This is a genomic window from Rhizomicrobium sp., assembly GCA_037200045.1.
Taxonomy (GTDB): domain Bacteria; phylum Pseudomonadota; class Alphaproteobacteria; order Micropepsales; family Micropepsaceae; genus Rhizomicrobium.
Genome location: JBBCHM010000001.1, coordinates 2,922,973 through 3,035,352 on the forward strand (window position 1 = coordinate 2,922,973; position 112,380 = coordinate 3,035,352).

The 112,380-nt window shown below is 66.9% G+C and carries 113 protein-coding genes, 2 tRNA genes and 2 pseudogenes (2 of these 117 cut by a window edge); 61 read left to right on the top strand and 56 right to left on the bottom strand.

From position 1 onward, the window contains the following. The 3 genes from ilvN to ilvC form a co-directional block, all read left to right on the top strand. A protein-coding gene (ilvN, locus tag WDM86_14380; GenBank protein MEI9991219.1) for an acetolactate synthase small subunit crosses the window boundary here: on the top strand, window positions 1-362 show its 3' portion. 160 nt of this gene lie to the left of the window's left edge; the window shows 362 of its 522 coding nt (coding positions 161-522); the start codon falls outside the window, past its left edge; its stop codon occupies window positions 360-362. A gap of 119 nt (window positions 363-481) precedes the next feature. After that, the gene (locus WDM86_14385; protein ID MEI9991220.1) at window positions 482-1,087 is read left to right on the top strand and encodes a hypothetical protein; all 606 of its coding nucleotides are present in this window, start codon (window positions 482-484) and stop codon (window positions 1,085-1,087) included. A 16-nt stretch (window positions 1,088-1,103) separates the two neighbouring features. Further along, window positions 1,104-2,120, top strand: a complete 1,017-nt coding sequence (gene ilvC, locus WDM86_14390; GenBank protein ID MEI9991221.1) for a ketol-acid reductoisomerase — start codon at window positions 1,104-1,106, stop codon at window positions 2,118-2,120. A gap of 55 nt (window positions 2,121-2,175) precedes the next feature. Here ilvC and WDM86_14395 read toward each other — a convergent pair whose 3' ends face one another. Then, on the bottom strand, window positions 2,176-2,343 hold the full coding sequence (locus WDM86_14395; protein ID MEI9991222.1) for a hypothetical protein: 168 nt from the start codon (window positions 2,341-2,343) through the stop codon (window positions 2,176-2,178). Between the two features lie 146 nt (window positions 2,344-2,489). Between WDM86_14395 and WDM86_14400 the strand changes: the two genes are divergently transcribed. Both WDM86_14400 and WDM86_14405 read left to right on the top strand, forming a co-directional pair. Then, entirely contained in the window at window positions 2,490-3,356 is an 867-nt protein-coding gene (locus WDM86_14400) for a phytanoyl-CoA dioxygenase family protein (protein ID MEI9991223.1), read from the top strand. 48 nt (window positions 3,357-3,404) lie between these two features. After that, on the top strand, window positions 3,405-4,262 hold the full coding sequence (locus WDM86_14405) for a hypothetical protein (protein MEI9991224.1): 858 nt from the start codon (window positions 3,405-3,407) through the stop codon (window positions 4,260-4,262). Between the two features lie 35 nt (window positions 4,263-4,297). On the opposite strand, the gene WDM86_14410 is transcribed toward WDM86_14405, so the two are convergent. Together WDM86_14410 and WDM86_14415 are read right to left on the bottom strand one after the other, a co-directional pair. After that, window positions 4,298-5,584, bottom strand: a complete 1,287-nt coding sequence (locus tag WDM86_14410) for a nitrate/sulfonate/bicarbonate ABC transporter ATP-binding protein (protein MEI9991225.1) — start codon at window positions 5,582-5,584, stop codon at window positions 4,298-4,300. Window positions 5,585-5,592: 8 nt separating this feature from the next. Beyond that, complete coding sequence (locus tag WDM86_14415; GenBank protein ID MEI9991226.1) at window positions 5,593-7,320, bottom strand: ABC transporter permease subunit; 1,728 nt, start codon at window positions 7,318-7,320, stop codon at window positions 5,593-5,595. A 237-nt stretch (window positions 7,321-7,557) separates the two neighbouring features. On the opposite strand from WDM86_14415, the gene WDM86_14420 reads away from it, so the two are divergent. Continuing rightward, window positions 7,558-8,196 carry a hypothetical protein gene (locus tag WDM86_14420; protein ID MEI9991227.1) on the top strand — a complete coding sequence of 213 codons (639 nt, stop codon included), beginning with the start codon at window positions 7,558-7,560 and terminating at the stop codon, window positions 8,194-8,196. A gap of 4 nt (window positions 8,197-8,200) precedes the next feature. On the opposite strand, the gene WDM86_14425 is transcribed toward WDM86_14420, so the two are convergent. Both WDM86_14425 and WDM86_14430 read right to left on the bottom strand, forming a co-directional pair. Continuing rightward, window positions 8,201-9,745 carry an ABC transporter permease/substrate-binding protein gene (locus WDM86_14425; protein ID MEI9991228.1) on the bottom strand — a complete coding sequence of 515 codons (1,545 nt, stop codon included), beginning with the start codon at window positions 9,743-9,745 and terminating at the stop codon, window positions 8,201-8,203. After that, a complete protein-coding gene (locus WDM86_14430; protein ID MEI9991229.1) occupies window positions 9,742-10,512 on the bottom strand; it encodes an ATP-binding cassette domain-containing protein in 771 nt (256 codons plus the stop codon). Before WDM86_14430 ends, WDM86_14425 begins: the two co-directional genes overlap by 4 nt. Before the next feature lie 393 nt (window positions 10,513-10,905). Between WDM86_14430 and WDM86_14435 the strand changes: the two genes are divergently transcribed. The 8 genes from WDM86_14435 to WDM86_14470 all read left to right on the top strand — a co-directional run bounded on the left by WDM86_14435 (window position 10,906) and on the right by WDM86_14470 (window position 19,023). Beyond that, a complete protein-coding gene (locus WDM86_14435) occupies window positions 10,906-12,474 on the top strand; it encodes a 2-isopropylmalate synthase (protein MEI9991230.1) in 1,569 nt (522 codons plus the stop codon). 97 nt (window positions 12,475-12,571) lie between these two features. Then, complete coding sequence (locus tag WDM86_14440) at window positions 12,572-13,612, top strand: rod shape-determining protein (protein ID MEI9991231.1); 1,041 nt, start codon at window positions 12,572-12,574, stop codon at window positions 13,610-13,612. Between the two features lie 215 nt (window positions 13,613-13,827). Next, window positions 13,828-14,862, top strand: coding sequence for a rod shape-determining protein MreC (gene mreC / locus WDM86_14445; protein ID MEI9991232.1), 1,035 nt, complete (start codon window positions 13,828-13,830; stop codon window positions 14,860-14,862). A 4-nt stretch (window positions 14,863-14,866) separates the two neighbouring features. Next, the gene (locus tag WDM86_14450; GenBank protein ID MEI9991233.1) at window positions 14,867-15,394 is read left to right on the top strand and encodes a hypothetical protein; all 528 of its coding nucleotides are present in this window, start codon (window positions 14,867-14,869) and stop codon (window positions 15,392-15,394) included. Continuing rightward, on the top strand, window positions 15,394-17,286 hold the full coding sequence (mrdA, locus tag WDM86_14455; protein ID MEI9991234.1) for a penicillin-binding protein 2: 1,893 nt from the start codon (window positions 15,394-15,396) through the stop codon (window positions 17,284-17,286). Before WDM86_14450 ends, mrdA begins: the two co-directional genes overlap by 1 nt. Next, a complete protein-coding gene (gene rodA / locus WDM86_14460; protein MEI9991235.1) occupies window positions 17,283-18,437 on the top strand; it encodes a rod shape-determining protein RodA in 1,155 nt (384 codons plus the stop codon). Before mrdA ends, rodA begins: the two co-directional genes overlap by 4 nt. Before the next feature lie 92 nt (window positions 18,438-18,529). Further along, window positions 18,530-18,844 (top strand): glycine zipper 2TM domain-containing protein, encoded by a 315-nt coding sequence (locus tag WDM86_14465; GenBank protein MEI9991236.1) that lies wholly within the window; start codon window positions 18,530-18,532, stop codon window positions 18,842-18,844. A 103-nt stretch (window positions 18,845-18,947) separates the two neighbouring features. Further along, window positions 18,948-19,023 (top strand) — tRNA-Lys (locus WDM86_14470). Window positions 19,024-19,053: 30 nt separating this feature from the next. On the opposite strand, the gene WDM86_14475 is transcribed toward WDM86_14470, so the two are convergent. Next, complete coding sequence (locus WDM86_14475) at window positions 19,054-19,281, bottom strand: hypothetical protein (GenBank protein ID MEI9991237.1); 228 nt, start codon at window positions 19,279-19,281, stop codon at window positions 19,054-19,056. A 399-nt stretch (window positions 19,282-19,680) separates the two neighbouring features. Between WDM86_14475 and WDM86_14480 the strand changes: the two genes are divergently transcribed. Continuing rightward, complete coding sequence (locus tag WDM86_14480) at window positions 19,681-19,821, top strand: hypothetical protein (protein ID MEI9991238.1); 141 nt, start codon at window positions 19,681-19,683, stop codon at window positions 19,819-19,821. Between the two features lie 64 nt (window positions 19,822-19,885). On the opposite strand, the gene WDM86_14485 is transcribed toward WDM86_14480, so the two are convergent. The 9 genes from WDM86_14485 to WDM86_14525 all read right to left on the bottom strand — a co-directional run bounded on the left by WDM86_14485 (window position 19,886) and on the right by WDM86_14525 (window position 28,131). Further along, window positions 19,886-20,356 carry a MarR family winged helix-turn-helix transcriptional regulator gene (locus WDM86_14485; GenBank protein ID MEI9991239.1) on the bottom strand — a complete coding sequence of 157 codons (471 nt, stop codon included), beginning with the start codon at window positions 20,354-20,356 and terminating at the stop codon, window positions 19,886-19,888. Continuing rightward, window positions 20,346-21,014 (bottom strand): maleylacetoacetate isomerase, encoded by a 669-nt coding sequence (maiA, locus tag WDM86_14490; protein ID MEI9991240.1) that lies wholly within the window; start codon window positions 21,012-21,014, stop codon window positions 20,346-20,348. Before maiA ends, WDM86_14485 begins: the two co-directional genes overlap by 11 nt. Further along, complete coding sequence (locus WDM86_14495) at window positions 20,992-21,975, bottom strand: fumarylacetoacetate hydrolase family protein (GenBank protein MEI9991241.1); 984 nt, start codon at window positions 21,973-21,975, stop codon at window positions 20,992-20,994. Before WDM86_14495 ends, maiA begins: the two co-directional genes overlap by 23 nt. Beyond that, on the bottom strand, window positions 21,972-23,102 hold the full coding sequence (locus tag WDM86_14500; GenBank protein ID MEI9991242.1) for a homogentisate 1,2-dioxygenase: 1,131 nt from the start codon (window positions 23,100-23,102) through the stop codon (window positions 21,972-21,974). The genes WDM86_14495 and WDM86_14500 overlap by 4 nt, the downstream gene beginning before the upstream one ends. After that, a complete protein-coding gene (gene hppD / locus WDM86_14505) occupies window positions 23,099-24,172 on the bottom strand; it encodes a 4-hydroxyphenylpyruvate dioxygenase (protein MEI9991243.1) in 1,074 nt (357 codons plus the stop codon). The genes WDM86_14500 and hppD overlap by 4 nt, the downstream gene beginning before the upstream one ends. A gap of 66 nt (window positions 24,173-24,238) precedes the next feature. After that, complete coding sequence (locus tag WDM86_14510) at window positions 24,239-25,105, bottom strand: CopD family protein (protein MEI9991244.1); 867 nt, start codon at window positions 25,103-25,105, stop codon at window positions 24,239-24,241. Next, complete coding sequence (locus WDM86_14515) at window positions 25,102-25,455, bottom strand: copper resistance protein CopC (GenBank protein ID MEI9991245.1); 354 nt, start codon at window positions 25,453-25,455, stop codon at window positions 25,102-25,104. Before WDM86_14515 ends, WDM86_14510 begins: the two co-directional genes overlap by 4 nt. Then, complete coding sequence (locus WDM86_14520; GenBank protein MEI9991246.1) at window positions 25,445-27,718, bottom strand: TonB-dependent receptor; 2,274 nt, start codon at window positions 27,716-27,718, stop codon at window positions 25,445-25,447. Before WDM86_14520 ends, WDM86_14515 begins: the two co-directional genes overlap by 11 nt. 56 nt (window positions 27,719-27,774) lie before the next feature. Continuing rightward, entirely contained in the window at window positions 27,775-28,131 is a 357-nt protein-coding gene (locus WDM86_14525; GenBank protein ID MEI9991247.1) for a hypothetical protein, read from the bottom strand. A 149-nt stretch (window positions 28,132-28,280) separates the two neighbouring features. Here WDM86_14525 and WDM86_14530 point away from each other — a divergent pair, with 149 nt between their 5' ends. Genes WDM86_14530 through WDM86_14545 form a run of 4 tightly spaced genes read left to right on the top strand, consistent with a single transcriptional unit; the run spans window position 28,281 to window position 32,039 of the window. Further along, the gene (locus tag WDM86_14530) at window positions 28,281-28,436 is read left to right on the top strand and encodes a hypothetical protein (protein MEI9991248.1); all 156 of its coding nucleotides are present in this window, start codon (window positions 28,281-28,283) and stop codon (window positions 28,434-28,436) included. 52 nt (window positions 28,437-28,488) lie between these two features. Continuing rightward, complete coding sequence (locus WDM86_14535) at window positions 28,489-29,937, top strand: alpha-L-fucosidase (GenBank protein ID MEI9991249.1); 1,449 nt, start codon at window positions 28,489-28,491, stop codon at window positions 29,935-29,937. 51 nt (window positions 29,938-29,988) lie between these two features. Beyond that, a complete protein-coding gene (locus WDM86_14540) occupies window positions 29,989-31,251 on the top strand; it encodes an LLM class flavin-dependent oxidoreductase (protein ID MEI9991250.1) in 1,263 nt (420 codons plus the stop codon). 5 nt (window positions 31,252-31,256) lie between these two features. After that, a complete protein-coding gene (locus tag WDM86_14545; protein MEI9991251.1) occupies window positions 31,257-32,039 on the top strand; it encodes an alpha/beta fold hydrolase in 783 nt (260 codons plus the stop codon). A gap of 3 nt (window positions 32,040-32,042) precedes the next feature. On the opposite strand, the gene WDM86_14550 is transcribed toward WDM86_14545, so the two are convergent. The 10 genes from WDM86_14550 to WDM86_14595 form a co-directional block, all read right to left on the bottom strand. Continuing rightward, window positions 32,043-33,314: an HWE histidine kinase domain-containing protein gene (locus tag WDM86_14550; protein MEI9991252.1), complete on the bottom strand. Its 1,272-nt coding sequence runs from the start codon at window positions 33,312-33,314 to the stop codon at window positions 32,043-32,045. Between the two features lie 465 nt (window positions 33,315-33,779). Continuing rightward, window positions 33,780-34,376, bottom strand: a complete 597-nt coding sequence (locus WDM86_14555; protein ID MEI9991253.1) for an LUD domain-containing protein — start codon at window positions 34,374-34,376, stop codon at window positions 33,780-33,782. Next, window positions 34,373-35,782, bottom strand: coding sequence for a lactate utilization protein B (locus tag WDM86_14560; GenBank protein MEI9991254.1), 1,410 nt, complete (start codon window positions 35,780-35,782; stop codon window positions 34,373-34,375). The genes WDM86_14555 and WDM86_14560 overlap by 4 nt, the downstream gene beginning before the upstream one ends. Continuing rightward, window positions 35,779-36,543, bottom strand: coding sequence for a (Fe-S)-binding protein (locus tag WDM86_14565; protein MEI9991255.1), 765 nt, complete (start codon window positions 36,541-36,543; stop codon window positions 35,779-35,781). Before WDM86_14565 ends, WDM86_14560 begins: the two co-directional genes overlap by 4 nt. Next, window positions 36,540-37,424, bottom strand: a complete 885-nt coding sequence (locus WDM86_14570; GenBank protein MEI9991256.1) for a lysophospholipid acyltransferase family protein — start codon at window positions 37,422-37,424, stop codon at window positions 36,540-36,542. Before WDM86_14570 ends, WDM86_14565 begins: the two co-directional genes overlap by 4 nt. Before the next feature lie 112 nt (window positions 37,425-37,536). Further along, entirely contained in the window at window positions 37,537-38,505 is a 969-nt protein-coding gene (locus WDM86_14575; protein ID MEI9991257.1) for an alpha/beta hydrolase, read from the bottom strand. Window positions 38,506-38,693: 188 nt separating this feature from the next. After that, window positions 38,694-38,915, bottom strand: a complete 222-nt coding sequence (locus WDM86_14580; protein MEI9991258.1) for a hypothetical protein — start codon at window positions 38,913-38,915, stop codon at window positions 38,694-38,696. Beyond that, window positions 38,915-39,838 (bottom strand): hypothetical protein, encoded by a 924-nt coding sequence (locus tag WDM86_14585; protein MEI9991259.1) that lies wholly within the window; start codon window positions 39,836-39,838, stop codon window positions 38,915-38,917. The genes WDM86_14580 and WDM86_14585 overlap by 1 nt, the downstream gene beginning before the upstream one ends. Beyond that, the gene (locus WDM86_14590) at window positions 39,835-40,239 is read right to left on the bottom strand and encodes a hypothetical protein (GenBank protein ID MEI9991260.1); all 405 of its coding nucleotides are present in this window, start codon (window positions 40,237-40,239) and stop codon (window positions 39,835-39,837) included. Before WDM86_14590 ends, WDM86_14585 begins: the two co-directional genes overlap by 4 nt. Before the next feature lie 41 nt (window positions 40,240-40,280). Further along, window positions 40,281-41,810: an amidohydrolase gene (locus WDM86_14595; GenBank protein ID MEI9991261.1), complete on the bottom strand. Its 1,530-nt coding sequence runs from the start codon at window positions 41,808-41,810 to the stop codon at window positions 40,281-40,283. Between the two features lie 66 nt (window positions 41,811-41,876). Between WDM86_14595 and WDM86_14600 the strand changes: the two genes are divergently transcribed. Next, window positions 41,877-42,626: an alpha/beta hydrolase gene (locus WDM86_14600; GenBank protein ID MEI9991262.1), complete on the top strand. Its 750-nt coding sequence runs from the start codon at window positions 41,877-41,879 to the stop codon at window positions 42,624-42,626. A 77-nt stretch (window positions 42,627-42,703) separates the two neighbouring features. Here the strand turns inward: WDM86_14600 and WDM86_14605 are convergent, their stop codons facing one another. Further along, window positions 42,704-42,934, bottom strand: a complete 231-nt coding sequence (locus tag WDM86_14605) for a hypothetical protein (GenBank protein MEI9991263.1) — start codon at window positions 42,932-42,934, stop codon at window positions 42,704-42,706. Between the two features lie 41 nt (window positions 42,935-42,975). Here WDM86_14605 and WDM86_14610 point away from each other — a divergent pair, with 41 nt between their 5' ends. The 3 genes from WDM86_14610 to WDM86_14620 all read left to right on the top strand — a co-directional run bounded on the left by WDM86_14610 (window position 42,976) and on the right by WDM86_14620 (window position 46,105). Continuing rightward, entirely contained in the window at window positions 42,976-43,788 is an 813-nt protein-coding gene (locus WDM86_14610; GenBank protein MEI9991264.1) for a retropepsin-like aspartic protease, read from the top strand. A gap of 74 nt (window positions 43,789-43,862) precedes the next feature. Beyond that, complete coding sequence (locus tag WDM86_14615; protein MEI9991265.1) at window positions 43,863-44,876, top strand: pepsin/retropepsin-like aspartic protease family protein; 1,014 nt, start codon at window positions 43,863-43,865, stop codon at window positions 44,874-44,876. An 11-nt stretch (window positions 44,877-44,887) separates the two neighbouring features. Next, on the top strand, window positions 44,888-46,105 hold the full coding sequence (locus WDM86_14620) for an acyl-CoA dehydrogenase (protein ID MEI9991266.1): 1,218 nt from the start codon (window positions 44,888-44,890) through the stop codon (window positions 46,103-46,105). Between the two features lie 128 nt (window positions 46,106-46,233). Here the strand turns inward: WDM86_14620 and WDM86_14625 are convergent, their stop codons facing one another. Continuing rightward, window positions 46,234-46,542: a hypothetical protein gene (locus WDM86_14625; protein ID MEI9991267.1), complete on the bottom strand. Its 309-nt coding sequence runs from the start codon at window positions 46,540-46,542 to the stop codon at window positions 46,234-46,236. A 68-nt stretch (window positions 46,543-46,610) separates the two neighbouring features. On the opposite strand from WDM86_14625, the gene WDM86_14630 reads away from it, so the two are divergent. Together WDM86_14630 and WDM86_14635 are read left to right on the top strand one after the other, a co-directional pair. Next, window positions 46,611-47,735 (top strand): CoA transferase, encoded by a 1,125-nt coding sequence (locus tag WDM86_14630; GenBank protein MEI9991268.1) that lies wholly within the window; start codon window positions 46,611-46,613, stop codon window positions 47,733-47,735. A 4-nt stretch (window positions 47,736-47,739) separates the two neighbouring features. Continuing rightward, entirely contained in the window at window positions 47,740-48,843 is a 1,104-nt protein-coding gene (locus WDM86_14635) for a hypothetical protein (GenBank protein MEI9991269.1), read from the top strand. A gap of 385 nt (window positions 48,844-49,228) precedes the next feature. Here WDM86_14635 and WDM86_14640 read toward each other — a convergent pair whose 3' ends face one another. Further along, on the bottom strand, window positions 49,229-50,125 hold the full coding sequence (locus WDM86_14640) for an SDR family oxidoreductase (GenBank protein ID MEI9991270.1): 897 nt from the start codon (window positions 50,123-50,125) through the stop codon (window positions 49,229-49,231). A gap of 153 nt (window positions 50,126-50,278) precedes the next feature. Here WDM86_14640 and WDM86_14645 point away from each other — a divergent pair, with 153 nt between their 5' ends. Both WDM86_14645 and pdeM read left to right on the top strand, forming a co-directional pair. After that, window positions 50,279-52,795 (top strand): ligase-associated DNA damage response DEXH box helicase, encoded by a 2,517-nt coding sequence (locus WDM86_14645; protein ID MEI9991271.1) that lies wholly within the window; start codon window positions 50,279-50,281, stop codon window positions 52,793-52,795. A 226-nt stretch (window positions 52,796-53,021) separates the two neighbouring features. Continuing rightward, window positions 53,022-53,729: a ligase-associated DNA damage response endonuclease PdeM gene (pdeM, locus tag WDM86_14650; protein MEI9991272.1), complete on the top strand. Its 708-nt coding sequence runs from the start codon at window positions 53,022-53,024 to the stop codon at window positions 53,727-53,729. A 149-nt stretch (window positions 53,730-53,878) separates the two neighbouring features. Here the strand turns inward: pdeM and WDM86_14655 are convergent, their stop codons facing one another. The 7 genes from WDM86_14655 to WDM86_14685 all read right to left on the bottom strand — a co-directional run bounded on the left by WDM86_14655 (window position 53,879) and on the right by WDM86_14685 (window position 59,563). Then, entirely contained in the window at window positions 53,879-54,622 is a 744-nt protein-coding gene (locus tag WDM86_14655; protein MEI9991273.1) for a TIGR02186 family protein, read from the bottom strand. After that, a complete protein-coding gene (locus tag WDM86_14660; GenBank protein ID MEI9991274.1) occupies window positions 54,619-55,533 on the bottom strand; it encodes a sulfite exporter TauE/SafE family protein in 915 nt (304 codons plus the stop codon). Before WDM86_14660 ends, WDM86_14655 begins: the two co-directional genes overlap by 4 nt. 202 nt (window positions 55,534-55,735) lie before the next feature. Further along, the gene (locus tag WDM86_14665; GenBank protein ID MEI9991275.1) at window positions 55,736-56,332 is read right to left on the bottom strand and encodes a TetR family transcriptional regulator; all 597 of its coding nucleotides are present in this window, start codon (window positions 56,330-56,332) and stop codon (window positions 55,736-55,738) included. A 78-nt stretch (window positions 56,333-56,410) separates the two neighbouring features. Then, window positions 56,411-56,782: a hypothetical protein gene (locus WDM86_14670; protein MEI9991276.1), complete on the bottom strand. Its 372-nt coding sequence runs from the start codon at window positions 56,780-56,782 to the stop codon at window positions 56,411-56,413. 134 nt (window positions 56,783-56,916) lie between these two features. After that, window positions 56,917-57,567, bottom strand: coding sequence for a hypothetical protein (locus WDM86_14675; GenBank protein MEI9991277.1), 651 nt, complete (start codon window positions 57,565-57,567; stop codon window positions 56,917-56,919). Window positions 57,568-57,624: 57 nt separating this feature from the next. After that, a complete protein-coding gene (locus WDM86_14680; protein ID MEI9991278.1) occupies window positions 57,625-58,701 on the bottom strand; it encodes a methyltransferase domain-containing protein in 1,077 nt (358 codons plus the stop codon). Beyond that, a complete protein-coding gene (locus WDM86_14685; GenBank protein MEI9991279.1) occupies window positions 58,691-59,563 on the bottom strand; it encodes a MaoC/PaaZ C-terminal domain-containing protein in 873 nt (290 codons plus the stop codon). Before WDM86_14685 ends, WDM86_14680 begins: the two co-directional genes overlap by 11 nt. Before the next feature lie 115 nt (window positions 59,564-59,678). Here WDM86_14685 and WDM86_14690 point away from each other — a divergent pair, with 115 nt between their 5' ends. From WDM86_14690 to WDM86_14700, 3 genes are all read left to right on the top strand, one after another. Then, window positions 59,679-60,137, top strand: a complete 459-nt coding sequence (locus WDM86_14690) for a cytochrome c oxidase assembly factor Coa1 family protein (protein MEI9991280.1) — start codon at window positions 59,679-59,681, stop codon at window positions 60,135-60,137. 12 nt (window positions 60,138-60,149) lie between these two features. Next, window positions 60,150-61,016, top strand: a complete 867-nt coding sequence (locus tag WDM86_14695; GenBank protein MEI9991281.1) for a crotonase/enoyl-CoA hydratase family protein — start codon at window positions 60,150-60,152, stop codon at window positions 61,014-61,016. 142 nt (window positions 61,017-61,158) lie between these two features. Beyond that, window positions 61,159-61,755, top strand: coding sequence for a c-type cytochrome (locus WDM86_14700; GenBank protein ID MEI9991282.1), 597 nt, complete (start codon window positions 61,159-61,161; stop codon window positions 61,753-61,755). Between the two features lie 13 nt (window positions 61,756-61,768). Here WDM86_14700 and WDM86_14705 read toward each other — a convergent pair whose 3' ends face one another. Together WDM86_14705 and WDM86_14710 are read right to left on the bottom strand one after the other, a co-directional pair. Continuing rightward, window positions 61,769-63,610: a patatin-like phospholipase family protein gene (locus WDM86_14705; protein MEI9991283.1), complete on the bottom strand. Its 1,842-nt coding sequence runs from the start codon at window positions 63,608-63,610 to the stop codon at window positions 61,769-61,771. Between the two features lie 27 nt (window positions 63,611-63,637). Further along, window positions 63,638-64,453, bottom strand: coding sequence for an SDR family oxidoreductase (locus tag WDM86_14710; protein MEI9991284.1), 816 nt, complete (start codon window positions 64,451-64,453; stop codon window positions 63,638-63,640). A gap of 454 nt (window positions 64,454-64,907) precedes the next feature. Here WDM86_14710 and WDM86_14715 point away from each other — a divergent pair, with 454 nt between their 5' ends. Next, complete coding sequence (locus tag WDM86_14715) at window positions 64,908-65,828, top strand: heme-binding protein (GenBank protein ID MEI9991285.1); 921 nt, start codon at window positions 64,908-64,910, stop codon at window positions 65,826-65,828. A 119-nt stretch (window positions 65,829-65,947) separates the two neighbouring features. Beyond that, complete coding sequence (gene ygiD / locus WDM86_14720; protein ID MEI9991286.1) at window positions 65,948-66,724, top strand: 4,5-DOPA dioxygenase extradiol; 777 nt, start codon at window positions 65,948-65,950, stop codon at window positions 66,722-66,724. Between the two features lie 16 nt (window positions 66,725-66,740). On the opposite strand, the gene WDM86_14725 is transcribed toward ygiD, so the two are convergent. Together WDM86_14725 and WDM86_14730 are read right to left on the bottom strand one after the other, a co-directional pair. After that, complete coding sequence (locus WDM86_14725; GenBank protein ID MEI9991287.1) at window positions 66,741-67,577, bottom strand: ergot alkaloid biosynthesis protein; 837 nt, start codon at window positions 67,575-67,577, stop codon at window positions 66,741-66,743. Further along, complete coding sequence (locus WDM86_14730) at window positions 67,574-68,023, bottom strand: nuclear transport factor 2 family protein (protein MEI9991288.1); 450 nt, start codon at window positions 68,021-68,023, stop codon at window positions 67,574-67,576. The genes WDM86_14725 and WDM86_14730 overlap by 4 nt, the downstream gene beginning before the upstream one ends. Window positions 68,024-68,124: 101 nt before the next feature. On the opposite strand from WDM86_14730, the gene WDM86_14735 reads away from it, so the two are divergent. Further along, on the top strand, window positions 68,125-68,724 hold the full coding sequence (locus WDM86_14735; protein ID MEI9991289.1) for a TetR/AcrR family transcriptional regulator: 600 nt from the start codon (window positions 68,125-68,127) through the stop codon (window positions 68,722-68,724). Here the strand turns inward: WDM86_14735 and WDM86_14740 are convergent. Both WDM86_14740 and WDM86_14745 read right to left on the bottom strand, forming a co-directional pair. After that, on the bottom strand, window positions 68,721-69,125 hold the full coding sequence (locus tag WDM86_14740; protein MEI9991290.1) for a PaaI family thioesterase: 405 nt from the start codon (window positions 69,123-69,125) through the stop codon (window positions 68,721-68,723). The genes WDM86_14735 and WDM86_14740 overlap by 4 nt on opposite strands. Further along, the gene (locus WDM86_14745) at window positions 69,122-69,532 is read right to left on the bottom strand and encodes a PaaI family thioesterase (protein ID MEI9991291.1); all 411 of its coding nucleotides are present in this window, start codon (window positions 69,530-69,532) and stop codon (window positions 69,122-69,124) included. The genes WDM86_14740 and WDM86_14745 overlap by 4 nt, the downstream gene beginning before the upstream one ends. 160 nt (window positions 69,533-69,692) lie before the next feature. Between WDM86_14745 and WDM86_14750 the strand changes: the two genes are divergently transcribed. The 8 genes from WDM86_14750 to WDM86_14785 all read left to right on the top strand — a co-directional run bounded on the left by WDM86_14750 (window position 69,693) and on the right by WDM86_14785 (window position 77,964). After that, window positions 69,693-70,934, top strand: a complete 1,242-nt coding sequence (locus tag WDM86_14750; protein ID MEI9991292.1) for a hypothetical protein — start codon at window positions 69,693-69,695, stop codon at window positions 70,932-70,934. A gap of 49 nt (window positions 70,935-70,983) precedes the next feature. Continuing rightward, a complete protein-coding gene (locus WDM86_14755; protein MEI9991293.1) occupies window positions 70,984-71,538 on the top strand; it encodes a hypothetical protein in 555 nt (184 codons plus the stop codon). Between the two features lie 83 nt (window positions 71,539-71,621). Further along, on the top strand, window positions 71,622-72,827 hold the full coding sequence (locus tag WDM86_14760; protein MEI9991294.1) for an acetyl-CoA C-acyltransferase: 1,206 nt from the start codon (window positions 71,622-71,624) through the stop codon (window positions 72,825-72,827). Window positions 72,828-72,829: 2 nt separating this feature from the next. Next, window positions 72,830-73,489, top strand: coding sequence for a CAP domain-containing protein (locus WDM86_14765; GenBank protein MEI9991295.1), 660 nt, complete (start codon window positions 72,830-72,832; stop codon window positions 73,487-73,489). Continuing rightward, window positions 73,489-73,839 carry a DUF962 domain-containing protein gene (locus tag WDM86_14770; GenBank protein MEI9991296.1) on the top strand — a complete coding sequence of 117 codons (351 nt, stop codon included), beginning with the start codon at window positions 73,489-73,491 and terminating at the stop codon, window positions 73,837-73,839. The genes WDM86_14765 and WDM86_14770 overlap by 1 nt, the downstream gene beginning before the upstream one ends. Window positions 73,840-74,062: 223 nt before the next feature. Continuing rightward, window positions 74,063-74,521, top strand: coding sequence for a helix-turn-helix domain-containing protein (locus tag WDM86_14775; GenBank protein ID MEI9991297.1), 459 nt, complete (start codon window positions 74,063-74,065; stop codon window positions 74,519-74,521). A 4-nt stretch (window positions 74,522-74,525) separates the two neighbouring features. Next, window positions 74,526-74,966: a PIN domain-containing protein gene (locus WDM86_14780; GenBank protein MEI9991298.1), complete on the top strand. Its 441-nt coding sequence runs from the start codon at window positions 74,526-74,528 to the stop codon at window positions 74,964-74,966. Window positions 74,967-75,492: 526 nt separating this feature from the next. Then, window positions 75,493-77,964, top strand: a complete 2,472-nt coding sequence (locus WDM86_14785) for a hypothetical protein (protein MEI9991299.1) — start codon at window positions 75,493-75,495, stop codon at window positions 77,962-77,964. A gap of 168 nt (window positions 77,965-78,132) precedes the next feature. Here WDM86_14785 and WDM86_14790 read toward each other — a convergent pair whose 3' ends face one another. After that, on the bottom strand, window positions 78,133-79,017 hold the full coding sequence (locus WDM86_14790; GenBank protein ID MEI9991300.1) for an alpha/beta hydrolase: 885 nt from the start codon (window positions 79,015-79,017) through the stop codon (window positions 78,133-78,135). Between the two features lie 124 nt (window positions 79,018-79,141). On the opposite strand from WDM86_14790, the gene WDM86_14795 reads away from it, so the two are divergent. From WDM86_14795 to WDM86_14810, 4 genes are all read left to right on the top strand, one after another. After that, window positions 79,142-80,686 (top strand): AMP-binding protein, encoded by a 1,545-nt coding sequence (locus tag WDM86_14795; GenBank protein ID MEI9991301.1) that lies wholly within the window; start codon window positions 79,142-79,144, stop codon window positions 80,684-80,686. After that, window positions 80,679-81,410, top strand: a complete 732-nt coding sequence (locus tag WDM86_14800; protein ID MEI9991302.1) for a gamma-glutamylcyclotransferase — start codon at window positions 80,679-80,681, stop codon at window positions 81,408-81,410. Before WDM86_14795 ends, WDM86_14800 begins: the two co-directional genes overlap by 8 nt. A gap of 146 nt (window positions 81,411-81,556) precedes the next feature. Continuing rightward, complete coding sequence (locus WDM86_14805; GenBank protein MEI9991303.1) at window positions 81,557-82,009, top strand: MaoC family dehydratase; 453 nt, start codon at window positions 81,557-81,559, stop codon at window positions 82,007-82,009. A gap of 93 nt (window positions 82,010-82,102) precedes the next feature. Continuing rightward, window positions 82,103-82,624 carry a GxxExxY protein gene (locus WDM86_14810; protein ID MEI9991304.1) on the top strand — a complete coding sequence of 174 codons (522 nt, stop codon included), beginning with the start codon at window positions 82,103-82,105 and terminating at the stop codon, window positions 82,622-82,624. On the opposite strand, the gene WDM86_14815 is transcribed toward WDM86_14810, so the two are convergent. After that, window positions 82,575-82,853 carry a TMEM165/GDT1 family protein gene (locus WDM86_14815; protein ID MEI9991305.1) on the bottom strand — a complete coding sequence of 93 codons (279 nt, stop codon included), beginning with the start codon at window positions 82,851-82,853 and terminating at the stop codon, window positions 82,575-82,577. The two genes, WDM86_14810 and WDM86_14815, sit on opposite strands and share 50 nt — an antisense overlap. A 223-nt stretch (window positions 82,854-83,076) precedes the next feature. After that, window positions 83,077-85,053: a phospholipase D-like domain-containing protein gene (locus tag WDM86_14820; protein ID MEI9991306.1), complete on the bottom strand. Its 1,977-nt coding sequence runs from the start codon at window positions 85,051-85,053 to the stop codon at window positions 83,077-83,079. A 212-nt stretch (window positions 85,054-85,265) separates the two neighbouring features. Between WDM86_14820 and WDM86_14825 the strand changes: the two genes are divergently transcribed. The 4 genes from WDM86_14825 to WDM86_14840 all read left to right on the top strand — a co-directional run bounded on the left by WDM86_14825 (window position 85,266) and on the right by WDM86_14840 (window position 90,072). Next, entirely contained in the window at window positions 85,266-86,600 is a 1,335-nt protein-coding gene (locus WDM86_14825) for a sorbosone dehydrogenase family protein (GenBank protein ID MEI9991307.1), read from the top strand. 272 nt (window positions 86,601-86,872) lie between these two features. After that, a tRNA-Pro gene (locus WDM86_14830) sits at window positions 86,873-86,949 on the top strand. Between the two features lie 267 nt (window positions 86,950-87,216). Beyond that, a complete protein-coding gene (locus tag WDM86_14835; GenBank protein MEI9991308.1) occupies window positions 87,217-89,724 on the top strand; it encodes a CHASE3 domain-containing protein in 2,508 nt (835 codons plus the stop codon). A 27-nt stretch (window positions 89,725-89,751) separates the two neighbouring features. Continuing rightward, window positions 89,752-90,072, top strand: a complete 321-nt coding sequence (locus WDM86_14840) for a hypothetical protein (protein ID MEI9991309.1) — start codon at window positions 89,752-89,754, stop codon at window positions 90,070-90,072. A 223-nt stretch (window positions 90,073-90,295) separates the two neighbouring features. Here the strand turns inward: WDM86_14840 and WDM86_14845 are convergent, their stop codons facing one another. Both WDM86_14845 and WDM86_14850 read right to left on the bottom strand, forming a co-directional pair. Further along, window positions 90,296-91,084, bottom strand: coding sequence for a TorF family putative porin (locus WDM86_14845; GenBank protein ID MEI9991310.1), 789 nt, complete (start codon window positions 91,082-91,084; stop codon window positions 90,296-90,298). Window positions 91,085-91,291: 207 nt separating this feature from the next. Next, on the bottom strand, window positions 91,292-92,170 hold the full coding sequence (locus WDM86_14850) for a glucose 1-dehydrogenase (protein MEI9991311.1): 879 nt from the start codon (window positions 92,168-92,170) through the stop codon (window positions 91,292-91,294). Window positions 92,171-92,189: 19 nt separating this feature from the next. On the opposite strand from WDM86_14850, the gene WDM86_14855 reads away from it, so the two are divergent. After that, a complete protein-coding gene (locus tag WDM86_14855; GenBank protein MEI9991312.1) occupies window positions 92,190-92,813 on the top strand; it encodes a histidine phosphatase family protein in 624 nt (207 codons plus the stop codon). 97 nt (window positions 92,814-92,910) lie between these two features. On the opposite strand, the gene WDM86_14860 is transcribed toward WDM86_14855, so the two are convergent. The 3 genes from WDM86_14860 to WDM86_14870 form a co-directional block, all read right to left on the bottom strand. After that, the gene (locus WDM86_14860; GenBank protein MEI9991313.1) at window positions 92,911-94,029 is read right to left on the bottom strand and encodes a Fic family protein; all 1,119 of its coding nucleotides are present in this window, start codon (window positions 94,027-94,029) and stop codon (window positions 92,911-92,913) included. Window positions 94,030-94,375: 346 nt separating this feature from the next. Beyond that, the gene (locus WDM86_14865) at window positions 94,376-95,362 is read right to left on the bottom strand and encodes a D-glycerate dehydrogenase (protein MEI9991314.1); all 987 of its coding nucleotides are present in this window, start codon (window positions 95,360-95,362) and stop codon (window positions 94,376-94,378) included. A gap of 83 nt (window positions 95,363-95,445) precedes the next feature. Continuing rightward, the gene (locus WDM86_14870) at window positions 95,446-96,702 is read right to left on the bottom strand and encodes a serine hydrolase domain-containing protein (protein MEI9991315.1); all 1,257 of its coding nucleotides are present in this window, start codon (window positions 96,700-96,702) and stop codon (window positions 95,446-95,448) included. 177 nt (window positions 96,703-96,879) lie between these two features. Here WDM86_14870 and WDM86_14875 point away from each other — a divergent pair, with 177 nt between their 5' ends. The 3 genes from WDM86_14875 (at window position 96,880) to arfB (ending at window position 100,439) form a co-directional block, all read left to right on the top strand. Next, entirely contained in the window at window positions 96,880-97,893 is a 1,014-nt protein-coding gene (locus tag WDM86_14875) for a fatty acid desaturase (protein MEI9991316.1), read from the top strand. Window positions 97,894-98,223: 330 nt separating this feature from the next. Continuing rightward, window positions 98,224-99,792, top strand: coding sequence for a class I adenylate-forming enzyme family protein (locus WDM86_14880; GenBank protein MEI9991317.1), 1,569 nt, complete (start codon window positions 98,224-98,226; stop codon window positions 99,790-99,792). A 218-nt stretch (window positions 99,793-100,010) separates the two neighbouring features. Beyond that, window positions 100,011-100,439, top strand: coding sequence for an alternative ribosome rescue aminoacyl-tRNA hydrolase ArfB (arfB, locus tag WDM86_14885; protein MEI9991318.1), 429 nt, complete (start codon window positions 100,011-100,013; stop codon window positions 100,437-100,439). A gap of 9 nt (window positions 100,440-100,448) precedes the next feature. Here arfB and WDM86_14890 read toward each other — a convergent pair whose 3' ends face one another. The 7 genes and pseudogenes from WDM86_14890 to WDM86_14920 form a co-directional block, all read right to left on the bottom strand. Further along, window positions 100,449-101,267 (bottom strand): lytic transglycosylase domain-containing protein, encoded by an 819-nt coding sequence (locus WDM86_14890; protein MEI9991319.1) that lies wholly within the window; start codon window positions 101,265-101,267, stop codon window positions 100,449-100,451. An 88-nt stretch (window positions 101,268-101,355) separates the two neighbouring features. Further along, the gene (locus WDM86_14895) at window positions 101,356-101,676 is read right to left on the bottom strand and encodes a hypothetical protein (protein ID MEI9991320.1); all 321 of its coding nucleotides are present in this window, start codon (window positions 101,674-101,676) and stop codon (window positions 101,356-101,358) included. Window positions 101,677-101,810: 134 nt separating this feature from the next. After that, window positions 101,811-103,109, bottom strand: a complete 1,299-nt coding sequence (locus tag WDM86_14900; GenBank protein ID MEI9991321.1) for an LLM class flavin-dependent oxidoreductase — start codon at window positions 103,107-103,109, stop codon at window positions 101,811-101,813. A gap of 13 nt (window positions 103,110-103,122) precedes the next feature. Next, complete coding sequence (locus WDM86_14905) at window positions 103,123-103,356, bottom strand: SDR family oxidoreductase (GenBank protein ID MEI9991322.1); 234 nt, start codon at window positions 103,354-103,356, stop codon at window positions 103,123-103,125. After that, on the bottom strand, window positions 103,353-103,991 hold the full coding sequence (locus WDM86_14910) for an SDR family oxidoreductase (GenBank protein ID MEI9991323.1): 639 nt from the start codon (window positions 103,989-103,991) through the stop codon (window positions 103,353-103,355). The genes WDM86_14905 and WDM86_14910 overlap by 4 nt, the downstream gene beginning before the upstream one ends. A 113-nt stretch (window positions 103,992-104,104) precedes the next feature. Beyond that, a complete protein-coding gene (locus tag WDM86_14915) occupies window positions 104,105-105,316 on the bottom strand; it encodes a TetR/AcrR family transcriptional regulator (GenBank protein MEI9991324.1) in 1,212 nt (403 codons plus the stop codon). Then, window positions 105,313-106,784 (bottom strand): annotated as a pseudogene (locus WDM86_14920) (MFS transporter). The gene WDM86_14915 and the pseudogene WDM86_14920 overlap by 4 nt, the downstream one beginning before the upstream one ends. Window positions 106,785-107,109: 325 nt before the next feature. Between WDM86_14920 and WDM86_14925 the strand changes: the two are divergent. The 8 genes and pseudogenes from WDM86_14925 to phoB all read left to right on the top strand — a co-directional run. Beyond that, entirely contained in the window at window positions 107,110-107,322 is a 213-nt protein-coding gene (locus WDM86_14925; protein MEI9991325.1) for an Ada metal-binding domain-containing protein, read from the top strand. Beyond that, window positions 107,306-107,650, top strand: a pseudogene (locus WDM86_14930) (helix-turn-helix domain-containing protein). The gene WDM86_14925 and the pseudogene WDM86_14930 overlap by 17 nt, the downstream one beginning before the upstream one ends. 149 nt (window positions 107,651-107,799) lie before the next feature. Further along, window positions 107,800-108,573 (top strand): AlkA N-terminal domain-containing protein, encoded by a 774-nt coding sequence (locus WDM86_14935; protein ID MEI9991326.1) that lies wholly within the window; start codon window positions 107,800-107,802, stop codon window positions 108,571-108,573. Then, on the top strand, window positions 108,566-109,069 hold the full coding sequence (locus WDM86_14940; protein MEI9991327.1) for a methylated-DNA--[protein]-cysteine S-methyltransferase: 504 nt from the start codon (window positions 108,566-108,568) through the stop codon (window positions 109,067-109,069). The genes WDM86_14935 and WDM86_14940 overlap by 8 nt, the downstream gene beginning before the upstream one ends. Then, window positions 109,066-109,869 (top strand): isocitrate lyase/phosphoenolpyruvate mutase family protein, encoded by an 804-nt coding sequence (locus tag WDM86_14945; GenBank protein MEI9991328.1) that lies wholly within the window; start codon window positions 109,066-109,068, stop codon window positions 109,867-109,869. The genes WDM86_14940 and WDM86_14945 overlap by 4 nt, the downstream gene beginning before the upstream one ends. Window positions 109,870-110,091: 222 nt before the next feature. Beyond that, window positions 110,092-111,381 carry an ATP-binding protein gene (locus tag WDM86_14950; protein MEI9991329.1) on the top strand — a complete coding sequence of 430 codons (1,290 nt, stop codon included), beginning with the start codon at window positions 110,092-110,094 and terminating at the stop codon, window positions 111,379-111,381. A 75-nt stretch (window positions 111,382-111,456) separates the two neighbouring features. Beyond that, window positions 111,457-112,173 carry a phosphate signaling complex protein PhoU gene (gene phoU / locus WDM86_14955; protein ID MEI9991330.1) on the top strand — a complete coding sequence of 239 codons (717 nt, stop codon included), beginning with the start codon at window positions 111,457-111,459 and terminating at the stop codon, window positions 112,171-112,173. Further along, a protein-coding gene (gene phoB, locus WDM86_14960) for a phosphate regulon transcriptional regulator PhoB (protein MEI9991331.1) crosses the window boundary here: on the top strand, window positions 112,170-112,380 show its 5' end (the start). Its footprint extends 494 nt past the window's final position; 211 of the gene's 705 nt are visible here — the first part of the coding sequence; its start codon is at window positions 112,170-112,172; its stop codon lies off the right edge, out of view. The genes phoU and phoB overlap by 4 nt, the downstream gene beginning before the upstream one ends.

A 112,380-nucleotide genomic window follows, 5' to 3' on the forward strand; every position in this document is an offset into this window, starting at 1 on the left:
CCTCGCGGATCACGGTGGTGACTTCCGGGACGCCCGAGGTGATCGAGCAGATCGAGGCGCAATTGCGCCGGCTGGTGCCGGTGCACCGCGTCGTCAACTGGACGACCTCGGCGCCGGGGATCGAGCGCGAGATGGCGCTGGTGAAGGTCGCCGGCACGGGCGAGCGCCGCGTCGAGGCGATGCGCATCGGCGAAATCTTCCGCGCCCATGTCGTGGACACGACGCATTCCAGCTTCGTGTTCGAGATCACCGGCGCGCCGTTCAAGATCGACCAGTTCATCGATTTGATGCGACCCTTGGGTTTGGTGGACGTCAGCCGCACCGGCGTCGCCGCGATTAGTCGCGGCCCGGAGGCGATGTGAGGTGTTTTCGGTCTCTCCTGAATTGTCATGGCCCGCGAATGCGGGCCATCCAGGTGAAGTCCGTTCCTTCCGTGGATAGAGGATACCAATTCCAACTGGATGGCCCGCATTCGCGGGCCATGACACCGTTTGTTTTTGCGGTCGCGAGCATCCTTCTCTCCGCCTGTTCCCACAATCTGCCGCCCGCGCCGCCGCCAGCAGCGCCGCAGCCGAAAGTGGCCATGCTGTGCGGCGCGGACTCGCCCGTCGCGGCCGTTGATCGCAAGGCGATCTGCGATACCCGCGCCGCGCTGAACGAGGCCGATCTGCCCGATGCCTGGCGCGACACCGGCGGCCCCGTCGCGCGGGTGATCCTGATTCCGGCGGGCCAGCCGGCGCTGTCGCTGCGCGCCATCGGCGCCAAGCTGACCGTGCGCCGCCTCGCGGGCGGCAAGCTCGATGTCGACCGCACCATCGATCTCACCGAGGCCGAGCGCGCCACGCTGCGCGATGCCGGCGCCGCCGTGTGGGGAAGCCTCGGCCCGATCGCCGACGCGCCGACCTTCGCGCCGTGCCGGACGCCGAACTACATCGTTGCCGAGACCAATCTGAACACGCTGGTCAAGTTCGCGGTCTCGCATTGCGTCGCGCTGAAGCCGCTGCGCGATCTCGCCGACGCCTATCTCGCCATCGCGTCCGAAAAAGTGCCCGAGTTGAAGCAAGGGCTCGAACAGTCACTCGATTGAACCAGAGGAACACGTCATGCGCGTCTATTACGATCGGGATGCCGATCTGAACTTCATCAAGAACAAGAAAGTCGCCGTCATCGGCTTCGGCAGTCAGGGCCATGCCCATGCGCTCAACATGCGCGATTCGGGCGTGAAAGAGGTCGTGATCGCGGCCCGCCCCGGCGCCAGCGCGAAGAAGGCGGAAGCCGCCGGCTTCAAGACGATGACCGTCGCCGACGCGGCCAAATGGGCCGATGTGATGATGATGGTCACGCCCGACGAGCTGCAGGCCGACATCTACAAGCACGACCTGGAAAAGAACATGAAGCACGGCGCGGCGCTGCTTTTCGCGCACGGCTTCAACGTGCATTTCCGCCTGATCGAGCCGCGCGCCGATCTCGACGTGCTGATGGTCGCGCCCAAGGGCCCCGGCCACACGGTGCGCAGCGAATACCAGAAGGGCGGCGGCGTGCCCTGCCTGATCGCGATCCACCAGGACGCCAGCGGCAACGCGCACGACCTCGGCCTCGCCTATGCCTCCGCCATCGGCGGCGGCCGCGCCGGCGTGATCGAGACCAGCTTCCGCGAGGAATGCGAGACCGATCTGTTCGGCGAGCAGTCGGTCCTCTGCGGCGGGCTGGTCGAGCTGATCCGCGCCGGCTTCGAGACGCTGGTCGAGGCGGGCTATGCGCCGGAGATGGCCTATTTCGAATGCCTGCACGAGGTGAAGCTGATCGTCGACCTGATCTATGAGGGCGGCATCGCCAACATGAACTACTCGATCTCCAACACGGCGGAGTACGGCGAATACGTCACCGGCCCGCGCATCATCACGGCGGAGACCAAGAAGGAAATGAAGCGCGTGCTCGACGACATCCAGACCGGAAAATTCGCCCGCGACTGGGTGCTCGAGAACAAGGCCGGCCAGGCGAGCTTCAAGGCGACGCGCGCCCGCGGCGCGGCGCATCCGATCGAGGACGTCGGCGCCAAGCTGCGCGCCATGATGCCCTGGATCGCGAAGAACAAGCTGGTGGATGTCTCCAAGAACTGACCGCCGGACGAAGGACGCCTCTTCGTCCCGGCGCGCGACGAAGAGGCGCGATGCGTCACCCGTCGGCCGCCGGCTCGCCGGCGCGGCGGATTTCATAGCGCGCCATATCGTGCAGCAGACGGCGCGCATGCGCGTCGGCGGCATCGTCGCCGTCGTGATGGCAGACATGGACGAGGGCGAGCGAGCCGTCGGAATGGTACAGGCGAATCTCATAGTCGGGCATTGGCGTCCTCCGCGCTGTTTTGGTGGATGCCCCGTTCGACCCCATGACAACGCATCGTTTGCGGCGCGAAGCCGAACTTGATGTGTTCAAAATCGGGCGGATATGATTGAAATGTTTTTGCGCAACCGGAACACAGGGCAGGAAGCATGCGCGTACCGGACAAGAATCTCGCCGAGATCTGGGATCGCGGCTTCACCGTGGTGGAGAACTTCATCGACGCCGACGCGCTCGCCGCTGCGCGCGAGGCGCTGTGGACGATCCATCCGCCGCCCGAAGAGTATTTCGCGAACCCCGACAAATATCCCCAATATGCCAAGTCGCAATTTGCCGGCATCCAGCGCTTTCCGTTCGACCGCTGGGAGCTGAGCCGGCTCTCCGTCTACCCCGACCTGATCGACGCGGCGGAACGGTTCCTGCGGACCAAGGAGATCGATCTCTACAAGGCGGAGCTCTGGGCGAAATATTCCGGCGCGGTGAATTACGATCAGTATCATCACCGCGACTATCGCAACCACACCATCGTCGTGCCGCGCGCCGACGGCCGCAACGCGCAGATGACGACGTTCATCCTGTTGTCGGATGTCGGACCCGGGGACGGGCCGACCAAGGTCGTGCCGCTGTCCGAAACGCGCGACGTGCCGATCGGCCAGGCGCAGACGACGTTCGGCACCTATTTCGACAAGGAAGTCTCGATCGAGGGGCCGGCCGGCAGCCTGATGGTCTACAAGACCGACGTCTTCCATCGCGGCTCGAACTTCGCCGCGCCGGAGCGCGCGCGTTTCGCGATCCTCACCGACTTCAAGACGCGCGAATGGCGCTGGCAGGGCAAGCTCGCCTGGCCCGATCATTCGGAGAAGAAGACGTGGGACGAGGCGATGACGAAGATGTCGCCGCGCCAGCGCGACCTGTTCGGCTGGCCGCCCGCCGGCAGCGACTACTGGAACGCGCAGACGCTCGCCGATGTGCAGACACGATATCCGGAAATGGATCTGTCGCCGTATCGGCCGGCTTGACGCCGAGTCTATTGTTCTCTATTTGTTCTTTTAACGATGGAGGGCGGCATGCTGGCCGGGGCTCGGGGTTTCATCCTGCGCAATGCGCGGCTGCTGGAGCGGCGGCGTTTTGCGGCGGAATTCGAGGGCGGACCGGCCTCCGCGGTCGTCACCGCGCTGGCGGCCTATCGCAACGATGACGGCGGCTTCGGCGTGGGCCTGGAGCCCGACAAGCGCGATCCCGCGAGCCAGCCGGTCGACGTGCAATGCGCGCTGGAGACGATGGATTCGGCCGGCGCCTTCGACCGGCAATTGGCGCTCGGCGCCTGCGATTTTCTGGCGAAGGTATCGACAGCAGAAGGCGGAGTGCCCTTTGCGCTGCCTTCCGTGAACAGTTTTCCGCACGTGCCCTGGTGGGATTGCGAAGCCGATCCGCCGGCGAATTTGAATCCGACGGCTGCCCTTCTCGGCGTTCTGCTGAAGCACCGCGTCGAGCATGACTGGATTGCGCCGGCCGTCGCGTTCTGCTGGGAGGCGATTGCGAAAATCCACCGGACGGAATTCCACGAATTGATGCCGGTGCTGGCCTTCCTCGAACATGCGCCGGATCGCGCGCGGGCGGAGGTCGCGACGCGCGACGTCCTCGGCCGCATCGCGGCACCGGGTGCGGTCGAGCACGATCCCGATGCGTCCGGCTATGTGCACATGCCGCTCGAATGGGCGCCTTCGCCGGACAGCCCTTGCCGCAGGCTGTTTTCCGATGCGCTTATCGGAACGCACTTGAAGGCGCTGGCGGCGAAGCAGAAGGACGACGGCGGCTGGCCAATCTCCTGGGACCCGATCAGCCCGGGCGTCGAGATCGAATGGCGGGGGGTACGGACGCTCGACGCGCTGCGGACGCTGAAGGCGTATGGCTTCCACTTATGAACCCTCTCCCCACTGCGTGGGGGGCGAGAGAGACGTCAGGTCGGATTCTCCAACCCGAACATCTCGCTCTCGTCGTCGTAAGAGAACAGCTCGCCGAAACGGGCCCAGCTCACCACGGTGCGCAGCGTCTCCTCCGCCGCCTCCTCCGTCATGTGGTCTTCGAGCTCGTCGACGAAGCGGCGCCGGGGCGCGGTGTGGCTGGCGCGCTCGTCCAGCACGCGGCGGATCAGGGCGGCGAGCGGCACCTGGCTCATCAGGGCGCGGGAGAATATCTCCTTGCGCTCGTTGAGCTCGGCATCGGCGAAGCGCTTGCCCATATGGGTGAGCTTCAGCTCGCCGCCTTCCATCTCGCCCAGCCGCATCAATTGCAGCGCCTCGGCGATGGGGAACAGCTCGTCGATCTCGAGCTGAAGGTCGGACGCGATCTCCGCCAAATCGGCCTTGCCGTTATAGGGCGCCGCCGCCACCGCCTCGATCAGGCCGGATATCAGGTTCGGCGAAACATGGGTCATCAGCGTGCCCAGCCCGGCGCCGCCGCTCGACCGCGAACTGCGCTGCCGCGCCGTCATCTCGGTATAGATCTGGTCGACATAGTGCTCGAAGCGCGGGTCGGTGCGGTCGCGCGGGCGTGGGATGTCGATTTTGATCTCGCCGGCGATGCGGCCGGGATTGGTCGAGAACAGGAGCACGCGGTCGCACATCAGGACCGCCTCCTCGATATTGTGCGTCACCAGGATCATGCCCTTGATCGGCAGGCGGCCCTCGCCCCACAGCTCCAAGAGGTCGGTGCGCAAATTCTCCGCGGTCAGCACGTCGAGGGCGCTGAACGGCTCGTCGAGCAGGAGGATGTTGGGATGCACCACCATGGCGCGGGCGAAGCCGACGCGCTGGCGCATGCCGCCGGAAAGCTCGCGCGGATAGGCGTTCTCGTAGCCGTCCAGGCCGATCAGGTCGATGGCGGCCAGCGCGCGGGTGCGGATCTCGCCCGCCGGTATGCGCAAGGCTTCGAGGCCGAGCTGCACGTTCTCCAGCACGGTCAGCCAGGGAAACAGCGCGAAGCTCTGGAACACCATGGCGATGCCGTTCGCCGGCCCGTCGATCGGATGGCCGAGATAGGTCAGCGTGCCGCCCTGCGGCTGGGCGAGGCCCGCGATCAGGCGCAGGAAGGTCGACTTGCCCGAGCCGGAGCGGCCGAGCAGGCCGACGATCTCGCCCTGCTTGAGCGAAAGCTCGACGCCTTCGAGCACGAGCAACTCGCCGCCGCCGGGCCTGGGGAAGGAGCGCCGCACATTGTGCACGTCGAGGAGAAGGTCGTCGGTCATCTCTCACCTCACGTCAGACGATAGCGCCGCTCGGCGAACCAGTAGAGCGGGCGCCAGAACAGCCGATTCACCACCACGACATAGAAGCTCATCGTCGCGATGCCCAGAACGATGCGGTGGAAATTACCGGCCTGGGTGGCGTCGGCGATATAGGCGCCCAGCCCATGGGCGCGCACCGTGTGGGTGCCCCAGGTCGCGACCTCGGCGACGATGGCGGCGTTCCACGAGCCGCCCGAGGCGGTGATCGCGCCGGTCACGTAATAGGGGAACACGCCGGGCAGCGCGACCTTGCGCCACCACAGCCAGCCCTTCACCTGCAGATTGGTGCCCGCGTCGCGCAGCTCGCGCGGGATCGCCGAGGCGCCGGCGATGACGTTGAACAGGATGTACCACTGCGTGCCCAGGACCATCAGCGGCGACAGCGCGATGTCGGGATTGAGCGCATAGCGCACGATGACGAACACCGCGACCGGGAAGACGAGATTCGCCGGGAACGCCGCCAGGAACTGCGCCACCGGCTGGATGACATGCGCAAGATGTGGGCGCAGGCCGACATAGACCCCGATCGGCGTCCAGATCACGCTGGCCAGCGCGATCAGGATCGTGACCCGGAACATCGTGATGGCGCCGAGCCCGAAGGACGTGCCGATATCGCCCCAGCTTAGCGTGCCGCCAAGCATCAGCCAGATATGATAGAGCGCATAGACCGCGAGCACGCCGAGGAATACCCACCACACGACATCGCCGGCGCGCGACGGCACCGTGTCGCGCAGGATGCCGGCGCGGCCGCGGGCCGGCGGCGTCAGCCGGTAGGTCCAGGCCATGAAGGCGTGGAACGGCGCCGCCACCCAGTCCATGAAATCGGAGCGGCGGATCACGTCGAGCACCCAGGATTCGGGGAAGTCCTCGCTGTCCTCGTTGTCGATGCGGAATTTGTCGGCCCAGGCGACCAGGGGCCGGAACAGGAGCTGGTCGTAGACCAGGATCACCACCAGCATCGCGCCGATCGCCCAGGCGATGGCGGTCAGGTTCTGCTGCGCGATGGCGCTGGCGATATAGGAGCCGATCCCGGGCAGGATGAAGGTGGTGTGGCCGACGCTGATCGCCTCGGCCGCGACGACGAAGAACCAGCCGCCGGACATCGACATCATCATGTTCCAGATCAGCGGCGGCAGGCCGAACGGCACCTCGATGCGCCAGAACCGGGCCCAGCCGTTGAGGCCGAACATGCGGCCGGCCTCGGTCATCTCCTCCGGCACGGTGCGCAGCGACTGGTAGAAGCTGAACGCCATGTTCCAGGCCTGGCTGGTGAAGATCGCGAACACGGCGGCCAGCTCGGCGCCGAAGATGCGGCCGGGCGCCAGGCTCAGGAAGAACACCACCGTCACGGAAATGAAACCGAGGATCGGCACCGATTGCAGGATGTCGAGCAGCGGCACGAGCAGGCTGCCGGCGCGCGGGCTCTTGGCCGCCCAGGTCGCATAGGTCAGCGTGAAGACCAGCGAGACGGCGAGCGCGATCAGCATGCGCAGCGCGGTGCGCAACGCATAGCCGGGCAGATTCCACGGATCGAGCGACAGGGGCTTGCTGCCCAGCGAGGTCAGGGGCTCGACCAAGGCGCGGCTCGCATCGGCGAACAGGACGATGAAGCCGAGCACCAGGATCGCGGCCAGCACGTCCCACTTGCTGGGCACGAGGCGGCGTGCCTCGATCGAGACGGGCGGCAGGATTTTCATATCCGGCAGGCCTCGAAGCTGGTTGAGCGCAAAACGCGGGCGAGCGCTCCGGCAGGCGGGGCGCGGCGGCACACAACCACTTTGCCCGCGCGCGGGAAAGCGGAAAGTGGCGCGGTCCGCGGAGCGAATGACGCAGTAGCGGCCGCGAGGTTCATTCGGGGGAGCAGTCCGCGCCGGCGCGATTGCGGACCGCCCGATCCAAGACTAAACTTTTCGCAATCTCTTGGGGGGATTGCCATGAAATCGATTTTTGCAGCCGCCGCGATGTTCGCGGCGTGTTTGACGTTTGGCGGCGCGGCACAGGCCGATCCGCTGCCTTATGGACCGGATACGTGCGCCTCCGGCTATGTCTGGCGCGACGCGGCGCCGAACGACCATGTCTGCGTCTCGCCGGCCGCCCGCGCGCAGGCGGCGGCGGAGAATGCGGCGGGGCCGAGCCATCTCAGCCCAACCGGCGGCGCCTCCGGGCCCAACACCTGCCTGCCGGGCTATGTCTGGCGCGAGGCGTTCGGCGGCGATGTGGTTTGCGTGACGCCGGCCGAGCGTACCGAGGCCAAGGTGCAGAACGCGGCCGGGCCGAGCCATCGCGTGCTCGCCTATGGTCCCGACACCTGCAAGTCCGGCTTCGTGTGGCGCGACGCGGCGCCCAACGACCATGTCTGCGTGCCGCCGCCGGAGCGCGGCAAGGCGGCATCCGAGAACGCGCTGGCGGATTCGCGCCGCGCGCCGGGCGGGGCCTATGGACCCAATACCTGCGTATCCGGTTTCGTCTGGCGCGAGGCGTTCGGCGGCGATGTCGTCTGCGTCACGCCCGCGCGGCGCCGCCAGGCGAAAGAAGAAAACGATCTCGGCCCGAGCCGTCGGGTGGTGCCGTAGGGCGTCAGCGCCGCAGCCGGCCTTCCAGCCAGCGGGCCGCCTGCTGCGGCGATTGCTTGTCGTCTGGGCGGTCGACCATCAGATTGGCGCGCTGCATGGTCGCCAGATCGATGGAGCCGATCAGCGGTCTCAGCGCGTCAATCATCCGCGTGTCCTCGGCATGCGCCGGCGAGACCAACAGGATCGCGTCATAGGGCGGCAGCGCACCCTTGGGGTCCGCGAGCACCTTCAGGTCGTATTGCGCGATGCGGCCGTCGCTGGAGAAGGCGGAGATCACGTCGACATCGCCGCTCACCAGCGCGTGGTACATCAGGTTCGCCTGGTATTGCCGCTGGACGGCGAATTTCAGGCCATAGGCCTTCACCACGGCGCGCCATTCGGGCCGCGAGAAGATCTCGAAATCGCCGCCGATCTTCATCCGCGGCGCATAGGCCGCGAGGTCGGCCAGCGAGTTGATATGCAGCGCATCGGCCTTGGCGCGCGGCAGGACGAAGGCATAGGCGTTCTCGAAACCCAGCCCGCCCATCATGCGGATGCCATAGGTCTTCTTCATCCAGTCGGTCATCTGCGCCAGCACCGCCGCGCGACCCGGCGCGTCGTCGCGGTGCATCTCGCTCGCCCAGATCGTGCCGGAATAGTCGACATAGACGTCGAGGTCGCCCGCCGCCAGGGCGCGGAAGATCACCGTCGAGCCCAGCCCGTCGCGCCGCGTCGTGGCGATGCCGGCGGCGGAGAGCCGGTCGGCGATGACGTTGCCCAGGATGTATTGCTCGTCGAAGCTCTTGGCGCCGATGACGACGGTGCCGGCGCTCGAGGCGAACATCGGATAGAGGCTGGCGCCAATCACGATGGCGATGCCGACAAGGGCCGCAGTGACCCGGCCGCGCGAGCGCAATGCCAGCCCGTCCTCCGCCAGCGCCAGCAGCCGATCGATCACGATGGCGAGAAGCGCCGCCGAGACCACGCCGAACAGCACGAACACCCAGTTCTCGGTCTGCAGCCCGGTGAAGATGTAATTGCCCAGGCTGGTCTGGCCGATGGGCGTGGCGAGCGTCGCGGTGCCGATCACCCAGACGGCGGCGGTGCGGATGCCGGCCATGATGACCGGCGCCGCCAGCGGCAGCTCGACCAGGAACAGCGACTGGCCGGGCGTCATGCCGACGCCGCGCGCCGCCATCTTCACGGCCGGATCGATGCCGGCCAGCGCGGTGATCGTGTTGCGCAGCACCGGCAGCATCGAATAGAGCGCCAGCGCGAGCAGGGCCGGCAGGAAGCCCAGCGCGCGGAAGCCGAAACCGAAGGTCTCCAGCGTGAAACGCGACAGGATCAGCAGCAGCGGATAGAACAGCGCCAACAGGGCGAGGCCGGGGATCGTCTGGACGATGCTCGCCAGCCCCAGCACCGAGCCGCGCAGCACGCGCGACCGCGTCGCCAGGATCGCGAGCGGCAGGCTGACGACAAGGCCGAGCGCCAGCGCGCTGACGCTGAGCAGCACATGCCAGCTCAAAAAATCGGGAAGGTTGCCCCAGGCCTCGTCGAAACTGTTCACGGCCCGACCGCCAATACCTGCGCCAGCTTGCGCGCCCGCTTCTTCGGCGTGTCGACCAGCGCCTTGACGAAATCGTCGGCGGGCCGGGCGATGAGTTCGTTCGGCGTGCCGATCTGCACCAGCGCGCCCTCGCGCATCACCGCGATGCGGTCGCCCAGCATCATCGCCTCGGTCATGTCGTGGGTCACGAAGATCGTGGTCAGGCCGAGCGCCGTGTGGATCTGGCGATAATCGTCGGCGAGATCGTCGCGGATGAGCGGATCGAGCGCGCCGAACGGCTCGTCCATCAGCATGATCTTCGGCCGGGCCGCGAGCGCGCGGGCGAGCGCGACGCGCTGCTGCTGGCCGCCGGAAAGCTCGCGCGGGAAGCGCCCGCGATATTCGTCGGGCGGAAGGCGCATGAGCTGCAGCAGCTCGTCGACGCGCGCGGCGATCTCCTCGCGCGGCCAGCCCAGCAGCTTGGGCGTCACCGCGATGTTCTCCGCCACCGTCAGGTGGGGAAAGAGCCCGGCGCCCTGGAAGACGTACCCCATGCGGCGGCGCAGGCTCACCGCGTCGAGCGCGAGGATGTCCTCGCCGTCGACCAGGATGCGCCCGCCGGAGGGCTCGATCAGCCGGTTGATCATGTTGAGCGTGGTGGTCTTGCCCGAGCCGGATTGGCCGATCAGGACAAGAAATTCCCCGCTCGCCACGGCAAAGCTGAGGGCGCGGACCGACGGCGCCGCACTGGACTCGTAAGCTTTTGAAATTTCTTGCAATTCTATCAAAACGCGATCCCTCCTGCGCGCGCAACGAGGCTTGCATGCGCGGCAACATTCAGCGTAAAACGGCTCGTCCGGTGTCGAAAATAGAGCTTTTACCAGCGCTTAACCACGATTCGGGCAAGTTATCGAACCGTAAACACGGCGGGCGGAACGGCGAACAGGCTATGACAAAGGTGGCGCACAACGACGCGATGGGCGGAACTTCCGCCGGCGTCCGTGCGTGCACCCTGCGCAGGCCCCGTCCTTCCCTCGGTTCGTCGCAGGCGCTTCTGCTTCTCCTTAGCTGCCCCTAGGCGCTGACGGCGCGCGGTCATCGCGTGACGCACGACTGGGGGACGAAAAGCGAAAGGAGACATCAGAAGCCGCTGTTGCGGCGAACGGAAGGACTATACTGCCATGCGTACCCAATCCCAGACGGCCGAGCCTGCGAAGATCAACATCTTCGACACCACGCTGCGCGACGGCGAGCAATCGCCCGGCGCCGCCATGACCCTGGAAGAGAAAATCCAGATCGCCGAGTTCCTCGACGAGATGGGCGTCGACATCATCGAGGCGGGATTCCCGATCTCCTCGCCCGGCGACTTCGAGGCGGTCAAGGAAATCACCAAGATCGTCAAGAACGCCAGCGTCTGCGGCCTGGCGCGCGCCGGCATCAAGGACATCGACGCGGCGGGCGAGGCGCTGAAAGGCGCCAAACGGCCGCGCATCCACACCTTCATCTCCACCAGCCCCGTCCACATGAAGCACAAGCTCCAGATGGGCGAGAATGCGGTCCTGGAGGCGATCGGCGCCTCGGTCACCCGCGCGCGCAACTTCACCGACGACGTGCAGTGGTCGGCGGAGGACGCGACGCGCACCGTTCCCGACTTCCTGTGTAAAACCGTCGAAGTCGCGATTCATTCCGGTGCCACGGTCATAAATGTGCCCGATACTGTGGGATACTCGACCCCCCAGGAATATTTCGAGATCATCAAGATGCTGCGCGACCGCGTGCCGAACGCGGACAAGGTGGTCTTCTCCACCCACTGCCACAACGATCTCGGCCTGGCGGTGGCCAACTCGCTGGCCGGCGTGCTGGCGGGGGCGCGGCAGGTCGAATGCACCATCAACGGCATCGGCGAGCGGGCCGGCAACGCCGCGCTGGAAGAAATCGTGATGGCGCTCAAGGTTCGTAAGGACCTGATGCCCTATGAGACGCGGGTGAAGACCCCGATGCTGGCCCGGGCCTCCAAGCTCGTCTCCAACGTCACGGGTTTCCCGGTCCAGTACAACAAGGCGATCGTCGGCAAGAACGCCTTCAGCCACGAATCGGGCATCCACCAGGACGGCATGCTGAAGAACGTGGAAACCTACGAGATCATGCGGCCCGAGGATGTCGGGGTGAAGGAGACCTCGCTCGTCCTGGGCAAGCTGTCGGGCCGGCACGCCTTCCGCGACAAGCTGGAGGCCATGGGCTACCAGCTCGAGGCCGACGCCTTCGCCGAGGCCTTCAAGCGCTTCAAGGAACTGGCCGACAAGAAGAAACACGTCTTCGACGAGGACATCGTCGCCCTGGTGGACGACGAGATCGTGCGCGGCCATGACAGCGTCGCGGTCAGGGCCCTTCGCGTCGAGACCGGTCTTGGTGTTTCCCCTGCCTGTACGCTGACCTTGGTCATCGAGGGCGAGGAGAAGACGGCGCGCACCGGCGGCGACGGCGCCGTCGACGCCATCTTCAAGGCCATTCATGAGCTTTATCCGCACACGGCCACCCTGCAGCTCTTCCAGATCAACGCGGTCACGGAAGGCACGGATGCGCAGGCCACGGTCAGCGTGCGGCTCGAGGAAAACGGGCGCACCGTCACGGGAAAGGGCTCGGACACCGACACGCTGGTGGCCGCCGCCTATGCCTATGTCAATGCGCTCAACAAGCTGTTGGTGAAACGCAAAAAGCAGGCGCCAGAGGCCTTGACCGTCGCGCGATGAGACAATAGCCCCGGCGCCGATACCGCCGGGGCGGTCCTTCTCGGGAACAGAGGTTGCAAGGAGGGTCTGCCCATAACAGGAATGGGACAGGTTAAGTATGTTCGGCAGTCTTCTCGGCGCCCTTTCGAGCGATATGGCCATCGATCTCGGGACTGCGAATACGCTGGTATACGTGAAGGGACGCGGGATCGTCCTCAACGAGCCCTCGGTCGTGGCCACGATCAATCGCGGCGGCAAGAAGCAGGTCCGCGCCGTCGGTAACGACGCCAAGATGATGCTGGGCCGAACCCCCGGCAATATCGAGGCGATCCGCCCGATGCGCGACGGCGTCATCGCCGATTTCGAGATCGCCGAGGAGATGATCAAGCACTTCATCCGCAAGGTGCATAACCGCCGCTCCTTCGCCAATCCGATGATCATCGTCTGCGTGCCCTCCGGCTCGACGGCGGTCGAGCGGCGCGCCATCCAGGAATCGGCGCTCTCCGCCGGCGCCCGCCGCGTCTACCTGATCGAGGAGCCCATGGCGGCGGCGATCGGCGCCGGCCTTCCGGTCAGCGAGCCGACCGGCTCGATGGTCGTGGACATCGGCGGCGGCACCACGGAAGTGGCCGTGCTTTCCCTCGGCGGCATTGTCTATTCGCGCTCGGTGCGCGTCGGCGGCGACAAGATGGACGAGGCGATCATCGCCTTCATCCGCCGCCACCAGAACCTGCTGATCGGCGAGGCTAGCTCGGAACGCATCAAGAAGGAGATCGGGTCGGCGGCGCCGCCCTCGGACGGCAACGGCGTCACCATGGACATCAAGGGCCGCGACCTTCTGAACGGCGTGCCCAAGGAGATCACGATCACCCAGCGCCACATCGCCGAGGCCCTGGCCGAGCCGGTCGGCGCCATCGTCGAGGCGGTCAAGGTGGCCCTGGAGGCGACGCCGCCGGAACTGGCGGCCGACATCGTCGACAAGGGCATCGTCCTGACGGGCGGCGGCTCGCTGCTCGCCAATCTCGACCAGGTGCTGCGCGAGGAAACCGGCCTGCCGGTCTCGATCGCCGACGATCCGCTCTCCTGCGTCGCGCTGGGCACCGGCCGGGTCCTGGAGAACACCAAGGGCATGCGGCACGTTCTTTCGACGGCATTCTAAGGGGCGCTTTCGAGATGGCTTTGGCGAACGAAACTCTCCTGACCCGTCATCGCCCGCTTCGTCCGGGCGAGCCGATTTTCTTCCGGTGCGAAAAGAAAATGGGTTGCCCCGACGAGCCGGGCAGTGACTTTATTAAGATTGGAGAGAAGAGAGTTCGGGAGAGAATCTCGCGCTAATCGAGGTCGGCCGCAGGGAGGCCGTGTCGGGTCTGGGTCATGGCGAACGGCGGGTGGAAGATTGCGCGAAGCCGCAGCGGGGCACAGCTCCCCCTGGCGCTGCTTGCCGCGCTCGCCATCGCCCTCATCCTGATCGGCAAGGCGCAGTCCAACCTGTTCGACCGGGCGCGCGCCAACGTCACCGACTGGGCGGCGCCGGCGATCCAGGTCGTGCAGACGCCGCTGGGCGGGATCGACCGCTGGATCGGCTCCATCGGCGAAATCTTCGCGGTCTACAAGGAAAACCTGAAGCTCAAGGAAGAGAACGCCCGGCTGCGCCAGTGGCAGAACGCGGCGGTGGTGCTCGACACCCGCGTCAAGCGCTACCAGCTCCTGCTCCACGCGGTGCCCGATCCGAGCCTGTCCTCGGTGATGGCGCGGGTCATCGGCCGCTCCAACCGGCCGTTCCTGCAGACCATGATCCTGGACGCCGGCAAGGCCCAGGGCGTCAAGCCGGGACAGGGCGTGATCGACGCGCGCGGCATGATCGGGCGCATCTTCCTGGCCGGCGACCACACCGCCTGGGTGATCCTGCTCACCGACCTGAACAGCCGCATTCCGGTGGTGATCGAGCCCGGCAACATCCAGGCGATCATGGCCGGCGACAATTCCAGCGCGCCGCAGATCGACCTCCTGTCGCAGAACGTGGTCCTGCGCCCCGGCATGCAGGTCGTCAGCTCCGGCGATGGCGGCCTTCTGCCGCCCGGCCTCGCCATCGGCTCGGTGATCGCCGATCCGTCCGGCGGCTCGCGCGTCGTGCTGCTGGCCGACCCGGCGTCGAGCGAGGACGTGAACATCGTCGATTTCAAGCAGAAGGCCGAATTGCCGCCTTCGGTGTCGCCGTCCGACCTGCCGGCCACCGCCGCCGGCCTGCCGCCGGCCGCGCCGCCGCCGCCGCTGCCCATCCCGGGCACAGCGCCCGGAACGGCGCCCGCCCCCGCCGTGACGCAAGCCGCCCCGCCTTCCGCCGCCAAACCTTCCGTTCCCAAACCCGATACCGTGCCGGCGCCCGCGGCCGACAGCGGGAACGAGTGATCCCATGGAGCGCATGGGCAGCCTGATGAGCGGACGGATATTCTCCTCGACGATCCCCGTGCTGCTCGGCGTCCTGGGCGCGCTGATCGCGAATTTTCCGGTCTCGTTCCTCGGCAACCTGGTGCCGCCGCCGCTGCTCTCCTTCATGCCGCTCTATTTCTGGGCGATCGTGCGGCCCGACCTGATGACGCCCTTCTGGGCCTTCATGCTCGGGCTGCTGGAGGATTTCCTGTCGGGTGGACCGCCCGGCGTTTGGGCGGCGTCCTACCTGGCGGCCTATGCCTTCGTCGACAGCCAGCGCGACATGCTGGCCGGCCTCTCCGGCGTCGGCGCCCTGGTCGGCTTCGGGGTAGCGGCGCTGACGGCCTGCGCCAGCGCCTATGTGATCGTCGATATCTATTATTGGCGGCTCCAGCCGCTGGCGCCGTCGATGGCGGAGCTCGCGATCACCGTCATCGAATACATCGCCGCCGTCTTCGCGCTCGGCGCGATCCATCGCCGCGTCGTCGGGCCGCTCCGGAGCGATTTCTGATGCCGCTGTTCGACCGCAAGGACAAGAGCCGCTACGCCAGCTTCACCCGCCGTTCGCTGGGCATGAGCGCCGGCATGGCGGCGGTGTTCGCGGTGCTGGGCGGGCGGCTCTACCAATTGCAGATCCGCAACGGCAACGAGTACATGACGGAGGCCGAGGAGAACCGCGTCAACCAGCGCCTGCTGGCACCGCCGCGCGGCCGCATCCTCGACCGCTTCGGCGTCGAGCTGGCGAACAACCGTCGCAACTACCGCGTCCTTCTGGTCTCCGAACAGGCGACCGAGGGCGTCGAGGCGGCGCTCGACACCATCGGCAAGGTCATCCAGCTCCCCGATGCGCAGAAGAAGCGCGTGCTGCACGACATCGCGATGAACAAGAAATTCGTCCCGGTGCCGGTGGCCGAGAACCTGTCCTGGGAGGAATTCGCCCGCATCAACATGCATCTGCCCTATCTCGCCGGCGTGCAGCCGGATGTCGGGCAGACCCGCGACTATCCCTTCGGGGCCGAGCTGTCGCATGTGCTGGGCTATGTCGCCTCGGTCAGCCCCGACGACAAGAAGGATGCCGACGATCCGCTGCTGTCCCTGCCGGGCTTTCGCATCGGCAAGCGCGGCATCGAGAAGGCCTATGATTCCGAAGTCCGCGGCACCGCTGGCGCCAGCCGGGTGGAGGTCAACGCCTATGGCCGCGTGATCCGCGAGCTCAGCCGCGATCCCGGCGCGCCGGGCCAGGACGTGTGGCTTACCATCGACAAGGAGCTGCAGACCTTCACCACGCAGCGCCTGGGGGCGGAGAGCGCCGCCTGCGTCGTGCTCGATTGCCAGACCGGCGACGTGCTGGCGCTGGCCTCGACCCCCGGCTACGACCCCAACCTGTTCAATGTCGGCATCTCGCCCGACCAGTGGAAGGCGCTGACCACCGACGACCACAAGCCGCTGATGAACAAGGCGCTCAGCGGCGCCTATCCGCCGGGCTCGACCTTCAAGCCGGCGATGGCGCTGGCGGCGGTGCAGAACGGGCTGAAGGACCTGCACGTCAACTGCACCGGCGCCATCACGCTGGGCAATCACCAGTTCCATTGCTGGAAGCGCGGCGGCCATGGCGGCGTCGACCTGAAGCGCGGCATCGCGCAGTCCTGCGACGTGTTCTTCTACGAGGTCGCCCGCCGCCTCGGCATCGACAAGATGGAGGCCGCCGCCCGCGCCATGGGAATGGGCGCCGCCACCGGCATCGAGATCCCGGGCGAGAATTCCGGCTTCATCCCGGGCGCCGCCTGGAAGGAAGCGCGTTTCGGCATCCCCTGGCAGATGGGCGAGACGCTGAACACCGGCATCGGCCAGGGCTACGTGCTGGCGACGCCGCTGCAGCTCGCCACGCTCGCCGCGCGCATCGCCAGCGGACGGGCGGTCACGCCGCGCATCGCGCACACCGTCGGCACCCTCTCGCAGCCGCGCCCGCTGGCCGATCCGCTGCCGTTCTCCGACGAGGCGTTCGGCGCCGTGCGCGACGGCATGAACGCGGTGTGCAACGAGGGCGGCACCGCCAGCCGCTGGCGCATCGCCGAGCCCGGCATGGAGATGGCCGGCAAGACCGGCACCGCGCAGGTGCGCGTCATCACCAAGCAGGAGCGCTCCACCGGCGTGCTCAAGGACACCGCGCTGCCCTGGAAGATGCGCGATCACGGCCTGTTCGTCGCCTTCGCGCCGGTGGCGGCGCCGCGCTATGCGCTGGCCTGCATCGTGGAGCACGGCGCGCTCGGCCATCCCCAGGTGCAGATCGCGCACGACGTGCTGCTGTTCGCGCAGAAGCGCAATCCGCTCGGCATGCGCACCGCCTATCCGACCAATGCCGCGCTGGCCGCGCCGCCGGCGCCGCTGCGGGGCCGCGGATGACCACCCGCCCCTATGCCGCGATGCGGCGCACGCTCAGCGTCGTGGACAAGCTCTACGAGGTGAACTGGGGCATGGTGCTCCTGATCACCATCGTCGCCTGCGTCGGCTTCGCGATGCTCTATTCGGTGGCGGGCGGCAATCTTTCGCCCTGGGCGACGCCGCAGATCCTGCGCTTCGTCGCCGGCTTCGCGATCCTGGTCGCGGTGTCGGTGGTCGACATCCGCACCTGGCTGAGCCTCGCTTATCCCTTCTATGGCGCCTCGCTCGTGCTCCTGATCGGGGTGGTGATCGCCGGCCATGTCGGCAAGGGCGCCGAGCGCTGGATCACGCTGGGGCCGCTGGGGCTGCAACCCTCCGAGCTGATGAAAATCGCCCTGGTGCTCGCGCTCGCGCGCTTTCTCCATGGCAAGAGCGTCGAGGACATCTCCAAGCCCGCCAATCTCGGCCTGGCGCTGGCGATGATCGGCATTCCGGCGGTGTTCGTAGTCTTGCAGCCCAATCTCGGAACCACGCTGATCATTCTGATGGATGGCGCGTCGCTGCTGTTCCTGGCCGGGCTGTCCTGGTGGTGGATCGCGCCGGCGATCACCGCGGTCGCGGTGGCGGTGCCGACGGCCTGGCAATTCGTGCTGCACGACTACCAGAAGCGCCGCGTTCTGACCTTCCTGGACCCGGAATCCGACGCGCTGGGCGCGGGCTGGAACATCACCCAGGCCAAGATCGCGATCGGCTCGGGCGGCGCCACCGGCAAGGGCTTCCTCGGCGGCACGCAGAGCAAGCTGAACTTCCTGCCCGAGAAGCACACCGATTTCATCTTCACGAATTTCGCCGAGGAGTTCGGCTTCGTCGGCTCGATCGCGCTTTTGATCCTGTTCGCGGTGATCATCGGCTATGGCGTGCAGATCGCGGCCAGCGCGCGCAGCCAGTTCGGCCGCCTCCTCGCCATGGGCCTGACGCTCAACTTCTTCTTCTACATCATGATCAACGCCTCGATGGTCATGGGCCTGATCCCGGTGGTCGGCATTCCGATGCCGCTGATCTCCTATGGCGGCTCGGCGATGTTCTCGGTGATGTTCGGCTTCGGCCTCCTGATGAGCGTGCACGTCCACCGCCAGGTCGAGATCCCGCGCCATTCCGGCGGCATCATCTGAGCGTCCGCGGAACCAATCGGAACCATCCTTTCTTCCTCCCGTTTTCTCCGCGTGCCGCGGGCGCGGCCGAGGGAATTCGTAGGGAGACGACGATGCTCAAGCGCACCACTCGCATACTCGCCGCGGCGGCGCTCGCGCTGGGCGCGGGAACCACCGGCGCGTTCGCCGACGCCTGCAGCGGTCATCACCACACCACCGGCACGGTGCTCGGCGCGGTCGGCGGCGGCGCGATCGGCAGCGCGGTCAGCCATGGCAGTATCGTCGGCGTGCTCGGCGGCGCGGTGCTCGGCGGCCTTGCCGGCAACGCGGTGTCGCGCGGCGTCGATTGCGATCACCGCTATCACCGGGCGCGCTACGAACGCAGCCGCTACTACTACCGCCACGGGCACCGCTACACGCGCTGGTGAAAACAACCGCCGAATCGCCGCGCTTTTTCCGCAAGTGTCGCGGCCCGGGGCTGCTGCTGGACAGGCCAAAACCGCTCTGCTATAGCCCCGCCCCTTCCTGGATGGGCCGGTAGCTCAGTTGGTAGAGCGTTCGACTCTTAATCGAATGGTCGTGGGTTCGATCCCCTCCCGGCCTACCATCCAAATCTCGCTATAGGCGCGGCAGGCGGTCAGTGATGGCCGCCATAGCCGCCATGCATGCCGTGGCCGCCGCCATGGAACGAGCCGCCGAAACGCGTCGAGATCGACACCGAGGCCCGCGCCGCCGCGCTGGCGCTCGCGGAGCCGCCGGCGAAAGCGCCCGCGCCGCCATAGGCGATGACATATCCGCCGCCATACGCGGTACCGGCATCGCCGAACCGGTCGCCGACGCCGCCGTCGAAATCGGAAGTGTTCAATTTTCCGTTCAGTACGAGCGGGCGATCGCAGTCGCAGCGCTCATGCGCGGATGCGGTACCGGCGAGTGCGACGATTGCCACGACAACGAAGCGCATTCTGCGCATGGGTTCACCTTCTGTGATCCGTCTCTTCCCACTTTATTCCGGCGGCGGACAAAGCGCCAACGCCGCGCCGTTAACCGTTTCCGCGCAATGCGAGCGCGGCTTTGGTGCAACAGTTGTGCCCCCTGCGTCAGCGGGCGACGGAACCGCGGAGATTTCTCGAGCGTTTGCGGTCGTCAGGAGGGTGCAAAGAACGGAAGCAAACCCATGTCGGCAATAGGAATGGCTCACGGGCCAAAATTCGCATCGCAAAAGCACATTATCAGCGCGCACGCGGACTATCGAAGGACGGATTTCGTGTTCGCGCGCACCCAGTCCCACGCCGTGCGCGACACGCCTTGGGGACCCCGGCTGAGGCCGATCCGGCCCTGGGCGGAAATCAGCGGCTACGCCGCGGCGATCTGCGTCGGCACGATCCTGGCGACGGCGCTGATCTGAGCGCTCACGCGAACATCCGGTCGACGCGCGTCTTCGCGTAGATCGCGATTGGCGCCGGTCCGGCTTATTTGCCGGCGCCCAGCAGATGGGCCTGGCGCGACAGCTTGTCCATCAGCGTATCGAGCATATGGCGCTCGTCGGGCTTCAAGGCGGAGAGGAAGACCTCTTCGAGATGCAATGCCAGCGGCACGACCTCGTCATAGATGGCGCGGCCCTTCGCGGTCAGCGACAGGCGCAGGATGCGGCCGTCGTCGGCGTCGGCGGCGCGCGCGACGCGGCGCGCCCGCACCAGGGCGTCGATGGCGCGGCTGACCTGGACCTTGTCCATCGCGGTGCGCTCGGCGACCTCGCGCGCGGAGAGGCCGGGCGCGCCGCCCAGCACCGCCATGGCGCGCCATTCCGGAATCGAAAGCCCGAAGCGGTCGGAATATTGCCGCGCGATCGCGTCCGACACGCGGTTCGACAGGATCGACAGCCGGTAGGGCAGGAAGCGCTCGAGATCGAGCTGCGCCTTGCGGGCCGGGCTACTCGGCATCGGGCTGGTTCTTGGGCAGCGCGGCGTCGAAGGCGGGATGCTTGAGGGCGTGCGCCTCGATCCGCGCGATGGTCGGCCAGGGATCGAGATCGAGCTTCACGCGCCGCGCATTGGCGACCTGCGGAATCAGGCAGATGTCGGCGATGGTCGGCGTATCGCCATGGCACCAGGCGCCGGTGTCGCCCGACGTCGCCAGCATGATCTCCAGCGCGTCGAAGCCGACGCGGATCCAGTGGCGCTGCCAGCGCACGATGTCGTCGTCGGAGATGTTCAACTTGTGCTTCAGGTGGCGCCCAACGCGCAGATTGTTGACCGGATGGATGTCGCAGGCGACGACATAGGCGATCTCGCGTGCGCGGGCGCGGCCGTACGGGTCCTTCGGCAGCAGCGGCGGCTCGGGCACCAATTCGTCGAGATATTCGATGATCGCAAGCGACTGGGTGATCAGATGCCCGTCATGCGCCAGGGCCGGGATCAGCGCCTGCGGATTGATCGCCTTGTATTCGGGCGTGTGCTGCTCGCCGCCATTGCGCAGCAGATGGATGAAGCGCAGCTCCGGCACGATCCCCTTGAGGTTCAGCGCGATGCGCGCGCGGAACGCGGCGGAGGAGCGGAAATAGCCGTAAAGCGCGAAGTCACCTTTTATGCTGGACGACATGCTGGTCGATCGCTCCGAAAAGGGAATGGCCGTCGGCGCCGAACATCTCGATGCGGACGCGGTCGCCGAATTTGAGGAAAGGCGTGACCGGCTTGCCGTCCGCGATGGTCTCCAGCGTGCGACGCTCCGCGATGCAACAGGAACCGACATCGCCGAACTTGTTCGACACCGTGCCCGAACCGACGATGGAGCCGGCGCCGAGCGCGCGGGTTTTCGCCGCATGGGCGATGAGGTCGGCGAAGCTGAAGGTCATGTCGACGCCGGCGTTGGGCGCGCCGAATTTTTCGCCGTTGAGCCACACATGCAGCGGCCGATGAAGCTTGGCGTCTTTCCAGGCGGCGCCCAACTCGTCCGGCGTCACCGCCACGGGCGAGAAGGCGCTGGCCGGCTTGGACTGGAAGAAGCCGAAATTCTTCGCGAGCTCGCCGGGAATGAGATTGCGCAGCGAAACGTCGTTCACCAACATCAAGAGCTTGATATGCGCCGCCGCGTCCGCCGCGCCGGTGCCATAGGGCACATCGTCGGTGACGACCGCGACCTCCGCCTCGAAATCGATGCCCCAGGCCTCGTCGGCGGCGAGGATCGGATCGGTCGGGCCGACGAAAGAATCCGAGCCGCCCTGATACATCAACGGATCGGTCCAGAAGGACGGCGGCATCTGCGCACCGCGCGCCCTGCGCACCAGCTCGACATGGGTGACATAGGCCGAGCCGTCGGCCCATTGATAGGCGCGCGGCAGCGGCGACAGGCAGTTCTTCGCATCGAACGAGTGCGCGCCATCCGCTTCGCGCTTGTTCAGCAGCGCATAGACCTCTTCGAGCTGCGGCGCGATCTCGGCCCAGCCGTCCAGCGCTGCCTGCAGCGTCGGCGCGATGCCGGGCACGGCGACGCAGGTCTTCAGGTCGCGCGATACGACGGCGAGGCGGCCGTCGCGGCCATGGCGGAGCGAGGCGAGCTTCATCTCACCGTCCAGCTTTCGGCATAGTGCGCATCTTCCGTGCGTTCTGCCGCTGGCTGCATGTCGAGCGGATCGCGCGTGTCGATCATCACCGCCACTTCGTCGGTCATCGTCCGGGCCGCCTTGGCGCCGGCCGCGAAGGCCTTGGGGTGCGGTCCGTGCGTGAAGCCGCTCGGATGCCAGGTCATCATGCCGGGATGGATGTTGTCGCGGCTGAAGAACTGGCCGGCATGATAGAAGATCACCTCGTCGAAATCGTCGTTGGAGTGGAAGAACGGCACTTTCAGCGCGCCGGGATCGCTCTCGATCGGGCGCGGCACGAAGGTGCACACGACGAAGCGGTCGGCGACGAAGGTCGAATGCACCGATGGCGGGATGTGATAGCGGTGGCTCATCACCGGGCGGATGTCGCGCCAGTTGAGCTTGACCGGCACCAGGTTGCCCTTCCAGCCGACGGCATCGAGCGGATTGAACGGATAGGTGATGGTCGAGATGGCGGCGCGGCGCTTGACCTCGACGGTCCACTCGCCGTCGCGCTGCGCCTTGAACGCCGCGTCGAGCTTGGGCGTGTCGAGCGCGGCGGGATCGAAGATGGCGTGCGGACCGAGAATCCCGCGTTCGGGGAGCTTGTAGCTGCCGTTCGTCGCCTCGATCAGCAGGGCGGCGGTGGGCGCCTGGGGCTCCAGCCGCCACATCGTACCGCGCGGCAGAAGGAGATAGTCGCCCTCGCCATAGGCGAGATGGCCGAAATCGCAGAACAGATCGCCGGCGCCCTGGTGGATGAACAGCAGCACGTCGCCATCGGCGTTGCGCTGCAGGCGCCCCATCGGCTCGGCCACGCGCCACAGCGCGATCCGGCAATGCGCGTTCGAGAGCAGCAAGGCGCCTTTGTACGGCTCGGCGGTGGCCGTCGCCGCGGCCTTCACCGCATCGAAGGCGCGGGGCCGCATCGGCCCCTCGAAGCTCGTCCAGCCGGTCGGCGGATGCTTGTGATAGATATGCGTCGCCGGCCCGAAGAAGCCGTCGCGGCCGATCTCGCGCTCATAGGTGCCGGCGGGCAGGTCGGCATGCGCCTGTTTGGAGGTCTCGCCCTCGATGCGCGGGAATTCGATCCAGTTCCGGCCGCTCATGCGGTGGTGTCCTTGAGGACGCCGCGGCGCACCTGGTCGGCCTCGATGGATTCGAACAAAGCGCGGAAATTGCCTTCGCCGAAGCCCTGGTTGCCCTTCCTCTGGATCAGCTCGAAGAAGATCGGGCCGATGGCGTTCTGGGTGAAGATCTGCAGCAGGAGGCCGACCTCGGAATTGCGCTCGCCGTCCATCAGGATGCGGTTCTTCTTGAGCCGCGCGACGTCCTCGCCATGGCCCTTGATGCGGTTGTCGAGCCGCTCGTAATAGGTCTCCGGCGTGTCCTGGAACGCCGCGCCATGGGCCTTCAGCGTCTCGACGCTGCCATAGATGTCGTCGGTGCCCAGCGCGATGTGCTGGATGCCTTCGCCGTGATAGGCGTGGAGATATTCCTCGATCTGCGATTTGTCGTCGGAGGATTCGTTGATCGGGATGCGGATCTGCCCGTCCGGGCTCGTCATCGCGCGACTTTTCAGGCCGGTCAGCTTGCCCTCGATGTCAAAATAGCGCACTTCGCGGAAGTTGAAGAACCGCTCATAGAAGCCGGCCCATTTGTCCATGTTGCCGCGGAAGACGTTGTGGGTGACGTGGTCGATCTCGGTCAGCCCGGCGCCCGCGTGCTCCCAGCCGAGCGCGGCGTCGGTCGGCACGAAATCGACGTCGTAGATCGTGCGGTCGCCATAGCGGTCGACGAGATAGATCACGCTGCCGCCGATGCCCTCGATCGCCGGAATGTTCAGCTCCATCGGCCCCACCGGATTGTGGAACGGCGTGGCGCCGAGCGCGATCAGCTTGGCGTAGGCCTTGGCGGCGTCGTGCACGCGGAACGCCATGGCGCAGGCCGACGGTCCATGCTCCAGCGCGAAACGCGCGCCGTGGCTGCCCGGCTCGGCATTGACGATGAAGTTGACATTGCCCTGGCGGAACAGGGTGACGTCCTTGGAGCGATGGCGTGCCACGGCGCGAAAGCCCATGCGCTCGAACAGCGCGTAAAGCCGGCTCACATCGGGCGCGGTATATTCGACGAACTCGAAACCGTCGGTTCCCATCGGGTTGTCCCACAGCGCGGGCATGGCCGTCTCCACGATTCGAAGGATGCGGGCGGGAATATAGTTTCAAATGAAACTAATTGCGAGTCCTCACATCTGCATCGGCGCGGTCAGGCCGAGGATGCCCACGATCATCAGGATCAGCAGGGCCGCGCCGAGTTCGGCGAGCACGGTGAGCGGGATCGTGTCCCGGGCCTCCCGGTCGCCGCGCGCCAGCGCCGGCAGCACGCCGAAGCGGTTGGTCAGCGCCAGCGCCACCATCAGACCCGCGAGCACGATCTTGACCGCGAGCCAGGTCACATAGGTGCCCGACCACGCCATGCCCGGCATGTCGAGGATGAAGACGGCATTGGCGGTGCCCGCCGCGATCAGCACCGCGACCGAGACCACGCCCCAGCGGGAGAACATCGTGAGCAGCGCCACCAGCCGCGCGGTGTCGCGGATGCGCGGCACGATCTGCGGCATGATGACGACCAGTCCGCCGATCCAGAATCCAGCCGCCAGCAGATGCAGCGCGTCGATGGCCGCGCCCAGATATCCACTTTGCGGCGAGCCGGCCGACGCGGCGTGGCTGGTGAGCCCGAGCCCGGCGAGCGCGAGGCCGGCGACCACGGCTTTCAGCGCGTATCCGCCGCCGCGCAGGCAGAGCAGGGCGAGGCCGATCAGCGGCACCACGCGCGCGAGAAAGACATGGCCGTAGAAACTATGCGCGATCACCGTGGCGGCAACGGAGGGCTCGAATCCGGCGGCGGCATCGCCGGTCATCTCGCCGCCCACGAAGCAGAGCCACAGAATGGCGCTGGCCGGCGTCGCCCAGGCGGCCGCCATCAACGTCTTGCGCAGATGCTCGTCGGTCACCCCGATCCGGCGCGCCTGGGCGAGCAGGGCGCTGGCGCCGAACACCGTCGTCAGGCTCGCGAAATGGATCGCGCGGACGAGCGCGAAAAGCAGCGTCACGGAGACCCGACGAGGAAGTCGTACTTGCCTTCGGAAAGGTGCGTGTCGATCGAGACCGCGCGCCAGATCACTTCATAGTGGCCGGGCTTCAGCGGTTTCAGCGGCACGCGCATCGTGCGGCCGTCGGCGACGGACGGGCCCGCGTCGACGACATGGTCCTTTTCGTCGGTCACGACGATGCTGCTGAAGGTCGGCTCGAGATCGCCGGTGAAATGCATCACCACCTCAGCCGGGCCGGCGGTCAGGTTCGCGCCCGCCGCCGGCGTCGCGTCGGTCAGGTAGGTGTGCGCCGAGGCCGGAACGGCCGACAGCATGAGCGCGAAGGCGAAAGCCGATGTTCTACTGCGCATAGTGGATATCCACGAGAAAGCTGCGTTGCGGGAAGGGATGGAAGATAAAGTATTTGTCGTTGGCGAGATTGTCGATTCCGGCCGACGTGGTCCAGTTGTCGTCCACGCGGTATTGCACGCGGGTGTCGAACACAAGATAGCCGTCGAAGCCCTGGAAGGTGTGCGACACCGGATCGGAGTTGTCGATGGTGCCGAAGGAGCGGTCGCTGTAGCGCGCCGCCACAGTGAAGGCGAGCCGCTCGTCGGGTCGATACGTCGCCACGGCCTCGCCACGCCAGCGCGGCAGCTGCGGGATGACCTTGTTGATCGCGGCGTGGAATGCCGGATCGCTGGTGATGCGGCCGTCCACGTAGGTGACGCTGCCGGAAAGCTCAAGCCCGTCGATCAGCACGTCGTTCTGGTCGGCGACCAGCTCGACACCGCGGGCGCGGGTGTGCGGCACGTTCTGCACATAGCTGTACAGCGTGGTCGAGCCCGGCACGAGCGGCGCGGACTGCGACAGCAGGGCGTTGCCGATGTCCTCCTGGAATAGCGATAGCCGGATGCGCCCATCCTCCGCCGTGCGCTCGGCTGCCAGCTCATAGGAGTTGGCGTGTTCGGGCTTGAGGTTCGGATTTGGCACGGTGAGTTGCGTGCCGGTCGTGACCGCCTGATAAAGCTCCGTCACCGTCGGCATGCGATAGGCCGAGCCCCAGGAAGCGCTCACCGTCCACGGTTCCGCCACCCGCCAGGCCAGCGACGCCTTGGGCGAGAAATAGCTCCCCGAGAGCTTGGGCTGTACCGTATTCAGCGGCGGCGCGGCGGAGAAATTGATCCCGTCATAGGCGCGCCAGTCCTCGTACCGCCCGCCGACAATCGCCTTCAGGCCCGGCGCGAAGGACCAGATGTCCTGTATCCAGAGCGCGTTCGTTGCCGTGCGGCCCTGCGCCTTGGTGGCGAGCGATGCGGGGGCGCCGGTGATCCAGTCGGTCGTGTTGAACTTGAGCTGCCTGAAGGTCTCGGCATCACGATGGGCGCCGAAGCTGAGTTCATTGTCGACCCAGCCGGTCCACACGCCCTTGGCATCGAGCGTGTACCAGCCGGTGCCGTTCAGCCGGTTGATCGTGCCCATGCCGCCTGTCCGGGCCGCCGGCAAAGCCACCGAAGGCACGCGCTGGTTGTCGTCGAGATAATTGTAGTCGCTGACGACGAACTCCCAGGCGAAGTCGCCCTTGTCGCCCGATTTGAGCGAGACGGCCTGCGCCAGATGGGTCTGGTTCCAGTCATAGACGTTGTTGGAGAAGCTGCTCGCGCCGATGTTGTAGGTCTGGCCGTAGATGTTCGTGCTGCCGGAGAACACGGGCAGGCCGGCGGCGGTGTGCAGATAGGTCTCCGCGGTCGCGTCATCCGCCTGATGGAAGACGCTTACGGTGTAGGTGAGCTGCATCTGCCAGGGCAGGTCATAGGCGAGCTTCAGCGTATCGGTGTCCTGCACCTGATGCTCGATCCCACCGGCGCCGATGACGACGATGGGCGTTGCCGTGCGGTTCAGATCGTCGAACGCGCCGGCCGCCGGCGTGCCCATCGTACTGTTGCCGACCGGGCGGGTGAGCGTGACATAGGCCAGCGGCTGGCCGGTGGACTCCAGATGATTGGCCGACAGCCGCCAGGAGAAATCGCCGTCGCGGTCGCCGATGCCGGCGGCGAGCTGCCAGGTGCCGTAGGTATGCTCGGTGCTGTATTGGCTGAAAGGCTGCACCGCGCCCAGCGCATCGCCATTGATCTCCAGGCGATCGGGCATCCGGGTCGTGATGTTGAGCACCGCGCCGATCGAGTTGCCGGCATACTCCGCGGCGAACGGGCCGTAGAGGATGTCGATGGACGAGATGTCCTCCGGCGCCGCCACCCCGAAATGCGGCGAGGCCGAGGTGTTGTTGTTGCCGATGGGCGAGGAGATCAGGATGCCGTCGACGAAGATCAGCGTGCGCGCCGAGGCGCCGACGCCGGAGGTGCGGGTCGCGATCGGATCCTGGGTGTCGCCATAGTGGCGCTTCCGCACCACCAGCGATGGCGTGTATTTGAGCATGTCCTCGGTATTGACTGCGTTGACCTGCTCGCGCGCCTTCAGCGCCGTAACATGCTCGATGCTGTTGGGCTGTTCGCCGGCGGTCCGCTCGCCGGTTACGACGACGGTCTCGATGGTGGCGGCCAAGGCGGTCGCCGGAAGAAACGGTACGATGCCGAACGCCGCAAGGGCGCCGGTGCGCAAAATTGAAGAAGACATGGATGTCTCCGGAATGAATTGGAAAGCCGTCCGCGCGGACGGGGCTTACGCATCACTCAGGAGAAGAACGGCGGCGCGCGCGGCGCGTTGGGGCGATGGAAGGCGCGCGCCTGCAGAGGCCCGGCGCGCCCGGCGAATGCAACGGACGGGATCGCGGAAACGGCCGGCGCGGCGAAACCCGCGACCTGCGGCGGCGCCAGCGGGGCCGCGGCGGCGAAGGCGCAGGGCGCATGGCTATGCTCGCGGGCGGGATCGCCGGGCTGCTTGCCCCCGTCATGAACGCCGTCGACCGAGCAGATGACGAAGGGCGCCCCGGCCGCGGCCGGCATCCAGCCGTCCGGCAAGAGCGCGCGCAGCACCATCGCGCAGAGCGCGAGGCTGATGGCGGCCGAGCGGGAAAACGGCAGGCGCATGGGACCCTCGGTGGCCGTTATCGCGGGTTCGTGCATTTTCGGTCAAGCGTGCGCGGCGCCGCATGGGTGAACGGCGGATGAACGCGCCCTTCAGGGCCGGTTTCACCGCGCCGGCGCAAGCTCCTCTCATCGATTGAGGGAGGACTTCCATGCTTCGCCAACAGAGACTGAGCCCACGGCCCGCCGCGCACCGCGCCGGCCCCGACATGGCGCTCGCCACCACCATCGTGTTCTTCGGCGTCTTCCCGGCGGTGATGGCCGCGGGGCTGATCCTGGTGCAGGTGCTCGCGGCGCTCGCGCGCTGAACGTTCCGGTGCGGTACCGTTGAGCGGCGCGACCCGGCTGGTAAGGTCGGGCATGGCCTACGAACCGACGCTCGACTCGCTCAATGCGCACCCGGTGCCGCAATGGTTCGAGGACGCCAAGTTCGGCATCTTCATCCACTGGGGACTGTTCTCGATCCCGGCCTTCGCGACGAAGTCCGGATCGATCGCCGAATCGTTCCGCAACAATTACGACATTGCCGTCGCCCAGACGCCCTATTGCGAATGGTACTGGAACGCGATCAAGGTGCCCGAAAGCGACAGCGCGAAATTCCACGCCGCGACCTACAACAACGTGCCTTACGAAAATTTCCGCGCCGGATTCCTCGAAGGGCTGGAGCGGTGGAAGCCGGCCGACTGGGCCGAGGCCTTCGCCGATGCCGGCGCGAAATATGTCGTCCTCGTCGCCAAGCATCATGACGGCTTCTGCCTGTGGCCGTCCGCCGTCGACAATCCGCACCAGAAGGATTGGACGAGCCCGCGCGACATCGTCGGCGAGCTGGCCGACGCGGTGCGGGCCGAGGGCCTTCGCTTCGGCGTCTATTATTCCGGCGGCATCGACTGGAGCTTCAACCGCGAGCCGCTGCGCACGCTGGCCGATTTCATGGGTTCGACGCCGGGCGGCAACTATCCCGCCTATGCCGACGCGCAGACGCGCGAGTTGATCGACCGCTACCGGCCCTCGATCGTGTGGAACGACATCTCCTGGCCGACGCCGCTCGACGACGAGCTGAAGCTGTTCGCCGACTACTACAATGCGGTGCCGGAGGGCGTGGTGAACGACCGCTGGCTGCCGATGACGCCGGAACGCGAGGGCCTGCGCGATCCGGCGGTGCGCCGCGGCATCGACGCGATGCTCAAGGAGCGCCTGGCGAAGGAGACGACCAAGGGCATCATCCCGCAATTACCGCCGCATTGCGATTTCCGCACGCCGGAATACGCCGCGTTCGACGCGATCTCCGAGAAGAAATGGGAAGCCACGCGCGGCATGAGCCATTCCTTCGGCTACAACCGCAACGACACGGAGGCCGACTACGAAAGCGTCGAGTCGCTGGTGACGAGTTTCATCGATGCGGTGGCGAAGAACGGCAATCTGCTGCTCAACGTCGGGCCGCGCGGCGTCGATGCTCGGATTCCGGCGGAGCAGCTTTCGCGCCTGAAAGGCTTCGGCGCCTGGCTGCGCGCCAATGGCGACGGCATCTACGGCACGCGCCCCTGGACGCGGTTCGACGGCAAGACGGCGGATGGCACACAAGTCCGCTTCGCGCAGAAGCCGGGCGCCTTGTACATGCATCTGCTCGGCACGCCGCCGGGAACCGAAATCCTGGTCGAAGGCGACGACCTGCCGGACGCGACCCAGGCGATCGAACTCGCGACCGGCGCTGCCGCTACGGCACGTCGCGTCGCGGGCGGTTTGCGGCTGACGCTACCGGCGCCGCTCGCGTCCGCGCCGGCGCATGGATTCAAATTGCCAGCCCTCTGACTTTTCGTCAGGATCGCGCCAACCGAAATAAAAAATACCGGGAGGCGTACAATGAAATTCACCTGGTTCAACCTCATGCCCTGGCCCTATCTGCCGGACGATTTCCGGGAGAAGAACCGTTCGGTCTGGGTCGATATCGACCAGCGCCTGTTCGATCCGGTGAAGAGCCACGAGGTCTACAACACCTATCTCGATCTCTTGGAATACGCCGCCGATGTCGGCTTCGACGCGGTCGGCTGCAACGAGCATCACCAGAACGGCTACGGCATCATGCCGTCGCCCAACATCATCGCCGCGGCGCTGGCGCGGCGGACCAAGGACACGGCCCTCGTCGTGCTGGGCAATTCCATCGCGCTCTACAATCCGCCGGTCCGCGTCGCCGAGGAGTTCGCGATGCTCGACTGCATCTCGGGCGGCCGTCTGGTGGCGGGCTTTCCGGTCGGCACCTCGATGGACACCAATTTCTGCTACGGCCAGATCCCGGCGCTGACCCGCGAGAAGTACGAGGAAGCGCACGATCTCATCATCAAGGCATGGACGACGCGCGACCCCTTCGCCTTCAACGGCCGCTACACCAAACTGCGCCATGTGAACATCTGGCCGCGCCCGATCCAGCAGCCGCATCCGCCGATCCACATCCCCGGCGGCGGCAGCGTCGAGACCTATGATTTCTGCATCGACAACACCTATTCCTATTCCTACCTGTCGTTCAGCGGCTATATCCGCGGCAAGGCCCTGCTCGATGGCTATTGGCGGCGGGTGGAGGAGCGCGGCGTGCCCGACAGATCGCCCTACCGCGCCGGCTTCGCCCAGACGATCTGCGTCGCCGACACCGACGCCGAGGCCGAACGTCTGTACAAGGAGCATATAGACTATTTCTACAATCGCTGCCTGCACGTCCATGGCGGCTTCGCCGACGCGCCGGGCTACCGCACGATCAAGACGATCCAGACCGGCGCCCTGTCGCAATACGCCCCGCCGACCGGTTATTCCAAGCTGACCTGGAAGGATCTGATCGAGCAGGGCCATGTCGTCGCCGGCTCGCCCGAGACGGTGCGCCAGCGGCTGGAGGAGCTCGCCAAATCGCTGCATGTCGGCAATCTGTTCTGCCTCCTGCATGTGGGGAACATGCCGAAGGAGAAGTGCATGTACTCGACCAAGCTGTTCGCCGAGAAGGTGATGCCGAAGCTGCGCAACGTGTTCCCGGAATACGCGGACGACGACCGCTTCTGGTGCCACCCGATCAAACAGGTGAAACCCGGCAACCTGCCGAGCGAGAAGGCGGCGCTCGAATCCGTCGGCGCGGCGCGGTGACCGCAATGCCCCTCGAGCTCAAAACCGTCGCCACGCCGCATGTTCCCGTCCGCTATCTCGAAGGCGGCTCCGGCGCGCCGCTCGTCTTCCTGCACGGCGCCGGCGGGGCGCTGGCGAACGATGCGTTCCTGAACAGGCTCGCGGAGAAATATCACGTCTACGCGCCGCTCTTGCCCGGCTATGGCGACAGCGAGGAATGTCACGAGCTGCGCGATATGCTCGACTTCACGCTGCATGGCTGGGACGTGGTCGAGGCGCTCGGCCTGACGGATCCGATCCTGGTCGGCCATTCGATGGGCGGCATGATCGCGGCCGAGATGGCGGCGGTGGCGCCGCACGACGTGACGCGGCTGGCGCTGATCTGTCCGGCCGGATTGTGGCTCGACGCCCATCCGATCCCCGATATCTTCGCGACGCTGCCCTATGAGATGCCCAAGCTCCTGTTCCACGATGTCGAGGCGGGCACCAGGCTGCTGACCGCGGGCCTGTCCTTCGGCGATCCGAAGTTCCTGCAGACCTATCTCGTCACCAATGCGCGCCAGCTCGGCATGGCGGGCAAGATCCTGTTTCCGATTCCGGAGCGCGGGCTCGCCACGCGCCTCTATCGCATCAAGGCCAAGACGGTGCTGATCTGGGGCGACAGCGACAAGCTGATCCCGCCGGCCTATGCGCACGGCTTCAAGAAGGGCATCGCCGGCGCGGAGCTGGTCTCGATCCCCGAAGCCGGCCACATGGTGACGCTGGAGAAGACCGAGCAGGTCGTGCAGGCCATCGGGCGCGTGGCGTAGGGCCTATTCGATGTCCGCCGGCACCGGCGGCGCGGCCGGCAGCGTGAACGCGATGCGGCAGACGAAGCCCTCGGGCGGATAGTCCATCGTCACCTGGCCGTTCTGCTCGCGCGACGGAATGAACGCGATCACCCGCGCGCCATAGCCGTCGCGTTCCGGCCGCTTCGGCGGCGGCCCGCCGGTTTCCCTCCACACCATCTCGACCCGGCCGCCGTTTTCGTTCGCCGTCACCGTCCAGCGGAAATCGACGCGGCCCTCCGGCCGGGAGAGCGCGCCGTGCTTGATCGCGTTGGTGGTGAGCTCGTGCACGCCGAGCGCCAGGCTTCCGCCCGTCGTCTGGTTGAGCGCGAGGTCGGGTCCCTCGAAGGTGAGCCGCGCCGATTCGGTCTCGAGGAACGGCGCCAGCGTCGCGGCCACGATCTCCCTGGCGTTGATCGTCGTGTAGTTGCCGGCCAGCGCCAGATCCCCGGCCGCGCTCAAGGCATGCAGGCGGCCGATCAGCTTCTTCTGATAGGCATCGACATTCGCATCCGCGTCGCGCGGCCGCGAGCTCTTCACCAGCGAATCGATGATCGTCATCAGGTTCTTCAGCCGGTGGCGCGCCTCGCCCACGATCATGTCGCGCTGCTCGCCGCTGAGCTTGCGCTCGTGCACGTCGGTGAGGGTGGATATCCACTCCTCGACCTCGCCCTTTTCGTCGAGCAGCGGCACGGCGCGCATCAGGTGCCAGCGCCAGTCGCCGCTCGCCGGATCCTTGAGGCGGATCTCGGCGCGCTGCACCGTCACGTCCTTGTAGGGGCCGGGCGGCCGCAGCTTGGCATGATCCTCGGGATGGACCGCGGCGAGCCAGTTGGTGCCCGCATAGCCGGGCCAGCTCATGCCGGTCAGCCTTTCGAGGTCGGGATGCGGCCGCTCGATGCGTCCGCGATCGTCCGACACCGTCACCGCCGCGGCGGTGGCCGACAGCAGGCGGCGATAGCGCACGCCCCAGCGCCGGCTTTCGCGGAAGAAAACCCGAAGCACGAGCGCGACCAGCGTCTGCGCCGCGGCGGCGGCGGCGAACAGCCACAGATCGGCGCCGGAAATAAGCCGCGCCGCCGCGATCAGGCTGGCCGCATAGGCGAGGATCGCCAGTTCGACGCCGCCGAAAACGCCGGCGATCATCAGCGCCGGGAAGAAGAACAGCGCCCCCCAAGGGCCGCCCGCGAGCCAGGCCGCGAGCATCGCGAACGCCAGAAAGACCGCCGTGATCAGCAGGCGCGCCGGGCGGGACAATCCGCCGTCAAGGCGGGGGACGGAACGCGATGTCGTGCCCAGGACGCTCGCCGAAAAGCGATCCCGCAGCCCGGTCCAGGCCCCTCGAAATATCGTTTGCACGTGAAAAAGTCCCCGGCCCAACTGCCTTCTTGGAACTGGCGACATGCCACGGACCGCGGGGGCGCCCGATGCCGCTCCCATGATCGGATGATAGCGTAATCCTGGCGGGCTTAAGCAAGCCCTGGCGAGAAAGAGGCCGGCCGGGTCGGCGGGTTCCCAACTTGACTTTATGTCAGTGGAGGCAAGCCGTCCGGCAAACGACAATCCGGGAAATGTCAGGGAGGCCGATTACGATCTCGTCATTCGCGACGGTACGGTTGTGGACGGACGCGGTCCCCTGCGCGACGAAGGCTCGCCCGCGATCGGGAAAGTTTTGCCGAATATCTCAACGCGGCGGAAAGCAAGCCGCGCGATATCGCGGCGCTATGAGCGCACCACCAGCACCGCCAGCGCCTTCGGGCCGTGCGCGCCCACCTCCATCGTCTGCTCGATGTCGCCGGTGCGCGAGGGGCCGCTGACCAGGTTGAGGGTGGAGGGCAGGCCGTTCTGCAACGCGGCCAGCACGTCTTCCAGTTCGGCGACGACCGAGGAAGCGCGCAGGATCGCGATCTCCAGCACCGGCCGGAAATGCCACGACGCCGGGGCCCCCTTGCCCGAAGGGTAAGCGAGCGTGCCGGTCTCGGCGATGGCGAAGGGCGCCAGCGTCACCGCGGCGTCGAACTGGCCGGGCGGCTCGCGCCTGATCTCGACATTCGGCAGGTCGAGCGACGCCAATTCCGAATCCGGCGCGATGTGGACCATCGGCGCCATGTTGCGGCCGCGCAGGATGTCGGCGATGGCGGCGGGGACGTCGGCCATGTTGTCCAGCAGGCGAACGTCGGCGTATTGCGCCGAGAGCGTCTTCGCGAAGGCCTCGACCGGATCGCTCTCGGTCGGCGGCGCGCGATAGACGGTGGGCTTCGGGGTCCGCGCAAGCTGCCGCGCACGGATCGATTCGAGGATTTCATCGCGCGCGCTCATTTGCGCGCCCGCCATTGCTGCTGGAACGTCGTGCCTTGCGGCACGGGAAAATCGCGCACCGCGAACCAGCCGTTGCGGATCGGCACCACCCGCACGCTGCCGCCACGGCCCAGCATCTTCAGAACCCGCGCCGCGATGGATGCCCCGAGGCGATAGAGCGCCGGCCGCTTGGCCGCGAAGGCCCACAGCGCCAGGCCGCGCGTGATCGCCTTGGGCGCGAGCCCTTGCCCGTACTCGACGGCGCGCCAGTGGCGCATGATCCTCGGCAGCGGGATCATCACCGGGCAGACCTCGGCGCAGCGGCCGCAGAAGGTCGAGGCGTTGGCGTGATGCGCCGCGTTCGCCACGCCCATCGTGCCGGGGTTCAGCGCCGCGCCGATCGGCCCCATATAGGTCGCGCCATAGGCATGACCGCCGATCGCGCCATAGATCGGGCAGTGATTGATGCAGGCGCTGCAACGGATGCAGCGCAGCACGTCCTGCGCCTCGGTGCCGATCAGCCGGGAGCGGCCGTTGTCGACCAGCACGACATGGAAGTTCTCCGGCCCGTCGGTTTCGCCCGGCCCGCGCGGCCCCGCCATGACGCTGACATAGGTCGAGATCGCCTGGCCGGTCGCCGAGCGCGGCAACAGGCGCAGCAGCACCGCCACGTCGTTCATGTCGGCGACGACCTTCTCGATGCCGGTCACGACGATATGGGTTTTGGGCAGCAGCCGCGTCAGATCGCCATTGCCCTCATTGGTGACGATGATCGCCGCGCCCTCCTTGGCGCTCAGGAAATTGGCGCCCGTGATGCCGGCATCGGCGGCCTCGAAGCGGCGGCGCAGCACCGCGCGCGCCTCCTGCACCAGCGCATTGCGTTCCTGAAGCGAGCGCGCCGGATCGAGGTCCTTGTGCGCGGCGAAGAATGTCTCGGCCACCTGCTCCTTGGAAAGATGAAAAGCCGGCGCGATGATGTGGCTGGGCGGTTCGTCGCGAAGCTGGATGATGTATTCGCCGAGGTCGGTCTCGACCGGCTCGATGCCGTTGGCTTCGAGGAAGGGATTGAGGCGGATCTCCTCCGTCACCATCGACTTGCCCTTGGTGACGGTCTTGGCGCCGACATCCTGCAGGATCGCGAGGATCAAGCGCCGCGCCTCGGCCGCGTCGCGCGCCCAATGCACCGTGCCGCCCCGCGCATTGACGCTTTGCTCGAACGTGACCAGCAACTCGTCCAGATGCGTCACCGCATAGTCGCGGATCGCCTTGCCGGCCGCGCGCAGGCTCTCGAAGTCGCCATAGCGGTGCACCGCGAAGGCGCGTCCGGCGCCGAAATGCGTCTTGAGCCGGCCGAGCGCGGGGCGAAGCTGAGGGTCGGCCAGCGCCGCCCGCGCATTCGCGACGAAGGCTTTGGGATCGACGTTCACGGCTCGCCCAGCGCCTTGCCGTCGCCCATGCCGGCCAGCACTTCGGCGACGTGGCGCACCTCCAGCGTCTTGCCCTGCCGCGCCATCCGGCCCTTCAGGTGCAGCAGGCAGCCCAGATCGCCGCCTAGCAGCGCCGCCGCGCCGGTGTTGCAGGCATCGGCGATCTTGTCGTCGGCCATGCGCTCGGAGATGTCGGGATATTTCACGCTGAACAGTCCGCCGAAGCCGCAGCACACTTGCGGATCGGTCAGTTCGTCGATCGCCAGCCCGTTCACCGTCGAGAGCAGCGCGCGCGGCTCCGCCTTCACGCCCATCTCGCGCAGCGAGGAACAGGAATCGTGATAGCAGACGCGCCGGGCGTAGTCCGCCGTCACGCCGGTCACGCCGCGCACCCTCACCAGGAACGACAGCAGCTCATGCGTCTTGGCGCTGAGCGCGCGGGCGCGGGGCAGCCAGGCCGGGTCCTTCTCGAACATCTCGGGATAGTGCCGCTTGATCATCCCGCCGCAGGAGCCGGACGGCGCCACGACATGGTCGAAGCCATCGAAGGCGGCGATCACGTTGCGCGCGATCTCTATCGCGTCGCGGTCGGCGCCGGCGTTCCACGCCGGCTGGCCGCAGCAGGTCTGCGCCGCCGGCACCTCGACGTCGCAACCGGCCTGTTCCAGCAGCTTCACCGCGGCGAAGCCGATTTGCGGCCGCACCAGATCGACGAGGCAGGTGACGAAAAGACCGACCCGGGGCCGCGCATCCACGGTCATGGCGCCGGCGCGCGCTTGGGGCGCTTCACCCGCTTGCGCGGCAGCTTCGCCGGCACGGCCTCGCCCAGCGAATAGGTGATCTCTTTCAGCATATCCATCACGGTCTGGCGGTCGTTGATCCCGGCGATGCGTTCATAGGGCAGCACGTCGCCCAGCCGGACATACACCTCGCTGCCGATGCGGTCATGGACTTCCTTGAACAGCAGCGACAGGCGCAGCGTCATGCTGATATGGCTCGCGAGCTGGAACAGCCGGCTGTTCTGCCCGGCGAAATAGACCGGCGCCACCGCCGCCTTGGCCTGGGCGATCAGCCGCGCCGTCAGGTTCTTCCATTCGGTGTCGACGGCGCGCTTGTGCCAGATGGTCGGCGTGGTGGAGACGCCGCCGGCCGGAAACACCACCAGGCAGCCGCCCTTCATCAGATGGTTCTTGGCCTCGGCCCGGGTGCGCAGATTGGTCTTCAGCGCCTCCTCGGTCTCGGCGAAATCGACCGGCAGGAGGAAGCTCTTCACTTCATCGGCGCGCAGCAGCACCGCATTGGTCAGCACCCGGAAATCCTTGCGCACCTTCGATACGATCGAACAGATGATGAGCCCGTCCAGCACGCCGAAGGGATGATTGGCCACGACCACCAGCGGGCCGGTGCGCGGCCATTGCGCCAGCGTGTCCGCGTTGTAGCGGACATGGAGCTCGAGCTTGCGGATCGCCGCGTCCCAGAAATCCTCGCCCGGCACCGGGTTGGCGCGGTTGTCCTCGTAGAGCCATTTCAGATAGGGCTGGCCGGTGATGCGCTCCACCAGCCGGATGAAGAACCGCTTCAGCCGCGGATCGGCCGGATCGGCATAGGAGAAGGTGTCGATATCGGCGGGCGATTCAGCCATCGGATAATTTTGTCACGGGCGGCGGACGCAGGCTACAGCCCGAAGCGGGTGGATTTTGGGCGGTTCCGTCCGGTTTTCGCTGCACCGCGGCATGCCGTCGGCCGAAGCGGCTCTACCCGAACCGCCGCTTCAGCCAATCCACCATGATCGCGTTCAGCTCGTCGGGATGTTCCTGCTGGGTCCAGTGGCCGCAATCCTTGATCAGCGCCTTCTCCAGGTCGGGCACATACTGCTCCATGCCTTCGGCCATCGCGGGCGAGAGCACGATGTCGTCCTCCGCCATGACCATCAGGCTCGGCATCGGGACATGCTGCGCGAGGTCGGCGCTGCGCTCCCAGTTGCGGGTGAAATTGCGGTACCAGTTGATGCCGCCGGTGAAGCCGGTGCGCGTGAAGGTGTCGACGAAATACTTCAATTCCTCGGCGTTCAGGAGCAGCGTGCCGCCGTTCCAGCTCGCCTCGTCGGCCTCCAGCGCCTTGACGAGGGCGAGGTTGCGCTGTCCGGCCGGCAGCTTGGCGTAGTCCGCCGCCTTCATCGCCGATTTGCGCATGAAGAAGCGGAACGTCTTGCCGACATCCTTGGCCAGCGCGGCGTCGGCGAGGCCGGGCTGCTGGAAATAGACGATATACATGTCCTCGCCGAACACCGCGCGCATCATCGCGATCGGGTCCATCGGCCCGCGCCGCAGGAACGGCGTGTTGACGCCGATGACGCCGCGCACGCGGGCCGGATGCAGCAGCGGCATGCTCCACACCACCATCCCGCCCCAGTCATGGCCGCAGAACACCGCGTCCTTGAGGCCGAGCGCGTCGAGCAGTCCCACCAGGTCGCCGGTCAGGTGCTCCATGTCGTAGTCGGCGACGGCTTCGGGGCGCGACGTGCGGCCATAGCCGCGCTGGTCCGGCGCGATGGCGCGAAAGCCCGCCGCCGCCAGCGCCGGCAATTGATGGCGCCAGGAATAGGCGAGTTCGGGAAAGCCGTGGCACAGCACGACCGGCACGCCGTCCTTCGGCCCGGCCTCGTAGACCGCCATGTCGATGCCGTTGGTCTTGACGATGGTGGGTTCGGGAAAGGTTGGCATGAACGTCTCCTCTGTTGTTCTTTGAACCTTGCTGTCATGGCCCGCGAATGCGGGCCATCCAGGTGACGCCGGCACCGCGTTCTAGTCTTCGCGCCCAGGAATTCGAGAGCAGTACATGATTTCAACTGGATGGCCCGCATTCGCGGGCCATGACAATCGGGGGTGACGGCAAGCGGGCATTTCCGGTCCTACGCCGCGATGTTGAGCAGCTTCAGCATCGCCGCGCGATCCGGTCCCGCTTTCGGCGGATAGAGCCCGCGCCGCTCCTTGTCGGCCTTCGAGGTCGCCCACACGGCAAGGATGCGCGCCATGATCGCGGGCCGTTTCATGAACGCGGTCGGCTCGTCCAGCATGTGGAACACGCGGGAGAGCGCCCGGCTCACCTCCACGTCGCCGCGCTGGGCCGGCATCAAGCCGTCCTCGGTGAAGCTCTTGGCGAGCCGCGCGCGATAGCCCGGCCGGTAGTGCGGATCGCGCTCGTGCCGGGCGCGGCGGATCGCGTTGAGGTCGAGGTCCACCATGGAATCGAAGAACGGCCGGATGGCCTCGGTGAGGTCGCGCTCGTATTTCCTGGCGCGCTCGACCGATCGGCGCCCGCGTCCAGCGCCGCGCGCAGCAGATGCGCCTCGACCACGCCGGAGGAACAGCCGCGCCCATAGAGCGGATTGGTGCGGATCGCCGCGTCGCCCAGCGCGAAGAAGTTCAGCACCTGCGGCTCGCCGTCCTTCATATAGTGGCGCCACATATTATACAGCTCGCCCATCGAGAACACCCGGCTGACCGGCTCGGCGCGCTTGGGATCGATCCAGCGCGCCGCGCCCGGCATCGCCATGCAGGCGGCGTCGAAGGTCTCCGGCTTCATCACCGCGGTGCGCAGATGGTTCTCGATCTCCGGCACCGCCAGCGTCACGGAGAAGTGCCGGTTGTCGGCGATGAACACGCCGAACTTGATGTAGCCGAGATCGGCGCCGCCGGCCGCCGCCTTGGGATCGCGCGGCGGCTCGTCCTGCCCGTCGCGCAGCTTGTAGTGCCGCGTATAATAGAGAATGCCGCAGGGGCTGGATTCCTCGCGCACCGTCGCGCCCTCGGCGCGCAGCCATTCGGGAAACTGCGTGTTGCGGCCCGAGGCGTCGACGACGATGGCGGCGCGCATCTCCTCCACGGCGCCGTTGCGCTCGACCTTCAGGCCCTCGACCACGATGCGTCCGTTCTCGCGGCGCGTCAGCAGCCCGCGCACGCCGGCCTCGGGGATGAACGTCACGCCCGGCAGCTTGGCCGCATAGCGGCGCAGGATCAGTTCCAGCGTCGTGCGCCGGCTGAACAGCAGCTTCAAATCCTCGTCGCCCTTGCCGGGCGATAGTCCTTGGCGAGCGCCGGCGGCAGGCCGTCCTCGAAGCCGAACAGGCGCGTGCCCTCGGCCAGCAATTCGGCCATCAGCTCCGGATAGCGATCGCGGATCAGCGAGGTGAGCCGGCCGAGGAAGGCATGGCTGTGGCGAAGCTGCGTCGCGCCGTGCCGCTCCCAGGCATAGAACGCGTCTTCCGCCGAGCCGGCGGGCGGCGGCGGATCGCGGTCGAGGATGGTGATGCGGCGCGCGCTGCCGCCGAAGGCTAGCGCGGCGCCGAGGCCGGCGATGCCGCTGCCGGCGACCAGGATGTGCTCGTCCTTGCCCATCATACCTTCAAACCGCGTGGCGGCGAGCGCCAGCGCGCACCAGCCGATGATGAAACCCAATCCGCCGAACGGCGTGACGAAGGCGAGACCGCGCGCGCCCGTCAGGGCCAGAAGATAGAGCGAACCGGAGAAGAGAAAAATCCCGCGAGGAAAAATGCGCAGGCTGTTGCCGCGGCGCCTGCCGCTGCGTCACGTATGGCGAAGGCGGCGAGCCCGATCGCCAGCGCGTGATACATGTGATAGCGCGCCGCCGTCTCGAAGATCTGCAGCGCATGCGCATCGATCCGGCCCTGCAACCCGTGCGCGCCGAACGCGCCTGCCGCGGCGGCAAGCGCGCCGTTGATCGCCGCGACCAGGAGCCAGGTGCTCATGCGCAGCCGCAGCCGCCATGCCCGTGATGGTCGTGCTTCAAGGGCTCGCGCGACCGCGCGATCGCGGCTTGCGAAAGCTCGCCCGTCGCGGCGAAATCGGCGCGCGCCGCCGCGAGCTGCCCCGCGTCGGCCATCAGGTCGAGCGCCGTCATGGCGAGCGATTTGGCGCCGTCGATCACCGCCGCGTCGCCGGTTTCCGACGCGGCATAGCGGGCGAATTCCGCGTTGTGGATGATCACGCCGGCCGGCGCGACGCCCAGCATCGGATGGATCGAGGGCACGCGATGGCTGACATTGCCCATGTCGGTCGAGCCGGCATAGCCCGGCGGCAAATCCTTCACCGGGAAGAAGTCGCGCCCCAGCTTGACCGCGTTCTTCTCGTACAGCTCGGCCATCGGCCAGTTGGTCTTGAGGTCGAGATAGTCGGGTGTCGCCCCAATGCGCCTCCAGCGTGCAGCCGGTGGCGAGCGCGCCGGCCTCCAGGCATCTGTGTACCCGGGCTTTCAATGGCGCCAGTTCGTGGGCGTCCACCGCGCGCACATAGAAGCGGCAGGCGGCCCGCTCCGGCACGATGTTGGGCGCCAGGCCGCCCTCGGTGATGATGCCGTGGATGCGGTCGGTGTTGCGGATGTGCTGGCGAAGCTGCGCGATGGCCTGATAGGCCGTGACGACCGCGTCGAGCGCGTTCAGCCCGCGATAGGGCATGGCCGAGGCATGCGCCGAGCGGCCGTGGAAGATCGCCTCCACCTCGGCGATGGCGATGCAGGGCATCGTCACGAGATTCTCGCTGGAGGGATGGATCATCATCGCCGCGTCGGTACCGTCGAACGCGCCCTCGCGCGCCATGATCTCCTTGCCGCCGAAACGTTCCTCCGCCGGCGTGCCGAGATAGCGCACGCGCCCGGGCAGACGCCCGTTCAGCTTCGACAGCGCGATGGCCGCGCCATAGCCGCTGGTCGCGATGATGTTGTGGCCGCAGGCATGGCCGATGCCGGGCAGCGCGTCATATTCCGACAGGATCGCGATATTGGGTCCGCCGTCCTTGCCGAACTCGGCGGCATAGCCGGTCTTGAGCCCGAACGCCTCGCGCTGGACCGCGATGCCGTGGCCCTCGACCGCGTCGGTCAGCCGCTTGGCCGCCTTGAATTCCTCCAGCGCCAGTTCCGGCTCGCCATGGATCGCATGGCTCAGCGCCAGGAGTTCCTCGGCCAGCCCGTCGACCGCCGCGCAGACATCTTTCTTCAATTGTTCCAATGACATAGAGGATACTTTCGGGGCGACCTTGCCATCATAGACAGTCCGGCGCCGCTTTGCGAAGGTCGGTTCATGACACTCTTTGCCACCGCAAAAGACGGCATCCGCCTGGCCTTTGAAATCGTCGGCGAGGGCGCGCCCATCGTGCTGGTCCACGGCTTCGCTTCCGACCGGGCGCAGAACTGGCGGAATGTCGGCTGGTACGAGACGCTCACCGGCGCCGGCCACCGCGTCGTGGCGATGGACTGCCGCGGCCACGGCCTGAGCGACAAGCCGCATGACGAGGCCTCGTACGGCGATAAGATGGTGGACGATATCGCGGCCGTGATGGACGCGGCCGGCCTCGAGCGCGCCGATGTGATGGGCTACTCGATGGGCGGCATCCTCACCGTCGGCCTTCTGATGACCCGGCCGGAGCGGATCGCGCGGGCGATCTGCGCCGGCATCGGCGAGACCTATTTCTCCGGACTGTCGCACCGGCGCGGCATCGCGGCGGCCCTGCGCGCGTCCGATCCCGGCACGATCACCGATCCGATGCAGAAGGCGTTCCGCGCCTTCGCCTCGCAAGGCGGCAAGGACATGCTGGCGCTCGCCGCCTGCATGGCCGCCGACCGCACGATGTATTCCCGCGAGCAGCTCAAGACCTGTTCGACGCCGATCCTCGTCGTCGACGGCGACAAGGACATCCAGTCGGGCCGGCCGGAGCCGCTGGCCGAAGCCTTCACGAACGGCCGCGCCGCCGTCATTCCGGGCCGCGACCACATGACCGCGGTCGGCGACAAGCTCTACAAGAAGGCCGTGCTGGACTTCCTGTTAACCTAGAGCGCGTCGCCCAGATCTGCCCGCCAAATGGGCAGCGCGGTGCGAAAGCGCCGCCTTCTCCCTGCCCAACCGGCGCGTTACAGTTTTCCGACAATGGGGAACTTTATGAGGGCAAATGCCCGCGCGACCTTTGCCGTGCTCATCGCGGCATTGGGATATTGCGGCCCGGCCGCCGCCGCGGACTGCCCGCCCATGACGCGGCTCGCCGCCCTCGATCTGCAGTCCGCCATCGACAAGAAGGAGGAATACGTCCCGGTCACCATCAACGGCGTGGCCAAGCTGATGCTGCTCGACACCGGCGGCGCCATGACCGAGATCACGAACCGAGGCGGCGGACGAGCTGCGCCTGGTGCGCCGGCACGGAAATTTCCGGCTCTTCAACATCTACGGCGAATCCTCGAGCACCTTCGCCGAAGCCTCGCTCGTCATCGGTCCGCTCCGGGCCGACCGGGTCGCGCTCGCCATCGCCCCGGGCCGCGGCGTGTTCGGCGAGGATTACGAGCTCGCCGGCGTGCTCGCGCCCGACATCCTCAAGCATTACGACATCGACGTCGATTTCGGCGCCGACAAGATGAACCTGTTCTCGCCGGACCATTGCGCCGGCAAGGTGATCTATTGGAAGCCCGACGCGGTCGCCGTGGTGCCGATGCGGGTCCTGCATTCGGGCCACATCATCGTATCGGTGCTGCTCGACGGCCAGCCGGTGACGGCGATCATCGATACCGGCGCCTATCACACGACGCTGGCCCTGCCGGTGGCGGAAACCCAATTCGACCTGACGCTCGGCTCGGCCGCCGCGCCCAGGATCGGAAACCTGATCGGCAAGCCGAGCGCCTATGTCTATCGCCACATCTTCAAGACGCTCGCCTTCGAGGGCATCGTGGTCCGCAATCCGCAGGTCGAGATCATTCCCGATCTTTTGCGCCGGGTGGCCGCCGACGCGGCGGCGCCGGTGACCGGCACGCGCATCGGCGATCCGCGCATGTTCGAAGGCGCCGCCATGCTGATTGGCATGAGCATCCTCAGGCACTTCCATATCTACATCTCCTATAAGGAGCAGAGGCTTTATGTGACGCCGACGGTGGAGATTCCCGTGACGCCGCCGGTCGCGGCGGAGCCGCCGGTGCAACCCGCCCATCTCGCCGTGCGCCTAGCGCCTTGAGCGGCGGCCGTCTTTCCGCATCCTGGCCGGTCGGCTAAGGTTGTGGCCGAAAACGGGCATCGGCGGGCAAATTCGTGCATTCGATCCTAAAGCGCGCGGCGGGCGCCGCGATCATCCTTGCCGGCTTTTCCCAGGCGCCGGCGGCGGCCGAGGACTGCAAGCCGCTGACGCGCCTGGCCTCGGTCGACCTGGTGCCGGGCGCCGACAAACGGCAGGAATTCGTGCCGGTGACGCTCGCGGGCAAGGACAAGCTCATGCTGCTCGACACCGGCGGGGTGTACGCGATGATCTCACCCAGCGCCGCGCAGGAGTTGGGATTGGAAGGCAACACCGGCAATGTCGAACTTTTCGACGTGGCCGGCCGCAAATCGGATCTGTATGCGGCGGCCAGCTTCGCGCTGGGCCGTCTCAAGATGGACCGGATGCCGTTCGCCATCACCGACGGCGCCAAGGTTTCGGACGATCCGCGCATCGCGGGCATTCTCGGCCCCGATCTCTTCAAGCACTACGAGCTCGACATCGATTTCGGCGCCAACAAGCTCAGCGTCTTTTCGCAGGATCACTGCGAGGGCAAGGTGATCTATTGGCCGGCGACCGCGGTCGCGGTCGTGCCGATGCGCGTTTACGGCTCGGGGCACATCATCGTGCCGGTGCAGCTCGATGGAAAGGAAGTCCTGGCGACGCTGGACACCGGCGCCTGGAACACGACGCTGACGCAGCGCATCGCGGAAAGCCAATACGGGTTGAAAATGGGGTCCGCCGACACGCCGCAATCGGGCGCCTTGGAGGGGCGCGCCGCCTCGCACACCTACAGCCATGTCTTCGCATCGCTGACCTTCGAGGGCATCACGGTCAACCATCCGCATGTCGAGATCATTCCCGACATGACCCATGATCTTCTGGCCAACACCCCGCCCGACACGGGAACCCGCCTACGACCTGTGGAGGCCAAGGAATTCGATTCCAGCATGCTGATCGGCATGAACATCCTGCGCCACTTCCATATCTTTATCTCCTACAAGGAGAACAAGCTGTACGTGACGCCGGCCGATGCACCCGCCGCGCCGCCGTCGGCACCCACGCAGTAAGAGGCGACACGATGAGCGCGGCCGAAGAGAAATCCGAGAAACCTTCCGCGAAGCTGGACCGCAATGCCTTCGACTGGGCCGATCCGCTGCTGATCGAGCAGGAATTGTCGGGCGAGGAGCGCATGGTGCGCGACAGCGCGCGCGAATACTGCCAGGACAGGCTCGCGAGCCGCGTGAAGCTGGCCTTCCGCCACGAGACCTTCGACCGCGCCATCATGACCGAGATGGGAGCGCTCGGCCTTCTGGGAAGCACGCTGCCGGAAGAGTATGGCTGCGCCGGGCTGAATTATGTCTGCTACGGCCTCGTCGCGCGCGAGGTCGAGCGGGTCGACTCGGGCTACCGCTCGGCGATGAGCGTGCAGTCTTCGCTGGTCATGCATCCGATCCATGCCTATGGCACCGAAGAGACGCGGCGCAAATTCCTGCCCAAGCTCGCGAGCGGCGAATTCGTCGGCTGCTTCGGCCTGACCGAGCCCGATCACGGCTCCGATCCCGGCGGCATGAAGACCCGCGCGGTCAAGGAAGCCGGCGGCTACCGCCTCAACGGCGCCAAGATGTGGATCACCAATGCGCCGATCGCCGATGTCGCGGTGGTTTGGGCCAAGCTCGACGACGTCATCCGTGGCTTCGTGGTCGAGCGCGGCATGAAGGGATTCTCGACGCCCAAGATCGAAGGCAAGTTCTCGCTGCGCGCCAGCGTCACCGGCGAGATCGTGCTGGAGGACGTGCTGGTGCCCGAGGCCAATCTGCTGCCGAACGCCAAGGGCCTGGGCGGGCCGTTCGGCTGCCTCAACCGGGCGCGTTACGGCATCGCCTGGGGCGCGATGGGCGCGGCGGAAGCCTGCTGGCACGCGGCGCGGCAATACACGCTGGACCGCAAGCAGTTCGGCCGCCCGCTGGCCGCGACCCAGCTCGTGCAGAAGAAACTCGCCGACATGCAGACCGAGATCACGCTGGGCCTTCTAGGCGCGCTGCGCCTGGGCCGGCTGATCGACAGCGGCGACGCGGCGGCGCCGGCAATCTCGCTGATGAAGCGCAACAATTGCGGCAAGGCGCTCGCCATCGCGCGCGAGGCCCGCGACATGCACGGCGGCAACGGCGTGTCGGACGAATATCCGGTTATCCGCCACGTGCTGAACCTGGAAGCCGTGAACACCTATGAAGGCACCCACGACGTCCACGCCCTGATCCTGGGACGGGCGCAAACCGGGATTCAGGCGTTCAGTTGAACATTTTCCTCCCCCGCTGTTGCGGGGGAGGTGCCGAGCGCAGCGAGGCGGAGGGGCCCCCCCTCCGTCATGCCTACGCTGCGCTTCGGCGTGCCACCTCCCCCGCAACAGCGGGGGAGGAAAGGGTCCTAAGGCTTCTCCGCCTCGTGCTCGACCTCGATGATGTCCTTCTCGGTGAAGAGATATTCCTTCAGCTCCTTGGCGAAATGCGGATTGTTGCGCCTGAGCCACTCGATGATCATCGCGGCGTGCTCGATCTCCTCGCGCATGTTGTGCAGGAGGATTTCCTTCAGCGACGGCGCGTCGCAATCGTCGGCGCGCTGGCGGTACCAGTCGGCGGCCTCGAGCTCCTCCATCAGCGAGACGATGGCCTGGTGCATCGCCAGCGTCTCCTTGGACAGGCGCTCGCGCGGGGCGTGGAGGTTTTCGCTGGACATGGGATTTGGCTCTCGAATGGGTCGCTTTGGTATATCCTGAGTGAAGCATCTTTGGGGCGGAATCGGCAATGAAGCTCGACGGCATCCGCGTCCTCGATTTGTCGCAGTTCCTGCCCGGGCCGCACCTGACCATGACCATGGCCGACCACGGCGCCGACGTCATCATGGTCGAGCCCAGGAACGGCGTCGGCGAGCCGGTGCGGGCAATGGGCACGCGCGCCCCCGACGGCACAACGGTATGGTTCCGCAACATCGCGCGCGGCAAGCGTTCCGTCGTGCTCGACCTCAAGGACGGGGCCGATCGCGCGGCGTTCCTCGATCTGGCCGCCGGCGCCGATGTGATCGTCGAAGCCTTCCGTCCCGGCGTCGTGAAGCGGCTCGGCATCGGCTATGACGCGGTCGCGGCGCGCAATCCGCGCATCGTCTATTGCTCGATCAGCGCCTTCGGGCAGGACGGCCCGTGGACCCAGAAGCCGTCGCACGATCTGGGCGTCCAGGCGCTGGCCGGCACGCTGGGTCTGTCGCGCGGGCTCGCTGACGGCAAGCCCAACATGCCGAACCTGGTCGCCGCCGACATGGCCTCGTCGCTGACCGCGCTGTCGGCGATCCTGATGGCGCTGCTGGCGCGCGAGAAGACGGGCCGGGGCGATTATATCGACATCGCGATGTACGACGCGCTGCTCGCCTGGACGCCGAACGTCACCGGCGCCGTGCTGGGCGAGGGCCGGGCGCCGCAGCCGCTCGCGATGCGCAATTACGGCGGCCAGGCGATGAACCGCATCTACGAGACGAAGGACGGCGGCTTCATCGCGCTCGCCGGCTCGGAGGCGAAGTTCTGCGAGAACCTGCTGCGCGCCCTTGGCCGCCTCGATTTCCTCGACCTCGCGAAGGGCGAGCCGGGGCCATCGCAAAAGCCGTTGACCGATTTCTTCACCGCGCTCTTCGTGACCAGGACACGCGCCGAATGGGAGGCGTTCCTGGAGCCCATCGATCTGTGCTGGGCGCCGGTGCGCACGCTGAAGGACGCGTTCGAAGACGCGAACGCGCGGGCGCGGGCGCTGCTGCTGCGCGACGCCGCCGGCAACCCGCATATCGGCCCCGCGATAAAGTTCGCCGGCGAGCCGGTGGAGCCGAACCTGGCGGTGCCGGACTACGCGCCGGAAGCGCGCCCCGCCTGGCGCAATCGGAGCTAGCACCATGTCGATGACCTACCGGCCCCAAACGCCGCATCGCCCGCCCGACCCGAACAACGACGTCGGCATTCTTGTCGTTTTCGGGGGCTTGGGCGCAGTTGTCCTCGCGTTTACCGCGCTGGCCAGTTCGGTGGCCGCCGCGATGTATGCCGGCGTCTATATCGTGCTCGCCGGCGGCCTTTTGTTCGGCCTGCGCAAGGAACGTCGGGGCTCGTTCCGGACTGCGTTCTTCGTTCTTCTGGCAAGCGGCGCGGCGGCGGCGATTTCGCCCCTTCTCGTCTTCGATTGGAAACTCTTCACCTGGACGGTGGCCGAAATCGCGGTCGCGGCGCTTTATGCGGCGAGCCTCGTCCTCGGCTTGTTCGCGGCGTTGAAGCCGTTCTGGCGCTGGCTGGCGGTCGCTCTCGCCCTCGCGCTGGTGGCGATCGTGGTCTATGCGCCGGCGCCGAAGGGCGGCGAAGCGGCGGACGAGGGCTTCAGCGTCGCGGTCTCGGTGCATGACGAGGAGGGGCGGCCATTGCCCGGCGCGCTCGTCACCTGCGCCATTGCCTTTGCCTGGAGCGACGGCGTGGCGATCGATTTCGACCATGCACACGTCACCGACCTCCTCGGCCATGTCGACCCCTGGGAATTCCACGAGGACCGCCGGCTCAAGGCCGTGATCTGCGGCGCGACCAAGCCCGCCGGCTCCGGCACCGCCGGTTTTCCGACGGCGATGGCGACCGTCGCGCCCATTCTGAAGGGCGAGAACGAAGTCGAGATCGATCTGCACGAGAACCCGCACCCCGATACCGCCTATCTCGACATCGAACTCGCGCATCCGCCACAGGTGAACTGGTTCTATCTGAACTATGAGCTATGGCCGGGCCCGCCGGGCGATATTCCGTTCGGCGGCAGCGCGGAAAGCGGCCAACGGCCCATCGTCTCCGCCCGCTACGCCGACGATTTCGCGATTCCCGCCGCCGATGCGTCGTCCGATCTTTATCTGCGCTACCGGTTCGAAGGCCCGTCCGGCGCCGTCTCCCAGACCGTCCATGTCGGACCGCTGGAGGCGGGCCGCCGCCGCGTGCTGACGCTCGACGTGCCGTGGCAGGCCCAGCCGCGATAAGGCGGAAAAAACGAAAAGCTCCGGAACGTGTCCGGAGCTTTCCCATTCCCGCAAAAGCGGGCTTTGCAGGCGAGCCTAGGCTCGCGAAGTCTCATTCGATTTTGGGCGGCGACCGGCGTTTCGCCTCGGCCGGTCGTGGCTCCGCGCTGGGCGGAGCCCCGGTTCTATGCCCGGTGGAGTAACTTCCATGCGGAATCTCCCTATGACGAGCGGTTTCTCTGGCTGCTCGGCAGGTTCCGCGGGATTCCGGTCCGACCCGAAATCGCTGCGCCGTTGCGCGCGGTGCCATCCGTCTTAGCGGCCGTGACGAAATCCTCCGCCCGTGACGCTTGCGTGTCAACAGCGAAGAATCGATCCGTACACGGATGGAGACCGGAATGCAGCCTCACACGCTGCGCTGCGCCTTGTCCTTGTCGTTGGCCGAGCGGATCTGGCCGCGGATCGCCTCCCATTCCGCGTCGCCCAGCGCCGCCAGCCGCGCGAAGTTCCCGCCGCTCGCCAGATGCATGGCGCCGTCGATCGCGATGGTCTGGCCGGTGAGATATTCGCAGCCATCGGCCATCAGGAACGAAGCCAGGTTGGCGAGTTCCACCATCTCGCCGTTGCGCGCGATGCCGGCGGTCTGCCGCGCCGAGGCTTCGGTGTTGCCGCTCGCCGCCGGGTTCAGCCGCTCCCACGCGCCCTTGGTCGGGAACGGGCCCGGCGCGATGGCGTTGAGGCGGATGCCGTTCGGTCCCCATTCCTGCGCCAGCGACTTGGTCATGACGTTGAGGCCGGCCTTGCTCATCGCGCTCGGCACGGTGAACGGCCCGCCGTTCCAGATCCAGGTCGTGAGGATCGAGATCACGCTCGCCTTCTTCTCCTCCTCGATCCAGCGCTTGCCGCAGGCCAGCGTGACGTAGAACGAGCCGCGGAACACGATGTCGGCGATGGCATTGAAGCCGCGCGGCGACAGGTCCTTGGTGCGCGAGATGAAATTGCCCGCCGCGTTGTTGACGAGGCCGGTCAGCGCCCCGCCATCGGCCCAGATCTGCGCGATCATGTCGTCGACCGCTTCGGCGACGCGGATGTCGCAGGCGATGCCCTTCACGGTGGCGCCGGTGTCGTCGCTGATCTTTTTGGCGGTCTCGTCCAAGACCGGCTTGCGCCGGCCGCAAATATAAACGGTCGCGCCGAGCTGGGCATAGGCCTCGGTCATGACCTCGCCGAGCCCGGTGCCGCCGCCCGTCACCAGGATGCGCTTGCCCTTTAAAATCCCGTCCTTGAGCATCAAGTTGTACATGATCTGTTCCTCCGCGGTTCTTTGAGGCAGAGTAGGAGCGAGATGGCCCTGAAAGCAAAAATGACGACGGGTAAGGCCGCAGCTTTTTCCTCCCCCGCTGTTGCGGGGGAGGTGGCTCGCCCGCACTTCGCGGGCGAGACGGAGGGGGCCAGCTTGGCGGCCCCCCTCCGCCTCGCTGCGCTCGGCACCTCCCCCGCAACAGCGGGGGAGGAAAAGTGCGTCGCGCTCCCCGCCGCCTTCTCCGCCTGGTTCGCCTCCCGCGGCTGGTCGATCCGCCCGCACCAATCCGCCCTGATCGAACACGCGTCGCGCGGCGAATCCGTGCTGCTGGTGGCGCCGACCGGCGGCGGCAAGACGCTGGCCGGCTTCCTGCCCAGCCTGATCGATCTGGCGAAACTGCCGGCGCGGCGCAGCGCCCGCCTGCACACGCTCTATATCTCGCCGCTGAAGGCGCTCGCCGTCGACGTGGCGCGCAACCTCGAAGCGCCGGTCGCCGAGATGGGTCTTCCCATCCGGGTCGAGACCCGCACCGGCGATACCTCGGTTTCGAAACGCCAGCGCCAGCGCCACCGCCCGCCCGACATCCTGCTCACCACGCCGGAGCAGCTCGCGCTGCTGCTGTCCAATCCCGGCGCCGGCCTGATGTTCGCGGACCTCAAGGCCGTGGTGCTCGACGAGCTGCACGCCATGCACAATTCCAAGCGCGGCGATCTTCTGGCGCTCGGTCTCGCGCGGCTGCGCACGCTGGCGCCGGGCCATCGCCGCGTCGGCCTTTCGGCGACGGTCGCGGACCCCGCGCCCTTGCAGCGCTATCTGATGCCGCAGCCCGCCCAGGGCGAAGCGCGTTCGGAGCTGGTCCTCGGCCGCCCCGGCGCCAAGCCGCAAATTTCAATCAGCGCATCCGATTCCTACGTCCCCTGGGCCGGGCATCTGGCGCGCCATGCGATGGCCGACGTAATGGCGGCGATCAAGTCGGCGAAGACCGCGCTCGTCTTCGTCAACACCCGCAGCCAGGCGGAACGCACCTTCCAGGAATTGTGGCGCATCAACGCCGACAACCTCGCCATCGCGCTGCATCACGGCAGCCTCGCGCCGCAGCAGCGCCGCAAGGTCGAGGCCGCGATGACGCGCGGCGACCTGCGCGCCGTGGTCTGCACCTCGACGCTGGATCTCGGCATCGACTGGGGCGCGGTGGACAAGGTGATCTGCATCGGCGCGCCCAAGGGCGCCGCGCGGCTGGTGCAGCGCATCGGCCGCGCCAATCACCGGCTCGACGAGCCGAGCCAGGCGCTGCTCGTGCCCGCCAACCGTTTCGAAGTCCTCGAATGCAACGCCGCGCGCGACGCGGTGCTGGCCGGCGAGCTCGACGGCGAGCGGCTCAAGCGCGGCGGCCTCGATGTTCTCGCGCAGCATGTCCTCGGCATGGCGTGCTCCAAGCCGTTCGACGCCGCGGCGCTCTACGCCGAAGTGCGGTCGGCCTCGCCCTACGCGCATCTGACGCGCGAGGATTTCGACAAAGTGGTCGATTTCGTCGCCACCGGCGGCTATGCGCTGAAGCGCTACGACCGTTACGCCCGGCTGCGCCAGACGCCCGAACGGCTGTGGCGCCTCTCGCATCCGCGTCTCGCGCAGCAATACCGCATGAATGCCGGCGTCATCGTCGACGAGCCGATGGTCGACATCCGCCTCCAGGCGCGCGGCAAGCCGACAGGCGCGGGCGGCCGCGTGCTCGGCCAGCTCGAGGAATATTTCATCGAGCAGCTCGTGCCCAGCGACACCTTCATCTTCTCCGGTCATGTCCTGCGCTTTGAGGGCATGCGCGAGGACGGCGCCTATGTCAGCCGCACCCAGGAAGCCGAGGCGCAGATCCCGTCCTATAACGGCGGCAAGTTTCCGCTCTCCACGTTTCTCGCCCAACGCGTGCGCGAGATGGTGTCGCGTCCCGAAACCTGGGCGAACCTGCCCGATCCGGTCGGCGAGTGGCTGCGCATGCAGGCGTTCCGCTCGGTGATCCCGCAGCCCGGCCAGCTCCTGGTCGAAACCTTCCCGCGCGGTTCGAAAGAGTACCTCGTCTGCTATCCCTTCGAGGGCCGTCTGGCGCATCAGACGCTCGGCATGCTCTTGACGCGCCGTCTCGAACGGTTGCGCCTGCGCCCGCTGGGTTTCGTCGCCAACGAATATGCGCTGGCGATCTGGGCCCTGCGCGACATGGGCGGCGCCGACATGGACGCGCTGTTCGCCGAAGACATGCTGGGCGACGATCTCGATGCCTGGCTTGCCGAGTCGAGCCTCTACAAGCGCACCTTCCGCAACTGCGCGATCATCTCGGGCCTGATCGAGCGGCGCCATCCGCGCGGCGAGAAGACGGGCCGGCAAGTCACCTTTTCCTCCGACCTGATCTACGACGTGCTGCGCGAGCACGAGCCCGATCATGTGCTGCTGCGTGCGACATATGAGGACGCCGGTTCGGGCCTGCTCGACATCGCGCGGCTGGCCGATATGCTGCGGCGCATCCGGGGCCGCATTGTCACGCGCCGTCTCGAACGCGTATCGCCTTTGGCCGTGCCCGCGCTGCTGGAGATCAGCAAGGAGATGGTGGCCGGCGAAGCGCACGAGGACATCCTGCACGAAGCGGAAGAACGCCTGATCGAGGATGCGATGCGGATTTAACCCTCCCGCTTGCGGGGTCCGTAGCGACAGCGTACGGACGCGGAGCGAAGCGGAGCAGGGGTCGAAATTTGCGAAGCAAATTTCGGGGAGGGGGCAGCCCATCAGGTGGAGCACAGATACCGCCGCTTTCTCCTGCTCCGCGTCCATGCGCTGAGGCTATGGACCCCCGAAAAATCCTCGCTGCGCTCAGATTTTTCGACCCTCCCGTAAACGGGAGGGTTAAAGTATGGAACACATGTCCGGCGACCTCTACACCGACATAAACGGCGAGCACCTCGTGCTCGACTGCGCCGGCGCGGCCTGGTGGCCGGCGGAGCGCACGCTGGTCTTCTCCGACATCCATTTCGAGAAAGGCTCGTCCTTCGCGCGGCGCGGCGCGTTCCTGCCGCCCTACGACACGCGCACGACGCTGAAGCGCATGGCGGCGTTGATCGCGCGCTATGAACCCGCGCGTGTGATCGCGCTGGGCGATTCCTTCCACGACCGCGAGGCGGCCGACCGTCTCGACGGGCACGAACGCGCGATGCTCGCCGCCTTCGTCGGCGGCCGCGACTGGATCTGGATCGAAGGCAACCACGATCCCGAGCCGCCCGCCTGGCTCGGCGGCACGATCACCGAAGAGGTCGCCATTGGCGGCCTCGTCTTCCGCCACGAGCCGTCGGCGCAGCCGCAGCCGGGCGAGATCGCCGGCCATTTGCATCCCTGCGCCACCGTCACGCTGCGCGGCAGGAGCCTGCGCCGCCGCTGTTTCGCGGCCGACGGCACGCGGCTCGTCATGCCGGCCTTCGGCGCCTATGCCGGCGGGCTCGATGTGCGCGACGCGGCGATCGCGACGCTGTTCGAAGGCGCCTTCGCGGCCTACATGCTGGGCGGACGGCGAGTGTACGCCGTGGCGGCGCGGGGCAGGCCGAGGATCGCGCTTCGCGCATCATAAAACACGGTGTCATGGCCCGCGAATGCGGGCCACCCAGTTGAGTTCTGTCCGATGTCGCAGGTTGGGGGCTCGCGCGAATTCTGCGCGACCTGATCTTGTGTCACCTGGGTGGCCCGCATGCGCGGGCCATGACAATTGAGGAATGAACCTCATTCGTTCCGTCTGAACAGCACCGAACTCAACCACCCCAGCAAACTCGCCATCACCACCGTCACCACGCCGTAGGAAAACGGCTCGTCATGGGCGAAGTTGAACAACCGCCGCTCCAATCCCGTCTGGTCGATGAACAGCGGCGTCGACTGCGCGCTGATCACCGTGCCGTCGCGGAACAGATAGACCTCCACATTGTAAAGCCCGCGCGACACCGTCGCCGGGATCGGCACGCGGGCGCGAAACAGCGTCGGGCTGTTGAAGATCACGCCGCCCGGCTCCTCGCCATAGAGCCCGTCCGCCTGGCGGTGGCGGATCAGCGCCTGGCGGAACGGCTCGGGATCGTGATGGCTGACGATCCGCGCCGGCACGACGTTCGCCAGCCCGATGGCATAGCGCTCCAGCGTGAAGGCGGGCGCGATCCGGTCCACCGGCCGCGTGCTGGCGATGAAGTAATAGCTCGGCATGGTGAGCAGCTTGGCCTGGTCGCGGTTGATCCAGATGCCGGCCACCCATTGCTTCTCGCGCACCGTCATGTCGGCACCGGGGCCGCGCACCACCACCACCACGTCGTTGACGCCGGTGTCCTCCGGATGCTCGATCGCGCCGAACACCACGATGTCGGTGCCAGTGTAGTTCGAAGTGATTTCGACGGTGTCCTGCGACAGGCCCGAGACCAGATCCTCGGTCGCCGCCGCGGGCGTCGCGGCGAGAAGGATCGCGGCGAACGCCCAGCCTCTCATGGCGTGCCGACCGTGACGGAGAACAGATCGTCCGGCTTGACGACGAGGCCGACGAAAAGCCGTAGGGCCACCGCCAGCACCAGCAGCGCCAGAAGCAGCCGAAGCTGCTCGCCGCGCAGCCGCTCGCCGGCGCGCACGCCGAACTGCGCCCCGATCACCCCGCCCAGAATCAGGAACAGGCCGAGCACGATGTCGACGGAATAGTTGGTGGTGGCCTGCAGGATGGTGGTCGCCGCCGTCACGATGATGATCTGGAACAGCGAGGTGCCCATCACGACATTGGTCGGCATGCGCAACAAATAGATCATCGCCGGCACGATGACGAAGCCGCCGCCCACGCCCATGATCGCCGACAGCACGCCGACGAAGAATCCGATCACGACCGGCGGGATGACGCTGATATAGAGCCGCGACTCGCGAAAGCGTGTCTTGAAGGGCAGGCCGTGCATCCACAGATGCGGCGCCCGCCGCGCCGGCGGCGCCCCGCCGCGCGCGGCGCGCAGCGCCGCCAGGCTCTCGTTCAGCATCAGCCCGCCGACGGTGCCCAGCAGGATCACGTAGCTCGCAGAGACCAGGAGGTCCATCTGGCCGTAGCGGCGCATCAGCGTGAACAGCCACACGCCGAACGTCGTGCCGACGAGGCCGCCCGCTGCCATCACCGCGCCCATCTTGAGGTCGACGGCGCGGCGCCGCCACTGCGCCAGCGCGCCCGAGATGGAAGAGGCGGTGATGTGGCTCGACGTCGTCGCCACCGCGATCTCGGCCGGCACGCCGTAGAAGATGAGCAGCGGCGTCAGCAGGAAGCCGCCGCCGACGCCGAACAGGCCGGAGAGAAAACCGATCGCCCCGCCCATGCCCAGGATGATCAGCCAATGGACCGACATCTCGGCGATGGGGAGATAGATTTCCATCGAAGGCGCTGATCGCAGAAAGGAGGCGAAGGGGCCCGCGAATCCGCCGGCCCCGAACTGCGAGCGAATGTGCTCGCGCAAGCCGGTGGGGTCAACCTATCCGGGACTCATTTGCACGTGCAGATGCGCGGGCGTGGAGAATTGCGATTGCTCCGCGTCCTCCGCGGCTCCGCGTGAATTTTCTTCGGATCGCGATGCAGCCCTACGCCGCGAAATGCGCCTCCAGGCGCGCCAGGATTTCGTCGCGCGTGAAGCCCAGCGCGTCCAGCCGTCCCGAGCGCGCGAGCAGCGCGAGGCCCCCGACCGCCGCGGCCAGCAGGACCACATCGCATTGATCCGCGCGGCTCGCGGCCGGCTTGCCCGAAGCCTCGGACAATACTTTCAGCACCGCGATCAGCCGCCCGTTGAACAGCCGCTCCGCCTCGCGCGCGCCGGGTTCGGCCGGCAGGGCCGAGAGCGCGGCGGCGAGCGCGTCGGTCCCGCTCAGATTCGACAGCGCCGCGTTCGCCGCGGCGGCCAGCCGTCCCTCTCCGGCCGCATGGGCCGACGCCTCGCGCATGGCCCGCGCCAGTTGTGTCAGCTCTTCCGCCGCCAGCGCCAGCAGCAGATCGTCCTTGCCGGAGAAATAGCCGTAGAGCGCGGCCGGCGCGAAACCCGCCTCCGCCGCGACGCCGCGCAGCGAGACCTCGCCGTCGCGCGCCGCCACGCGCCGCGCCGCGTCCAGGATGGCGCCCCGCGTCGCGGCATGCGCCTGCGCCCGCCGCAGCGTCCGTTGTTCGGCGATGGCCGCTCTCGTCATGGCGGCAGGATAGCCGATTCGCGCAACGAAAAAGGGCCGCGACGCGCGCGGCCCCCTCTTCCGATCCGGCGGTGCCGGTTATTCGCCGGGATGCTTGGCCTTATAGGCGAGGGCGGCGGCATTGTATTCCGCGCCGACCCGCTCCTTGAGCGTCTGGTTCGCCTTGACCTTGGCGTCGACATCCGCCGCGATCGACGGGTCGAGGTCCTTCTTGTCCTTCTTGGCCTGGTCCGCCTGGGCCTTCAGGTCGCGGTAGAGGCATTCCTGATAATCGTCGGACTGCTTGATGAAGGTCTTCACGTCGACCACGGCGGCGTGAAGCTGCGCCGCGGTTGCCGTGTTGCCGTCCACCGCCGCGGGAGCGATCGGTTCCTGGCAGGTGCTGTCGGCCAGCGCCGGTGCCGCCATGCCGATGGTCAGTGCCGCGGCCAGTGCCAATGTCTTCAACATCATCGAATTCCTACTCCCCTTGAGGTTGCGACCCCTCGCAAAACCGGGGCGATACAAGCACAACAACCGGGGCGGACGGAAGGGCGGACGTGACAACATTGCCGTCGTGGAGAGGATCCGAAAATCCTCGAAAATCAGCCCGCCGCCATGCGCTGGCGAAGATGGGCGACGAAGGTATCGGCGAAGCGCACCAGCAGCGCGGCCACCAGCAGCAGCAGCGAGAGGCCGTGCCAGTCGTCCGGGCGGTGCGGGCCGATGAGGTGGCTCATGCCGGTCAGCGCGAAGGCGAGCCAGAAATAGACCGTCGCGATGCGCTGGAGCGAGCGCCAGGCCGGAGCGCCGAGAAAGCGGATGGTCGCCGGATGGCCGCTGAACAGCATCACCACCAGGATCGCGCCGGTCAGCAGGCTGTAGGCGATGGCCGGGGTGGTCATCGCCTCGCCGCCCAGCCGCGACGGTGCGACAATGCAGACGAGTGAAAGGACCGACGCGGCCACGAAGCCGAGGATCAGGCTGCCGCGCTCGCGCGCCGCCGCCCGGGTCGCCCGGCTGGGGATCAGCCGCGCAACGGGCTCGACCGTCATCGCGGCGACGAAGAGCAGGAGCGAGAACCGCGCCACCATCTCGGCCGCCAGCGACCAGCCATAGCCGTTGCGCGCGCCCAAGGTCAGCGAGGCCGCGGCGATGAGCGCCGAGATCAGCACCGCGAACAGGACGACCTGGCCGGTATGGGGCGTGTCGCTGCGGACATCCGGCGCGAGATGGGCGTCGTCGAGGGCGATCATATTTTTCCGGGCCTGTTGCGGTGCACATATGACAACGCGGCGCGGAACAATTCGTGCCTAGCTAGGCTTGGTCAGCGCGACCGCCAGGCCCTCCACCGGCACGTTTGCTTCGGAGCGTGGCGAAGCCGCCACAAGCCCGGCCACGTCGAAGCCCGATTCCGCGGCGGTTTCTCTTAAGTATGTTTCGCAATGGCGCCAGCGCCGCTTGGGGCCGAGCTCGAATCCGTCTCTTTCCGTACGCTCGACCGTGAACAGGAAAAAGCCGCCCGGCTTCAGGCACAGCGCCGCGGTTCGGAATACCGCGCCGAGATCGCCGAGATAGACCAGCGTGTCGGCGGCCACCACGAGATCGTAGGCGTCGCTTCCCGGCGCCGTCTCGATGTCGCCGACGATGAGCGCGCGGTACAGCTTGCGCGCGCGCGCCTTGGCGATCATCGCCGGGCTGAGGTCGATGCCGTCGATCGCCGCCGCGAGGCCGGCGAAGGCTACGCCGGCGAGGCCGGTGCCGCAGCCCAGATCGAGGATGTCGAGATCGCGCGCGCCGGGCATCACGAGGTCGGCCAACGCCCGCAGGATCTCCGGCGCCTGATAGCCGAGCTGCCCGCGCATCCGCGCGTCGTAGTCGGACGAGAACTGGTCGAACAGGTGGCGCACATAGCCGGCGTCCGAACGCGGCTGCGCGGCGACCGCCTCGGCGCGAGCGATATGCGCGGCGAGATCGGAAACCTCCGCCGCATCGAGCGCGCCGAACTGCTCCAGCGCCTTGTCCGCCTCGCCGGCTTCGAGCCAGGCCAGGCCGAGCTTGAGCCGTGCCGCCACCGATGCGGGATCGAGGCGCAGCGCGCGGTGGAATTCCGCGATCGCGGCGGGCAGATGCCCCGCCGCCATCAGCGCGTCGCCGAGCGCGACAAGCGCCTGCGGCACATTGGGATTGAGCGCCGCCGCCTCGCGCGCCACGTCCAGCGCGGCCGCTATGTCGCCGCTCGCCAGCTCGGCCTCGACCAGCAGCGTGCGCGCCAGGACGCCGCCGCGCCCGGACGCGATGCGCTCGCGCAGGAAGCGGGCGGCCTCGGCGGCCCGCCCGCCCTGGATCAGGTCGCCCGCGTGTTCGAGCGGATCGCCGTCAGGCCGCAAGCGTGCATTTGCCGTTGTTGAGCACCACCACGTCGCGCTCCTTCAGCTTGGAGCGGAAGGAGACCGTGGCGCCGTCGACCCACATCTCGGTGACGATGGTCTCGCCGGGGAACACCGGCGCGGAGAACCGCACGTCGAAGCTGATGATCTTCTTGGGATCGTATTTCGCCAGCGTCGAGACCACCGCGCGGCACGCCGTGCCATAGGAGCACAGCCCGTGCAGAATCGGGCGCGGGAAGCCCGCCATCTTGGCGAATTTCGGGTCGCGGTGCAGCGGATTGCGATCGCCCGACAGCGCATAGAGGAACGCCTGGTCCGGCCGCGTGTCGCAGGCGTGCACCAGATCGGGCGCCCGCGTCGGAAGCGGGTGCGGCTCGGGCGCGCCGTCCTTCGGTCCGCCGAACCCGCCATCGCCGCGCGCGAAGATGGTGGCGACCAGCGTCGCCAGTCTGTCGCCGCTCGCCTTTTCGCTGATCACGCGCTCGACCAGGATGATGGCGCCCTTGTCCTTGCCCTTGTCGTAGACGCCCAGGATGCGCTCGTTGCTGACCACGTCGGCGGCGGGCGGCAGCGGCTTGTGGATCGCCAGGCGCTGCTCGCCATGGACCACCATCAGGTAGTTGACGCCCGACAGCATCGTGCCCTCGCTGCCGCCGGGGCCGGGGCGGCCGCGCGGGATGACGGTGGCGAAGGTCGGCACGACCTGCAGGTCGTTCTCGAAGCTGAAGGGCAGTTCCGCCTCGTTCATCGGGTCGCGCTGAAAGCCGACGCCCAGCGCATAGAGCATCACCTCGCGGTCGCCATAGCTCGCCTCGAGCCCCACCGATTTGGATTGCATCATCTCGTCATAGTCGATCGGCATGGCCGTTTCCTCGTCCGTTCGGTCTGGCGGCGACAATAGGTTAGCCGGCCGCTTTGCGCCAACCGCGCGCGTGTGATTTGCTTGCCGCTCCCCGCGATGTTGCCTTGAGGGCAGTTTGACCGACATTGCCGCACCCGGACCGCTCCCGCCGCCGCCGCCCCGTTCGGGCCATGGCTGCCTGTGGGGCTGCCTGATCGCCGGCCTCATCGCCATCGTCGCGGTGGTCGGCGCGTTCAGCTATCTGGGCTGGTATTTCAACAACGGCTTCAAGGACGACGCGACGCTCAAGCTGGTGGTCGCCACGGTGAACGCCGACCCGTTCGCCCGCTCCGTGCTGGGCGACGACATCGCGGTCACGACCGTGTCGAGCGCGACGGTCTCCACCGTGGCGGGCTCCGGCACCACGGCGAGCTATATCGTGCATCTGAAGGGCAGCAAGGCCGAAGGCACGCTGGAGGCCACCGTCGTCACGCATGACAATGTGAGCCATGTGACGTCGCTGGTGCTCACCGGGCCGAGCGGCCGGCGCTACGACCTGAACGCCCCGCCGCAAATTCCGAACAACGCGATCTAGAGGAAACCGCCCATGACCTATCGCTGCTTCAATGTCGGAATCGCGAACGGCATCGCGCATATCCAGCTCAAGCGCCCGGCGGAGATCAACACCATGGTGCCGGAATTCTGGACCGAGCTGCCGGCCATCGTGAAGGACATCGACGATCATGCGAAGGCGCGCGTCATCGTGATCTCGTCCACTGGCAAGCATTTCTCCGGCGGCATGGACCTGGCGGTGTTCACCGGCGGCAACTCGGCCGGCACGGCGGCCTCGCGGGCACAGACCGAGCGCGGCCGCACGCGGGCGAGCCTCAGGCTCTCCGTGCTCGACATCCAGGAGACGTTCAACTGCCTCGAAAAGGCGCGCGTGCCGGTGCTGATCGCGATTCAGGGCGGCTGCGTCGGCGGCGCGGTCGACATGGCGAGCGCCTGCGACTGCCGCTACGCGACCGAGGACGCGTTCTTCGTCATCCAGGAGATCAATATCGGCATGACGGCCGATGTCGGCACCTTCCCGCGCCTGTGCAAGCTGATGCCCGAGGGCATGGTGCGCGAGCTCGCCTATGCCGGTCGCCGGCTGCCGGCGCAGAAGGCGGCGCAGCTCGGCCTCGTCAACGCGGTGTTCGCGACGCAAGAGGCGATGCTGGAGCATGTCATGGGCGTCGCGAAAGACATCGCGGAGAAATCGCCGCTCGCGGTCTACGGTTCCAAGGTGATGATCAATTACGTCCGCGATCACACCATCGCCGACGGCCTCGACTACATCGCCACCTGGCAGGCCGGCATGTACCACCCCGAAGCCGACATGATGGAAGCGTTCAAGGCCAGGAACGAGAAACGCCCCGGCAAGTTCGATGAACTGCTACCGATAAGGCGGCAGAACCCACTAGCGGGGTAGCCGGCGCGCGTCCGATGGATACATCGACCCGCCGCGATGCGCGGGGGCGTCGCGTTGATCGGAGTCAAAACCCGCTCGCATCGCCATGGTCAACTGTGCGACGCTGAAACCGCTTTCGAAACTCGTGCGAGGTAACGACGCCATGGCAAGGATGCGGATTATCGGCGCGGTCGTCGGCGCGTGCCTGTTTTCGACGATGGCGTTGGCGGCCACCGACCTGCCGGCCCCGCTCGTCGCCAAATGCCAGGCGTGCCATGGCGATGGCGGCAACAGCCCCACCGGCGCGGTTCCCCGGCTGAACGGCCAGCAGGCCGCCTACATCGCCAAGCGCCTGCACGATTTCTCGAACCTCGCCAGCGAGGATCCGCATGCGATGAAGGCGATGTGGCCGGTGGTTTCGGACCTCAGCAACGACACCTTCGACGCGCTCGCTGCCTATTACGCCGGCCAGCCGCCGACTAAGAGCCGGCCGCAGGGTCCGCTGGCGGCGCTCGGCCGGAAGATTTACGCCAACGGCGCCACCACCGAGGAAATCCGGCCCTGCCAGGCGTGCCACGGCGCGCAGGGCGAAGGCGGCGCCGCCGCGCCGCGCCTCGCCGGACAGCACGCCGCCTATCTCACCAGCCAGCTCGAGCGGCTGCGGCTCCTGACGCGCGTCGACGACACGATGTTCCACAACGCCCGCGGCATGAGCGATCAGCAGATTCGGGCGCTCGTGGCCTATCTCGCGGCGGACTGAAAAGGCGGCGGTTTTATTCCGCCGCGTGGACGTGGTGCTCGATGGAGACCGCGGGTCCCTCGCTCCACACTTCGGTCAGCGGCACGCCGTGCTGCTCGATCATGCGCAGCCCGTGCTCATAGCCTTCGGCGATGCAGCGGTCGAAGGCGCGCCAGTCGCGCAGGCCGACGCCGACCAGCGGCGGCTCGAACATGTAGTTCGCCTGCTCGCGCGCCAGCCGGCGCTGCGCTTCCGAGCCCACGGTGCCCGAGCGCATCAGGATCGAGACGATCGACGGCGTGCCCGCCATGCGCTGGGCGATCAGCCACCACCAGGGCCGCTCGCCATACTGGCTGTCGCGCGCCTTCAAATCGATCTCGCCGGTGACGTCCGAGGCGATGATCGGGCCGGAGGCGCGCTCGGCCATCACGTCGACCGGCAGGTTGTTCATCAGCCCGCCATCGACCAGGAGGTGCCCGTTATGCGTCACCGGCGGCAGGATGCCCGGCAGCGCCACGCTGGCGCGCAGTGCCCGCCACAGCGTTCCGGCGCGATGGATGTGCACCCGCCCCGTCGTCAGGTCCGACGACACGCAGAAGAACGGCTTGGCCAGTTCCTCGATCCGGAGGTCGCCGTAATTGCGCTTGAGCAGGTCGGAGACCTTGCGCCCGCGCACCAGCGCGATCAGCGGTATCGTATAGTCGTTGAGCGGATTGCCCTCGACGAAGGCCGCGCGCATGCGGTCGGTCAACTCCTCGATGCCCCACTCGCAGGCCAGTCCCGCCGCGATCAGCGCCCCCATCGAGGTGCCGCCGATATTGTCGAACGGGACTCCCGCTTCGACCAGCGCCTTCACCACGCCGATATGGGCGAAGCCGCGCGCCCCGCCGCCGGCCAGAACGATGCCGACCGCGCGGCCGGAGATGAAACGCGCCAGCCGCTGGATATCGTCGGGCCGGCCGCTGCGCACATGGTGATGCGATTCGAACAGTCCGGCGCGCACCGCCAGGTGCTCGGGCATGTTCTCGTTCTTGTCGGTGGGATGCAGCAGCAGGAGCTGCGGCAGGCCGGCGGCGCGTTCCTTGAACGCCGGCACGTCCATCGCGTGATCGGGCAGCGGCTGGTCGATGCGCGCGAGCAGGAAGATGCGGTCGGCCTGGCGCAGGCATTGATGGGTCCAGGCGCTGTCCGGCGCGTCGCCGCGATAGAACACGATGTCGTGGCCGGCCTCGAAATTGGCGAACCATTCGCCCGACTGGTCGGCGCAGGACGAATCGAGCACCGCGGCCTTCGAGCCCATGTTGACCAGCGCGCCGGCCAGCCGGTGCGCGATCGGCGATTGGTCGAGGCCCGGCTGCAGCGGCACGATGGCGAAGGTCTTGGGCCGTGCCGTGTCGCTCGAACTCTTCGTGGTGTCCTGAAGCCGCTTCACCAGGATGCGCATCATGTTGAGCATGACGCGCGGATGCCGCCCGATCAGCGCGTCGAAGGCGGCGGGCGGCACGCGCAAAAGCTCGCTGTCGCGCATCGCCACGAGCTGGGCGGAGTGCTCGGCGGAGCCGGAGATCAGCGACATCTCGCCGACCGTCTCGCCGGCCGGGATATGCGCCACGAAGCGGCGCTTGCCGTGCTCGTCCTCGGCGAAGACGCCGAGGCTGCCGGTGATGACCAGGAACACGGCATGGTCGTTCTCGCCGTCGCGCTTGAGCAGCATGCCGCCGGGAAGGCCGAACCAGTTGGCTTCCGACAGCAGCTTCTTCAGCGCCGCCTCGCTGACATCCTCCAGCAACGGGAAATTCCGCAGGCGCTGGCGCAGCGCCTCGGGATACACCGTGTCCGGCCCGGACTTGAAGGAAGAGAGGAACGCCATATTCATCGGCTGGGGCTGCTCCTTCCTTCTATCTCACCAGGCGGTCCAACCGCCATCGATGGTCAGCGCCTGGCCGGTCATGAAGGACGACGCCGGGGAAGCCAGGAAGAGCAGGGGGCCGGCGATCTCGGCGGCCGTTCCGAGGCGCCCCAGCATGGTTTTGGCCGCCAGCCGGGCGGCGAAAGCGGGGTCGGCGGCCTGCACCGCGTCGCGCGGGAAAGGCCCCGGGACGAGGGCGTTCACGCGAATGTTTTCGCGCCCGAGCTCGGCGGCGAGGTGGCGGGTGAGCTGGAGCAGCGCCGCCTTGGCCGGGCCGTAGTGGAACGGGCTCTGCCCGCCAGGTTCGTCGTAGAGCCGGGCATCGGGCGCGACAATTGCGTACATCGAGGCGACATTGATCACGCTCGCTTCGCCGGACGCCGACGCGGCAACGCGCAAGGCGGGCAGGGCGGCGCGCACCGCCTCGAAGCTCGCGGTCACGCTGGAGGCATAGGTCGAAGCGAAGTCGGACGCCTCCAGCGCCGCGAAGGGCTTGGGCGTCATCGCGATGGCGTTGTTGACGAGGATGTCGAGGCGCGGCAGCGCCGCGAAGAATTCCCGCACCCGCGCGACATCGCCGACATCGAACGCCGCGCGCTCGACCGAATGTCCCTCGCCGAGAAGTTCGGCTTCGAAATCGGACAGCTTGTCGTCGTCGCGCGCATTGACGATCACATGCGCCCCGGCATGCGCCAGCGCGCGCGTCATCGCGGCGCCGAGATGTCCCGGCGCCGCCGACACGAACGCGACGCGCCCGTCGAGGCGTCCCCCGTCGAACGTCGCAGAAAGGGCGGCCTCATGCCGGCCCATGCAAAGTCTCCGTCCCCTGATTCAGGGAACCTAGGCGTACAGGGGTAAACGTGGCGTTAGCGTGAATGGTTCGTTAAGGGCCCGCTCATCGGAGGGGCTGTTTGGCGCGGCCGGCGCCGCCGCGAAATGCCCGACGAAATATTCGGAAGAATGAAATCGAACGATTACTGTATGCGATCATGATATTATGAAATAAATGAAATAGAGTATTGGAACACTTGAAGACCAATATGCAATTGGCCATAGTGCGTGGGCGTTCCGTGTAGGCCGACATCGTATTCGTTTCGGGGGCGGGTCTCATTCGGCTTCGAGGATTTCGAAGGCGACGTTTTCCCGAATCCGTCGGCGCTCTTGTGATTTGAAAACAGTCCGCGTTCGGCGCGTCGGCGGTTCGTGTCCGCCTTATTTCGACGCGCCAGTCCTGCGTTCCGCAATCCTATTTTGGAGGCAAAAGATGCAACTCTTGGCGAATTTCAGGCTGACCTCGGTTTCGGGAAAGATCGCGCAGCTCCTGCCCGATCCGTTCACGCCCATAGACCAGCTCATCGGAACGTGGACGGGCACCGGGTTCAATCAGATCTGGCGCCCGTTCCACGGCACGCAGGACCGCTTCCTGGAGCTGAACGAGACGCTCGAGACGATCCAGTTCGATCAGATTCCCGGCGACATTCCCAATCGCGGGCTGTTGCAGGGCGACATGAATCTGCATGGCGTCCGCTATCTGCAACAGGTGCAGGACGCGCATGTGAAGGAAAACGGCCAACCGGCCGGTATCCATATCGAGCCCGGCATCTGGCTGACCGTTCCGGCCACGACCAATCCCCTGGACCCCAAGACGGTCTCGCGCCTCTCCAACATTCCGCACGGCACTTCGCTCGTCGCGCAGGGAAGCGAGCTGCCGGTGCTCGCCGGCCCGCCGCCCATCGGGCCGGCCAGCATCACGCCTTTCCTGATCGCGCCGCCGCACACGCCGGTCAACTTCCCCGAGGTGAATCTCGGCGTCGCGACGCAGTTCCGCACGCCGCATGCCGATATCCCGAACGTGACCCAGGCGATGGTCAACAATCCCAACCTCGTGCTGCAGCAGGGGCTCGCCGGCAAGACCGTCACCTCGACCACGACGCTGCGGGTTTCGACCAAGCCGCTCAACCCGCCCGCCACCGGCGGCGGCACCTCGAACATCGCCTTTCTGGCGGGCGCGGCCGGCGGCCCCAACGCGTTGTCGGCGGAGCTGGATGCCACTTTCTGGATCGAGACGTTCAAATTGCCGAACGGCACGGTCAAGCATCAGCTGCAATATTCCCAGACCGTTCTGCTGAACTTCAACGGCCTGAGCTGGCCGCATGTTTCGGTGGCGACGCTCGTGAAACAGTAAGGCGCGGGCCGCCCGTCGGGACGGAACCACGCCTGCATCAGCCGCAAGCCCGGCCTGGCGAGCACCGCGCGTCAAGGCGTGCGATAGTGCGGCCGTGCAGGCATGAGGTTCTCCCGGCAATGGCGAAACTACCGTCGATCTTCATCGGCCACGGCAATCCGATGAACGCGCTCAGCGACAACGGCTACACCGAGGCCTGGAAGCGCCTCGGCCAGGCGATCGCGCGGCCCAAGGCGATCCTGTCGATTTCGGCGCATTGGTACGTTCCGCAGACCGGCGTGACGATCAACGCCGCGCCGCGGACCATCCACGATTTCGGTGGCTTTCCGCCCGCGCTGTACCAGGTGCGATATCCCGCGCCCGGCGATGCCGCGCTGGCGCGCCGCGTGCAGGAATTGCTGTCGCCCCTGGGCGTGACGCTCGACGACACCTGGGGCCTCGATCACGGCACCTGGTCGGTCCTGTGCCGCGTCTATCCCGACGCCGATATTCCGGTCGTCCAGTTGAGCATCGACGAGACCAAACCGGCCTCGGTCCATTTCGAGATCGGCCGGAGACTCGCGCCGCTCAGGGACGAAGGCATTCTGATCCTCGGCAGCGGCAATCTGGTCCACAATCTTCATGCCTATGCCTGGGGGCGGCACGTGCCGCAGCCGTTCGACTGGGCGAGCCGGTTCGAGGCGGCGGCGCGAAAGCTGATCCTCGCCGGCGACTATCGGCCGCTCATCGATTACGAATCGCTCGGCCGCGACGCCGCCCTGTCGGTTCCGACGCCGGAACATTATCTGCCGCTGCTCTATGTGCTCGGCTCGGGGGAGAAGGGCGAGACGATCCGCTTTCCCGTCGAAGGCGTCGATGGCGGCTCGATTTCCATGCTGGCGGTGCAGATCGGTTAGCGCTCCGCGACGTCCTTCAATTCCGCCAGACCGCGGCATTGGCCCGCGCGAAGCTGTCGAAATCGGCCGGCGGATGGCCGGTCAAGGCCGCCACCGCCTCCGTCACGCGGTCTTCGGCGCCGCCCGCGATCGCGGTGTCCATCATCGCCAGGATTTGCGCCACCAGCTCCGGCAGGCCGGCGGCCCGGTGCCGCGCCGCGAGCGCGTCCGCGCCGACGCGACGATGCGCGATGGGGCGGCCGGCGGCGGCGCTCAGGCTGCGCGCCACGTCGTCATAGGAAATCGCGCGCGGACCGGTGAGGATGAAATCCGCGTTCGGCGCCTTGGCCCGCGTCAGCAGGATTTGCGCGACGCGCGCGATGTCCTCCGCGTCCAGGAAAGGAACGCGCCCGTCCTGCGCCGCCGAATAGACGGCATCTTCATCGCGGATGGTCGCAAGATGCTGCCCTTCGCTGAAGTTCTGCATGAACCAGCTGGGACGGATCACGGCCCATTGCGGGGCGTTGTCGTGCAGCCATTGATGCACCTGCCCCATGCCCGGTCCGCCGGCGGAGAGCAGCGAGGCGCTCAGCAGCACGAAGCGCCCCATGCCGCGCGCCATGGCCGCCTGCACGAAGCCGATCATCGCCTGCGCGGGATCGCCGCCGCGCGCCGGCGCCACGAGATAGGCCGCCGTCACGCCGTCGAGCGCCCCGTCCCAGGTCTCGGGCGCGTTCCAGTCGAAGACGACGCCGTCCGCCGCGCCGTTCGGGGCGCGCGATGCGACGCGCAGCGCGGTGCCGTCCGCCCGCAGCCGGGCCGCCAGCCGGCGTCCGGTCTTTCCGGTGCCGCCGGTGACCAGGATGCGGCTCATTGCGGCGCGCCGAACGCGGTGGCCCAGCCCTCGCCGAACGCCGCCATCGATACCAGCGGATTCCAATATTCGCGGTAATGCGCGAGCTTGCCGTCCCGGGTTTCGAAGAACACCACATAGCGCTGGTCATAGGGCGCGCCCGTGCTCAGCGCCCGCCCCTTGATCGCGAATTCCGCGACCGCCACCGTGGGATCCTGCATGGGAAAGATGCGGGCCCGCGCCACCGCGTCGATGGCGATCTTGCCGGATGCCGCCTTCATGTAATCGAGAATGTCCCGCCGTCCCCGGTAGGTCGGCCGACGGCCGGCGGGCGCGAAGGGAAATTCCAGAACGCCGTCCTCGCACCACAGATCGATCCACGCGTCCCAGCGTCCCTCGGCCATGAGGGTCCGGTAGGCGCCGACCAGTTGAAGCGTGCGGGCACGGATGTCGTCTTCGGGCGTCATGGCTGCGGGTCTCCGGATGCCAGCGAAGACTAGGAAGAAAATGACCAGCGGTCAATATATATGACCGATGGTCATTTCCCGTCCTTGCGCTAGGATGCGCCATGGTCCGACACGCTTTTGCACTTAAGGACAAGCAGAACCGGCGCCAGGCGATCCTGGACGCGGCCGACGCCCTGTTCCTGTCCGGCGGCGGCGCGCTGCCCTCCGCCGCGCAGATCGCCGCGAAGGCGGGCCTCGCGAAAGGCACCGTCTATCTCTACTTCCAGACCAAGGAGGAGATCTTCGCGGCGCTTCTCCTCGAAGGCTGGGCGGCCCTGCTGCAGGAGGTCGGCGGCACGCTCGGCGACGGCAAGGGCCGGCGCGCGGCCAGGGTCGCGGCGTTTCTCCAGGCCTTCATCGGCTATCTGGACCGCCATCCCGGACTGCTGCGGCTCGACGCGCTGGGCTATGGCGTGCTGGAGAAGAATCTCGAGCCGGAAAAGCTCAAGGCGTTCAAGTCCGCCTTCCTCGCCACGCTCGCGCGGACCGGAACGGTGGTGGAGCGCGTGCTGAACCTGCAAAAAGGCCATGGCGTGCGCGTCCTGATGCGCACCTACGCCTTGACGCGCGGCCTGTGGCAATCGTCCCGCCCGCAAGGCTTCAACAAGGAATTGCTGGAAGCGCTGACGGAATATTGGCGCGGCGCGCTGGCCGCGTCCTAGCGCTCACCCAGGATCTTCCACACGCTCGACACCGAATAGATCGCCGCGCCGTCCACCGTGAAATCGCCGCGCAGGAAGATCAGCGAGCGCGTCCGCCGCGTCAGCACCGGCGCCACCTCGATCCAGTCGCCTTCGCGCGCCGGGCCGAGGAACTGGTTCTGCATGTTCAGCGTCACGACATTGCCGTGGTCGGTCGCATCCCATGCCGCCTGGCCGAACGCGGCGTCGGCGAAGGTCATCAGCATGCCGCCATGGACCACGCCGTTCATGTTCACGTGACGCGCCCCGACGCGAAAGCCGAAGCGCTTGGCGCCGTTCTCGCCCTGCTCATAGACCGGGCCGACATGGCGCTCGAACGGATCGATCAGCCGCGTCTCCTTGAAGCCCGGCGGCGCGCTCACGCGATCTTCCACAATCCGGTGGCGACCGCGACGGCGCGCGTGCCCACTACGATGTCAGCCGACAGGAACACCATGGTCCGCGTCCGGCGCGTCACCCGCACGCGCGCCTCCAGGATCTCGCCCAGCTTGCCCGGTCCCACGAAGTCGCAGGTCAGCGACACCGTGCTGCAGGCCGGCGCGTCCGACACGGCGCGCGCGGTCTGGCTCATCGCGATGTCCGCGAACGTCATCAACATGCCGCCATGCACGCTGCCCGAGCTGTTCATGTGTTTGTCGGTCACCGCCAGCGCAAAGCGACGCACCTCGCCGTCCGCGGGCAGCCGCCAGATCGGCCCCGCGTGCAGGTTGAATCCGCCGCGTGAAATATTTTCCGCCCCTGGCGGCAATCCGTCCGGAACTTGGCTCATGCGCGAACCGGGATAAGCGGTTTTGCGCTGCACTGCAATATTAAGCGCGCCGCCACATTGGCTTCAGCGTTCCGCCACACTAAAGTTGCAATACCAAACAAGATGCGCCAAGCGAGGGGTCGCTGTGGCGCACATCGCTCCAGCCAAGTGAGGACAATTGATGACTATGCGTTTCGCCCGCGCCGCCTTGTTCGCCTGCCTGATGGGAACGGCCGCCGCCACCGCGCTCGGCGTGTCGACCGTGCCCGCCGCCGCCAAGGCCTCCGGCCCCTCGGTCAGCGCGCCCGTCGCCAAGCTGCTGCAGCCGGCGCAGAAGCTGCTCGAGGCCAAGGACTACAAGGGCGCTCTCGAACTGATCAAGCAGGCGCAGGCGGTGCCGGACCAGACCGATTTCGACAAATACACGATCGACAATTTCCTCGCCAACGCCTCGATCGGCTCGGCCGATTACGCGACCGCCGACACCGCCTATGAGGCGATGGCGGAATCGCCGGCGCTGCCCGATGCCGACAAGGCGTCCACCCTGCACAACGCGACGCTGCTCGCAAACCAGTCCAGGCACTACGACAAGGCGATCAAATACGGCACCGCCTTCATCGCGCTGGGCGGCCCGCCGGATCCGACCATCATCGCCACGCTCTCCCAGGCCTATTACTTCGCCAACGATTTCGACAACGCGGCGGCCTTCGCGCAGAAGGCGATCGACGCGACGCCCGCCGGCCAGCCGCCGAACCGCGGCGCGCTCGAAATCAAGCTCGGCGCCCTGATCAAGGGCAAGAAAGAAGCCGAGGCGGTCGCCACGCTGGAGACCATCGTCACCTATTACGACGATGCCGACGACTGGGGCCAGATCATCGACAACAGCATGGGCGTGCGCGGCATCAAGGACATCGAGGCGCTGCACATCTACCGCCTGCGTCTCGTCACGCATGCCAGCGGCCAGCCCGGCGACTACACCCTGCCGGCCAATCTGTGCCTGGCGCCGAACGTCGCCCTGCCGGCCGAAGCGGTCGTGTTCCTCGATGCCGGCCATGTCGGCGGCGCCGATCTGGCCAAGGCGCAGGCCGCCGCCGCCCGCGACCGCGCCGTGCTTCCCGCCTTCGAGACCCTGGCCAAGAAGAGCGGCGCGGACGTGATGCTCAAGCTGGCCGAGACCTATTACGGCTATGGCCGCTACACCGACGCCGAGGCCACGGCGCGCGCGGCGCTCGCCAAGGGCGGCCCGAAGCTCGACGCCGTCGAGGCGAACATGCTGATCGGCGAATCGCTGATCAAGGAGGGCAAGACCGCCGACGCCGTCACGGCGTTCAACGCCGTATCGAACCCGTCGCCGGGCTTCGCCAAGGCGCAGCATCTGTGGCTGCTCTACGCGAATCGCAAATACGCGGCGGCGACGCCGTAATGCGACCGGCCGGAACGGCGTCGCGCCGTTCCGGCCGCCGGGGACCCGCATGAATCTGGTACTCGGCTTCCTGCCGTTCATCCTGTTCGACGTGCTGATGCGCCTGTCGGCCGACATGGCGCTGTGGGCGGCGTTCGCCGTCGCCTTCACGCTCGGCATGCGCTCCTTCCTCGATACCCGCGTGCTCAAGACGCTGGACGCCGGCAACACCGCGCTGTTCGGCACGCTCGCGCTTTACAAGGGCTTCATCCAGCCCGGGCTCGCCGACGGCACCGTGCTCCTCGCCGTCGACGGCGGGCTGCTCGCGATCATCGTCTTCTCGCTCCTGCTGCACGAACCCTTCACCCTGCAATACGCCCGCGAGCAGGTGGCACAGGAGCAGTGGGGCGCGCCCGCCTTCCTGCGCGCCAACTACGTCGTCACCGCGGTGTGGATGGCGGCGCTTCTGATCATGACCATCGCCGACGCGGCGGCCCTGCTGGTCCCCGCCGTCACGCTGACGGAAGCCGCGGTGGCCGGACTTGTGGCGCTCGCTTTGGCGCTGACGTTCAGCCTCCGATATCCGGCCTATCTGCGCGGCGAAGGCGGCGCGGCGCCGGAATAGCAGGCGGTCGGCGGCCACGCCGTGATTTTGCTCCGCGGCGCGGGCCGGAGTAGGTTCCGCCCCGCCCCCATTCGGAGCCTTCCATGAAAGACGCCGTCATCGTCTCGACCGCGCGCACCGGTCTCGCCAAATCCGTCCGCGGCGGCTTCAACCTGACCCATGGTGCCACCATGGGCGGCCACGCGATCAAGAGCGCCATCGCCAACGCCAAGATCGATCCGGCCGAGGTCGAGGACGTCTATATGGGCTGCGCCCTGCCCGAAGGCGCCACCGGCAACAACATCGCCCGCGCCAGCGCGATCTGGGCCGGCTGCCCCGTCACCACGGCGGGCGTCACGATCAACCGCTTCTGCTCCTCGGGCCTGAACGCCATCGCCATGGCCAGCCAGCAGATCATGACCGAGGGCACCACGGTCGCCATCGGCTCGGGCGTCGAATCCATTTCCCTGGTGCAGATGGGCGGCATGAACCTGAACCACTTCACCGAAGAGCATCTGATGGCGGTGAAGCCGGCGCTGTGGATGGCGATGATCGAGACCGCCGAGATCGTCGCCGAGCGCTACAAGATCAGCCGCGACCGCCAGGACGAATACTCGCTGGAAAGCCAGCGCCGCACCGCCGCCGCCCAGCAGGCCGGCAAGTTCAAGGACGAGATCGTCCCCCTGAAGACCAAGATGAAGAAGGTCGACCGGGCGACCGGCACCGAAACCATCGTCGACGTCACGGTGGACCATGACGAGGGCAACCGGCCCGACACCACCCTCGAAGGCCTGAAAGCGCTCAAGCCGGTGTTCAGCGGCGGCCAGCAGGTCGCCCAGGGCAAGTACATCACCGCCGGCAATGCCTCGCAGTTCGCCGACGGCGCCGCCGCCGTGGTCGTGATGGACGGCGCCGAAGCGTCCAGGCGCGGCATCGCGCCGCTAGGTATTTTCCGGGGGTTCGCGGTCGCCGGCTGCGAGCCGGACGAGATGGGCGTCGGCCCGGTCTATGCCGTGCCGCGCCTGCTCAAGCGCCACGGCCTGACGGTCGCCGATATCGATCTGTGGGAGCTCAACGAGGCGTTCGCCAGCCAGACCGTCTACTGCATGGACGTGCTCGGCATTCCGCACGACAAATGCAATGTCGATGGCGGCGCGATCTCCATCGGCCATCCCTATGGCATGTCGGGCGCGCGCATGACGGGGCATCTTCTGCTCGAAGGGCGCCGCCGCAAGGCCAAGCTCGGCGTCGTCACCATGTGCATCGGCGGCGGCATGGGCGCGGCCGGCCTGTTCGAGATCCTGCCCTAGGCATGCGCGCGCTCGTTTCCGCGTTCGCGTTCCTGCTGCTGGCGGGCTGTTCGACCATCGAAGCGGTCGTGGCGCCACCGCCGCCGCCCGATCCCAAGACGCTGATGCCGGCGCTGGAGGAGCGCATCGCCGTGCTCGTCGCCGACGAGCGCTCGCGCATCGATCCCAAGGCGCGGTCGCTGATGATTGATCCGGAATTGTCGGACATCGCGCGCAAGCGCGCCGCCGACATGGCGGCGAAGAATTACTTCGCGCACACCGCGCCCAATGGCGACACCTCCGCCAGCCTGCTGATGGCGGAAGACGCGCGTTTCCAGGGACTTCTCGGCGAGAACATGGCGGCGCAGCATTACACGCCGGCGGCCGCGATCGACGTCAACGACCTGGCGCGCCGCTTCGTCGCGAGCTGGCTCGCGAGCGCGCCGCACAAGGAGAACCTGTCCTTCGCCGACTACAATCGCACCGGCGTCGGCGCCGCGGTGAACGGCGACACGATCTATGTGACGCAGCTCTTCTCGACCGATCTGGGGCTCGGCCCGCATGACGACGCCGCGCCGCCGGCCGTCGTCACGCCGCTGCCGAGCGCCAAGGACAGCAAGGCCGCCGCGCCGCTTCCCCTGCCGCCGGAGGCCGCCTTGCGCGGCAGCGAGGGCGGCCGTTGATGGCGCCGCGCACCAACCGCCCGATCGAAACCTATTCCGATTTCTGGCCCTATTATCTTCACGAACACGCCAGGCCCGCGACCCGCGCCCTGCATTTCCTCGGCACCGGCCTCGCGCTGGCATGCCTCCTGGCGGCGCTCGCGACGGGCCGGCCCTGGCTCGGTCTGGTCGCGCTCATCGCCGGTTACGGCCCCGCCTGGATCGCCCATTTCTTCGTGGAGAAGAACCGCCCCGCGACCTTCACCTACCCCCTGTGGTCGCTGGTCTCGGATTTCCGCATGGCCTGGCTCTGGGCCACCGGCCATCTCGCGGACGAACTCTACCGGGCCGGGTCGCTAACAAGAAATTAAGTAATTGATTTTATTGCAATATCGCAGTTATGTTCCCCGTTTGATCACTTTCCAGATCTCTAGTCTCTTCAATGGGGTAGCTCTGGCTACAAAGATCGCCCAACGAGTAACTTTTTAACGTCGTTGCGATTATTTCGCATAGCTGTTGTTTCGGATATTGCGTTTACTACGCAAGGGTACCATATGAGGGCGTAGCGCGAACTTGGGCTTATGGGAGAGTTCGATGGATGAAATGAACGGATTGACCGAAAGAGAAGACGCAGTGGTTCCGAGCAAGGAGGATGTAGCACTAGCGACGGAATCGAGCCGCATTCTATCTGCAATGGATGGCGAAGGTGAACTTCGTGTCCGGCTGGAGGGGGATGTTGAACTGCGCCTGCCATCGGCTGTTAGGACTTTGCTTATGCATCTTCTAACGGAGATGTCGCGCGGTAATGCCGTAACGATAATTCCCATCCATGCGGAGCTGACAACTCAAGAGGCGGCGGATTTCTTAAATGTTTCCAGGCCGCATGTTGTCAAATTGTTGGATCGTGGTGACATCGCTCACCACAAGGCCGGCAGTCATCGCAGGGTTCGATTTAGCGACTTGCAGAAGTACAAAGCTTCTCAAGAAAAGAAGCGAGACGCAGCACTCGACGAGTTGGTGTCTCAAGCCCAGGGTCTAAAGATGGGCTACTAACAGAGTGTCAAAATACACTGCCGTCTATGATGCCTGTGTATTGTATCCCGCGCCGTTGCGAGATCTGCTCATGCAGCTCGCAGCGGCGCGGCTTTTCCGCGTGAAATGGACCACAAAAATTCACGAGGAGTGGACTCGGAATCTCTTGGCCAATCGAGAGGACCTCAAACAGGCGGACCTGGATCGCACGGTCGAACTGATGAATACCGCGCTCCCCGACGCCCTCATTGAAGGATATGAGAGCCTGGTCGAGGGCATTGTTCTTCCCGACAAAAACGATCGTCACGTAGTTGCCGCCGCTATCTTCGGTCGTGCAGACGCAATTGTGACAACCAACCTCAAAGATTTTCCCGCCGACGTGCTGGCGAAATACAACCTGGAAGCGCTGCATCCTGACGACTTTATCAGTCTCCAGATCACTCTCGACCAAGCGGCCGTTCTCTAGGCGGTTCGGACGCATAGAGCCCGCCTCAAGAATCCACCCAAGACTGCGGACGAATACCTGGACACCTTGCTAGCTCAGTCGCTGCCAAAAACGGTTGGCGCGCTAGCGCGATTCAAAACCTTCTTTTGAGAAGATCATTCGCACGACGAGATCGACGACCGCATTACGCTGCACCTGGTCAAAAATGCACGGCGAGCGGTGAAGTGCTTCCGACTCCAACGCGTCTCGCAAAAACTCCAACCGACCCAATCAGATCAACTACTTAGTTGGCGGACGTTTAACCCGACATTAACGCTGATGGCGGAATGTCCGCTTTGCATCGGTCCATCGGAGTGACCGCTGCAAAACGGGTGATGAACCATTCTTTACACTACATCTTGACACCGGTACTTATCGTAGCGGGTGCAGTGCTAAGTGAGTCGAAATGCGGCCTGACATTCCCTGGAACGTGGCGGGTATTCCGTCCGAGGCCCGCGAAGCAGCGAGAGCCGCAGCGCGTCGGGAAGGCCTGTCCGTCGGCGAATGGATGACCCGGAGAATCCTCCGCAGCTTTTCCGACACACCGGACGACATGACCCCAGCCCGCGAACAATGGCCTTCCAACAGCGGCAGCTACGCCGCCGCGGCGAACAAGGACGGCTATGCCGCCGCGCCGGAGCAGCGCGCCACCGCGCAGCGCCGCGACACCGCCGACATGCTGGCCCGCGTCGCGCGCAGCGAGACCGAAAGCAACGACGTCTATCGCCGCATCGAGGAGCAGCTGCGCAGCGTCGCGCGCCGCCTGGAATCGGCCGAGCGCAACCAGACCGAAAACAACCGCGCCATGAGCAAGGCCGCGGCCGAGATCAACATCGCCGCGCGCGAGCAGGCGGTCGCCTTCGACCAGCTCGGCGGCAATGTGCTGGGCCTCGCCGACCGGCTCGAACGGGTCGAGCGCACCAGCGCCAATGACGGCACCCGCGACGCGATCAAGGGCCTGCATCAGGGCCTGTCGCGCCTCGCCGACCAGATCGCCGCGACCGCGAACCAGTCCGCCACCCAGATCGGCGCGCTCGCGACCAATCTCGAATCGCTCGCCGGCCGCCTCGCCCAGGCGCGCCAGGAGAGCGAGCAGGCGACCAGCGGCATCGACCAGCGCGTCGGCCAGATCGACCACAAGGTGGCGCAGATCGACCAGCGCCTCGGCCATGTCTCGGCGATCGACGAGCGGCTGCGCGCCGTCGAACGCGCCGCCCAGGCGAGCAACGACGTCCTCACGCATACCGTGCAGAGCATCGAGGCGCGCAAGGACGAGGAAGCCTCCGCCCTGCGCCGCGACACCGAAACCGCCAGCGCCATCGCGCGGCTCGAAGACAATGTCTCGCGCCTGGAAGCGCGCGGGCCCGATCCCGCGATCGACCGCCGCCTGTCGAGCATCGAGCGCAGCCTGGCCGACATCGTCAGCCGGTTCGACGCGCCGCAGCCCAACGACGCGCTCGAGGACAATCTCAAGCGTCTCGCCCAGCGCATCGACGCCACCGAGGCGCGCCAGCGCGACCAGGTCGCCGAACTGCGCGCCGCGATCGACAAGCCCAATCCCTTCGCCCCGGCCGAGCCGGCGCATCCCTTCGTCGCCAGTCCGGCGCCGCAGCCCGCCTTCGCCCCGCCGCCGGCTTTCGCGCCGCAGCAGACCTTCGAGGCGCCGCCCTTCGCCGAAGCCGCCCATCCCTTCCCGGCGGGCGCTGATCCCTTCGCCCAACATCCCTACGAGGCCACCGCCACCGCGTTCGGCGCGACCGACGCGACCTTCGGCGGCGCCGCCGCGTTCGGCGCCGATCCTTTCGCCGCCGCGCCGCCTCCTCCCGTCGTGGAGGAGCCGGGCAATTATCTCTCCGCCGCGCGCCGTTCCGCCCGCGCCGCCGCCGCCCAGGCCGAGGCCGAGCGCGGCAGCCGCATGAGCGGCTTCTCCTGGGGCGCCGCCGCCGCGACGCCCGCACCGGCCAAGCCCGGCTCGTCGCGCAAGACCTTCGTGTGGATCGCGCTCATCGTGCTGATGGCGGTGATCGCCATCGCCGCCGGCGCGGTGCTGAGCCAGAAACTGTCGTCGAATTCGACGCACAGCGTCAGCATGCTGTTCCCCAAATCCGACAGCCCGGCGCCGATCCGCGTTGCGGCCGACACTACGCCCCAGGTCGATGCCGGCGAAGCCGCGACCAGCCCCGTGACCGTCAAGCCGCTCGCGGCGCCGCAGACGGTCAAGCCGGCGCGAGTCCATGCCGTCCCGGCCCCGACGGCGTCCGCGACGACCGTTCCGGCGCCCGCCGCCACCGTGCCGGCGACAACCGCCACGACACCGCCCGCCACCGCACCCAAGCCGGTCCAGGCCGCCGCGCTGACGCCGCTCGACCGGCTGACCGCGCAGGCCAATGCCGGCAACGCCCGGGCGGAGCTGATCGTCGGCCTCAAATATCTCGACGGCGACGGCATCCCGGTCAGCGAACCCGACGCCGCAAAATGGCTGGAGCGCGCCGCCGAGCAGGGCATGCCGGTGGCGCAATATCGTTTGGGCACGATGTATGAGCGCGGCCGCGGCGTGAAGGCCGATCCGGCGCGCGCCGTGCATTGGTATTCGCTCGCGGCGCAGGCCGGCAACCGCAAAGCGATGCACAATCTCGCCGTCGCTTATTCCTCGGGCGCGGGCACGACGAAGAATCTCGCGGAAGCCGCGCGCTGGTTCTCCAAGGCGGCGGCGCTCGGCCTCGCCGATTCGCAGTTCAACCTCGCGGTGCTCTACGAGCGCGGCATGGGCGTGCCGCAGAGCCTGATCGACGCCTACAAATGGTACGCCATCGCGGCGGCGAGCGGCGACACCGAGTCCCGGTCGCGCATCGACGCGCTGGGTTCGCAGCTCTCGCCCGACGACAAGGCGGCGGCGCAGAAGGCCGCCGAGGCCTTCCGCCCGCAGACCCCCGACCCCAAGGCCAACGTCGCGCCGCAGATGAGCGACGTCGCGGGCTGAAAAACGGTGTCATGGCCCGCGAATGCGGGCCACCCAGGTGACACGAGATCGGGCCTCGAATCGCGAAGCACAGATTCGACTCACGCGGAGCCGCGGAGAACGCGGAGGTTCGTGAAGACCTCCGCGTTCTCCGCGCCTCCGCGTGAATCATTTTGCGCTTCGCGCGCTCTATCCCGTTATCCGCCCCATCCGCGCGATCTCGTCCTGCACCACGTCGGGCCGCTCCATCGGCAGGAAATGCGTCGTCCCCGGCACTTTTATCGTCCGCGCGTCGCCATGCAGCCGCGCCACGAGCCGCACCTCGCGCTCGCGCGCCGTGCCGTCGCCCGCATAAAGCAGCGTCAGCGGGCAGCGCACCTGCCGCGCCAGCCGCGCGATGCCCGGCGGCGCATGCTGGAACACCGACGACTCCCACGCCGGCTCGCAGGCCAGCCGCATCTCCGTCCCGTTGCCGGTCGGCAGAAGCCCGCCGCGCAGATAATCGGCGATCGTCTCGTCCGGCCAGGTCTTGAACGCGCCCCGGCCGCGATAGGCCGCCAGCGCGGCCTCGAACGACGGAAAGATCGCGCGCCGTTTCGCCGCCAGCGCCGCGAGGTTCGTGTTGCCCGGCGGGGTTCGCCCCAAGAGGCGCATCACGTAAGCGATCTGGCGGCTGAAGCGCGGCACCAGCACCGGCTCCACCAGGACAAGACCGCGCACCAGCTCGGGCCGCGCCGCCGCGACCATCAGGCTGGTGATCGCGCCCATCGAATGCCCGGCGAGGATCGCCGGCCCGGCCGCGAGCCCATCGAGGATCGCCGCCAGATCCTTCCCGAAGGTGAACCAGTCGGCGAGCGGCCCCGGCACGGCGGGCAGCGTCGTGAATCCATGGCCGCGCAGATCGGCGGCGGCGACACGAAAGCGGCCCTGCAGCGGCGTCAACAAGCCGCGATAGGTCTGCGCATCGAACCCCGTCGCATGCGCGAAGTGCAGCAGCGGCGCCTCGCCCGCTCCTTCCAGATACGACACCTCGCCATCGGCGAGCGCCATTTTCTTGCGCACGAAATCGGGCATGCCCCGATGTGGCGGGCGAAGCGGCGCCTGTCAACCTGACGGCCGCGTCAGTGTCCTTTACGCGCCCGCCCTTCGCGCCCTACAAATTTCGCCAACGATATTCAGAAAATACCGGGAAACGCGCATGCATCCGACGATTGTCGCCCAGACGACGCCCGACAAGCCCGCCGTCATCATGGCCGCGACGGGCGAGACCATCACCTTCGGCGAGCTCGAAGACCGTTCGAACCGTGGCGCCCAGTTCTTCCGCGCGCTGGGCCTGAAGGCCGGCGACGGCATCTGCATCTTCATGGAGAACAATGCCCGCTATCACGAGATCTGCTGGGCGGCGCAGCGCGCCGGTCTCTATTTCACCGCGGTGTCCTCGCGCCTCACCGCCGGCGAGGTCGAGTACATCGTCAAGGACGCGAACGCGAAAGTCCTGATCGCCGGCCACAGCCTCGCCAAGGTCGCCGTCGAGGTCGCGCCGCTGATCCCCGGCGTGACGCTCCTGATGGTCGGCGGCACGATCCCCGGCTACGCATCGTATGAAGACGAAACCGCGAAGATGCCGGCCACGCGCATCGCCGACGAGACCGCCGGCGCCGCGATGCTCTATTCCTCCGGCACGACGGGCCGGCCCAAGGGCGTGCGCCAGCCGCTCTCCGGCCTTGCCATCGACACACCGACGCCGCTGGCCGGCCTGGTCGCGATGCTCTACGGCATCAACGCGGAGTCGATTTATCTCTCCCCCGCGCCGCTCTATCACGCCGCGCCGTTGCATTATTCGATGACGGTGCAGCGCCTCGGCGCCACCGTCGTGGTGATGGAGCATTTCGACGCCGAGGCGGCGCTCGCGGCGATCGAGCGCTACAAGGCCAGCGCCAGCCAATGGGTGCCGACCATGTTCGTCCGCATGCTGAAGATGCCGGAGGACCAGCGCCTCAAATACGACGTGTCCTCGATGAAATCCGCGATCCACGCCGCCGCCCCCATCCCGATCGAGGTCAAGCGCAAGATGATCGACTGGTGGGGCCCGGTGCTGCACGAATACTATGCCGGCACCGAGGGCAACGGCATGTGCTACGTCAATTCCGCCGACTGGCTGGAGCATCCCGGCACGGTCGGCAAATCGCTGGTCTCTCCGGTCCATATCTGCGACGACGAAGGCAACGAGCTTCCGGCTGGCGAGGAAGGCACGATCTATTTCGCCTCCGCGGCGCAGTTCTCCTATCACAACGACCCGAAGAAGACGGCGGAGAGCCGCCATCCCCTGCATTCCGAATGGTCGACGCTGGGCGATGTCGGCAAGCTCGACGCCGACGGCTATCTCTACCTCACCGACCGCAAGGCGTTCATGATCATTTCCGGCGGCGTCAACATCTACCCGCAGGAAGCGGAGAACCTGCTGATCACCCATCCCAGGGTGGCCGATGTCGCGGTGATCGGCGTGCCGAACGAGGATTTCGGCGAAGAGGTGAAGGCGGTGGTCCAGCCGCTCGACTGGAAGGACGCGACGCCGGAATTCGCGCAGGAACTCATCGCCTATTGCCGCGCGCGGCTTTCCCCGATCAAATGCCCGCGGTCCGTCGATTTCGACCCGGAGCTGCCGCGCCATCCGACCGGCAAGCTCTACAAGAGGCTGATCCGGGACCGCTATTGGGGAAAACGCGAGTCGCGCATTGTCTGACGAAGAGGCCAAACCGGAAGACCCGTTCCAGCCGCTCGGCCGCGAAATGCGGCGCGAGGACTTCACGCCCGAGCGCGTGCGGCGCATCGCCGACGCCGCCATCGCGCGCGGCGGCATTCCCCTGATGTCGGAAGAGGCGCGCCGCGCCTCGCTCAACGTTATTCGGCGCAGCGTGCCGGAAGGCACCGATGCCTGGGTGTTCGGCTATGGCTCGCTGATGTGGAATCCCGCGATCACCGTCGCGCAGAGCGCGAAGGCGCATGTGCGCGGCTATCACCGGCTGTTCTGCATCGCCCAGCGCGTCGGGCGCGGCACGATGGAAAAGCCCGGCCTGACGCTCGGCATCGACCGCGGCGGCTCGGTCGCCGGCATCGCCCACCGCATCGCCGCCGCCGATGTCGAGAGCGAACTGTCGATCCTGTGGATGCGCGAGATGCTGTCGGGCGTCTATGAGCCGCGCTGGATCGGCGCCGATATCGAAAGCGAGGGCCGCACGCGCGTGCTGACCTTCGTCGTCAACCGCTATCATCCGCGCTATGAAGGCGCGCTGGCGCCGGAGGCGGCGGCGGAGCGCATCGCGCGGGCGCAAGGTCCGCTCGGCACCAACCGCGACTATCTCTACCGCACCGCGGCGCACCTGGCCGAACGCGGCATCGAGGACGGCCCGATCAAGAGCCTCGAAGCCCGCGTGCGCGCGCTCGCCAACGAACCGATCGGGGTTTGAACGTTGGTTCCTTCCCCGCCCCTTTATTCGTCATTGCCCGGCTTGTCCGGGCAATTCAATTTCTTCCCGCCGGAGAAATTGGATCGCCCGCATGAAGCGGGCGACGACGGTGCTGGTTTCAGAAACGTCACGACAGGAGAGTCAGAATGCAAACCGCAACCTTCGAGACCGTCGCCGCGCTTGCCGGCCAGGAGATCGGCGTATCCGACTGGGTGGAGATCACCCAGGAGCGCATCAATGCTTTCGCCGAGGCCACCGGCGACCACCAGTGGATCCATGTCGATGTCGAGCGCGCCAAGACCCAGATGCCCGGCGGCAAGACCATCGCGCATGGCTATCTCACCCTGTCGCTGATCCCCTGGCTGACCGGTGGCATGCTGCGGATCGACGGCGTGACGCGCGGCATCAATTACGGCTCGAACAAGGTGCGGTTCACCAACATGGTTCCGGTCGGCTCGAAGGTCCGCGCCCGCCAGAAGCTGATCAGCGCCGAGCCCAAGGCCGGCGGCATGCAGCTCATCAACGAGGTGACGATCGAGATCGAAGGCCAGACCCGCGCCGCCTGCATCGCCGAAACCATCAGCCTGATCTATAAATAGAGTTCCTGTTTCGTTCGCGACACGTGGCGACGCTTTTCGCACAGCTCCGCGATACATCCGAGCGATCCTGCTTCCTGCGGGGAGGATCGCTCGATGGATGTGGCACGCGGAGCCGCGGAGAACGCGGAGGTCATCCGGTCGCTGGACGACGTAACAGGTTTGATCGTCGATGCCTCATACCGGCTCCATGCCAGGCTTGGCCCTGGCCTTTTGGAGTCGGTGTATGAAGTCGTGCTGGCGCGCGATCTCGCGCGCCGCGGACTCCTCGTCGAGCGTCAGCACGCAGTTTCCTTCGAATATGACGGCCTCCAGTTCGACGACGCTTACCGTGTGGATATCTTGGTCAATCGTTGCGTTGTCGTCGAAATCAAGTCCGTCGAGCGTGCGCTGCCGGTCCACGCGAAGCAGTTGCTGACCTATCTCAGACTTTTGAATCTCTCGGTCGGATTGCTCGTCAATTTCGGTGCTCCAACGTTCAAGGAAGGCGTCCAACGGATCGTCAACCGGCTGCCTTCCTCCGCGTCTCCGCGGCTCCGCGTGAATCAAACACCGGCGTGGGTTTCGATCACGCGCCCCGGAAATGCGACGCCACCGTCCATACGCCGATGGCGATGAAGCCCAGTCCCGCGATCAGCTTCAGCGGAATGAAGGTCAGGTAGCGCTCGGCCATCGTGCCGAGCGCGACCGCGATGGCGGTGGACAGCACCAGCGCCGTCGCGGCGGCGAAGAACACCGGCCAGGCGGAATTCTTCTCGTCGCTGGCGAACAAAAGGGTTGCAAGCTGGGTCTTGTCGCCGAGCTCCGCCAGGAAGACGGTCGAGAAGATGACGAAGAGTTCGCGCATGACGGGCCCGCCTCGGTTGCGTGGCCTTTCTGCCCCATCGCGCGCGCAAACCCAACCGGTTTGGCGATGCCGCCGGTCTCCAAAATTCTAACAACAAAATGAGGTGTCATGGCCCGCGACTGCGGGCCACCCAGGTGACATCTGCTCCAGTGGAGCGGGTTCACCTGGGTCCGCCGCATTCGCGGCGGATGACACCTGTGATGTAATCAACTGAATTGCGCGCCTACCGCCGCGCCTTTTTCGTCTTGCGCGCGGCCTTCTTCCCGACCTTTTTCTTCGTGATCTTCTTCACGGCCTTCCGCGCTGGTGTCTTCTTCTTGGCTTTCTTCTTGACCGTCTTCGTCGCGGCCTTTTTGGCGGTCTTCGGCTTTGCCGCCTTCTTCTTAGCCGGTGTCCCGCCCGCCTTCGCCGGCCCCTTCGGGATCGCCGACCAGTCGACCGACTTCACCGCCGCCACGCCCGCCGGCAGCGGCAGGTCGGCGAACATGTAGCGGTCGCGCAGCCGGATGCTCGTCTTGTCGTAGTAGGCCTTCCACCATGGCGCGCCGGCGCCGGGCATCGCCGGATACCAGAGGCACAGCGGCTTCACGACGGTCGCCGCCGCCATGTGCTTGCGGAAGGAGTAGTGATCGAACAGCTTGACCGCCTCGATCATGTAGAGCCCCGCGATCACCGGATCGTGGATCTGGATCAGGTTGTCGCCATTGGCCTTCTCGCCGCCCGCCGCGAGATTGGACGAGCCGGTGAAGACGAGCGGCTTGGCGTCGTTGAAATCCACCACGATGAACTTGTGATGGATGTGCATGCCGGGCCCGCCATTCCATTCCTTCTTGAACGGCTCGGGCACCTTGTCCTTGAGGAAGGCGAAGGGCGTCACGTCGCCCATCTGGCCGTCGGCGTTCTGCACCGCAAGGCCGGTCGCGGTCTCCACCGTGCCGTAGGAGAAGATCGTCGGCGCGCCCGCGATCACGCGCAGCGAATCCAGCACCGAACCGCCGCCCGACGGCGCCATCACGGCGAACAGCACCGAGCTCTTGGCGGCGCGGATCGCGTCGCTCACCGGCCCCAGCGAAATCGCGTCGTCCTTGTGCGGCGACAGCGCCACCGAGGATTGCGGCAACGCCGCGCTGTCCGCGGCGCTGATCGTGTTGTAGCCTTGGGCGATCGCCGCCTTGGTGAAGGCGCCGGTCTGGACGTCGCCGGCCCAGGCCGCGTCGAACGCATCGGCGAAATAGCCCGCCGTCGTCGCGTCATCGGCCACCATGATGTTGTTGGCCTGGATATAGAGCCCGCGCAGCGAGAAATTCATCGAGCCGAACAGGACCTTCTGCGCCTTGCCGCTGGCATCGCGCTTGACGATCACCTTGTTGTGCTGGAAGCGCGAGAAGTGCCCCTGCTTGACGTTGGCCGCGCCGGCCGCGGCCTTGAGCATCTTGGCGACGTCGATCTCCACCGCGCCGGCCTTGGTGTGCAGCGGGGCGTTGTCGAGGATGGCGCGCAGCCGGCCCTCCGTGCCCCAGCCGCAGAACGCCTTGATGACGTCCGGCTCGTCGATGTCGTAGACCAGGATGTCGATCTTCGCGGTCCTGTCGGCGTCGCATTCGGCGATGAAGTCGAACAGGTGCTTGCGCGCGTCGGCGCCGAGCCAGACATATTGCGGCACATAGGGCTTGGTGTCGAAGTCCGCTGTTTTCTTCTTCGGCCGGATATCCTTGTTCTGGAATTTGTCGACATAGGCCTGCGAGGACGCATAGCCACGCGTGAACGCGACGCTGAAATTGCCGTGCGCCGGTCCCGGTGGCTGGACCGTGACGCTGGCGCTCGGCCCGTCGGTCATCGCCGGCCCGCCGCCGCTGAAATACTTCGCCACCACGCGATAAGTTATGGCCGACGTGAAATCCTGCGCCAGCACATCGACCCAGCGGAATTTCTGGAACGGCGCCTGGTCGGAGGGCGTCCATTCGCGCTCCTCCGGCGTGGTGTCCTTGGTGACGGCGGCGGTGAAGTTCAGCCGGTTGGGAATGGCGATCTCGGCCGCGCCGCCCACCTTGCGGTAGATGGCGAAGCCCGCGAGGTTCTTCGACTGGGTGTCGACCGCGCCGTCGGCCAGCGACATGGCGATCAGCACGGCATTGTCGCCCGGATAGGCGGTGACGGTCAGCGGACCCGACGTGATGGTGACCTGGCCGGTGGCGCCCATGGAAACCTCCCTCTCGCCGATGCGGACGCGCAGCCGCGTGCCGGAGCGGGCGATGATCGACGCGATGTACGACAGAGATGTTTCGCGAGAACGCCGCGAGGAACGGCGAGACTATGTCTCGCCGCGCGCGTCGTCAAACGCGCGGCCGGGCATCCAAGCCGGAACGAAAGGTGTAAGCTCACGTTCCTGCGATAAGCCGAAACGGGGAAGCCATGCGTATCCTGAAATGGATCGGAATTTGCCTGGTGGTCGTGATCGCGGCCGGCGCCGTGCTGCTGTGGACGGCCGGCGACACCGCGAAACTGCCCGCTTTGGCCGGCTATGGGCCGAGGCCCGAACTGCCGGCGCCGCATCCGACGCTGATCCCGACCATCAATCAGGCCAAGGGCGTCGGCTGGCCCGCCGGCGCCAGGCCCACGCCGGCAGCGGGTCTCGCCGTCGCCGCCTTCGCCGACAAGCTCAACCATCCGCGCTGGCTTTATGTTCTGCCGAACGGTGACGTGCTGGTGGCCGAGACCAATTCCCCGCCCAAGCCGGACGACGCGAAGGGCATACGCGGCTTCGTCGCCGGAATCATCATGGGCGGCGCCGGCGCCGGCACGGCAAGCCCCAACCGCATTATCCTTTTGCGCGACACGAACGGCGACGGCGTCGCCGACCAGCGCTTCGTCTTCCTCTCGGGCCTCAATTCGCCTTTCGGCATGACGCTCATCGGCAACGATTTCTACGTCGCCGACACCGACGCGGTGCTGCGCTTTCCGTATCATGCGGGCGACACGGCGATTGCCGACAAGGGCACGAAGATCGTCGATCTGCCGGCCGGCACGATCAACCATCACTGGACCAAGAACGTCATCGCCAGCCGCGACGGCACCAGGCTCTATGTCACGGTCGGCTCGAACTCCAATGTCGGCGAGAACGGCATCGCAGCCGAGGCCGGCCGCGCCGCGATCTGGGAGGTCGACCTGAAGACCGGCGGGCATCGCGTCTTCGCCTCCGGCATCCGCAATCCCAACGGCATGGACTGGCTGCCCGGCGCCGACACGCTCTGGGTCACGGTCAACGAGCGCGACGAGATCGGCAGCGATCTCGTCCCCGACTACATGACGAGCGTGAAGGATGGCGGCTTCTATGGCTGGCCCTACAGCTATTACGGCCAGCACGTCGATGCGCGCATGCAGCCCCAGCGCCCCGACCTGGTGGCAAAGGCGATCGCGCCGGACTACGCGCTCGGCGCCCACACCGCCTCGCTGGGCCTGGTGTTCTCCGACGCGGCGAAACTCGGGCCGGACTACGCCCATGGCATCTTCATCGGCCAGCACGGTTCCTGGAACCGGAACCCGCGCGCCGGCTATCGCGTGATCTTCGTGCCCTTTACGGGCGCCAAGCCGAGCGGCGAGCCGAAGGAGGTCCTGACCGGCTTCCTGTCGCCCGGCGGCGAGGCCCAGGGCCGCCCGGTCGGGGTGGCGATCGACAAGTCCGGCGCCCTGCTGGTGGCCGACGATGTCGGCGACACGGTGTGGCGGGTGACCCGGAAGGCCCCCTGACGTTCGGTTCGGAAATTCACACCCATGGTGTCATCCGCCGCGAATGCGGCGGACCCAGGTGACGCCTGTGGGGTAAGGCGTCACCTGGGTGGCCCGCATTCGCGGGCCATGACACCTTTTTGCTTGGCGAGCGTCCGTCCCGATTAGGTTCGCCCGGGGTCGTAAGGCCGGTTGCGGCCCCCAAACGCCCTCTATATAAGGTCGCCTCCCGCGCCGGGGCCCCCTGGGCCCAGGCGAAAAGAATGAGGCGCTGCCCGGCGCCAGACCGGCATCGGAGAGTAGCTCAGCCTGGTAGAGCACTAGCTTCGGGAGCTAGGGGCCGGAGGTTCGAATCCTCTCTCTCCGACCATCCGCCTTCGCTGCGCTACGGCGTGATTGGGGTGTGGCCCGGTCCTGCGGCGCAGCGAAGGCGGATGCCACGCCGTGGCCGTCCGTAGCGACAGCGTATGGACGGGCGAAGGCGGGCCGTTGCCCGTCCTTCGCTTGGAGTGCCCCCTCCACGAGGCTGAAAGCAGTTTCCGCTGAAAACTTTCCATGAACAGCCGAATGCGCGGAAATTGGAACCGATTGAGTTGAATGGCGTTCTACTCACGGCGAGATGGGCGTGGGGGAATGTGTGGCCGCCAATCGATGGATTTTGCTGGCGGCGGTACCGCTCTTCCTGGTCCTCGCCGGCGTGGTCTATCTGACGGCCGCCTTCGCCGAGAACGAGCGCCAGGAACAGGGCTGGATCGTCCACACCTATCAAGTGATCGATTCGCTGCGGGCCGTCCTCGCCGACGCCGCCGACGCCGAGACCGGTGAGCGCGGCTATCTGCTGACCCACAAGGCCATCTATCTCCAGCCGTTCCACGCCGCCAAATTGCGGACCGCCCGCGACCTCGACCGCTTCGACGCCCTGACGCGCGACAATCCCGAGCAGCAGACACGCGCCCGCAGCCTGCGCGGCCTCGTCGAAGGACGGCTGCGCCTGCTCGACCGCGTGATCGCGCTCAACGCCACCGTGGCGGTGTCGCCCGCCATGATGGCGCTGATGGACCGGGGCAAGGCCGCGATGGATTCGGTGCGCCTCATCATTTCCGCCGGCCTCGCGGAGGAGCAGCATCTGCTCGCCCAGCGCATCCAGAACCGCCGCGACGTCGAGCGGATGGAGATCCTGAGCGCCGTCCTCGCGGTCATCGTCGCCCTGATCGTCCTGCTCATCGCCGCCGGCATGCTGGTGCGCAACAACATGCGTCTGGAGGTCAGCGAGGCGATCCGCCGCCGCCAGGCCAGCATCCTGCAGGCGACGCTCGACAACATCCGCGACGGCATCCTGGTGTTCGACGAGGCCGATCGCGTCGCCGCGTTCAACAACGTGTTCTTCCGCCTGATGGACTTTCCCGAGCGGCTGGCCGCCATCGGCGCCGCGCTCGACACCTTCAAGCAGTTCGACGCCGCCCAGTCGCGCCGCGCCTTCTCCGAAGTCGTCATCGCCCCCGGCGGCGAGAACCGCTATGAGCGTTTCGCGCGTGCCGAGCGCGACCTCGACGTCTATCGCGCCGCCGTGCCGGGCGCCGGTTTCCTGGTCGCCGCCGCCGACGTCACCGCCCGCGTCCGCGCCGAGGCCGCGGTGCGCCAGTCGCAGAAGATGGAAGCGGTCGGCCAGCTCACCGGCGGCGTGGCGCACGATTTCAACAACCTGCTGCAGATCATCAGCGCCAATCTCGACCTCGCGGCGGCCGATGCGCGCGCCGATCCCAAGACCGCCGAGCGGTTGCAGAACGCGATCTCCGCCGTCGAGCGCGGCTCGCGCCTGACCGCCCAGCTCCTCGCCTTCGCGCGGCGCCAGGCGCTCGATCCGCGCTCGACCAATCTGGGGCGGCTGCTCCACGACATGACCGACCTCTTGCGCCGCACGCTGGGCGAGCGCGTCGAGATCGAATCGATCGTCTCGGGCGGGCTGTGGAACACCCTGGTCGATCCCTCCCAGGTCGAGAACGCAATCCTCAACCTCGCGATCAACGCCCGCGACGCGATGCCGGACGGCGGCAAGCTGACCATCGAACTCGCCAACGCCTATCTCGACGACAGCTACGCCGCCCAGCATGCCGAGGTCACGGCCGGCCAATACGTCATGCTCGGCGTCAGCGACACCGGCACCGGCATGCCGCCGGAGGTCGTGGCGCGGGTGTTCGATCCCTTCTTCACCACCAAGCCGGAAGGCAAGGGCACCGGCCTCGGCCTCAGCCAGGTCTACGGCTTCGTCAAGCAGTCGGGCGGGCATGTGAAGATCTACAGCGAGCCGGGGCAGGGCACGACGGTGAAGATCTACCTGCCGCGCACCAGGAAGCCGCAGGAGGGCCTCGATCCGGTGTCGATGGCCGATGTCGTCGGCGGCAGCGAGACCATCCTGGTGGTGGAGGACGATGCCGGCGTCCGCGCCGCCGTGGTCGATATCCTGGCCGATCTCGGTTACGCCGTGCTCAAGGCCGAAAGCGCCGAGCAGGGCCTGGCGGTGATCGCCAGCGGCGCGCGCGTCGATCTTCTGTTCACCGATGTCGTGATGCCGGGCCCGCTCAACACCCGCGAATTCGCCCGCCGCGCGCAGGAGCTGCGCCCCGGCCTCAAAGTGCTCTACACCTCCGGCTACACGCAGAACGCCATCGTCCACAATGGCCGCCTCGACGACGACGCGCATCTGTTGTCCAAGCCCTATCGCAAGGACGACCTGGCGCGGAAGATCCGCGGCCTGCTCGACGACGTGGCCGAGCCCGCTCCCGCCGCACCCGCGACTCCGCGCAAGGTACTGGTGGTGGAGGATGTCGGCCTGATCCGCATGACGACGGTGGACATGGCGCAGGAGCTCGGCTTCGACACCGCCGAGGCCGGCGACGGCGCCGAGGCGCTGGACATCCTGCGCAGCGATCCGGCGATCGAGATCCTGCTCACCGATCTCGGCCTTCCCGGCATGAACGGCCGCCAGTTGATGGCGGAGGCGCGGCGCCTGCTTCCGAACCTGAAGATCGTCATCGCCAGCGGCTATTCGACGGAGCCCGAGGCCGGCGGCATCCCCTCCGGCGCCATCATCCTCACCAAGCCTTTCGACCTCGGCGCCCTGAAGCGGGCGCTCGAAAGCGTGTAGGATGCGCCGCCCGCGAAGGACCACGCCTTGACCAAGGAAGAACTGAGCGCCTGGGCGCTCGCCAATGGCTGGCAGACGATCGGCGGCCATCTCAGCCTGACCAAGCCGTCCCGGCCGTCGGAGGCGATCGTGCGGCTGGTGCTGAAGGGCACGGTGGTCCAGCTCGAGATCAAGAAGCCCGCCGGCAAATGGGAGAAGATCAAGAGCGTCGCCTATGGCGCCATCGAGCCCGATCCCGAGACCGGCCTGCCGCGCGGCCTGGGCTTGGACACCATCGCCGGCTTCTCCAGCCTGATCCAGGACAACAAGCTGCGCGCCGTGTTCGCGAAAAAGCCGGACGCCGGCTGAGCGGCGTAGAGCAAGTTGATTTCAGGCTGATTTATTCCTGTTGGTGTCATGGCCCGCGAATGCGGGCCACCCAGGTGAAATTTGCTGCGGTAGTGCAGATTTCAGCTGGGTCCGCCGCATTCGCGGCGGACGACACCGAGTGGTGCAGTGCTCTGCTCTCCAAAGAAAAAGCCCGCGGGGTTTCCCCTGCGGGCTTTTCTTCGTTCGATCGGTACTTACGCGATCACGGATTCAGCACGTCCGGGATGCTGTAGGTCAGCGTCGCCACCACGCCGGTCGTGCAGATCGTGTTGCTGACCGCGCCGGAGAACATGTAGAAGCTGCAACCCACCTTATCCAGATCCGTGCCGTTGGCGCGCACGTCGAGCGCCCAGTGGCGGTAGGTCGCCGTCAGGCCGATGTCGAAATGCGTGTAGTCGGTCGGCGCCGCGTCGACCCACTGATGGCCGACATTGCCGCTGATCGACAGCCAGTCGGTGAGCGGATAGGACGCCGTGCCCTCGATATAGCCGCCGGTGCCGCCGCCCAGGCTGAACTCCGGCGAAACCGCGCCGGTCGCCGTCAGCGCCAGGTTGCCGAAGCTGTGCGAGAGCTGGAAGATGCCTTCGAAAAAGCTGGCCTTCTTCGGTCCCAGGAACAGCTTGTTGGCGTCCGGATAGGAGTAGTAATAGGCCTCGACGTTCAGGTCGGTGCCGTCGAGATCGAAGTGCTTGCCGCCATAGATGTCGAGCTCGTAGGACGGGTTGCCGCCGACGATCGGCAGGCCCAGCCAGTCGATCTTCGAGGTCCACACGCCGGCATAGAAGCCGTCCGGACCGCTCCAGTTGACCGACGCCTGCGGCGCGAACTGGCTGTTGTTCTGGGAAATGCCGCGGAAGCGATAGTCGCTCTGCACATCGACATAGGCCGAGAGCGTACCCCAATCGTCGTCGGCGAAGGCCGGAACGGTCGTTGCCGCAAGGCCGGCAAGGCTCACGGCGCCCAGCAGCAGTTTCGTGGAAAGATTCTTCATATTCAGCCCTCTCGTTAGCGGCAAATCTCGCGCACGCACTAGCAACGCCGCGCCGGGATCGACTTTTGTGACCGGCGCGTAAAATTTCAATACGAAGACAGCATGTGTACGCACGTTTCGTGCGCTGGAGCGCCGGTTTCAGGGGGGCGTTGTTGCGGCGCAACACATGATTGCTCGAAAGCTGAGCAGAAAGCCGCCCAATTGGGCTTAGCGGCGGGCTCCGGGCAGCGCCAGATGGATGCCGCCGTCGGAAAGCAGCATTTCGCCGGTGATGTTGCCGGATTCGGGGCCGGCGAAGAACAGCACGGTCTTGGCGATTTCGGCGCCGTCGGCGAGGCGCTGCAGCGGGTTGCGCTTGCCCTCGGCCTCCGCGATCCGCTCGGCGGTTTCCTTGCCGAACTGCTTGACGAACCAGTTGGTGTCGACATAGCCGGGGCACACGGCGTTCACCCGCACTTCGGGGGCCAAAGCGCGCGCCAGCGACAGCGTCATCGTGTTGAGCGCGCCTTTCGAGGCGGCATAGGCGACCGAGGATCCGATGCCCGCGATGCCGGCGATCGAGGAGACGTTGACCACCGAACCGGCCCCATGGGCCCGCAAGCCGGGCAGGCAGGCGCGGATCATCTGGAACGGACCGATCACGTTGACCGCGTAGAGGCGCTGGAAATCCTCCGCGCTCAGCGAATCGAGATCGGCGTGGTTGGTGACGAATTTCGTCGTCCCCGCATTGTTGACCAGGATGTCGATGCGGCCCCAGGCCTCGGTGGCGGCCTGTGCCAGCCTGGCGCAATCCTCGTCCTTCGCTACGTCGCCCTGGACCAGGCGGGCCTGGGCGCCTTCCTTCTCGACCGCCTCGGCGGTCTGGCGGGCTTCCGCCTCGCTTCTGGTGTAGTTGACCACGATATTGGCGCCGCGCCGGGCGAGCCCCAGGGCCACCGCGGCCCCGATTCCGGTCGCGGAACCTGTGACAATTGCGACTTTGCCGGCCAAATCGCCTTGTTCCATGTGCCATTTCCCCGTCATGTTGCGGTGTTGAACTGCGCCGGATCGTAAGACGGCGCCCCGGTCGCGCCAAGGAGCTGCCATTACCACCTCCGCCGACGTGATGCCCGAGATCGCGCCCGTCGTCCCGCGCCGCGCGCGCCGTCACGCCCATGCCGCGGCCCCGATGCGCATCGTGCTCGTACGCCATGGCCGCCCGGCGATCCCGACCGACGCGCGCGCCTCCCATGCCGAGTTCCGCACCTATATCGACGACTACGAGGCGGCGGGCCTGGATCCCGCCAGCGCCCCGCCCGAGGAACTGCAGGACCTGGTGAAGGAGATCGGCGCGATCTTCACCTCCGACCGGCCGCGCTCGACCGGCAGCGCCAAGGCCTTGGCGCCGAACGCCGAGCTGATCGCCGACCCGCTGTTCGCCGAGGCGCCGCTGGCCAGCCCGCGCATCCCGCTGCTGCGCATGCGGGTGCCGACCTGGGCGGTGATGGCGCGCATCCTGTGGCACGCCGGCTATCACCCGGAGATCGAGAACTACCGCAAGGCCAAGCACCGCGCCGCCGAGGCGGCCGACATCCTGATGAAGCGCGCGAGCGCGGAGGGCGCGACAGCGCTGGTGGCGCACGGCTATTTCAACCTGATGATCGGCCGCGAGCTGCGCCACCGCGGCTTCCGCCGCTCCGGCGCGCACCGCGTGAAATACTGGAACGCGGTGATCTACGAGCTGCCCTGAGACGGAAAACCCTCCCGCTCCGGGGAAAGCGGCAGGGTGAGGGCGGCCGCCACGCGCGTATGTCGCGCGCGCCAATCCGGCTTGCGTTTCTTGCTGCCTAGGCGACCGGATCGATCTTGTCGGGAAACAGGCCGGGCATCCATCGGCCCGCCAATTTTGCAGGAAAGGCAAGCCGGATTGGCGCGCGGGGGCTGTCGGACACGACAGCACCTTGGTCAGCGAGCGCGGAGACGATGCGGCGAGCCTGCCGTTCTCCAACACCGAGCAACAGGCTGGTTTCCGCGCGCGGTATCTCACCACGATAGAGGAGGACGTCGAGCACGGTCCCGGATTTCTGTGGCAACGTACCAAGGCGGATGAGTTCTTCCGCCCATGTCAGGATGCGCGTCCGTAGCTTGTCGGGCTGCATCAGATCTTCCATGAACGCGACCTGATCCAGGCAGACTCGCAGGAAGAATTCCGTGAATCGCACCAAGGCCATTTCGCTGAGGTTGCCGCGGCCGTCCAGATCATTGAGCCGTGGCTCGTCGCAATATGCGAGATGGCTCTTATATTCGTCGACGTTCCGCGCCAGCCCGCGTGCGACCGACCAGAGTGCGCCGGTATCGAGCGCCTGCAGCAGGATGGCGTGCGCCATCAAGCGGCCGACCCGCCCATTGCCGTCGATGAACGGATGTATCCAGGCAAGGCGATGATGCGCGGCCGCGGTCGCCAGAACACGTTCGGCTACGCCGAGCTGCGAAAAGACATCTTCGAAGCGCGCCAAAAACCGAGGCACGGCTCCCGGGCTGACGGCGATATGATTTCCGACTTTGACGTCGCGCGGTCGAAGCTCTCCCGGCACGATCGCGACACGCTCGCCGGTACGAGGGTCTTCCACCCAACGTAAGTCCGCCGGCATCGCCTCGTAAAAGATCCGGTGTATTTCCCGGATCGCGGCCACCGTCACTGGCTTCTGGGTCAGCCCACCGGAATCGATCCATTGTTGAACTTCGATGTGTGCCGCGGCTTCCAGCTGAAGATTGCGTTTCTTTGCGTCCTTGCTGAAGTCCTGGTTGAGGGCGCGTTCGATATCGATGGGATGGGTGTCGTGGCCTTCAATGAGATTGCTGTAATAGCAATTCATCGCCCGCACGAGCTTGGCGAGAGATGCCATAAGGACCTCGGGCAGGCTGCCGCGAAATCCGGCTGACCGGCGGGCGAGTTCGACGACCATATCGGACAATTTCGAACGGTCGCGGCAATCATCGCCGAGTCGTACGGGTTCCATCAGACCGATCGACTCCCCCCGGTCGGGAGCCGCTTTTATGTCCGCTTTGGGGTCCCTGTCGCCTTGGGCCATAAATATAACGATATCATCTGGTTATGGCAAAAGACAGGTCTTGGATGTCCGCTGAAAAGGCCGCTTTCATGTCCGCACTGCCTTGTAGGCGTACCCACCTGACGCCATATCGGTTGCGGCCGGACCAAGTTCCCAGATGCTGACGACCCGAACGGGCGTTCGGGGAGCCGATGGCATTTTGTCGTGGAAGGTAACCGCGGATTATGTGAGCGGCACGCGGTTACAGCATCGCCGGGATCACCCGGTCCGGCGGCTTGTGGCCGTCGGCGAAGGTCTTGATGTTGATGATCACCTTCTCGCCCATGTCGATGCGGCCCTCGATCGTCGCCGAGCCCATATGCGGCAGCAGCACCACGTTCTTCAGCTTGAGCAGCTTCGGATTCACCGCCGGCTCGTGCTCGAACACGTCCAGCCCCGCGCCCGACAATTGCCCCGCCTCCAGCATCCGCGCCAGCGTGTTCTCGTCGATCACCTCGCCGCGCGCCGTGTTGACGATATAGGCCTGCGGCTTCATCAGCTTCAGCCGCCGCGCGGAGAGCAGGTGATAGGTCGCCGGCGTGTGCGGGCAGTTGACCGACACGATGTCCATCCGCGCCAGCATCTGGTCGAGGCTCTCCCAATAGGTCGCCTCCAGCTCGTGCTCGATGTCGGGATGCACCGGCTTTCGGTTGTGATAGTGGATCTGCAAGCCGAACGCCTTGGCCCGCCGCGCCACCGCCTGGCCGATCCGCCCCATGCCGACGATGCCCAGCCTTTTGCCGTAGATGCGGTGGCCGAGCATCCAGTTCGGCGACCAGCCCTTGAAGTGCTCGTCCTCCAGCTCCTTGACGCCCTCCACCAGCCGGCGCGGCACCGCCAGGATCAGCGCCATGGTCATGTCGGCGGTGTCCTCGGTCAGGACGCCCGGCGTGTTGGTGACGACGATGCCTTTGTCGAGCGCCGTCTTGACGTCGATATTGTCGACGCCGGTGCCGAAATTGGCGATCAGCTTGAGGTTCGGTCCCGCCCGCACGATGACCTTGGAATCGATCCGGTCGGTCACGGTCGGCACCAGCACGTCGGCCTTCTGCACCGCCTCGATCAGCTCGGCCTGGCTCATCGGCTTGTCGTCGAGGTTCAGCCGCGCGTCGAACAGCTCGCGCATGCGCGTCTCGATCGCGTCGGGCAGCTTGCGCGTGACGATGACGAGCGGCTTTTTCGCGGGCATTTTCCGGCCGTTTCCTGTTCCTGGCGCGCCATTTTATGGCGTCCGTCCGGTCATAGCAGACGGTCCGGTCCGGTCAAGGACGGCTAGGCATAACTCTGCGTCATCGCCGAATAGACCAGCGTGCGAAGGTCCCGCCGCAGCGTCAGCCGCGCGTCGCTGCCCATCACCTGGGTCATGAACACCACGGCCAGGTCCTCCCTGGGATCGATCCAGAACGCGGTCGAGGCGGCGCCGCCCCAGGCGAACTCGCCCGGCGTGCCCGGCAGGCGGGTGAGCGCGGTGCTCAGCGTCACGCTGCACCCGATGGAAAAGCCGACGCCGTTATAGCCGGCCTCGGAGAACAGGCCCTCGCCCGCCACCATGTCGACCAGGGACTTGCCGCCCGGCAAAAGGTTCAGCGAGAACATCTCCACCGTCTTGGGCGACAGGATCTGCACCCCGTCCAGCGTGCCGCCGCCCAGCATCATGCGGCAGAAGCGCATATAGTCGTGCGCCGTGGAGAGAAGGCCGCCGCCGCCGCTCTCCAGCTTGGGCGGCTCGGCATAGGTCGATTTGCCGGCATCGTCCTGCAGCCTGAGGCCGCCGCCCTGCTTGGGCATGTAGCAGGAGGCGAGGCGCTCGACCTTGCCGGCCGCAATGGAGAACGCCGTGTCGTGCATCCCGAGCGGCTCGAAAATCCGTGTACGGAGGAACTCGCCGAACGTCACGCCCGACAGCTTCTGCACGAGATAGCCCATCACGTCGATCGAGACGGAATAGTTCCAGAACTTGCCCGGCGAGAAATCGAGCGGGATCTTGGAAAGCTGCTCGATGAAGGCGTCGAGCCCGCCTGGCGTCCGCGGATCGCCGATCTTCTGGCGGCGATACTCCGCGTCGACCGCGGTGCGCGACATGAAGCCATAGGTCAGCCCGGAAGTGTGGGTGACGAGATCGACCACCTTCATTGGCCGCTCGCAGGGCAGGGTGATGAACTGGCCCGAGGTGTCGGCGACCAGGCTCGGAACGCCGCTGCCATAGACGCGCAAATTCTTCCACGACGGGATATGCGTCGCGACCGCGTCGTCCAGGCCGAGGCGGCCTTCCTCGACCAGCATCATCAGCGCCACGGCGGTGATCGGCTTGGTCATCGAATAGATGCGCACGATGGCGTCGTCGCGCCACGGCTTGCCGCGTTCCAGGTCCATCGACCCCGCGACGCTGTCATGCGCCAGCACGCCGCGCCGCCAGACCTGGGTCTGGAACCCGGGCAGCAATCCCGAGTCGACGTACAATTCCTTCATCCTGGCGTGCAGCGTCTCGAGACGCTTTGCCGACAATCCCACGCTTTCCGGCTTGGCCATGTGCTTCTCCCGATGGTGTTCTGGGCGGGAGCTTAACGTCGGAACGAACGATTTTGCGAGGCCGTCGGACGCACTTTTCTTCCCGCCGCCGCCATCCCTTTTTCGCCCGAATTGGCGTATAGGGTGCGCGCTGTCCCAAAACGCGTAAAGGCGTACTTTATCTTGTCAGATACCCGATTGTCCGCCGCCGAGCCGGCCGCGGCGGACTGGATTCGCATCCTCGCGCGCTATCGCGAGCCCAACGGCCTGCGCAGCACTTTCGAACTGGTCGTCACCGCGGTGCCGTTCGTGGCGCTCTGGGCATTGGCCTGGGCCGCCTGGGAATATGGTTACGGCTTCGTCTCGCTGCTGCTCGCCGTGCCGACCGCCGCGTTCCTGGTGCGGCTGTTCATGATCCAGCACGATTGCGGCCATGGCGCCTTCTTCCGCCATCGCCTCGCCAATGACTGGGTCGGCCGCGTCATCGGCGTGCTCACGCTGACGCCCTATGACGCCTGGAAGCGCTCGCATTCGATCCATCACGGCACCTCGGGCAATCTCGACAAGCGCGGCACGGGCGACCTCGCGACGCTGACGGTCAGCGAATATCGCGCCCTGTCGCGCCCGCGCCGTCTCGGCTATTGGCTTTACCGCAACCCCATCGTCCTGTTCGGCTTCGGCCCGATCTACATGTTCGTCTGGCGGCATCGTTTTCCGCTGGCCACCAAGCTCGCCAATTGGCGCGGCTGGATCAGCCCGATGGCGACGAATCTGGGCATCGCCGCGGTCGTGATCGGCGCGATGTGGCTGGTCGGCTGGAAGACCTTCCTCTTGACCCAGATCCCGATCACCCTGATCGCTGGCTCCATCGGCATCTGGCTGTTCTTCATCCAGCACCAGTTCGACGACACGGTGTGGGCGGCGGACGGCCAGTGGAACGTGCACGAGGCGGCGCTGCGCGGCAGTTCGTACTATGTGTTGCCGCGCGTCCTGAACTGGTTCACGGCGAATATCGGCATCCACCATGTGCACCATCTTTACGCGCGCATCCCGTTCTACCGGCTGCCGCAGGTGCTGCGCGACCAGATCCGGCTGGCGGACGTCTCGCGCGTCTCGATGCTGGAGAGCCTGCGCTGCGCCCGCCTGGCCCTGTGGGACGATTGCCAGCAGCGGCTGATCTCCTTCCGCGAAGCCCGCCGCCTGCCGCGATAGGGGCGGGGCGGCGCGAACGCCGCTTGCCGTCGCCGCCTCGGGCTTTATATAAGAGCGGTCGCCGCGGAATTGACATGTTGTCAGTGCGGTCGAAGACGAACATGCCGTGGAGACGGGAAACCCGCCCATGGCCCCAGCAGCCCAGGAACACTTTCATGACCTTGCCGCCCAACTGGCCCGCCATGTCCTTGAAGGACGCCACCGCCGCGCTCACCGCGCCCGGCGCCCGGTTCGAGATGGACACCGTCACCATCCGCGGCATCCCACCCGCGTCTGGAAGAACTGCCGCCGACCAACCGCGAGGTCTTCCTCGTCGGCCGGATGTATGGGATGCGCGAATTCCTCGTCTACGAGGACGACCGCTGCACCTTCGAGACCTTCGCGCGCGCCACGCTGGCGCTGGCCGCCCAGCTCCAGAAGGACGGCGTCAAGAAGGGCGACCGGGTCGCCATCATCATGCGCAACCTGCCCGAATGGGTGGTGGCGTTCTATGCCGCCGAGCTGGTCGGCGCGATCGTCACGCCGCTGAACGCATGGTGGACCGGCCCCGAGCTGGAATACGGCCTGGTCGATTCCGGCACCAAGATCGCCTTCGTCGACGCCGAGCGCCTCGAACGCATTTCCGAGCATCTGGTGAACTGCCCGGACCTCAAGAAGATCTATGTCAGCCGCTATGCCGACGATCTGCCGCACACCATCGTCGAGCGGCTGGAGGACACGATCGGCCGCGTCAACGACTGGGGCAGCCTGCCGCCCGGCGAGCTGCCGAAGGTCGATCTGCACCCCGACGACGACGCGACCATCCTCTACACTTCGGGCACCACGGGCCGGCCCAAGGGCGCGCTCGGCACCCATCGCAACATGACGTCGAACATCATGGCCGCCGGCTTCGCCGCCGCGCGCAGCTTCCTGCGCCGGGGCGAGGCGCCGCCGGTGTTCGCCAACCCGCTCGACGCGCCGCAGCGCGCCACGCTGCTGTCCATCCCGTTCTTCCACGCGACCGGCTGCTTCGCCGTGCTCGGGCCGACGGTGGTCAGCGGCGGCAAGATCGTGCTGATGCGCCGCTTCGATGCCGAGAAGGCGATGGCGCTGATCGAGAAAGAGAAGATCAACAGCGCCGGCGGCGTGCCGACCATCGCCTGGCAGATTCTCGAACATCCCAACCGGCACAAATACGATTTGTCCTCGCTGGAGGCGGTGGCCTATGGCGGCGCGCCGTCGGCGCCCGAGCTGGTGAAACAGATCAAGCAGAACTGGCCGAAATCGGCCGCCGGCAACGGCTGGGGCATGACCGAGACCTCGGCCACCTGCACCACCCATTCGGGCGAGGATTACGAGAACCGCCCGACCTCCTGCGGCCCCGCGGTCGCGGTGTGCGATCTCAAGATCATGAATGTCGAGGGCACGCAGGATCTTCCCGCCGGCGAGGTCGGCGAATTGTGGGCGCGCGGCCCCAACATCGTGAAGTGCTACTGGAACAAGCCGGAAGCGACGGCGGCGACCTTCGTCGACGGCTGGGTGCGCACCGGCGACCTCGCGCGTCTGGACGAAGAGGGTTTCTGCTACATCATCGACCGCGCCAAGGACATGCTGATCCGCGGCGGCGAGAACATCTACTGCATCGAGGTCGAGAACGTGCTCTACGACCACCCCGCCGTGATGGACGCCGCCCTGGTGCCGGTGCCGCACAAGCAGCTCGGCGAGGAGCCCGGCGCGGTGGTGCATCTGAAGCCCGGCATGCACACGACGGAGGAGGAGCTTCGCCAGTTCGTCGCCGGCAAGCTCGCCGCGTTCAAGGTGCCGGTGAAGGTGGTGTTCTGGCCCGAGACGCTGCCGCGCAACGCCAACGGAAAAATTCTGAAGACCGAGCTCAAGAAGATTTTCGCCGACCCGCAATAGCGTACGCATGGCAAGAAAATAGGTCTCACGCGGAGCCGCGGAGAACGCGGAGCAGTCTTTTCATCACCATCACCAACCATCGTCATGGCCGGGCTTGTCCCGGCCACACATAACCCGACCGTCAGCAATGCTAATGGATGGCCGCCACAGGGGCGGCCATGACGAAGAATGAGGGGTGTGCCATAACTCCGCGCCTCCGCGTCTCCGCGTGAATCGAAATGGCCACCGAACTCAAAGTCACCGCCTCGATCGCTATCCCCGAAACCGAGTTCTCGGAGAGCTTCATCCTGTCCTCCGGCGCGGGCGGGCAGAACGTCAACAAGGTGGCGAGCGCGGTGCAGCTGCGCTTCGACGCGCTGCACAGCCCGAGCCTGCCCGACGATGTCCGCGTGCGCCTGCTCAAGATCGCCGGCCACCGGCTGACCAAGGATGGCGTCCTGATCGTCACCGCCCGCGAATCGCGCGACCAGGTCCGCAACCGCGAGATCGCGCGCCAGCGCCTCGCCGAACTGATCCGCCGCGCCACCGTCGTGCCGAAGAAGCGCAAGCCGACCAAGCCCAGCCGCGCCAGCAAGGAACGTCGGATCGATTCGAAAAAGCGCGACGCGCGGACGAAGCAGCAGCGCTCGAAGCGGTTCGACGATTAGACAGCCGCGCTAGCGCTCGTCGTACTCGTCGTCATAGCCGTCGGTCGGCTTGCGCTGGCGCATCACCACCACCCGCGCCGCGACGGGCGCGGTCCCGGCCGGCGGCGCGTCGGTCTGGAGCGTAGCCGCATCGCGGACCGTGCGCGCGGGCAGCCGCTCGCCGGTGCTCAGGATACTCGCGATATTCCAGACATAGGCCGTCGTCTCCGCCGGCATCATCTGCTGCAAGCGGCGATGCGCTTCGAGCATGCCCGGCCCGTCATTGTAGGCGGCGAACAATCCGGGATAACCGTAGACTTGGTCGAGTTCGTGCAGATAGGCGGCGCCGGCCATGATGTTGTCGTGGGGCGCGTTCGGATCGGTCCCCAGCCCGTAGCGGCGGCGCATCTTGGCCCATGTCTCGGGCATGACCTGCATCAGTCCCATGGCGCCGGCGTCGGACCGGATGGGCTTGTTCTCTCCCATCATGGTCCGGCCGCCGCTCTCGATCGTCATCACCGCTCGGATCCAAAGTTCGGGAACGGCAAAGCGGCGCGATGCCTCCCGAATCTCCGGCGTCCAGCGGGCCATCAATGCGGCGGGGCGCATCGCGGTCTCCCGGGCGAAGGCCGAGGGCGCCGCGGCTGGGGCCGGCGTGGCGGAAAGCTTCCGCGCAAGGGCAGGCGTCGACCGGAGCGCGAGCCGATGCTGCGGGGCGGCCCGTCTTGCGGTCCGTTGGGTTCCGCCATCCGTCCCGATCGGCGCGGACGATCCCGCCGCCAGCGTCGCCAGCAGCATGACTCCCGCAACCCGCGACACGCGGATGCCGTCGGTACCGAACCTGCGCATGATCTCTATCGAAGTCATATTGCGCTGCACCATAGTCCTTCGCATGGCATTCCGCACGCCCGTCCTGGTCGCGACCGATCTGCAACCTTTAGTGGTGCGAACGCTTTGGCGGCGGCGGATAAGGCGGAAAAGCCGGCTGCGCGGGCGCCTGGGCCGGCTGCGCCGGAGCGATCACCTCGACGGGCGGTGGCGGCTCGGGCGCCGGCGGCGGCGCCGGGGCGCAGACCAGGATCAGGCCCGCCTTGGCGATGTCCTCGGCTCCCGGTGATGTCACCGATGCGACCTGGGCGGCGGCGGCCGTGCATTCCTGCTTGGACGCGAAGGTTGCGCCGCGAAATCCGGGAGCGATGGCGGGCGTGCCGGAATAGCCGTTAGACGCCACGACATAGACCAGCATGATCCAGACCATTACGCACACTCCTCAATCGCAACGTACTTAGGCAGGCACGACGCCGACGCCCATGCGCAGTTGCGGTGTTGGTAAATGCGCCCTTGCCCGGGGTCGGCCGGAACGCCGGCGGCCCTCTTAGCACGCCGAGTGCGCTACGTCTTCTCTCCTGCCTCGATCTTCGCCTGGGCCTTGGCCCATTCGGCGCTGCCGCGGCGTTGTTCCTGGCCCTGCGCCCGCGTCCGCTCGGCGATCTGGCGGCCCAGCGCCACGACCTTCGGAATCTCCCCATCGGGCAGCGCGCGCATATAGGTCTTCCGCGCCATCGCCTTCGCGACATAGGGCGCGAGGTCTTCCGCCTTCTTCGCCACCCGCTCGGCTTCCTTCTCCTTGAACTGCGGCATCACCTCGGTCGCGAACAGTTCCAGCGCCTCGCAGATATGCTCGTGCTTGTTGCGCCCGCCCTGCTGGATGAACGCGACCTGGTCGACGCCCGCTTCCACGAAGCCGCGCAGGTGGTTGCGCAATTGCTCCGGCGTGCCGATGCCGCCCTCGCCGCCGATGCCGCCCGCGTCCGGCCCGGCCGCCGCCTGCGCTTTCTGGAACGCGCTCCAGATATCGGTGCGCCCCGGCGTGTGCTCGCCGAAGACGTAATGATGGCCGAGCGCATAGCCGAAGAAGCGGAAGCCTTCGAGGCCGCGCCGCCGCGCCTCCGCCGCGTCGCGATGCACCGAGAAGCTCGACACCATGCAGATGTTCGGATTGACCGCGTGGCCGATCGGCACGCATTCCTCCTTGAAGATGCGGTAATAGTCGTCGACCCATTGCTTGGCCTCGGTCGGATCGACGAAGGCGAAGGTCAGCGCCCCGATGCCCAGCCGCGCCGCCAGCTTGATGGTCTCGCGGTTGGAGCACGCGACCCACAGCGGCGGATGCGGCCGCTGCACCGGCTTGGGCACCACATTGCGGCACGGCATCGAGAAGAACTGACCGTCGAAACCCGGATAGGGATCCATCGCCATCATGTTGGCGCATTGCTCGACCGCTTCGAGCCACTGGCTGCGCTTCTCTTCCACCGGCACGCGGTAGCCGCCGAGTTCGAGCAGCGCCGAGCTTTCGCCCGTGCCCCATTCGACGCGCCCGTTCGAGACGAGATCGAGCGTCGCGATGCGCTCGGCGACGCGCGCCGGATGGTTGTAGTTCGGCGGCATCAGCGTGATGCCGTGGCCGAGGCGGATGTTCTTGGTGCGCTGCGAGCAGGCGGCGAGGAACACCTCCGGCGCCGAGGAATGGGAATATTCCTCCAGGAAATGGTGCTCGACCTCCCAGGCGTTGTCGATGCCGAGCTTGTCGGCGAGTTCGACCTGGTCGAGCGCGTCCTGGAACAGTTTCAGCTCGTCGCCGTCCTTCCAGGGCCGCGGCAATTGATGCTCATAGAAGATGCCGAAGCGCATGATCGTCTTCCCGTCAGTCGGTTTTCTGCGCGGCGTCCTGCAACGCGGCGCGTTGCGCCATCCGCCGCACCTGTTCCTCCGGGTCCCAGGCCTGGCGCGGGCCGGTCGTCAGCCCGCCATCGACCACGATATGCGTGCCGGTGACGAACTCTGAATCGTCGCTCGCGAAATAGAGGCAGGCCCGGGCGATGTCCGCCGGCAGGCCCGCCTTCGGAATCGGCTGGGTGTCCGGCGCCTGCGCCTTCATGCTCTCGTCGATCGCCGCGACCCATCTGGTCGTTGGCGCCCATCGCGCGCGCGCCGGCGCTGAAGATGCCGGTCAGGATCAGTCCCGGGCAGATTGCGTTGACGCGGATTTTGCTGCGCCCAAGCTGCGCCGCGCTCACCGTGGTGAGATGGATCACGCCCGCCTTGGCGACGGAATAGGCCAGCGGTCCGAACCCCGGCCTGCAGCGCCGCGACCGAGGCGGTGTTGATGATCGATCCGCCGCCGCGCGCCTTCAGGAACGGGATGGCATAGCGGGTGCCGAGCGCGACCGAGCGCAGCAGAAGGTTCATCGAGCGGTCCCAGGCCTCGCCGGTCATGTCCTCGATGGTGTTGGGGCTGCCGCCGGCGCCGGCATTGTTGAACAGGATGTCGATGCCGCCGAACGCGTCCTTCGCCGCCTGCATCGTCGCCTTGATGTCGTCTTCCGACGTGACGTCGCAATGGTGGAATTTCACCTGGCCGTTGAAGCGGCGTTCCAGTTCGCGGCCCTGCTCGTCCGAGATGTCGGCGGCGAGCACCCGGGCGCCTTCGGCGACGAACAGCTCGACCGTCCCGCGCCCGATGCCGGAGGCGGCGCCGGTGACGACGGCGATCTTGTCCTTCAGGCGATCCATGTTTCCTCCGTCCGGCCGTTGCGGCTCTCACTGACAGATTATCAGTTCTGGCCGAGATGACAAACCGGATTTTCGAAATCTCTTTCCTCCCCCGCAAACGCGGGGGGGGAAACTCACCGCGAAAACACGCCCATCAGCATCGGCTTGGCGTACAGCGTCGGCGCCTCGAACGCCGCCACGTCGGGGATCGTGAACGGCAGGTCCGCCGCCGCGTTCAGCGTCGCGTTCAGCATCTGCGCCGCGATATAGGGATCGACCGCGCGGATCGAGCCGTCGGCCACGCCGTCGGAAATCATCGCCGCGAAGCGCTCCGACACGCGGTTGGCGCGCTCCACCATCTTCCGCCGCATCGGCTCGGGCAGGGCGCTCAGCGCCGAGGAGCGCAGCAAGGGCCCGCGCTCCGACAATTGGAACTCGACCAGCGTCGCGGCGGCGGACGAGATCTTGTGCCAAGAGTCGCCGCCTTGCGCCAGCGCGGCCGACTGCACTCGGCGCATGACCTCGAAGCTGCGCTCGAAGCATTCGACCACCAGGTCGTCCTTCGCTTCGTTGTGGTGATAGAACGAGCCCTTGGTGACGTTGAGCTGCTCGGAGATCTTCTCGACCGAGGCGCCGCGATAGCCGCGCTGGTTGATCAGCTTGGTCGCGGCGGTGAGGAAGGTCTGGCGCTGGCCCTCCTGCGCATCGTCCGGCGGCGGCAATTCGGGCAGCCGCGCCGGCCGCCACGCCGCGCCCCGCGGCGCCACGCCGTGCGCCAGGATGTCGAACATGCGGTCGCGCACGCGGCCGTAATCGTCGAGGTCGTAGCGCGGCAGCCAGGTCACCGACCAGTAGATCTGCTCCAGCAGCATATGCGTGCGCGCCGTCGACATGCGCCGCTCGAGCCATTCATAGCCCTCAGCCTTGAACAGCGCGCGCACCTTGCGGAAGAACTGCGCATAGGCCTTGGCCACGATCGGCAGGTGCGGCTCCTTCAGGGCGCGGATGTCGTTGAACACCGCGATCGGCGCCTCGTCGCCCTCGCGGATGCGACGGTGCAGCGCCAGATAGAGATCGAGGAATTTGAGCAGCCGGCGCGGCGGGTCGTCCTCGGCCAGCGCGGCGGAGATCAGCGCCTCGAACCGCGCGATGCCGCGCAGGTAGCAGGCGACCGCGAGGTCTTCCTTCTTCTTGAAGTAATAGGTGACGCTGGTGGTGATCAGATCGACGCTCGCCGCCACGTCGGCCAGCGTCATGCCGCGCACGCCGCGCCGGTTCAGGATGCCGGCCGCCGCCGCCAGGATCGCTTCCTTCTTCTTGGTGTAGCGGTCGGTGGCGCTGCTCAAGGATGCTCCGAAGCGGGCATGTGCTCGGCCTCGGCGGCGAGCTTGCGCAAATTCTCCTCGTGGTCCCGGCGGTCGATCGGAAAGCGCGAGATGATGAGAATGCCCAATCCATACAATAGCACCACCGACGGCAGGTAGACGAGCGCCATGTTGCGGATGATGGCGGGATCGACATGTCCCGGCACCGCATTGTCGGGAAAGCCGACGACGCCGAGCAGAAGCCCCGAGAGCAGGATGCCGAGGCCCGACACCGCCTTCGCCATGAAGCTCGAACCGGCGAAGAACAGCCCTTCGGAGCGCCGCTTGGTCTTGAGCTCGCTGTCCTCGACCACGTCCGCCAGCATCGCCGTCATCAGGATGGAGCTGCCGATGGTCATCGCGCCGGAGATCGCGGCGAACACGAACAGGGTGGGCACCAGAAAGGGCGATCCGTTCGCCCAGAACAGGCCGAGCAGCCTGAGCGTGATCGGAAAGACCGAGATGCACAGGCCGCCGGCGAACAGCGTCACCGCGCCGACGCGCTTGCCCAGCCGCTTGGAGACCGGCAGCGCGATCAGGAAGGCGAGCACGAAGGCGAGGACCGTGCCGAGCCCCAGCACGAAAATCTTCGTGTTGGGCAGTTCCCAGAAATAGGTGCCCAGATAGATCGCCATGGCGAAGACGAGCCCCGTGGCGGCGCCGAACGCGATCTGCGCCAGCATGAGGATGAGGAAGGCGCGGTTGTTCATCGTCGCCAGCATCTGGCGGACATATTCGCGGATCGACGGGGCGCGCGCCGGCGGCTTGCGCAGGATCGGGATGAATTTGTGCGTGCCCCAGGCCGAGATCAGGATCGCCGCGAACATCAGCACGGCCGAGGTCAGGCCGTAATGCGCATAGCCGGTCTCGTTGAGCTGGCCGACCTTGTGCGTCGCATCGGGCGCCAGGAACACCGCCAGCGCCAGAAGATACATCGTCATGCCGCCGGTCCAGGCGAAGAACACGCGGTACGCCGACAGCGCGGTGCGCTGGTCGTAATCGTCCGTCAGCTCCGGTTCAGCGCCGAGCTCGGGATCTCATAGAAGCTGATGAAGGTGCGTACCACGACCGCGACGATGAAGAGATAGATCAAGAGCGCGCCCTGGCTCCAATGCGGCGGATTCCACAACAGCAGATAGCTCACCGCCACCGGCAGCGCGGAGAGATAGAGCAGGGGATGGCGCCGGCCCCAGCGCGTGCGCAGATTGTCGGAGAACTGCCCGATGATCGGATCGAACAGCGCGTCGATGCACAGCGCCGCGAACAATATCCCGGCGACCTTGCCGGGCGGCAGATGCATGACCTGGTTGTAGAACAACAGAAGGATGGTCTGGAACCCGTTGTCCTTGATGCCGAAGGCGATGGAGCCGAAGCCGTAGAACAATTTCGTGCGCAGGCTGCCGACCTCGCGCTGCAGGCGAGCGGTATCGGCGATCGGTTTTGTGTCCATGATGTCCGTTTCTCAAGGTTGGTTCGATACGGCCCGTGCGTCCGCGCGGCGAAGCTTCCGCCGGGCCGCCATCGTTAGGCCGCCCGCCTTCGTTGCGGCCGGCGGAGCGTCAGGCAATCGGGATATCGCGCGGGGCCCAAACAGTGCCTTAGGGGAAACGCCTTGCGTACGCTCAAGCGATCAACCGCGCGATCTTCGCGTTAGAACGTGGGGTACGCAAATTCGGGTGTCAACCGCGGGGCCGCGCGAAATCGCCGTAAACCACGCGCCATTGGCGTCCGAAAATGGCCACACGGCGCACCGCCTTTGGTCCATGATGCGGACCATGGAAATGCCGCCGCATGACGTCTGCTACCGCGCGCTCGCGACGCGCGACGCCCGCTTCGACGGCCGCCTGTTCGTTGGCGTGAAGACGACGGGCATCTATTGCCGCCCGATCTGCCCGGCGCGCACCGCCAAGCGCGAGAACGTCACCTTCTGGCCCAGCGCCGCGGCGGCGCAGGAGGCGGGGTTCCGTCCCTGTGCGCTGCCGGCCTGAGATCTCGCCCGACGCGGCGGCATGGCGCGGCACCTCCAACACGGTCTCGCGCGCGCTGGCGCTGATCGCCGAAGGCGGGCTCGACGGCGATCCGCTGCCGGCGCTGTGCGAGCGGCTCGGCGTCGGCGAGCGCCAGCTTCGCCGGCTGTTCGACAAGCATCTGGGCGCGCCGCCCATCGCGGTGGCGCAGACCCGCCGCGTCCTCTTCGCCAAGCAGTTGATCCAGGAGACCCGCCTGCCGATGGGCGCGATCGCCGACGCCGCGGGCTTCGGTTCGGTCCGCCGCTTCAACGACGCGTTCAAGAAGCTCTATCGCCGCCCGCCGCGCGAGCTGCGGCGCAAGGGCGCCCGCGCCGGCGGCGCTGTCCAGCGTCACGCTGCGCCTGGGCTATCGCGCGCCCTACGATTGGGACGCGATCCTCGCCTTCCTCGGCGCCCGCGCCATCGCCGGCGTCGAGCTGGTGGAGAACGGCCGCTATGCCCCGCACGGTCGAGATCGACGGCGTGTTCGGCGGCATCCAGGTCGAGCCGGGCCGCAATCATCTGCAGGCGACGATCCGCTTTCCGCGCGTCGCCGCGCTGCTCGCCATCGTCGCGCGCCTGCGCCGCCTGTTCGATCTCGACGCCGACATCCAGACCATCGGCGCGCATCTGTCCGGCGACAGCGCGCTGGCGCCGCTGATCGCGCGCCGCCCCGGCCTGCGCACGCCCGGCGCCTGGTGCGCCTTCGAGCTCGCGGTCCGCGCCATCCTCGGCCAGCAGATCACCGTCGTCGGCGCCCGCCGCCTCGCGGAGAAGATTGTGGAACTGGAAGGAAGCGACATCGCGCCCGACATCAGCGGCGACGAGCGTCTTTCGCGGGTCTTCCCCTCGGCGGCGCGCCTGGCGCGGGTCGATCTCGCATCGCTCGGCATGCCCAAGGCGCGCATCGCGGCGCTGAACGCGCTGGCGCGGGCGGTGGCCGCCGATCCGAAACTGATCGAGCCCGCCGGCTCCTATGACGAAACCATCGCGCGATTGCTGGCATTGCCCGGCTTCGGGCCATGGACCGCGCAATATTGGGCGCTGCGCGCGCTACGCGACAGCGACGCCTTCCCGGCCGCCGATGTGGCGCTGCTGCGCAGTCCCTTGGTGGCGCAAGGCGGCCGCCGCCCGACGCCGAAGGCGTTGCTGGCGCGCGCCGAGTCCTGGCGGCCGTGGCGCGCCTATGCCGCGCAGCATCTGTGGACCGCCGATGCCGAGCTTGTCTGAACCGCTTTTCCTCGATCGCGTCGAAACGCCGATCGGCGAACTCCTTCTCGTCGCCGACGCGCAAGGCGCGCTGCGCCTGCTGGAGTTCGGCGACAAGCCGGGGCGCTGGCGCCCCGCGTTCACGCGCCGCTTCGGCGAACTCGCGCAAACGCGCGATCCGTCCGGTCTGTCGTCCGCGCTCGCCCGCTACTTCGACGGCGACCTCGCCGCCGTCGATGCGCTGGCGACCGGCGCCGCCGGCACGCCGTTCCAGCGTTCGGTCTGGTCGGCCTTGCGGAAGATCCCCGCCGGAACCACCACGAGCTATGGCGCGCTCGCCGTCCTTCTCGGCAAGCCGGCGGCGACCCGCGCGGTCGGCCTTGCAAACGGCGCGAACCCGATCGCCATCGTCGTGCCTTGTCATCGCGTCGTCGGCGGCGATGGTTCGCTCACCGGCTACGGCGGCGGCCTCGAACGCAAGCGCTGGCTGCTCGACCACGAAAGGACACACGCATGACCACCCTCGCCAAAACCTTCGCCGCGCTGCACACCGGGCCCAGGCTTCTGATCCTGCCCAATGCGTGGGACGCCGGCAGCGCCCGCGTCGTCGAACATGCCGGCGCCAAGGCCATCGCGACCTCGAGCGCCGCCGTCGCCTGGGCTCACGGTTATGCCGACGGCCAGTTCCTACCGTTCGACACGCTGCTCGCGACGGTCGCGGAGATCGCCAGGACGGTTTCGGTCCCGGTCTCCGCCGATATTGAAGCCGCCTATGCCCACGACGCCGCCACCGCCGCGAAGACCGTCGCCCAGGTGATCGATGCCGGCGCGGTCGGCATCAATATCGAGGACGGCAACGATCCGCCCGACCTCCTGGCCGGGAAGATCGAGAACCTCAAAGCCGCCGCCAAAGCCGGCGCCGATCTGTGGGTCAACGCCCGTATCGACACCTATCTGCGCCGGCTGGTTCCCGCCGAGCAGGCCTATGACGAAACCGTCCGCCGCGCCGCGCTCTATCGCGAGGCCGGCGCCGATTCGATCTTCGCGCCCGGCTTGACCGATCTCGCCGATCTGACGCGGCTGGTGAAGGACGTCGTCCTGCCGCTCAACGCGCTCGCCTGGCCGGGCCTGCCCGGCGCGGCGGCGCTGGAAGCGATCGGCGTGCGCCGCCTCTCGGCCGGCTCCGGCATCGGCAAGGTGGTGCTGGGCCACGCGTTCGAACTGGCGAAGGCGTTCCTCGCCGAGGGCCGCTCGGAACCTCTGGCGCAAGGTCCGCTGAGCAATTCGGACATCAACGGCATGATGCGGCGCGCATAACCCCTTGCTGTCATGGCCCGCGAATACGGGCCACCCAGTTGAAGCCTGCACTGGCGGCGCGGGTTTCAACTGGGTCCGCCGCATTCGCGGCGGATGACAGTTGGGGGATTTTAAATTCCTTCGCTCGCCGCATCGCAATAACTGTGAACGGATCATCTCCCACGCGCGCTCGCGAACAAACCGTCACGAAAGCGGCTATGATGATCGCTTCGCAAGGGCCGCATGGACCGCACACAAACATATTGGACCGACATCGCGCGCTATCTCTGGCCGGGGCTGGCCGGGGTCGTGCTCGGCGCCGCGCTGCTGCTCTGGCGCGGCCAGATGGATCTGTGGGTCTTCGCCGGCTGCCTCGCTCTGGCGGCGGTGCTCGCCAGCGTGCTGGCGCGCGAGGGCCGTCTCTATCTGCTGGAACAGCGGGCCGAACTCGGCGGCGCGGCCGCCGCGCTGCTCAGCCCGCTGGCGCGCGAGGTGCTCGCCCATCTTCCCGATCCGCTGATGCTGCTGGACGAGGGCGGCCGCGTCCTCTTCGCCAACAGCGCGATGCAGACCGTCATCGGCATCGGGCCGGAGAACAAGCACATCTCGCTCCTGCTGCGCACGCCCTCGGTGCTGGAGGCGGTCAGCCACACCACGGCCAGCGGCGAGGATTCCTCGGTCGAGTTCATCATCCCGGTGCCGGTGGAGCGGCACTATCAGGCCTATGTCCGGCGCCTGTCGTCGCAACCGCCGGTGACGACGCTTCTGCTGCACGACCTGACCGCCGCCAAGCGCACCGAGCAGATGCGCGCCGATTTCGTCGCCAATGCCAGCCATGAATTGCGCACGCCACTGGCCGCGGTGTCCGGCTTCATCGATACGCTCAAGGGCCATGCCCGCGACGACGCCCAGGCGCGCGACCGCTTCCTCGACATCATGAGCGTGGAGGCCGGCCGGATGCGCCGGCTGATCGAGGACCTGCTGTCGCTCACCCGGATCGAGCTCAACGAGCATGTTCGCCCCTCCGGCCGCGTCTCGCTCGAGGCCATTGTGCGCGAGGCCTTCGCCGCGCTCAGCCCGCTCGCCCAGATCGACGGCATCGCCCTGGTGGTGACCGCCGCCCCGGACCTGCCGCCGGTGACCGGCGAGCGCGACGAGCTGATCCAGCTGTTCCAGAACCTGATCCACAACGCCATCAAATACGGCCGCACCGGCGGCCATGTCTGGGTGACGATCGGGCCGGCGCCGGTCTCGGGCGGCCGTGGCGCCGCCTCCATGCTCGCCGTCAGCGTGCGCGACGACGGCGAGGGCATCCCGCAGGACGCGATTCCGCGACTCACCGAGCGATTCTACCGGGTCGATGTGAAGCGCAGCCGCGAGAAGGGCGGCACCGGCCTCGGCCTCGCCATCGTCAAGCACATCGTAAATCGTCACCAGGGCCGCCTGACGATCGAGAGCAAGGCCGGCGAAGGAAGCGCCTTTACCGTGCTATTGCCCATCGCCGCCCGCCCAGCGGATGCCACTGTCACATAATCGTTATATAACTGTCGCATATCCATGCGGCTGGGGCGTTAAGCACCGGTTGCGCCCACCCGGACGGACAACACGATGAGTGATCACACGGTTAAGGCCTTCAGCGAGCAGCTCGAAGGATTGTCCGCGTCCATCGCCCAGATGGGCGGCCTGGCCGAGGCGCAGTTCGCCAACGCGGTCGAGGCGGTGGCCCGCCGCGACACCAGCCTCGCCGAAGGCGCCGTCGGCGGCGACAAGCGCATCGACGGCCTGCAGACCGAGATCGAGGACAAGGCCCTCAAGCTCCTGGCGCTGCGCCAGCCCATGGCGGTCGACCTGCGCGAGACCCTGGCGGCGATCAAGATCGCGTCCGAGCTGGAACGCATCGGCGACCTCGCCAAGAACATCGCCAAGCGCGCCATCGTGCTCAACCGCGAGCCGCCGATCCGCCTCACCGCTTCGCTGGCCCGCATGGGCAAGGTGGCGCTCAGCCAGCTCAAGCAGGTTCTCGACGCCTATTCCGACCGCAACGCCGAGGCCGCCGAAGCGGTGTGGCGCCAGGACGGCGAGATCGACGAGCTCTACAACAGCCTGTTCCGCGAATTGCTGACCTACATGATGGAAGACCCGCGCACGATCGGCTCGTCCACCCATCTTCTCTTCATCGCCAAGAACATCGAGCGCAGCGGCGACCACGCCACCAACATCGCCGAGGTCGTCTATCACATGGTGCGCGCCGACCATCTGTCGGCCAACCGGCCCAAGGCCGACACCACCAGCGAGACGAACGTGCCCTTCGAGAGGAAAGCATGAGCCTCAAGCCCGCCGTCCTCGTCGCCGAAGACGAAGGCGCCCTCGTCACGCTGCTGCGCTACAATCTGGAGCGCGAAGGCTATCGCGTGCTCGAGGCGCGCGACGGCGAGGAAGCGCTGCTGGTCGCGTCCGAGGAAAAGCCCGATCTCGTCCTGCTCGACTGGATGCTGCCGCAGCTGTCCGGCATCGAGGTGTGCCGCCGCCTGC

Bases quoted from the DNA above. Each gene is read 5' to 3' on its own strand.
- WDM86_14495 (MEI9991241.1), bottom strand. From the start codon at position 21,975: ATGAAGCTCGCCTCGCTCCGCCATGGCCGCGACGGCCGCCTCGCCGTC.
- WDM86_14665 (MEI9991275.1), bottom strand. From the start codon at position 56,332: ATGACGAGAGCGGCCATCGCCGAACAACGGACGCTGCGGCGGGCGCAG.
- WDM86_14895 (MEI9991320.1), bottom strand. From the start codon at position 101,676: ATGGTCTGGATCATGCTGGTCTATGTCGTGGCGTCTAACGGCTATTCC.
- WDM86_14625 (MEI9991267.1), bottom strand. From the start codon at position 46,542: ATGTCCAGCGAAAACCTCCACGCCCCGCGCGAGCGCCTGTCCAAGGAG.
- WDM86_14565 (MEI9991255.1), bottom strand. From the start codon at position 36,543: ATGACCGTGGATGCGCGGCCCCGGGTCGGTCTTTTCGTCACCTGCCTC.
- arfB (MEI9991318.1), top strand. From the start codon at position 100,011: ATGGCCACCGAACTCAAAGTCACCGCCTCGATCGCTATCCCCGAAACC.
- WDM86_14935 (MEI9991326.1), top strand. From the start codon at position 107,800: ATGCCCCGCACGGTCGAGATCGACGGCGTGTTCGGCGGCATCCAGGTC.
- WDM86_14635 (MEI9991269.1), top strand. From the start codon at position 47,740: ATGTCGATGACCTACCGGCCCCAAACGCCGCATCGCCCGCCCGACCCG.
- WDM86_14745 (MEI9991291.1), bottom strand. From the start codon at position 69,532: ATGAGCCAAGTTCCGGACGGATTGCCGCCAGGGGCGGAAAATATTTCA.
- hppD (MEI9991243.1), bottom strand. From the start codon at position 24,172: ATGCCCGCGCTGTGGGACAACCCGATGGGAACCGACGGTTTCGAGTTC.
- WDM86_14890 (MEI9991319.1), bottom strand. From the start codon at position 101,267: ATGCGCAGGTTCGGTACCGACGGCATCCGCGTGTCGCGGGTTGCGGGA.
- WDM86_14530 (MEI9991248.1), top strand. From the start codon at position 28,281: ATGCTTCGCCAACAGAGACTGAGCCCACGGCCCGCCGCGCACCGCGCC.
- WDM86_14735 (MEI9991289.1), top strand. From the start codon at position 68,125: ATGGTCCGACACGCTTTTGCACTTAAGGACAAGCAGAACCGGCGCCAG.
- WDM86_14865 (MEI9991314.1), bottom strand. From the start codon at position 95,362: ATGCCCGCGAAAAAGCCGCTCGTCATCGTCACGCGCAAGCTGCCCGAC.
- WDM86_14760 (MEI9991294.1), top strand. From the start codon at position 71,622: ATGAAAGACGCCGTCATCGTCTCGACCGCGCGCACCGGTCTCGCCAAA.
- WDM86_14815 (MEI9991305.1), bottom strand. From the start codon at position 82,853: ATGCGCGAACTCTTCGTCATCTTCTCGACCGTCTTCCTGGCGGAGCTC.
- WDM86_14580 (MEI9991258.1), bottom strand. From the start codon at position 38,915: ATGCCGGCCCAGCGCGGCGACGTGGAGGTGAGCCGGGCGCTCTCCCGC.
- WDM86_14400 (MEI9991223.1), top strand. From the start codon at position 2,490: ATGCGCGTACCGGACAAGAATCTCGCCGAGATCTGGGATCGCGGCTTC.
- WDM86_14555 (MEI9991253.1), bottom strand. From the start codon at position 34,376: ATGAGCGCGCGCGATGAAATCCTCGAATCGATCCGTGCGCGGCAGCTT.
- mrdA (MEI9991234.1), top strand. From the start codon at position 15,394: ATGCCGCTGTTCGACCGCAAGGACAAGAGCCGCTACGCCAGCTTCACC.
- mreC (MEI9991232.1), top strand. From the start codon at position 13,828: ATGGCGAACGGCGGGTGGAAGATTGCGCGAAGCCGCAGCGGGGCACAG.
- WDM86_14925 (MEI9991325.1), top strand. From the start codon at position 107,110: ATGGAAATGCCGCCGCATGACGTCTGCTACCGCGCGCTCGCGACGCGC.
- WDM86_14790 (MEI9991300.1), bottom strand. From the start codon at position 79,017: ATGCCCGATTTCGTGCGCAAGAAAATGGCGCTCGCCGATGGCGAGGTG.
- WDM86_14515 (MEI9991245.1), bottom strand. From the start codon at position 25,455: ATGCGCAGTAGAACATCGGCTTTCGCCTTCGCGCTCATGCTGTCGGCC.
- WDM86_14525 (MEI9991247.1), bottom strand. From the start codon at position 28,131: ATGCGCCTGCCGTTTTCCCGCTCGGCCGCCATCAGCCTCGCGCTCTGC.
- WDM86_14640 (MEI9991270.1), bottom strand. From the start codon at position 50,125: ATGTACAACTTGATGCTCAAGGACGGGATTTTAAAGGGCAAGCGCATC.
- pdeM (MEI9991272.1), top strand. From the start codon at position 53,022: ATGGAACACATGTCCGGCGACCTCTACACCGACATAAACGGCGAGCAC.
- WDM86_14500 (MEI9991242.1), bottom strand. From the start codon at position 23,102: ATGAGCGGCCGGAACTGGATCGAATTCCCGCGCATCGAGGGCGAGACC.
- rodA (MEI9991235.1), top strand. From the start codon at position 17,283: ATGACCACCCGCCCCTATGCCGCGATGCGGCGCACGCTCAGCGTCGTG.
- maiA (MEI9991240.1), bottom strand. From the start codon at position 21,014: ATGTCGTCCAGCATAAAAGGTGACTTCGCGCTTTACGGCTATTTCCGC.
- WDM86_14570 (MEI9991256.1), bottom strand. From the start codon at position 37,424: ATGGCTGAATCGCCCGCCGATATCGACACCTTCTCCTATGCCGATCCG.
- WDM86_14450 (MEI9991233.1), top strand. From the start codon at position 14,867: ATGGAGCGCATGGGCAGCCTGATGAGCGGACGGATATTCTCCTCGACG.
- WDM86_14770 (MEI9991296.1), top strand. From the start codon at position 73,489: ATGGCGCCGCGCACCAACCGCCCGATCGAAACCTATTCCGATTTCTGG.
- WDM86_14905 (MEI9991322.1), bottom strand. From the start codon at position 103,356: ATGAAGGCGCAGGCGCCGGACACCCAGCCGATTCCGAAGGCGGGCCTG.
- WDM86_14820 (MEI9991306.1), bottom strand. From the start codon at position 85,053: ATGGGCGCCACCGGCCAGGTCACCATCACGTCGGGTCCGCTGACCGTC.
- WDM86_14950 (MEI9991329.1), top strand. From the start codon at position 110,092: ATGGACCGCACACAAACATATTGGACCGACATCGCGCGCTATCTCTGG.
- WDM86_14785 (MEI9991299.1), top strand. From the start codon at position 75,493: ATGACCCGGAGAATCCTCCGCAGCTTTTCCGACACACCGGACGACATG.
- WDM86_14775 (MEI9991297.1), top strand. From the start codon at position 74,063: ATGGATGAAATGAACGGATTGACCGAAAGAGAAGACGCAGTGGTTCCG.
- WDM86_14545 (MEI9991251.1), top strand. From the start codon at position 31,257: ATGCCCCTCGAGCTCAAAACCGTCGCCACGCCGCATGTTCCCGTCCGC.
- WDM86_14605 (MEI9991263.1), bottom strand. From the start codon at position 42,934: ATGGCGCCGCCGGTGTCGAGCAGCATCAGCTTGGCCACGCCGTTGATG.
- WDM86_14700 (MEI9991282.1), top strand. From the start codon at position 61,159: ATGGCAAGGATGCGGATTATCGGCGCGGTCGTCGGCGCGTGCCTGTTT.
- WDM86_14870 (MEI9991315.1), bottom strand. From the start codon at position 96,702: ATGGCCAAGCCGGAAAGCGTGGGATTGTCGGCAAAGCGTCTCGAGACG.
- WDM86_14685 (MEI9991279.1), bottom strand. From the start codon at position 59,563: ATGCCGATCGACTATGACGAGATGATGCAATCCAAATCGGTGGGGCTC.
- WDM86_14705 (MEI9991283.1), bottom strand. From the start codon at position 63,610: ATGAATATGGCGTTCCTCTCTTCCTTCAAGTCCGGGCCGGACACGGTG.
- WDM86_14575 (MEI9991257.1), bottom strand. From the start codon at position 38,505: ATGCCAACCTTTCCCGAACCCACCATCGTCAAGACCAACGGCATCGAC.
- WDM86_14860 (MEI9991313.1), bottom strand. From the start codon at position 94,029: ATGGTCGTCGAACTCGCCCGCCGGTCAGCCGGATTTCGCGGCAGCCTG.
- WDM86_14520 (MEI9991246.1), bottom strand. From the start codon at position 27,718: ATGTCTTCTTCAATTTTGCGCACCGGCGCCCTTGCGGCGTTCGGCATC.
- WDM86_14710 (MEI9991284.1), bottom strand. From the start codon at position 64,453: ATGGGCCGGCATGAGGCCGCCCTTTCTGCGACGTTCGACGGGGGACGC.
- WDM86_14755 (MEI9991293.1), top strand. From the start codon at position 70,984: ATGAATCTGGTACTCGGCTTCCTGCCGTTCATCCTGTTCGACGTGCTG.
- WDM86_14420 (MEI9991227.1), top strand. From the start codon at position 7,558: ATGAAATCGATTTTTGCAGCCGCCGCGATGTTCGCGGCGTGTTTGACG.
- WDM86_14535 (MEI9991249.1), top strand. From the start codon at position 28,489: ATGGCCTACGAACCGACGCTCGACTCGCTCAATGCGCACCCGGTGCCG.
- WDM86_14595 (MEI9991261.1), bottom strand. From the start codon at position 41,810: ATGTCATTGGAACAATTGAAGAAAGATGTCTGCGCGGCGGTCGACGGG.
- WDM86_14750 (MEI9991292.1), top strand. From the start codon at position 69,693: ATGACTATGCGTTTCGCCCGCGCCGCCTTGTTCGCCTGCCTGATGGGA.
- WDM86_14695 (MEI9991281.1), top strand. From the start codon at position 60,150: ATGACCTATCGCTGCTTCAATGTCGGAATCGCGAACGGCATCGCGCAT.
- WDM86_14660 (MEI9991274.1), bottom strand. From the start codon at position 55,533: ATGGAAATCTATCTCCCCATCGCCGAGATGTCGGTCCATTGGCTGATC.
- WDM86_14485 (MEI9991239.1), bottom strand. From the start codon at position 20,356: ATGCCGAGTAGCCCGGCCCGCAAGGCGCAGCTCGATCTCGAGCGCTTC.
- WDM86_14880 (MEI9991317.1), top strand. From the start codon at position 98,224: ATGCGCGAATTCCTCGTCTACGAGGACGACCGCTGCACCTTCGAGACC.
- WDM86_14810 (MEI9991304.1), top strand. From the start codon at position 82,103: ATGGATGTGGCACGCGGAGCCGCGGAGAACGCGGAGGTCATCCGGTCG.
- WDM86_14395 (MEI9991222.1), bottom strand. From the start codon at position 2,343: ATGCCCGACTATGAGATTCGCCTGTACCATTCCGACGGCTCGCTCGCC.
- WDM86_14845 (MEI9991310.1), bottom strand. From the start codon at position 91,084: ATGAAGAATCTTTCCACGAAACTGCTGCTGGGCGCCGTGAGCCTTGCC.
- WDM86_14805 (MEI9991303.1), top strand. From the start codon at position 81,557: ATGCAAACCGCAACCTTCGAGACCGTCGCCGCGCTTGCCGGCCAGGAG.
- WDM86_14435 (MEI9991230.1), top strand. From the start codon at position 10,906: ATGCGTACCCAATCCCAGACGGCCGAGCCTGCGAAGATCAACATCTTC.
- WDM86_14410 (MEI9991225.1), bottom strand. From the start codon at position 5,584: ATGACCGACGACCTTCTCCTCGACGTGCACAATGTGCGGCGCTCCTTC.
- WDM86_14715 (MEI9991285.1), top strand. From the start codon at position 64,908: ATGCAACTCTTGGCGAATTTCAGGCTGACCTCGGTTTCGGGAAAGATC.
- WDM86_14765 (MEI9991295.1), top strand. From the start codon at position 72,830: ATGCGCGCGCTCGTTTCCGCGTTCGCGTTCCTGCTGCTGGCGGGCTGT.
- WDM86_14675 (MEI9991277.1), bottom strand. From the start codon at position 57,567: ATGATCGCCCTCGACGACGCCCATCTCGCGCCGGATGTCCGCAGCGAC.
- WDM86_14440 (MEI9991231.1), top strand. From the start codon at position 12,572: ATGTTCGGCAGTCTTCTCGGCGCCCTTTCGAGCGATATGGCCATCGAT.
- WDM86_14630 (MEI9991268.1), top strand. From the start codon at position 46,611: ATGAAGCTCGACGGCATCCGCGTCCTCGATTTGTCGCAGTTCCTGCCC.
- WDM86_14825 (MEI9991307.1), top strand. From the start codon at position 85,266: ATGCGTATCCTGAAATGGATCGGAATTTGCCTGGTGGTCGTGATCGCG.
- WDM86_14795 (MEI9991301.1), top strand. From the start codon at position 79,142: ATGCATCCGACGATTGTCGCCCAGACGACGCCCGACAAGCCCGCCGTC.
- WDM86_14670 (MEI9991276.1), bottom strand. From the start codon at position 56,782: ATGTTGAAGACATTGGCACTGGCCGCGGCACTGACCATCGGCATGGCG.
- WDM86_14465 (MEI9991236.1), top strand. From the start codon at position 18,530: ATGCTCAAGCGCACCACTCGCATACTCGCCGCGGCGGCGCTCGCGCTG.
- WDM86_14405 (MEI9991224.1), top strand. From the start codon at position 3,405: ATGCTGGCCGGGGCTCGGGGTTTCATCCTGCGCAATGCGCGGCTGCTG.
- WDM86_14655 (MEI9991273.1), bottom strand. From the start codon at position 54,622: ATGAGAGGCTGGGCGTTCGCCGCGATCCTTCTCGCCGCGACGCCCGCG.
- phoU (MEI9991330.1), top strand. From the start codon at position 111,457: ATGAGTGATCACACGGTTAAGGCCTTCAGCGAGCAGCTCGAAGGATTG.
- WDM86_14600 (MEI9991262.1), top strand. From the start codon at position 41,877: ATGACACTCTTTGCCACCGCAAAAGACGGCATCCGCCTGGCCTTTGAA.
- WDM86_14855 (MEI9991312.1), top strand. From the start codon at position 92,190: ATGCCCGAGATCGCGCCCGTCGTCCCGCGCCGCGCGCGCCGTCACGCC.
- WDM86_14540 (MEI9991250.1), top strand. From the start codon at position 29,989: ATGAAATTCACCTGGTTCAACCTCATGCCCTGGCCCTATCTGCCGGAC.
- WDM86_14850 (MEI9991311.1), bottom strand. From the start codon at position 92,170: ATGGCAGCTCCTTGGCGCGACCGGGGCGCCGTCTTACGATCCGGCGCA.
- WDM86_14945 (MEI9991328.1), top strand. From the start codon at position 109,066: ATGACCACCCTCGCCAAAACCTTCGCCGCGCTGCACACCGGGCCCAGG.
- WDM86_14725 (MEI9991287.1), bottom strand. From the start codon at position 67,577: ATGAGCCGCATCCTGGTCACCGGCGGCACCGGAAAGACCGGACGCCGG.
- WDM86_14910 (MEI9991323.1), bottom strand. From the start codon at position 103,991: ATGGATCGCCTGAAGGACAAGATCGCCGTCGTCACCGGCGCCGCCTCC.
- ygiD (MEI9991286.1), top strand. From the start codon at position 65,948: ATGGCGAAACTACCGTCGATCTTCATCGGCCACGGCAATCCGATGAAC.
- WDM86_14415 (MEI9991226.1), bottom strand. From the start codon at position 7,320: ATGAAAATCCTGCCGCCCGTCTCGATCGAGGCACGCCGCCTCGTGCCC.
- WDM86_14385 (MEI9991220.1), top strand. From the start codon at position 482: ATGACACCGTTTGTTTTTGCGGTCGCGAGCATCCTTCTCTCCGCCTGT.
- ilvC (MEI9991221.1), top strand. From the start codon at position 1,104: ATGCGCGTCTATTACGATCGGGATGCCGATCTGAACTTCATCAAGAAC.
- WDM86_14730 (MEI9991288.1), bottom strand. From the start codon at position 68,023: ATGACGCCCGAAGACGACATCCGTGCCCGCACGCTTCAACTGGTCGGC.
- WDM86_14620 (MEI9991266.1), top strand. From the start codon at position 44,888: ATGAGCGCGGCCGAAGAGAAATCCGAGAAACCTTCCGCGAAGCTGGAC.
- WDM86_14900 (MEI9991321.1), bottom strand. From the start codon at position 103,109: ATGCGCTTCGGCATCTTCTATGAGCATCAATTGCCGCGGCCCTGGAAG.